Here is a 114,850-nt window from a genome sequence, read left to right as displayed (position 1 = left end):
CGGAAATCGGATCTACAACCGCAAGCGCATTATCTTTTTCAAGCGTGACAAACACCGTTTCAGCCTGCGCTGCACCTGTCAATGCCACCGTCAAAAACAGCCCTAAAACATTTTTCTTCATCATTTACTCCATTTACAGGTTGATTCGGGTTGATCAAAACCCAAGGTATCGAGTTCGGTTTTGGGATGCAAAAAACCTTCAATCGGCGCGACAGCAACCAACGATCTGGGCGCCGCCAGCAAAACAGGCTGCCGCAACTGCCCATCCCAGGACCGGAACGACAGAGGATTGCCTTTATAACCCTGTAGGGCAAACGCATCGCTCAACATATATTCATTAAGCCTGTTCACATCGTTCGATTTTGTGCGGGTAGCCGCCTCGCCGATAGCCCTAACCGCCAGATAAGCAGCATAATCCTGCTCTTCCATCCAGCGCCCCGCTTGGTCTTTAAAGCGATTTTGGATCTGCACCGCGCCCCATTGTTCATGGGTTCGATGCCATGCCGTAGCAACCAGCCCCTGAGTACCGATCACCGGCCTTGCATTCCAGGTTCTGTATTCAAGATATTCGCCAAACTGGCCCTGCTCGTCGGCAACAACCAACACGTCATAATCATCCACTTGGGTGAACACCGCCACATCCGATTGCGCCGTGCGCCGCGCATCGTAGGTATGCTCCCAGGTCTTTTCCTCGACTATTTTCATGCCGAAACGTTTAGCCGCCCGCCTGAGAGCATCGGCAAATAAACGATCTTCCTCGGTAGCACCTATGACTAAAAACCACTTATTCCAGCGTTTTTTCATCATGTATTGCGCCAGCGCATCAGCACGCATGGCCCTGTTAGGTAAAATGTGCCTTACGTTATTGCGGCATTGCTCATTACGTAATGCATCATCAATTGTCGCCACATCAAACAGCAGCTTCTGTTTTGCGGCGGGTAAATCGGCGATTTTATTTAAAGCATCGGCAGGCAAGTTAACAACGACGTAAGAATATTGATCGCCAATATCCTTATTAAAGGTATCGACAACATTGCCATCCAACGGCACGATGAATTTTTTCAGCACAAACTGCTGCCCGGTAAACTGGCCGGTCGTATTATTGTCATCAATCGCAAGCGCCGACCCCAGTACGCCCTTATCTTTAATAAAAGCGTCCAGGTTAGACAACGGGGGCGGGACTTTCTGCTCTTGTGTCAAATAAGCAATATTGACTGTCTGTTTAGCTTCAGCATAAACAAAATTCACACTAAGCAAATGAATAATAAATAGAAATTTAATAGTTATCCAAAGAGGCAAATTAATTGATCGCATCATTTCCTAACAATAATAAAACGCACAGGCGCTAATTTTAACGGATTCATTAACTTTGTTTTGCTTTTCGATAAAGCTCGCTAAAACCGGCGCTCGAAACCTCCAAATAATTTACTCTAAAGCCGCCGTATCTGCATGAAAAATAAGCCTGTTTAGTCTTGACGAGATGCATTTTATTGAGCTAACCCGCTCGACTGCAAATAGAGTGTTGACTTCAATCAACAAAGAGTTCAGCATTAATAAAAACAATCCTGATTCCAGGGTTGAATGTTAAAATCAGGAAAAATCACCGCCGTTTTTTACGGCCTTCAACTAAGCTAAAAGGACATAGAAATGGACGCAAGCACTATACAAACTCGATCAGATACGCTCATTAACTCGGCATCGTCTCAACGGACGAAAAGCTCGGAAAATAATGAACCCGCTATCGAAACCCAGTCGGATAACGATCAGGACGACAGCCTACAAGTTTCCAAGGAAACAGTAAAACTTTCCGATACATCATTAAAGCTATCTACATCTTCACCGGTAAAAAGCAGCGACCAGGCTGCCCCAATAGAAAATAAAGATCAAGCTCAACAAGCGCTCAAACAGCTTATTGCTGATTTTCAAAGCAATCCATCCCAAGCACAAGGAGCTCACAACAACATATTCGACGGCGCGGTAAAATCATTGTTAGGTTAATACTATCGCCAATGACACACCTTCTATTAAGCGGAATATTCATCTATCCCGTAAAGTCATTAGCAGGCATTAGCGCAAACAGCTGGCCTGTCACTGGAAAAGGCTTTCAGCACGACAGGAAATGGATGATTATCGACAATGACCGGCAATTCCTCAGCCAGCGGAAATTGCCGAAAATGGCTTTAATTAAAACCGCACTGACCGATAAAAACCTGATCTTGTCCGCACCGGGCATGGAAAATCTATCCCTACCCATTGAGCCTGTTGACGGTCACATCATTAACAGCACCATCTGGCATGACCAGTGCGACGCCCGTAGCGTTTCAACGGAAGCCGACCAATGGCTGAGCGATTTTTTAAGACAGGATTGCCGACTGATTTACCAGCCCGATGAAGTCATTCGCCCGGTTGATCCCGATTATGCCAAGTCTACCGACAAGGTAGCATTTTCTGACGGATTTCCTTTCCTGATCATTTCAGAAAACTCCCTGACTGCATTAAATCATGACATGCAGCTGAATTTACCCATGGCTCGTTTCAGACCCAATCTGGTCATTTCCGGCTGTCCCGCCTATGCAGAAGACAGCTGGCGCGAAATCACCATTGATTCTATAGACTTCAGACTCCCCAAACCCTGCTCCCGGTGCGCCATTCCGACTATCGACCCTGAAACCGCGCAAACCGGCAAGGAACCGCTCACGACACTCAATCGCACCAGAAAATGGCAAAATCAAGTCTATTTCGGACAAAATGCCCTGCATGATCAATGCGGCCAATTGACTGTCGGCGACGCTGTACATATCAAATTGACAGGCGTAAAACAACCGCCAATCTAGCCTGCTTGGGCGAACCGTTCCATCGCCTCTCATTTAAAACAAATCTTCCAATAACCATGCATAAAGTCCTTTTGCTGATTGTCGTCCCGCTATTGTCTTACGGTTTTTGGCTAAGCGATGCATTTAAAGGCATCGCGGCGGGCGTCTCGATTTTCCTGTTCGGCATGCTATCTCTGGAACAAGGATTTAAAGCCTTTACCGGAGGCGTACTGGAACGAATTCTACAAAAAACCACAGACACCGCCTGGAAAAGTTTCGGCTTTGGTTTTGTGTCGGCTGCATTGATGCAGTCCAGCGGCTTGGTCTCAGTCATCACCATTTCATTTCTGAGTGCGGGTTTGCTTGATTTAGTCGCCGGCATCGGCATTATTTTCGGTTCCAATCTGGGTACGACTACCGGTGCATGGCTCATTGCAGGGCTGGGGCTGAAAGTTAATATTGCCACCTACGCCATGCCCCTGCTGGTTTTTGGCGTTTTATGCGTATTTCAAAGCGGCAAACAGTTAAAAGGCATCGGCTATATCCTGACCGGCCTGGGCTTTTTGCTCCTTGGCATACACTACATGAAAGAAAGCTTTGAAGCCTTCGAAAACACTATAAATCTGGCCGAATACGCCATGCCCGGCGTCAAAGGGCTACTGGTCTACACCGCCGTAGGGATCATCGCCACCATTATCATGCAGTCCAGCCACGCTACGATGCTATTAACCATTACTGCGGTTTCCGTACATCAAATTACTTATGACAATGCACTGGCGCTGGTAATAGGCGCCAATATCGGCACCACCGTCACTGCGATCATTGCTTCTTTCGGCGCCAATATTCAGGGTAAACGCCTGGCAGGCTCACATATGTTCATTAACCTGTTTACCGGTATCTTTGTACTGTTTTTTATTAAACAATTCGGCATTGCTGTCGACATCATCAGCGCAAATTTGGGTATTGCCGTCTCGGACAATGCCATGAAACTGGCAACATTTCATAGCCTGTTTAATCTCGCAGGTATCGTTCTATTTTTTCCTTTCATTAATCAACAAATTCTATTATTAGAAAGGATATTCATCGAAAAACGCCCCGCTATTTTTAAACCGAAATATTTGGACTCATCGGCCATGGATTTCCCTGAAACAGTCGTTGAATCGGTCAGACTGGAAAGCATTCATTTATATGAAAATGCCATCCATATTATTTTGCGCACTTTTGGCTTACGTAAATCCGATCTCCAAAAAAACGACTCGCTCAAGCAACTCATAGAACGAAATAATCATCCCATTGAATACGACATTGATGCCAGCTATGAGAAGAGAATAAAAGGCATCTACAGCGCCATTATTGCTTTCATCAGCCGAGCCGGGTTTACTTGGGAAATGGCCCAATCTTCGAAGCTTTCCTGGCTACGTGAGGCTAATAAGCACATTGTTGAAGCCATTAAAGACACCAAGCACTTGCAAAAAAACTGGACTCGCTTCAGAACCTCAAACAATCAAGCCACGATAAATGAGTACAACAAAATTGCCTACCAAATAGTCTTTCATATTCAGCAGATTGACAATTTCAGGCATGAAATTGAAAGCAACGAATTACCGTTATTATCATTAGATACATTAAAAGCAACCATTAAAAATGACGACATGCAAATGAATCGCGCCATTGAGACCCTGATTAGAGAACAAAAAATAACGCCTGAAACCGGCTCTTCCCTGATCAATGACGCCGCCTATATGCGCAACATTAAAAAAAATCTGCTAAAAGCCGCCGAAACGCTGTTTTTACACGGCAACACAGGTAATGCCCGGGCTGAACAACAATTAACCCTGAATGAAACTGAAATTAACGATGTTGTTCAAACAGTCGATAACCAATAGCGTCATCCGAGCACTCGTTAACTACTCCCCTACCCAGCAGGGACAGTCATGAAAATAGAAAAGTTACTCCACAAATTACAGGCCTTCTTTAACACCGACAAACACAAAAAAAGGCAACACATTGAGGAGTTAAGAAAAATCCTGCTTAAGCTCAAGAAAAAAGAGAGAAAAATTACCCGCACCATGCAACAGGTTAACGACGATAATTTAAGCAAACATTATCAAACTGAATTGGAAATTATCCGGGTACAGCGCAAAAAAGGCATTGAAGTTTTGCAGCTGCTTAAAGAGCGTAAAAAAACCTAGACACCGGTTTTATCGCTTATTCAGGCTGCGATCGAGGCGCTCCGAGGAAACTACAAGCCCATCATCAAACTGCTTCCATGCTTTTTCAGCCACTGCCGTCTATTTTGATAATCCGGCAAATGTTCAGCGACCAACGCCCAAAAATGAACGGAGTGATTCCTGACCTTGATATGGCAAAGCTCGTGTACTACCACGTATTCCAGAACTTCGGGCGGAGCTATGATTAACAGCCAGTTGATATTAATGTCATTATGAATACCGCAACTGCCCCATCGGCTTTTTTGCGTTTTGATTTTAATAGTCTGGGGAAATAGCTGTTTTTTTTCCGCATGCTGCTTTACCAGCCGTTCTACCTGGCTTTTCGATTCCTTTTTCATCCAGCGTATTAACGCTTCTTTTATCTCCGCACTATGGTCTTTAATGATCAATGCGTCGGGGACATGAGCAACAAATTCCTGACAGAATTCTATTTTTATCCTTTTTAATTTTGTGGGCCTTACCGCCAATTTATACGATGCCCCCTGATAAGGAATTTCAGCGCCATGTCCGTAAACAGCCGGAGCCAATTTATTATGCAGCTGGCTTTTGGCTGCAATTTTAGCTAACGCCTGGATTATCCACTGCTGCTTGTCCTGAACGAACTGATGAATTTTATGTTCGGCGACTTTTATTGGCGCGACCACTTCGACTTTACCGGGCGTTACGATAATTCGCGTCTGCGTGGCCCGCTGACTGCGCCGAATCTGGTAGGAAAATGCTGGATTAGAAATGACGATTCTCTATATTACTGGATTACTGGGAAAAACTGGGGCAACACGCTTTGCTTAAATCTATTCATCCTGATTAATCATATGGGTTGCCAGTTGCTGCAAGGCTTGGCTTAGATTTTCCCTGAAATTCGCGGCCATACTCACTTCATCCAATGCTTTGGTCATACACAACATCCACTGGTCCCTTGCTGCCGCATCTATCGCAAAGGGGAAATGTCGCTGCCGCAACCTTGGATGCCCGTATTCCTGAACGAACAAATCGGGACCGCCCAGCCAGCCGGACAAAAACTTGAACAACTTGTCATGCGCCGACGACAAGTCCGCCGCATGCATAGCACGAATTCCGGCGGCTTCCGGCAACGTGTCCATGTAAAAATAAAACCGCTCAACCAGACTGCGTATTGCCGCCTCTTCGCCTATGTGATCGTACGGTGTTAATTGTCTGTTTTCTGTCATTATCCGGAGCCCTGAAAAATCATTCTTTCAATAATCCGCTATTCTACTAAATATTCTTACTAAGTCCGTCAAACTCTTGTAAGATTGAGCAGTCCATCTTTTCTGTTAACCATTTATTTTAAGGAATCTAAATAAAATGAGATTAAATACCGCTATTCCACGTTCGGAAGCCAGTATTCTGGCAACCAACAAGGTGCTGAGAAACACTTATTTGTTATTGTCGATGACGTTGATTTTCAGCGCGATGACCGCAGGTGCCGCAATGGCACTGAATCTGCCGCATTTTGGCCCTATCATTACCCTGGTCGGTTATTTCGGCCTGCTGTTCCTGACCACAAAATTCAGCAACAGTAGCTTGGGTCTGGTTTTTGTTTTTGCCTTGACCGGTTTTATGGGTCTGACTCTCGGCCCTATTTTAACCATGTACATTAAGGCCTTCAGCAATGGTCATGAACTGATCATGACCGCATTAGGCGGCACCGGCGTCATATTCCTGGGCCTTTCAGGCTACGCCTTAACCACACGCAAAGATTTCAGCTTTATGGGCGGCTTCCTGATGGTTGGCGTGCTGGTAGCATTTCTGGCGGGTCTTGGGGCGATGTTTTTCGCTATCCCGGCTTTATCGCTGGCGGTATCGGCCATGTTTATCCTGCTGATGTCCGGCATGATCTTGTTCCAAACCAGTGAAATCATCCACGGCGGCGAAACCAACTACATTTTGGCGACTGTGTCTTTATACGTGTCTATCTACAACCTGTTCCTGAGCTTGTTGCAATTGTTAGGCGTATTCAGCGGCGATGACTAAATAATCTTTTACGCCCGGCCCACATAAAAAAGCCCGGCTTACTTGGTAAGCCGGGCTTTTTTATGTATTGCCCTTTTACGGCGGTGTTTTAGAGCCATGCAAACGAATCAATAAAGCGGCCTCATCATGACTTAGCCCTGAGTTTTTCATTAATTCATTAACACTAGCCCCGCTTCTTACTTTTCGGATGTCTCCGCTGTACGGATGAGAAGACTGGTCATTTTGCTCGACTTCGGCAATCTTTGCCGCCAGATCATCGATCTGCCCGTCGGTAACGGCTATTCGGCTATCCACTGTGGCTATCCGGCTATCGACTGTCAAAGCGGCCGAACACAAACCGGCAATGTCATTACTGTTGCCGTGAACAATATCATTAAGAACCTGATAATCGCGTTTAAGCCTCAGCTGCGTACGCACCAGCCAAAAAAGCACCACGAGCATAACAACAATAGTTATACCCTCAATAATAAGAGCTACCATCACAGGATTATTCATCAAGCAATTTCATCAATATGTTGAATGGGTTCAGCCTCATGTTCTTTCTCTTCTTGTTTCTTTCTACGCTGCTGTTTCTCTGGGAGACTATCATCCCGGTCAATTTTTTTAGGTTTCACGACTGGAAAAGAGGGTGATACGGGTTGTATTTCTAGCATACTGGCCTCCCATGACTGACTTTATTGCCGTAGGTTGGGTTAGGCCGTAGCCGTAACCCAACATTTGCCGCTTGAATAGGCCGGATTGTGCTATCGCACGGCAATCGCTCCTGCATTGCTCTACCTCCTGCATCCTTGCAGTCGTAACCCGACCTACGCGACTCATTTTTTAATATTAGCAGTCATTTTACGTTATTGTTAACCGAATCGGCATTATGGTTGACCAACAGCAGTCGCTGTCGGAGCCAAGTTCAATAATTTGGCGCGTTCTTCATCATTAGCTCCATAACGCGCAAAAGCCTGCGACATTAAAACCAGAACCACTCGCCTGTTCTTAAATCGACCCGCCTCTATTTTGTTATCGCCAATAGGATGAAATTCTCCATACCCAATTGCCGACAAACGAGGAGGATTAATGCCCTCCTTAACAAACTCATGCACAACACTGGTTGCCCGGGCGGATGACAAATCCCAATTCGACCTGAATTTTATGTTATCGATAGGAATATTATCGGTGTGTCCTTCAATATTAACCATATTAGGCAATGGATTAATCACCTCGACAATCTTTTGTAACACCGGTATCGCTTTTTTGGATAATTCCGCCTCACCGCTCAAGAACAGCATTTCGCTATTCATTTCCAGCTCTATCCAATAGTCGTTTTTCTTGACTGAAACCAGATTATCTTGGATAAAAGGCGCTAAAACCTGTTCGAATTGGCCTGACACCTGACTCAACTGCTTTCTTTCTTTTAATATTTCTTCACTCAACTCGCGTCTTTCTTCAACTTCTACCGCCGTTGGATTTTCTAATGGAATGGGCTGAATAGTCGTCGGCAAAGTGCCTATCTGAATAGGGGCAATCTCATTACCCTGCTGTTCTTTATTTGAAAATGCTTCGCCTAATGAATCGGACAGTGTCTTGTACTTCCCTTCATTTACCGAAGAGATTGAATACATGACCACAAAAAAGGCAAATAACAAGGTTATAAAATCTGCGTAAGACACCATCCATCGATCATGATTATTAGTGTCCGCTATAGGTCTTTTCCTGCGCCTTGCCATAGCCTAGTCTTTATAGGAGTCATGCAGATAGCCGCCCAATTTCAGCTTTATATTTCTTGGATTTTGACCCTCTGCAATAGAAATAATACCCTCAGCCAACATTTCCCTGGCCTGGGTCAAGGCAAGCACATGCGCTTTTAGTTTATTGGCAACCGGCAAAAAAACCAGGTTGGCGGAACCTACGCCATAGATTGTCGCGACAAAAGCCGTCGCTATCCCTTGCCCTAAAAGTTCCGGATTGGTCAGGTTCTGCATGACATGAATCAAGCCCATCACGGCGCCGAGTATGCCGATGGTCGGCGCATAACCCCCCATCGCCTCATACACTCCTGCCGCCTGTAAGCCCATACTTTCCTTGGCATCCATGTCCATCTCCAATATGTCGCGTATGGCATCAGGATCATTACCGTCAACCAACAACTGTAAGCCTTTTTTTATAAACGGATCTTCTTCCTTGGGCAGCGCATCTTCAAGCCCCAATAAACCTTCCTTTCGCGCCAGCAAACTCCAGTAAATCACCTTATCGATTTGCTCTGAAAGATTCATTTCTTTTGATATGAGCACCCACGAAAACATTTTCATGCTTCTGACAAAAACGGCTGGCGGGTATTGCAAAAGCGTCGCCCCGAATGTACCCCCGAACACAATAATAAGCGCAGGTACGTTGACCAACGAATGGATGTCGCCGCCGTCCAGCATGATGCCCAACAGAATCGCGCCGACCCCGACAAAAATACCCGCGATGCTTAAAATATCCATTTTCCAGCTTTCAGATAACTAATCGTTTATCCAGTCAGACAGTCTTGAACGCAACCTCAACACGGCCTGAGTGCAGATTTGGCTGACTCTGGATTCACTAATATTCAAAACTTCGCCGATTTCGCGCAAGTTGAACTCTTCATCATAATAGAGCGAAATAACCAGGCGTTCGCGCTCGGGCAAACCCATGATGGCGTTTGCCAATGCCTGCTGAAATCCTTCACGACTTAAGCCGTCTACCGGGCCTTCTTCATGACTCAGGGTTTCATCCATGTAATGATCTCCATCTTGCGCCAATTCTTCGACGCTGAATACTCGGCAGCTGCTTGAATCCTGAAGAATGTGATTATATTCATCAATCGCTATGCCTAAATACTTAGCCACATCGACGTCTCTTGCCTCGCGCCCGGTTTTATTTTCGATCGTCCGTATGGCGTCAGAAACCATCCGTGATTTTTTATGCACGGAGCGCGGCGTCCAGTCGCTACGCCGGACCTCATCCAGCATAGAACCGCGGATACGAATTCCGGCGTAGGTATCGAAACTGGCGCCTTGCGAGGCATCGTAATTCTTGATGGCTTCCAGTAAACCGAGCATCCCTGCCTGAATCAAATCATCGACTTGAACGGAATCGGGCAATCTGCCCAATAAGTGGTAGGCAATGCGCTTAACTAACGGTGCATGCTGCATGACACGCTCATCGGTGCCTCCAGCCTGTACCGAAGTGTACATTGCCACGCCGCTCACGCAACATCCTTTTGGGATCCGTATTGAATCATTCTTTCAATAAAAAACTCAATATAACCGCCCGCCTGGGATTTCAGCGGCCAGCTGTCAATTCTTGCGGCTATCGTTTTCAACGCGAGCGATGCCTTGCTTCTGGGAAAGCCCATAACCACCGGCGTTTGTTTTTGAACCGATTTGCGCAAATATTCGTCATACGGTACTGCGCCTGCAAACTTCAGGGTAACATCCAGATAGCGATCAGTGACTTTGCTTAGTTTCTGGAATAACGCGATACCTTGCTGAGCGGTTTGAACCATATTGGTTATCACATGGAAATGGGACAGGCCATAATCCCTGTTAAGCAACTTAATAAAGGCATAAGCATCGGTTAACGATGTCGGCTCGTCGCACACAACAACGATAATCTCCTGGCAGGCGCGGGCAAAGTTGACCACACTTGCCGATATGCCGGCCGCTGTATCGACAATCAATACATCGATATCCTGGTCGATCTCGCTAAAAGCATGGATCACTGCCGCTTGTTCAACGGTGGTCAGTTCAGACATCTTCTGAATGCCGGATGCACCTGGAATCACTCTCAATCCCGAGGGTCCGTCAATCATGATTTCATCCAGTGTTTTTTCTCCTGACAGCACATGAGAAAGGTTGAACTTGGGATACACGCCTAACAAAATATCGACATTAGCCAATCCCATATCGGCATCCATTAACACCACTCGCTGCCCCATTTGCGACAGCGATATGCCAATGTTAACCGACAAGTTTGTTTTGCCCACGCCACCCTTGCCGCTGGTGACGGCGATAACCCGAACGGGTTTTATTTTATTCATTCTTCTTATCCCGGCTGCTTGATCAGGTTGCTTATGCATAGCCTTGCGCCGCCCAAGCTTCGTTATTGACATCGTTATAATCATTTTCTTCATCCAACTCAGCCACACATTGTGCGATTAAAGTCCGGGCGCAAGGGCTATGCATGTCTTCAGGCACTTGCTGGCCGTCGGCAATAAAAGACAACGGCAGGTTGTTCTCTATGATTGAAGAAACGGCCGAGCCAATCGTTGCGGCTTCGTCAAGTTTAGTCAAAATACTCGCTTGCGGTTCAAAAACCTGGAAGGCTTTGATAATTTCATTCATGGCTTTGTATTCGGTTGCCGCCGACATCACCAGATAGGATTTAATGTCGATACCGCTTTGTTGCAGGGTATTAATCTGCTCGACCAGCTTCATATCGCGTTGGCTCATACCGGCAGTATCGATCAAAATAAGGCGCTTGTCCGAAAAACCATTGATAAGATTACGCAATTCAGCGGCGCTGGATGCCACCCGAACAGGAACGTCAAGTATCCGTCCATAGGTATTCAGTTGCTCATGCGCGCCGATACGGTAATTATCGGTGGTAATCAAGGCAACCTGTCTGGGTCCGTGCTTTAAAATGAATTTGGCGGCCAGCTTGGCAATCGTTGTGGTTTTTCCTACGCCGGTAGGTCCTACTAAAGCGGCAATGCCGCCGTGTTGCAGCAAATCATCGCCGGCTACGGGCAGCACTTTCGCCAACAGTTCCTGGGCTTGACTAAAAACCAGTTCGGGATCAGTGTGATTGGTAAAGCGGTTAGCGATTTTAACGCTCAGTTTTCTTGAAATGCTCATTCCCGCCAATCGTTGTAGCAAATCAGCCCTGACCGGATTGGTTTGCGACGCTGCGCCCCAGCTAACGCTGGATAGTTTGGAGTCCATCGCAGACCTTAAGGATTTAAGCTCCTTGCTCATTTCCAGGAGCAGATTATCAGCCGGACTGCTCTGCTTTTCGGGCGGAATAACTATTTGCATAGGTCTTTCCGCTTGCTTAGGCCTTTGTGTTACGGCAGGTGCAACCGGCTTGGCGACTTTTGCCGTTACCGTTTCCATATTTCCGCGTAGATGTACTTTTTCTGCATAGCCGACATATTGGTCAATATTTCGGCGCACGGGAGGACGCTCAGGCACGAAACCATCGGCACTTTGTTTTCTCTGGCTGCTTAATACATGTAAACGATTCTTTTCCGCTTCAAAATCAGGCAAATCGATTTTTTTAGTTTCGCGACTGCCATGGATGGTGGAAGATTGTTGCTCGACGGCCTGTTTTTGCAATTTGCTTTGGATCAGCTGCTCGTCAAAATCGCGCGCGGCGACAATTTCAACGCCGCCGTCAACAGACTTGTTTGACATGATGACTGCATCTGCGCCCAATTCTTCTTTAACCATTCGCATGGCCTGGCGTATGTCTTCCGCAAAAAAACGTTTAATCTTCATAATTTAGCCTCATGTGCTATGTTCTTCGTCCGACAGTTGAAACCACTTTGATCTGACGATCAGCCGGTATTTCATTGTATGCCAAGACATGTAATCCGGGAATTGAATGGCGAACGAATCGGGATAACCACGGACGGATATAAGAAGAAACCAGCAATACCGCCGTTTGTCCTTCCATTTCCATTTTTTGCATACTTTCCTGTAACGATGTATGCATTTGTTCCGCTAACCCCGGCTCGACCCCAACACCGCTTTCGCCTGCCGTTTGCAAAGATTTATGCAATAACTGTTCCAATTCATGATCCAACGTAATAACCGGCAACTCATTCTGCATCCCACTGATTTCATGGATAATTAATCGACCTAATGCCGCACGCACCGCTGACGTTAAGATGTCGGGATCTTGACTCCTGAGTCCGTACTCCGCCAAAGTTTCGACTATGCTGCGCATATCCCGGATAGGTACATGCTCTTGCAACAGGTTTTGCAGTACTTTGACCACCACACCTAACGGCAATGTTTTCGGAACCAGATCCTCGACCAGTTTAGGGGCAGACTTGGCCAGATTATCGAGTATTTTATGCGCCTCTTCGTAACCGAATAATTCGTGGGCATGCGATTGCAAAAGATGACTCAGGTGGGTCGCCACCACTGTTCCAGGGTCGACTACCGTATAGCCGAGGGTTTGCGCATGATCTTTCTGGTTTGGTTCTATCCACACAGCATCCAGGCCAAAAGCGGGATCCTTGCACGCATTGCCCTTCAAGGTGCCAAAAACACGGCCCGGATTAATCGCCATATCCATATCCGGCATGATTTCAGCCTCGCCTACCGTTACTCCCATCAGCGAAATCCGGTAGGCTGTTGGACTTAAATCAAGATTGTCCCGGATATGCACCGACGGGATTAAAAAACCCAGCTCTTGCGACAGTTTTTTCCGTACGCCCTTGATACGAACCATCAGTTGTCCGCCCTGATTCTTGTCCACCAAGGGAATGAGCCGGTAACCCACTTCCAGGCCGACAACATCAACCGGCATCACATCATCCCAGCCCAACTCTTTGGTCTCGGGAGCGGCTAGGTTTTGAATCTGCTCCTGCGGATAATCGATAGCAACCAACTCGGCTTCTTTATGTCGCTTCTCAATTAAATAGGCCGAACCGGCCAGAACCGAAGCCAGTATGATAAAGACCATATTCGGCATGCCCGGAATGATACCCAGCGCGCCTATCACCGCTGCCGTAACCGTTAACGCCTTGGGATTTGCAAATAGCTGCGCCGTAACCTGTTGCCCGATATTTTCGCCGCTGCTGCCCACCTTGGTGACCACCAGTGCGGAGGCTACCGACAATAACAACGAAGGGATCTGAGCGACTAAACCGTCACCAATGGACAGTAATACATAAATCTTTCCTGCATCGGCAAAACTCAAATCATGCTGAAGAACGCCAATGGCCAAACCGCCGATCATGTTGACAAATAAAATAATAATCCCGGCAATCGCATCGCCCCTGACGAATTTGCTCGCCCCGTCCATGGAACCGTAAAAATCCGCTTCGGTAGCCACTTCGGCGCGCCGCTCACGCGCTTCATCCTGAGTCAGCAAGCCTGCATTCAAATCCGCATCGATCGCCATTTGCTTGCCCGGCATCGCATCCAGCGTAAACCTCGCCCCGACTTCCGCAATCCGCCCGGCGCCCTTGGTGACGACCATGAAGTTAATGATGATCAAAATCGCAAAAACCACCAAACCCACGGCAAAGTTACCGCCGATAACAAAAGCGCCGAAGGCCTCAATCACCTTACCGGCGGCATCGCCGCCCTTATGTCCTTCAATCAATACGATACGCGTCGAAGCCACGTTCAGCGCCAAACGTAATATGGTCGCAAGCAGAATAACCGTTGGGAATGACGCAAATTCCAAAGGTTTAAGCGTATAAACAACGACCAGCAGGATGATTAACGAGAAAGCGATGTTAAAGGTAAAAAACAGGTCGAGCACGAATGCCGGCAGCGGCAATATCAGCATCGCCAAAACCATGACGATAACCAATGGCGCGCCCAACTCGGCTTTGCTCAATACCGCCAACGCTGCTTTTAATTTAGTAAAATCCATACCCTGCTAATCCTGTTTAAATTCGTCAGGCACGTTAATATTTTCCGGTGGCAATGGCGCTCTCCAATCATTTTTCTGAGCCGCTTTTAACTGATACACATAGGCGAGTATTTGGGCTACGGCTAAATAAAGTCCCTGCGGTATTTCTCTATCTAACTCGGTCGAATAATACAACGCTCTGGCTAAAGGCGGGGACGCCACCAACGGCACACCGGAACCTATCGCAGCATTACGGATTTGGGCGGCAATCAAATCGACGCCCTTGGCGACCAGTTTGGGCGCACTATTCGAATTTTGGTCATATTTTAAAGCCACCGCATAATGACTCGGATTAGTCACAATAACGTCGGCTTTCGGCACTTCCTCCATCATGCGTCTTTGCGCCGTCTCCATTTGCATTCTGCGCTGCCGCCCTTTCACCTCAGGACTGCCCTCCGCATCCTTATTTTCATCCTTGATTTCCTGCTTGGACATTTTCATGTTTTTACTGTGGTCCCACAGTTGATAAGGTACATCAATCATCACAACCAGTATCAATGAACTACTGAGCAGCAAAATACACGTACCGATAATGTCCAGCGCATGACCGATTGAGTGAATCGGCGACTCGCCGCCCAAGCTTAGTAATTCGCCGATAAAAGATCGGTACAAGGCAACGGCAACAGCAAAAACCAACAAAATCTTCAATAATGCTTTGAATAACTCAACCAATCCCCGTATGGCAAAAATCCTGGCAATCCCTGCAATTGGATTCATTTTTGACGGATTAAAAGCTATAGCCTCCCAACTGAATACCCAGCCGCCCATCGATATGGGCGTGACGATTGCGACAACAACCATCACCGCCATAAACGGCGCAAGCAACATGACCGTGTCTATCATGGCCTGCTTTAAATACAGCGTTATGCTATCGGGATCGAAAATGGCTGCGCGGCTCAGCCGAAACGTAGTCCGCATGATTTTTAACAGTCCATTGCCGATTGTGCCGCCCTGCGTAAGCAACATGGTAGCGCTCGCCATCAGGATGACAAAGGTGTTAAGTTCCCTGGACCTTGGAATCTGGCCTTTCTTTCTGGCGTCGGCAAGACGCTTACCGGTGGGGTCTTCGGTTTTATCGTCGTTATCTGACATAACTCATCTACAATCGCAACAACTGCCCGATCAAATCGTAGGCATCCGTTAACATTCCCGAAAATTGATCCAGCACATCAGGCAATGTTTTCCAAATCAACAGCAGACCCAACATCAAGGTTACCGGTATGCCCACTGAAAAAATTTGTAATTGCGGAGCCGCTCTGGCCGCCACCCCAAAAATAATATTCACCAACAACAGACTGGCAATGATAGGCATGGTTAACAATAAGCCGCCGGCAAACATCCGGCTGCTCCAGGCAATAATCGACCAGATGCCCGCTTTATCTATACCGTCAATGCCGATGGGCAAGGTTTTAAAGCTATCCAACAGCATTTGTATTAACAACAAGTGTCCATCCAAACTGATAAAAATTAACGTAGTGGTCACCGTATAAAGCTGCGCAATCACCGGCACTTGCTGTCCGCTTTGCGGATCGACCATCATCGAAAAACCCAAACCCATACTTAAAGCAACGCTTTGCCCTGCAAAAACGGCTGCGGCAAAAACCAACTGTAGAATAAAACCGGTCGTCAACCCGATCATAACCTGTGCAATAGCCGTCATAAACCCGGCGTAGCTGAACATTTCAACAGACGGCAAAGGAGGAAGCAAAGGCATGACTACAAGCGTTATGACCACGGAAAGGATCAGCCTGACTCGGGCCGGTACGGCTTTAATACTAAACAGCGGCACCGCTACAAACATCGCACTAATGCGCATTAACGGCCAGATGAACAATGCCGTTTGGCTGAGAATTTGCGCTTCGGTAAAGTTCAAAATTCAACCAATTAAATGCGGAATATCCCTGATCAAGCCCTGAAAATAATCAAGGAACATTTGCAGCATCCCCGGCCCCATAATCATCAAAACAATTCCGATCACGATGACCTTGGGCACAAATGTCAAGGTCGCCTCATTAATCTGGGTGGCCGCTTGAAACATCGCAATAATCAGGCCGACTGCCAGAGAGGGTAGCAACACCGGCGCAGTCAGCTTAACCGCAACAATCATCGCTTCCTGCCCAACCATGAAAATCGTTTCCGGTACCATAATTTACCTGCCGACCTTACACAACATAAAAACTTGCCGCCAGCATTTCCATGATCAAAGACCAGCCGTCAGCGAGAACAAACAGCATTATTTTAAAAGGCAGGGAAATAATCATCGGTGACAACATCATCATACCCATGGACATCAGTACGCTGGCAACCACCAAATCGATAACTAAAAAAGGCAAGAAAATCAGGAAGCCTATTTGAAATGCCGTTTTCAATTCACTGGTCACAAAAGCCGGCAGCAATAACGAAAACGGCACATTTTCGGCCGATTCCAGCTCCGCCTTGCCGGAAATCCTGATAAATAATTCCAAGTCGGCCTCTCTGGTCTGTTTTAGCATAAATTGCCGGAAGGGTTCGGACGCTTTTTCAATGGCGACAGTAACGTCGATTTTTTCTTCCAGATAAGGCTGGACGGCTTCGGCATTCACCTTGTCAAAAACCGGCATCATAATGAAAATAGTCAAAAACATGGACAAGCCTAATAACACCTGATTACTCGGCGCCGAACCGGTGCCTAAAGCCGTCCGTAGCAAGCTGAGCACAATCATGATTCGGGTAAATGAAGTCATGGTCAACAACAACGCCGGAAGCACCGTTAACAAGGTCATTAACGCCAGAATCTGGATCGTTACCGTATAAGTCTGCGCGCCTTGCTTGCCCGTCGTCACGGTGACCGCTTCAATCCCCGCTGCCGCGTAAGCCGGCGTTTCGATCAACAAAAAAGCCATGCCGATAATCAACAACCGATACCACATATTTTTAGCCATCAGATCGTCCCTTCATCGCTTGCTTCACAATGGCAGCAAATCCGCTGTCTTTCCCTATAGATGGCGGTTCGTTGCTGTTCAAGCAATCTTCACCTTCCAACACATGCAAAGCATCTATACGTCCCGGCGTCACACCCAAAATAAGCTGCTTTTTCCCGACCTGGAGCAAAATGACTTTTTCCCGCATACCCAACGACAGGCCGCCGACAATACGCATTTTTTCTGCGCCGTTGACAGAGATTCCGCCTAACTTGCGCATTCCCCAGACACAGAAAAAAAAGACAGCCAAGACTATCAGCAGCCCAACGCCCCAATGGAGCATATCTCCGGAAGAAATCGTCCTGACTGCCTGTTTTGGAACGTCCACGCCCGGCGCAGCAAAGCTGGCAGGAAACCACCAGAACATCAGCCACGCGACCATTATTTTTTCAGGCATCAGGCTAATCGTTTAACCCGTTCCGATGGACTTATCACGTCGGTTAAGCGAATACCGAATTTATCATTGATCACCACCACTTCACCATGGGCGATCAGTGTGCCGTTTACCAGCACATCAAGCGGTTCTCCGGCAAAACGCTCCAGCTCAACAACCGAGCCCTGGTTTAACTGCAAAAGATTTCTGATATTAATCTGTGTCCGGCCTATTTCCATGGAAATAGTAACGGGAACATCCAAAATAACATCAAGATTAACTTCATCGCCTACGCTTGAAGACGACTTTTTATCTTCAAACTGATTATTAAATTCCTGGAATGCCGCCGCCTCAAAATCATCAATCGTTTCCCCATCCTCTGGTGTATTTGGATATTCGCTCATCTTATTTCCCAACTTAATATTGTTACAATCAAATCCTGAATTGCGCCAGGTTGATTCAAGACTTTACCTTATCGATAATCTGTATCGCATAATTACCATCCGAAATGCCGACCTTACCTTCAAATACCGGAATTCCTTCCGCTTTAAGAATCACCGTATCCGGCATATCAATAGGTATTACATCGCCTTTTTTTAACCGCATAACGTCTCTTATGGTCATGTTTTTTTCCACCAGAAGACTGTTTATACTCACTTCCGCTCTCAGTACTTCGCCGCGCAATGCGGCCTGCCAACCGCCGTCTACCTCGCCACTGTCGCTACTGATGGCATCCAGTAACTCCCGGATGGGTTCAAGCATCGCATAGGGCATTGCAATATTGACGTCACCGCCCCCGCCTTCCAGCTCAACATGAATGGTGGATATAACAATAATCTCTCCAGGTCCGATAATATTGGCAAACCGCGGATTAATTTCTGCGCCCACATATTCAAAATCGAGTTCCATGACTGGCTTCCAGGCCTCCTTCAAGTCCTTGAAAATCATATCAATGATTATCCGAACCACCCGCATTTCAGTCGGTGTAAATTCCCTTCCTTCGGTCTGATTATAAAATTGTCCGGCACCGCCAAAAAAATTGTCTACTACGGTAAAAACCAGTCGCGGATCAATGACGATCAACGCCTTGCCACGTAAAGGGTTAAACCGAACAATCGTTAAGTTGGTTGGAACCAGCAGTCCTTGTATATATTCAGAAAATTTTTGTACCTGAATGCCCGATATAAAAATTTCCGCCGAACGACGTAGGAAATTGAATAACGAAATACGGATAAACCTGGCAAACCGCTCATTAACCATTTCCAGGGTCGGCATACGCCCACGGACAATTCTTTCCTGACTGGCAAAGTCATACTCTCTGACCACGCCTTTTTCATAAAATTCTTCAGCGCCTGCTTCAGAATAAAACTCGGACTCATCCTCTGTTTCAATATCTCCGTCGCTAACACCGTTTAGCAGTGCATCGATTTCTGCCTGCGAGAGTAAATCACTCATGTTATTGCATTACAAATGAAGTAAAAAATATCTCTTTAACCTGCCCCTTCCCTGCCATTTTTATTAAAACGGCGGTCACATCATCCAACATGGCTTTAGCTAACATCTCCTTTCCTTCACGGGTATTCAAATTGGCTGGATCCTGCGCACCAATCAGCATCAACAGATTATTGCGCATCATAGGTTCATTTTTCTTCAAAACCTCAATAGTTTCGGCGCCTTCTACCAATATAGACACCGTAATTCGTCCGTGTTTAACTGTCGCCCCCTTGGGAAAGTCGACAACAATGGGCTTACTCATATCAAAATAGAGTTTTTCTGCATGAGCTGCCGCCTCATCCTCGTCAACATGTTCAACTTTTTCGCCTTTCGATGAATCCCCTTTCATAAGGAAGAAAGTGACACCGCCACCCACTGCTAATAAAATTACTGCCGCGACAATAATGATAATCAGCTTTTTAGGAGATTTTTTCCCTTCTCCGCCTTCTTGCTCAAGTTCAGCCATGCTACAAACCCTTTAGTTTTTAATCAGTAATTAAGCAATTTGAAGTCCACAGAATAATAATACGTGCAAAAACAATCTAATAAACTATAACTGCAATCCACTTATCTCTGTAAACAACACTAACCAACAGCTGAATGCTATCATTAACCGACATCGTAAAACCAAATCATACAAGAAAAAAGATCCTTTTAAAAGAATAAGATAGGAATACTTGTAAACGTTAATAATTAACTGCGCCAAGTATTAATTATAAGTCTCGAATAGTTAAGCAAATAAATACGCTCAAAGAACCGCGACCTTAAAAAATGAAGCCGCCAGAAAACCGACACCTTATTACACACATAATGAAATTAAATAAAACCTTCTATCACAGCCAAAACGACCCAACCACTCCACGATAAATGTTCTTGATGATCTCTGTGCAATTCCTCATCAAAGCAGCATCATTCCTCAGGAAAAATAAAAATGCCATTGAAGAAGCCATTTATTGTATTAATGACCGGTGACATCGACATTAACCATTCATCATTTAATCAACGCCGCCAAGATATTATTGCAACCACCCAATACGATGATATTTTAATGCACATTAAAGCGACTCAATTCGACCTGATACTGCTTGACTTGCCTGTAAACTGTTCGGTCGCAACGACTCCCGACCGATTACGACACATACGTCATTGGCAGTCGGTCGCATCGGTTCCCGACCGATTGCGACACTTCTGCCCTCCATGGATGGAGGAAATGCCGAGGACTGCCGGGAGCAGTCTCGGCCGCCATCCCTGGCAGTCGGAACTTATCGCTCGCATCAAAGACCCTCTTGGCATGAACAGCAAAACACCGGTCATTGCTATCGTTAATCCAGCAAAAGACTCCCAAAGCGAGCAACAATGCCCAGCAGAGTTTGACGACATCCTGACTGGCCCCATAACAGAGCAACGACTCAATGAGCTTATAGATCTTTGGAAAACAAAGGCTTTAGCTTTAGATTACATCCAAATACTCCTGAGTAAAACCAAAAACAACCGGCGCCTTACGCTGACCCTTTTTGAAAAGTTGTTCGAGGAACTTCCGTTGCAAGTCATTGATATAAAAGATGCACTGGAAAACAAGCAATACGATCTTGCCCGGGAAATTACGCACAAATTGAATGGTTCGGTGAGTTTTTGTGGCTTAATGGACATTCAGCAACCGGCAAATGCGCTAGAAAACTGTCTGTTAAATAATAATTATGCGAGCACCCATCGGCACTTTCTCATACTGCAGCAGCGCACCTTAAATTTCACATGCCACCAAAAATTTATCCTGGAAAACTTTGGCAAATACTAAGTCATAAAAAAAGCCCTTAAAGGGCTTTTTTTGTGGCTGCAAAACCCAATTTTAGTCCAACTCGTCAAGTAACGCTTTGGCTGCTTTTTTTTGCTCGGCCGTACCTTGCTCAAGCACCTCTTTGGCAATATCTTTGGCCGCTTCTGCATCACCCATATCGACATAGGCTTTTGCCAAATCCAGCTTCGTTTCCAACTCGTCCATATCGGTAAGATCGGAAACACCGAATTCATCATATTGATTGGACTGCCCACTTGTTGTCAGAGGCTCATCCAAATCAAAGTTAAAGTCGAAATCGTCGCCAAAATCATCATTAAAATCTAATGCCTTATCCGCAGAAAAATCAACATCCTGTTGCTTTTTATCGCTATTTTCTAATGCGCTAAAATCAAGACTGTCGATTTCTTTTGTTTTAGCATTATCGGAACTAAAGCTAAATTCGTAAGATTCAAATTCCTGCTGTTGGCTGGCTGGCGGTGTCCCTGAAGGCATGTCCGATAAGGCGCCGGGAGCAGCAACATCGTTCTCAGCTTCGTCTGATTCTTTGCTGTCCATTGAGAATGAGCTTAGATCGAAATCGATGTCTTCTATTTGCGCTCCTGAGGGCTTGCCCAAAAAAGTGCTTGGAGCAATAACATCTTTCTCCGCTTCATCCGATTCGTTGGTATCCATTGAGAATGAACTTAAATCAAAGTCAATATCCTCTATCTGCGCGCCTGAGGACTTATCCGCAAGTGCGTTGGAAGCGATAACACCTTTCTCCGCTTCATCCGATTCGTTGGTATCCATTGAGAATGAGCTTAAATCGAAATCGATGTCTTCTATCTGCGCTCCTGAAGACTTATCCGCAAGCGTATTGGAAGCGATAACGCCTTTTTCCGCTTCATCCGATTCTTTGGTATCCATTGAGAATGAGCTTAAATCAAAGTCAATGTCTTCGTTATTTCGCTGCTCATCAACAAAAGAATCGGCTTCAGATGAAGTTAAATCAATATCCGGCTCGTCGCCCTTCAACGCCGTTGTTTCCTTGGCAAAACCTTCACTGTCCAACTCTCCGAAAGAAGCCGTTCCAGTAATTACGTCCTCTCTCCCACCGATGTTTTCGTCACTATTTTCAACGGGTGTATTGTCAGCCACTGCGAACAGAGCCTCCCCGGAAGAAAATAACGGCGAGTCAGGACAAATTTCACGCCCCATCTCTGCCGCTTTTTCCCAAAACTCGACCTCACTCCGCTTACCAGCCTCTACCAGTTCATTCGCATAGGCTTCAAAAGCCGTTTTGCTTTCGTTAGCATAAAAAATTTCCAGCAACTTCAATTTACATTCATCGCGATTCGGCTGGTCTTTAATCGCCTGCCGTATTAATTCTTCGGCCTGCTGATAACGACCATAAGCAAGATATACATCAGCCTCGGATATAGGATCAATTTCCCCCTGATCAGTATCAAATGAGTCAAAATCACTCGGTGTAAACTCACTTAAGAAAGAACTTTCGCCTACTGTGCCTACATCATGAACAGCACCTTCTTCGACAACCGGCACGGAAAGGCTTTCATCGGCTTCAGGTATTTTAATCATGCTGGAAGTGGCGAACATACTCTCTGTATTCGTTTCCTCGTCAACCTTGCGTTTCCGCCACCAAAGCCAGCCAAGCAGTGCCGAAATTGCCAATCCGCCCCCCCCTATCCTCAGATAGTACGGATCGAATAAACTACCTTCAGGTTTCGGTTGAGCCACTGGCTGCACGGGTTGAACAACTGCTTGCTGAGGAGCGGGTGGCGCTTGATTCACAGGTTTCGCTGCCATAACCTCGCCTGGCACTGGCTCGACCGGTTGAGGAGCCGGTGTTACCTGATCGGCAGGTTTGGCCGCAACGACTTCGCCTGGCGTCGGCTCGGCCGGTTGAGGAGCAGGTGTTACTTGGTCGACAGGTTTGGCCGCCACAACTTCGACCGGCGCTGCCTGTTCTTGACCAACAGGATGTTCCTGAAACTTATTCTGCAAAGCCGCGAGCTGTTGATCCTTTAAAGCAATCAATTCCTGCATCATCGCCAGTTGTTTTTCCAACTCAGCTACCTTGCTTTGTGTAGCTGCGTCACTTGCACCCTCTTCAGCTTTACCTTTAACGATCGCAGATGCATCCGCTGCTTTCTTTTCAGCCCTTGCCTGCTCATTAACCGACGCTACCACAGCATGATCGGCGACCGCCGCCTTGGTCGGGGCAACCAGCGTTAACTGATTATCGCCAGGCCCTTCGGCTCTGCTCAGGGCGGGCTTTTCCTTTGCTGTTTCAACATGGGCAGGAGCCGAATGATTTTTCCAGGCTTTTGTATGCCGGTTGAATTCCGCTAATGCCTGATTGCGTGATAATTTTAAAATGGCCTCTCTTTCAGGAATCTTCAGCATTTTTCCAGACATTAATGCATAAACATTTCCTTTATAGAATGCTTTAGGGTTTGCTTCATAAATCGCAATCACCATCTGCTCTACAGAAACGTCGCTCTGTCCTCTTGCTCGATCAGCCACGCTCCAAAGCGTATCATTTCCAAGTGTAGGCCCATATTCGCTCTCACTGCTTTGTCCATTTGCATGCGATTGACGTTGAGGCGTAGTGACTGGCGGTTTCGCATAGTTTTCAGCACTGGTTGAAACGGGAATGGTTGCTTGGTTGTAAACTGAAGGCGGATCCACCAAGACAGTAAATTCACGATACAAATTGCCTTTGGGCCAGCTGACTTCGAGCAAAAAATCCAAAAAAGGTTCCTTTAACGCTTCCTTCGAAGTCAGCTTAATGACTGCCGTGCCATTTGAATGAGTAACGGTTTCAAGTTTAATTTTCGACAGAAAATAGTTCCATGACACCCCCGCCTCATCAAATTTTTCAGGTGGGGCCAAGTTTACCTTGATGTCCGATACGTTCTCGCCTGACAGTGTTAACGCAATTTCAGCATCCAGATTTTGATTCAGGGCCGAATGCAATTTAATCTCGCCAATGCCTAGCGTATGACCACTAGCCGGCGCAAGCAACGATACAACCGCTAAAGTTTTAGTTAAATTGCGCACGCCGCTCTTCTTCACAATAGTTACCACAGTTTCTTACCGCGTCCAGTCAAATATGTACACAAGCTTAGTCTAGATGTAATTTTTTACCAGCACTTCTGCTATTTGCACACTGTTTAATGCCGCGCCTTTTCGAACATTGTCACCCACCACCCACAAATCGATTCCTTGAGGATGCGAAATGTCTTCCCGAATGCGTCCTACAAACACATCATCATTGCCTGAAGACTCCGTCACCGCCGTCGGATAACCGCCATCGCTACGCTCGTCCATAACCGTCACACCGGGCGCCTTCTCAAGCAAGGCTCTGACTGTCGCCGCGTCGATTTTTTTACGGGTCTCAATATGCACGGCCTCGGAATGTCCGTAAAAAACCGGAACCCGAACTGCCGTTGCATTAACCAAAACGCTGTCATCGCCCAGGATTTTCCGGGTTTCCCAAACCATCTTCATTTCTTCCTTGGTGTAGCCGTTGTCCATGAATACGTCAATCTGCGGCAACACGTTAAAAGCAATCTGTTTAGGGTAGACGTTTGTGATGATGGGTTGCATATTCAGCAGACTGGTCGTTTGCTTAACCAGCTCCTCTATGGCCTCTTTACCCGTCCCCGAAACCGCCTGATAGGTACACACATTGATGCGCTCAATCCCCACCGCGTCGTAAATGGGCTTTAACGCCACCAACATCTGGATAGTTGAGCAATTCGGGTTAGCGATAATGCCTCGATTTTTATAATCGGCGATTTTTTCGGGATTAACCTCCGGCACCACCAGCGGAATATCGTCGTCATAGCGAAACTGCGAGGTGTTATCAATAACAATACAACCCGCTGCGGCGGCCTTCGGCGCGTATTCCGCCGACACGGATGCGCCCGGCGAAAACAGTCCGATTTGCGCCTTTGAAAAATCGAAGGTAGCCAAATCCTGCACGGCCAAAGACCCGCCTTTAAAAGGAATTCTTTTACCCACTGAATTACTGCTGGCCAAGGCATAAACCTCGCCGACAGGGAAATTGCGCTCTTCCAGAATTGACAGCATGGCTTCACCCACCGCACCGGTAGCGCCAACCACAGCAACGTTATATAACTTGGTCATCTTATCCACCCTTCTGTGTAGCTGACATAGCTGTACACACCCATAGCACGGTAACGCAACCTAAACATAGGCCGGTCGGTAAAACTGCAACTTTCTTTGTCATTAATTTTAAAACCTTTTATTCTGAAATTTGAACACCGATAATCACGGAATGTTTTGAGTGCCATGTTGCGTCCCAACATTGGGTGCTCTAATGTGCTGGATTAAGAATAATACTCTCCGGGACACAAAAGCCGTCAACCCAACCTACGGCTACCCTAAAACCGCAAAAACTTTTTTGGTGATTTCATCGACACTGCCGACACCGGCTATCGAACTGAACTTGACCTGCTGTTCCGGCGCTGAATAAAACCCAACCAAAGGCTTGGTCTGTTCATGATAAACGCTGAGCCGTTTACGCACGGTTTCTTCTTTATCGTCATCGCGCTGAATCAAAGGCTCCCCGGTCACATCATCAACGCCCTCAACTTTAGGCGGATTAAACTCAACATGATAAGTGCGCCCGGATTGTAAATGCACCCTTCTGCCAGCCATGCGCTTTACAATTTCCTCATCTTCCACCACGATTTCAATAACCGTATCGATGCTCACGCCCATTTCGTTCAGGCCTTCAGCTTGAGCAATGGTCCGGGGAAAACCGTCCAGCAAAAAGCCGTTAGCGCAATCGGCTTGAGTAATACGCTCTTTGATCAACCCTAAAATAATATCATCGGAAACCAGGCCACCGGCATCCATCACTTTTTTTGCTTCAACACCCAACGGTGTTCCTTCCCGCACTGCGGCTCGCAACATATCACCCGTTGAAATTTGCGGAATAGCGTATTTTTCAGTAATAAATTGAGCTTGAGTTCCTTTACCGGAACCGGGACTCCCCAACAGGATGATGCGCATAACTAACTCCATTGTGTCGCTAAGACAGATTTAGACTCTAACATAACAGCTCGCGTCAGTCGGGTTAGCTTAATCCGACCTGCAAAACCAAATAAAAGTGTGACTGATTATTTTATAACACATCAAATTTTATCTCTTGTAAAAATACGTTTATTTCCCTATTCTTAGTCAGTTTTTTTACATTCAGGGGGAATAATAATGCGTGTTGAAGATTTAATGACTTCAAAAGTATTTACAGTCGAGCAACACGATTTGATTGATCGTGTCTTTTTCTTGATTCATTACGAAAGAATTCGTCACTTACCCGTCGTTGAAAAAGGCAAAGTTATCGGGATTGTGTCCGACCGAGACCTATACAAAGCGCTGGGTCCAAAAAGCAACTCTAATGCCATTGAAGCGGCAACCGGCACAGGCGCTACAGAACTGCATGTGATTCCGAAAAAAGTGCAGCATATCATGCACCGGGGCGTGATAACCGTTAACCCTGACACCTATGCCTCGGAAGCGGCTGCAAAAATGGCCGACAATAAAATCGGCGCATTGCCTGTCGTCGATAAAGACAACAAACTGGTCGGCATTCTTTCCTCCACCGACATACTCCGGTTTTTTTCAAAGATCGAAAAAGCCAGCGAAGAAAGAGATAAAAGAATCGCAGCCGGCATCAGTCATAAATAATAATGCAGCTTGCGTCACCCCAAAAGCCCCTAGGTAACGGGGCTTTTTTGTTTTAACCGGCAACCAACCATGACCCATAAAACCCTGCCCGATCAACACGTTAAAGCCGCAACAATAACGTGGTTAAAATCCGTCATCATTGAGCACAGCATCTGCCCGTTCGCAAGGCGCGAACTGGAACGAGGCAGTATTCACTTCAGCGTCGATCGCGACACAGAAATCGAACAATGCTTGCTGAACCTGATACTTGAATGTGATCGACTGGATACCGAATCCGGCATTGAAACCACGCTGCTGATTTATGCAGATGCGTTTGCAGAATTCAACGACTACCTGGATTTTGTTGAAATCGCCGAATCGCTGTTGATTGAACAAGGCTATGAAGGCACTTACCAGTTGGCAAGTTTCCATCCTGATTACTGCTTTCAAGGTAGCGATCCGGACGACGCCGCAAACTACACCAATCGCTCACCCTACCCCATGCTGCACTTGCTACGGGAAACCAGCCTAGACCGGGCCGTAGCCAGCCACCCCGATCCGGAAAACATCCCGCAACACAATATCGAATTAACCCGAAAACTGGGATTAGCTAAAATGCAGGCTTTATTAGCGGCGTGTTACCCGGTTAACCCATGATTTTTTTCATTCCTGCTGCTTAAAAGCCTCTAATTCCTTAGCCCGCGCCGCCGTAGCGGACATGAAACAATCGTTTGCACTGACCCTGGCTATCGTTCCACCATCAGGATCGTAATAAAAGTCACAGTTAGCCTTTCTGTATTTAAGCCATAAGCGTTGGGCTTCCTGCAACTGCTTCTTACGTTCAGGAGAAAGGCCGGCCATAATATCCTTATAAGTCTTGTTTAACCTCACATCTTGCCGTTCCGTTTCCGCATTCATGCATTCAACCATTGATGGCGTAACGCCACCGGCTTGATCCATACAGGTTGCGAATGTTTGACTTAAACCCTCATCAGCGGCAAGGACCGGTTGAACTATTGCGGCCATCAACCCCGCAATTACCACATGTCTAAAGGAAGACATCACTACTTGACTTCTTCCGCTACGACATCGGCTTCAGCCGCAACTTCGGTTTTTTCAGGTACTGCCGCATCTTCAGCGACTAGCGCGTTATGCTCTACGACTTCGGGTTCGGCAACAGCGGAGGCATCTTCCACAGAATCATCTTCGACCTTTTCAATTATCGGCGTATCGGCAACAACAGGATTTTCCACAATGTCGGCTTTTTCATTCAAAGCGGCCTCTTTGACAACGGCCTCGCTAACTTCAACAGCCGCTTCCGGTTTTTTATTTAAAGATTCCATAAAGTCGACAAACCAGTCCTGATGCTTAACGCGATCAAGATCCGGGTCAGCAATAATATCGGCGACGACCGGTAAATAGCCCTTGTTTTTAGAGATTTCCAACGCATTCAGGCAGCCTTCTTTCTCGCTTCGCAAGCCATAAATACAAGCTACATTATAAGAAGCCGATCCGGCCTGAATCGCATTGGCCTTTTCGAAATAGCTTTTGGCCCGTTCATATAAACTATCATTGGCTTCAACCGCTTTAACACGAGCCAATTCCATATAAGCAACACCGCCATCCAATGCCGCGCCTAGATAAGCGGGCTCAATAGTCAAGCAAAAGGAGAATTTAGCAATGGCATCCTGATAAAGATTGGCCGCAGCCTCACCCGACTTGGTTCTCGCCTGATGCAACAAAGCAAGTCCCCAATTATATAAAGCTTCAGCAATCAACGGCTCGTTAGCAACAACTTCGGCATAATCCTGATAAACTTTTTTAAACAGTTGATCGGCCGTATGGCCATCGCTGCTGCGCGCCTCCGTTGTTTGTTTTATGGCGGCTTTTAACTTGGATTTCTTTGTTATTGACTCAAAAAACGACATGATTTATCTCTCTTGATTTAGTAATTTATAATCGCAAGCTATAGAATAACAGCAGAGCAGATAACGACACTAATTCAAATGTGTAAATAACACACTACCTACCCACAACAAAGAGAAAATCATGAACGAATCAAACGGTTGCGACATTGCCAGAGAAAAAGTAAATCTGGAAACATCGCAAATTGCCTGGAAGGAACTGCAACGCTTTTTTGCCGCCGGCGCTGCGGTATTTGTTGCATCAGACCTGGATTTAGTCGATGTGGCCTACCAGTTTTCCATCGACAATAAAGACCAGGTTGCGTTATGGATGCAAAGCAATCAAGTTGCTTTGGTCTCCGACCAACAGGCAGCCGACTGGTTTGAGGCTGACGCCGAGGTATGGGCCGTTGTCGTCAAACCCTGGATATTGGTTCAGGAATAAGTCACACCGTTTAAGGCATATTTGCCTTAAACTTTCCCTCTTGAACCGGATCTTCCCTTACCTCTTGATTCGATCCGCTTACTGTCAGGCTGTTTAACCCCACGAACCGTTGGTTTGGCGCCGCGAGCCGCCGGTTTTTTGGTATGCCGCATATCCTTTTTGCCGGTCGTTTTATTGGGTGCGTTCTTTTTAGGCGCATCGATCACTTTCAGTGAAACAGGCTCATAGCCAGTATCGGCCACACGCGGGATTTGCCGCTTAAGCAGTTTCTCAATTTCCACCAGCATCCAGGCTTCTTCCGGACACACCAGCGACAAGGCCTCGCCATTGGCGCCGGCCCGTCCGGTACGCCCAATGCGGTGAATATAATCTTCCGGCACCTGCGGCACATCGAAATTCACCACATGCGGCAAGTCGTCAATATCCAGACCGCGCGCGGCAATATCGGTCGCAACCAATACCGAAACCTTGCCGGTTTTAAACTGCTCCAGCGCCTTGTTGCGTGCGCCCTGCGTTTTATCGCCATGCAACGCCGCCGTACGGATGCCGTCCTCAATCAGCTGCTTTTCCAGACGATCGGCTCCGTGTTTGGTGCGAACAAAAACCAAAACCTGCTTCCAATTATTGCTGCCGATCAGGTAGGACAATAATTCGCGCTTGTACTCGCGGCCGATGCCGTAAACCCGTTCCGCGACATTTTCAGCCGTAGCATTTTGCTTGGCGACTTCGACTTCAACGGGATTGTTCAACAACTGCGCGGCCAGCGATTTGATCGCATTGGGCACAGTCGCAGAAAACAACAGGCTCTGCCGTTTCTTGGGTATCAGCGCCATCAGTTGCTTAATATCGGGCAAAAAGCCCATATCGAGCATACGATCCGCTTCATCCAGCACCAGCACTTCCACGTTGGACAGGTTGATATTGCGCTGCTGCACATGGTCGATCAAGCGCCCCGGCGTCGCCACCACGATGTCGCAACCCCGGCGTAATTGACGGGTCTGGATGCCGATACTCGCGCCGCCGACCACCGCTTCCGCATGGAACGGTAAATGTGCGCCGTAAGTTTTTACGCTTTCATAGACCTGCGCGGCCAGTTCACGGGTCGGCACTAAAATCAGTGCGCGAACGCGGCGCGGTTTTTGATGCGGATCGTGATTCTCGGCCAGCCGTTGCAATAACGGCAAGGTAAAACTGGCGGTTTTTCCGGTTCCGGTTTGTGCGCCTGCCAACACGTCCTTGCCTTCAAGGATCAAGGGAATCGCTTTTTGCTGTACCGGTGTAGGAGTGACATAGCCTTGATCGGCTACGGCTTTAAGGAGTTCGTCGGCTAAACCGAGCTGGGCGAAAGACATTTGGAACCTCTAATAAAAAAATCGTTCATGATCACAAGATCATGAGTGTTGGAATGGGGAACGGCAGGCCGTTAAAACTTAAAAAATATCACCACGAAGACACGAAGAGCGCGAAGAAATTAACTTCGCGCTCTTCGTGTCTTCGTGGTGAACTAACCAATGTGCTTAAGTTAATACGTATGGAGCGCACCTTCAGCCCTGCTGTAGGCCGGAATAAGTCGGTTCGAGCGGCAGCGAGAACTGGCGTTTCCGGCAAACACCTTCCGAATTCGCCGGAAACGCCACCTCGCGCTACGCGCTTGGATGGCCTTATTCCGGCCTACGCCATAGCCTATCTGGACTGATGATTCTTAAGCTCCAGTAGGGTGTCAATAAAAGTTACAGGGTGAAATGTTCAAGGGGATTTCCTCTTGTGCCTTTCGCCCCTAGCCCCCCGTCATATTCATATAACGCAATATAACCGGCTGCTCGTTAATATTAAATTCGTGTTTTTCCGGCTTAATCAGCATCGCGTCAACAATGGCCTGTTTCAGCACCGCCATGTCGCCCGGATTAGCCCTGATAACTTGCTTTAAATCGACCGAATGCTCATTGCCCAAACATAACAGCAAGCGCCCTTCAACGGTTAAGCGCACCCGGTTACAGGTGCTGCAAAAATTCTCGCTGTGCGGAGAAATAAAACCGACGCGGGTTTGTGTGCCTGCCACATTAAAATAATTTGACGGCCCGCCTGTTTTTTCAGGCGTGGCGACTAAAGTGAAATTCTCTGCCAAATCGACCTTGATCAAATCGCTGGAATAATAAGCATCAGCCCGGTCATGCTGACTGACGACACCCAGCGGCATTTCCTCGATAAAGCTGATGTCGATACCGTTATCGACCGCAAACTGAACCAAGTCATTCACTTCGGTATGGTTTCTATCCTTAAGAATGACCGCATTGATTTTTATCCGCTCAAAGCCTGCCGCCTTGGCAGCCTGAATGCCTCTAAGCACCTGGTGCAAATCGCCGGTTCGGGTTATCGCCTTAAACTTGTCGGCATCCAACGTATCCAGGCTGATATTGATGCGTTTTACGCCCGCCTCTTTTAAAGACGCCGCCATCGTTTCAAGCTGGGAGCCGTTGGTCGTTATCACCAGCTCATTCAGACTTTCAATATGTCCGATATTTTGCAACAGCTCCACCGCCCCCTTCCTAACCAAAGGTTCGCCGCCGGTGATCCTGATTTTCTTCACGCCCAATTCGGCGAAGGCTTGCGCCAACGTATAAATCTCTTCCAGCGTCAAAACCTGCGCGCGCGGCAAGAAGGTCATGTCTTCAGCCATGCAGTACAGGCAGCGGAAATCACAGCGGTCGGTAATCGAGATTCTCAAATAATCAACGGTTCTGCCGAAGCGGTCGATTAATTGGGCGGGGGGAGACTTAGTCATTGGCGCAGCGATAAAAAATCCAAGACACCAATATTAACATAGTATTGGGCTTTTATAGAGAGCTTCTATGTCCCTGACCATCCAGTTTGAAAACAGTTGCCCCGTTGCGGAACGGGTAATGATGGATTACTTATAAACATCCTTACGATGTCCAATTTCCAACAACAGGATAATTAACTCGCTGTCTTTTATCTGACAAATCAGCCGATAATCTCCAATTCGATAACGCCATAATCCGGCATATCGCTTTCCTTGCAGCGCTTTACCGTGCGAACGTGGATTATCAGTTTCGATGAGCTGGCCTATAAACCGTTCAATTCGCTGCTTTGTACCGGTATCGAGTGATTTTAACGATTTAGCCGCACTGCCCTTTAACTTGACTCGCCATTTACTCATAAAGGCTTTTTTTAGCCTCGCTCCAGTCAATCAACTCATCTTCATTGTTACTGAGTTCATCCAGCGCCTTTTCTGCAAACTGGGCATCACTGTAATCGGCTAAATATTCGCGCAAGGCATCATTAACGGCTTGATCTATGGAGATATGCGCTTGTTTAGCCAGCTGACTAAATTGTCTGTCAAGTTGTTCGTCAAGAATCACTGCTGTCATTGTTTAATCCCCTTGGTGTCGTTCTTGCGGCTAGTTTCATTGTTCCTACGCGAGGAAGCGAAGATTCATTAGGGCTGCGAAAAATATTCCAGTTATCAATATTAACATGGTATTGACCTTTTATAGAGGGCACCTGCCGACATGCTTAAGAGCGTCTTTAAAATTCCTCCAGGTCAGCCTCGATTTTTTTGGTACACTGGATATATAAGCCTTTTGATAGCTTGCTATCATTGAGAAAAGCACCATGAAACGCAACAATGCCCTAACCATACTCAAAAAAATCAAACCCATCTTAACCCAGCAGTTTGGCGTTACCCAAATGGCATTATTCGGTTCGACCGCACGTGATGATGCACGTGACAATAGCGATGTGGATATTCTGATTGGATTTGATGGACCTGCTACCTCGGCGCGCTATTTTGGCGTGCAATTCTACCTGGAAGACCAGTTAGGGTGTCCGGTCGATCTGGTCACCGAAAAAGCCTTGCGCCCGGAGTTACGCCCATTTATTGAAAAGGAAGCCATCAATGTCTGAACCGGTAGAGCGTTAATGGAAGAAATAAAAATATCAACACAAGATGAATTAAAACTTCATTTATCCAAATATAAAAATGGTTACTTTTTTAGAGGGCAAACCAAACATTTCGATGATAATGGGAAAGTTAGCATAAAATCATCTTTTGCCAGAAATGGCTGTGCTCCACCTCTAACGTTTAAATGGTCGCATTATTCAAGAGCTTTATTGAGAGCATTTTGTTTTCTTGACTATCACTATATCACCACAGAAGTTTCGCAAGCCGTCCTTCAACATTATGGCTACCAATCTTTTTTTATAGATGTAACCAAATCAGCACATATTGCTTGTTGGTTTGCAGCAAATAAATACGAAGAAAAAATTGACAGCCATTTTCAACATTCATTTGACGAATTGGTATGGTTAGAATACAAGGCTGCAAGTTATTCTGACAATAATGACGTAGGTCATATTTATGTAATTGATACTTCAGTATTAGAAGAATTGAACATTGATGTATGTGATTTAACTCAAATTAAAAGTAATAGTCCCCGATTGAGATTTCATGCACAAAATGCGTGCCTTGTCAGTACGATAAATGGTCGTTTACCACCTGAATCAATTTGTGCGCATTTAATGGTTGAGCATGACGTATTGCTTAACTTTTACCAAGAAAATGGAATTAAGAATACGCTTGATTTATTTCCAAATCGTCAAGAAGACCATATTCTAAAAGGACTTCTTAAAATTTATTGGATAGAGAAATGTCCTAAAGCTAATTTGCATATATATAAAAGGAGCTTAGAGCTACCTGAATATGATGCTGGGTCAAGAAATGTAACAGAAGCTGCTTTTTATAAAGAATTTTGGCTTGCAGATGATAAAGATGTTATTGATTCGCCACTTAATCAATTTCCTTTTTTCAAAATTCCAGAAGCAGCATATTTTGCTGGTAGAAACGAACCTTTTAGCTTCGAAAACGTAAATGAGTTATTTAATAAATATAGCGGTTTCGTAGTGGAATTTGATGGATTAATTAAAATACCAGAGGTAGAAGATTATTCAGAATATGAAAAAGGGATATATGTAGAAAAGCTATCAGATTCAACTGTGGCTATATATGGTCTTGTAGTAAAACACGTTGGTTGTATTATTTCAGGATACGGCGTTACCAAAGGCTGGATGTATCAAATAAATGGTAATAGTTGGGAAAAAATTAAGCATCTAGATGAATGTGAATGTAATAACTCCCTCAGACATGAATTGCATTTTTTGCTACTCCGTGTACTCAATGATTCTTTAAAGAATAACCTTATGGCTAAAGAAACTGACAAAAACTACGTGTATAAAGATATAGCGCCGTAGGATGGGCGAAACTTCAAAGCCCATCATTCGCGATTGATGCGGTTCGCTACCGCTCACCACATCTTACAGTTCTCAATCCAAAAAAGCCCTGATCGCCGCTATCCCCTGGCCTCCGCTTTGCTGCGATGTAGTCAGGCTGGATTCGGTCATGCCACCCAGGGCGTAAACAGGCAGGTTGACCTTGGCGACCAAGTCGGCAAATTGCTCCCAGCCCAGCGATGCAGCGCCCGGATGCGTTTGGGTTGCCAGCACCGGAGCCAGCACCACAAAATCCACGCCTATTTTTTGCGCCTGTTGCAGTTGCTCAAGGTTGTGACACGATGCGGCTAACCACTTGCTGTTTTCGGGACGCTTGGTCAAAGCCATCAAGTGACTGCTGGTCAGGTGGATGCCATCTACTTCGACTGAGCATTCAACGGCGGAATTCATTAACAGCACGGCTTGTTGCTGTTTGCATAACGGGTAGGCCTGTTCGAAAAACTTTGCGACGTCTACGGAAGGCAAGGTTTTCAATCTAGCCTGAATCAGCTTGACGCCCCGGTTCAATATTTTTTGCAGGTTCGACAGCAACATGGCTTCATCTGCGTCATCCAGAATCGCGTAATGATGCGGCAATCGGGCGGCGGTGATAATCGGCTGGTTGGCGGCGGGGAATGCGTAATGTTGCAGTTCAGCCGGTGTTACCCATTTAAACGACTGGCCTTCCAAGCTTTTAGCTTCGCCTGAAAACTGCTCGACCAAGAAAACGTTTAGCTGCACAAACCGGTCGGGGTACTGGTGCTTGACGGTAATTAACGGGGTTGCCGCTGTCACGGTGATGTTGAGTTCTTCTTTGAGTTCGCGGGCCAGCGCTTGTTCTGCGGTTTCCGATGCTTCAATCTTGCCGCCGGGGAATTCCCACAGGCCGCCTTGGTGCAAATCGGCATGGCGCAGGGAAATCAGGACTTTTCCTTCCGGGTTTTTGACTACGCCTACGGCGACTTGGAGTGGATTCATTTATTTAGTGGGACGCAGGAACGGTCATCGTAATACACAAGTTTCTGAGGTATACCGTCATTCCGGCAGGGATTGCCGGAATCCACGACTGCATGGATGCAGGAGGTAGAGCAATGCATGGCTACTGGATCCCGGCATTCCCTGCCGGGATGACGAAGTCTCATTATTTTCTACGTTCCGGCACCTTTCGCCTTGTGCCTTCCACCTGCTTTTAAGTCCTATATTCCGCATTGATCTTCACGTACTCATAAGACAAATCGCAGGTTAACACTTCCTGCACTGCGTCGCCGCGACCCAATTTGACGGTCACGGTAATTTCTTCCTGATTCATCACCCGCTGCCCGGCTTCCTCGGTGTAGTCGTCGGCTCTGCCGCCGTTTCTGACGATGCAGACATCATCCAGATACAGCCGCACATTTTCCAGCACCATGTTTTCGACGCCGGCGCGACCCACTGCCGCCAGTATCCGTCCCCAATTCGGGTCGCTGGCAAAAAAGGCGGTTTTAACCAGCGGCGAATGGGCGATGGTTTTACCGACGCGCACGGCTTCTTCATCGGTCAAGGCCTGCTCGACGACGATGCGCATCAGCTTGGTTGCGCCCTCGCCGTCCCTGACGATGGCTTCCGCCAGTTGTTTGCAGACGGTCATCACAGCATCGGCAAATATTTGATAATGTTCGCTGTCCTGTTTGATTTCAGGAGCCAGTGAGCAACCGCTCGCCATCAATACGCAGGCGTCATTGGTCGAGGTATCGCCGTCGACGGTGATGCGGTTGAACGATTGCTCAACGGCCAGCGCCAGGCAGTTCTGCAACAGGGCTTGGTCGATTTTCGCGTCGGTGGCCATAAAGCCCAGCATGGTCGCCATGTTGGGCTGGATCATGCCCGCGCCTTTGGAAATGCCGTTGATGGTGATGGTTTGCCCATCAATTTCGATGACTTTGGATACGCCTTTCGGGAAGGTGTCGGTGGTCATGATCGCTTGGGCGGCCTTGTCCCAGTTGGCGGCATCCAGGTTGCCGACAGCTTCCCGCAACGCGGCTTTGATTTTGCCCACCGGCAGCGATTGCCCGATGACGCCGGTGGAAAACGGCAGCACCTGGGTTGCGGCGCCATCCACGACTTCGGCAAGGTCGGCGCAGGTCGCCAAGGCATCCTGCATACCCTGCTCACCGGTACCGGCGTTGGCGTTACCGGAGTTGATCAGCAACCAGCGCGGCGCATGAGCCAGATTCGCTTTCGCCACATGCACAGGCGCAGCGCAAAAGGCATTTTGGGTAAAAACCGCCGCACAGGTTGAATGCTCGGCCATTTGTATCACCAGAATATCATCCCTGATGGTTTGCTTGATGCCTGCGTTCGCTGTACCCAGCGTTATGCCTGCTACCGGATGCATGGTTGGAAAACTGCACTGCCCTACTGCCATAAGTTAAGCCTCTTTTAATTTTGGATTTACCACGAAGGACATGAAGGTTTTGCCTTGCTTTTCTTCGTGAACTTCGCGCCTTCGTGGTGAGTTTTTCAATTTTTTAAAACACGCATCAGTCTTTAAAAAACACAAACACATTATCGATTTTTTTAACTTCCACACGCATCAGTTTGCATTGTTTTCTTATTTTTTCCAGCTGTTGCGGCTGCTCGCTGATTGCAAAAGGCAAAATCACTTCCACTTCAATCTGGCCGTCCAGATAATGGATTCTAAAATCTTCTATCACCCGCTTAAAATCCACCAGATAGTGATCCAATAGCCGTTGCACATCCCCGCGAGACAGCGGCTTGGATTGCTCTTGCAAGCTTTCATCATCTTCAGGATCGACATGTACCAGCACATCCATCACATCATCAAAACGCCTGATCAAGTCATCCCTGACTATATCGCCAATCATGTGCCCTTCCGAAACGGTAATGCGGGGATCGACGACGATATGCGCATCGATCAGCGCATCCTCGCCCATTTGCCGGGTGCGCAACAAATGAATGCCTTCGACACCGTCAATGGCGTGAATGGCGGTCCTGATCTCGGCGACCAGCGCGGGGGGCAATGAAGTATCGACCAGTTCCTTGATGCTCTGAAACACCAGATTCAAACCGATTTTAGCTACCATCAACGCGACCACGACGGCGGCAACGCCATCGGCCAACGGATAGCCCATCATCACCGCGCCTATGCCGAATAAAACCACCAGCGATGAGATCGCATCGCTACGCTGATGCCAGGCATTAGCCAGCAGTAATTTGGAACGAGTCTTTTTGGCGATGCGCTTGGTGTATTGGTATAGCCATTCGTTGATCAAGATTGAAAGCGTCGCAACGCCCAATGACAACACGTTGGGCACCGGCAGACGCTCGGGACCTGCCATGCGCTCCATGACCGACCAGATGATAACGCCGCCGATCGCAATTAAGCTGCCTCCCAAAATGACCGTCGCTATGGTTTCGAAACGGCGGTGGCCGTAGGGATGATCATGGTCCGCCTCGCGACTGCCCAACCTGACCGCAATAATGACCAATAGGTCGCTGAGCAGATCCGATAGCGAATGAATGCCGTCGGCAATCAGAGCCGCAGACTGCCCAAGGATGCCGAAGCCGATTTTGATCAGCGTCTGGAGAACATTAATCGCCGCGCCGACATAGCTGGCCCTGGCTTTTAGTTTATCACTTTTTGCGGCATCTGAAACTTCAGCCATTATTTGCCCACTGCCACGATAACATCTCGTTCCCGTGCGCTACGTCCCGTACCACGGACCCACTGCCGAACCAGAGGGCTTTCCACTGCTTCACGCGGCGCAGCGCGCCGATACTGCATTCCCACGCGGCGCGTGGGAACGAGAACCGTAGCGTAGGGGGGCGGGATAACAACTAAAAGCTCAGTCATTACGACGCGCCCACTTCCAGGATAATAATGTACTCATGATCACCCGAGATGGTTTCCAGCACCTTATGTCCATTGATCCGGCACCAGGTCGGAATGTCCTGCATCACGCCGGGATCGGTGCAGATAACTTCCAATTGATCGCCCGCTTTAAGCTGTTTGACTTTATCCTGGGTGCGAATAACCGGCAACGGACACAGCAAGCGGCGGGCGTTTAATATTTCCCTGTTCATATAAACCATTCCTGCGGAATTTCATCCGCGGCAAACGGCTTAACCTGAATAATCCGTTCAGAACCGTCTTTATCGGCAATACTCACATCGACTTGTTCGGCATCACGGCCCTGTCCGTAGCGGGCGGTAATTCTTGCCGCCAGGAACAAGTCCTCAGCGGAAGGCGAACCGTCCACCAACACCAACGGCCCCGCATGGCTGGCGCAATGCAGGGTGATAAATTCTTTTTTGTAACCCTGCATAAAACGGCCTTCGCCTTCTTCTCGGGCTACGATGACTTTAAAGTTTTGCTCCGGCCTGATGTGTCTGCCGACTTTCAGCAGCATCACATCATCTAGATCATATTGCTTGTCGCCGTCACGCGCTTTCCATAGGTCAACCAGTTTTGACGAATAGCTGGCGTCGGTCAGAAAACAGCAGCCGCCCGCAGGCTGGGCATATTCATCAAAGCCGAAACCCTCGGCCATCGCCATCTGCGGCTTGCGCGAGCGTCCGCTAAAATCATGCAGTTTTTCCCGATCGACCCAGCCTTCGCGTTCCGGCAGGGTTGCAGGCAGATTCTTGGCGCACAAAGGCCGCAATAATAAATCATCGGCGCCGGATTCTTTAGATATGATCGGCATCGTCGCTTTGCGTTGCGACATCGGACGTTGGCCGATCACTTCGCCGGTGATGATGAAGTCGAAATCGTTTTCCACTATCCATTGCTTGGCCTTGTTGACCATGAAAATCTTGCAGTCCAGGCAAGGATTCATGTGCGCCCCGTAGCCGTGTTTGGGATTGATCAGGACGTCTTTGTATTCTTCGATGACATCGACGATATGCAGCTTCATGCCCAGCTGTTCGGCGACCCATAAGGAGTTGTTGCGTTTAGGCTTGGCCTTGTCGTTAGCCCTGATCGCATGGGTGTGGCCTTCCACGCAAAAACCGGTGAAGAAGTTGATGCCTTCGACATGGACGCCTTGTTCCATGATGGTTTTCGCCGCCAGCATTGAATCCAGTCCGCCGGAAATTAACGCCACTGCTTTTCTTTGTTTACTCATATCACTCAAAAATTGGGAAAATTTATCTATTATACCGGCTTATTACGGCACTATCATTTAAGATGATAAGCCCCAGAGATAATTTCAACTAACTCCCTTAAGTCAGCATTGTGAGGACGCGCTTCTTTCAATTCGCTTGCTAATGCATGCAACCCTCCCTTCAGCTTGCCTTGTTGTGCTAATTTAGCGGCTTCTTGCCATTGGCTTGCTAGTGAAGAACTTCCTGCCTTTAAATCTTTACGTTTTCCACCGGCACGCTCCCAAATATCCCCCAATTCGTCAGGTGCAAGGTCGGCTCCTAATTCAGCAACTCGCTGTACAAGACTTTCTGTTATGTTTGGGACATGACTATTATTTCCCGTTTTAATCGATAACATAAAACGTTGCCACATAGTAAGCAGTTTCTGACAAGCATTCACTGCTGGCAATAGTTCAGGTATTGATTCTGACAGACTATAGATTTTTTCTGCTGCCTTCTTCCATCTTCTATCTGATACGGTTTTTCCTATTGTTGCGATAATGATCGGTTGCCAGTCTATTCGCGTTGAAGACGAGAGACAGAGAATTAAATCTTGCTCATTTAACGACACATTCGCTGACAATAGCACTACAAAAACTTTAATCGAAAGATGTGTTGCGCGTAATCGATTGAGAACTTCCCCTGCCAGTTGCGGTTCAAGGTTTGCAATCGCTAGTCCTGCATTGCACTTCCCTATCAAGACATCGGCTACTAAGGGAAGTAATGCGGCGCAACTGTCAGGACTCAACACATTCCACAACTGTGCTCTGTTAGAGTGATTGAAGGCAATATCCGCCAAGTCTTTTGCAAGCGGCGCAATAAGCCCCGATGTCTCTTGCTCTCCTGCCAGTATCGTGTCCAAGAGTTTAGAACCTTGTATTTCACGATTGGCAGTCGGTGGCCAACAATCACCACCTGCGGCGATATGTGCGGCCCACAATTCCCGCCAAACGGTATGACTGACATCCAAAGCTTGCAATAGTTGCGGCTCTCGCGCTGTCCGCTGTGCGGCCAGCTGCATCAATTGACTTTCAGGCGTTGAAATCACTTCGTCGATGACATCACTACCTGACAAATGCTCGACTAAGTATCTCAAGCCAGCAAACGCAGGGCCTGAAAAATTCCGCTGCAAGCGAAAAGCCTCTTGAGGTGGAAATGCTGCCATCACCACCCAAGCGTGTAATGTTGACCATTGCCGAACCTCAGCTTGCGCTTGAAGTTGCCGTAGTGCGGTTTCAGATAGTGCCACTTCAGCAGAAACAGCAAGCAGACCGGCTTCAACTTTTTCGGTTGCGGGAACAATGCCGTTGAGTATTTCAGCGCAGTCAGGCAAGCCTAACCAATTGAGCGCAGACTTGGCCCAGTGTTTATCAGGGTTGGCAAATCCCGCAGATAGCGCTTGTCGCACTGATTGTTGCCACCATGCTTGGGCTTGGTTTTCTCCTAAGCCTGTGAGCAGTTGCTGTGCTTCATTCAGCAATAACCGAGGAGCCTGATTGCTAACCCACGTTGTAAGCGCAGCTTCGGGCAGGCTTTCGATGGGTAAAGAAATGGGGTTAAGGTTCTTAAGCAAGAACACGAAGTTAGGTTGCGCTGTATTAAAGCTGTGATTCAATACCCATAGCGCTTCAGCTTTTAAATCCGTTGCCGTATCTGGATTAGGTGCCAGAACTGCCAAAGTCCGCAATAGCTCAAGTGCGTTTTGCAGCTCGAAACAGGCGCGCAACTTATCCAGACGATCCGCAGCGCGGGCCACAATGCCAAGTTTTTTCAAATCACCGGAAATGGAATTGCAAACCTCCAAAACCTCATTAAAAGTCGAATCGTCTGCACCCACCAACCAAAGGGCGGCCCGGCTTATTGGCTTTACACCCGAATTAACGTGAACTACCGAAAAACCCGACCATTCAGGCAAGCGTTGCGCGGGTACACAAAAAAGCAAAGGCGGTGCGACCGACTCGCCGCTTTGAGGCGGACTTACTGCCACCCGCGCAGAAAAATCGCGCCGTGCCTCAGGCCACAACCGCGCCCAAAGGTCGGCGATAATGCCCGTCCATGCATCCAAATCCGCGATCACAGGAGGCCGTTTAGATTCCGACGACACCAAGGCTTCCGCCACCGCACCTAATAATTCGGGAGAGGTAGCGGCAATGGTTTCCAGCCCGGATAGCGACATCAACACAGGACGCAAATCAGTCACAGCACCAATCTCATCCAAGCGCCATACAGCAACTTCACTGCGTACCATGCCGGCCCGGCTAACCGTATCATCGGGGACTGTCCACCAAAGCGCCCAGCAATCCCCTATCGCGCCACAACCCAACGAAGGCCACCAGCGCTCCCCCGGCGTATGATAGCCCGGCGGCTTGTCGGTTAAGCCCAATAATTCAGGCGCTAAAGAACCCGGTTGACCCGCCCATTCCAGCAATCCATGACTGTTATCCTTGGCACCGTACCGCGCTCTTAGCCGCGGAGTCACTCTGCCTCCAACAACCAAGCCAGCGGACGGCTTAAGTCGGAATCTTTTTGTCCGTCGGGCGTGACGACCCAACCCTGATGTTCAGGCCCTTGGATGATAAAATTTTCATCATCGCTGGTAGGTTCTAAAAGACGGCCTAATGCTGACAGCCCCCAGATGCTCCTGGCATCAGGCGTCCAAAGGCTATCAATAAAAGCAGCGACCAGCGGCAGGTGTTTTGCCAGCACTTGTTCGGGCAGCAGATCATCTGCGGTCACTTCATCGTAGCAGGACAAAAGCACAGCAAGGCGCGGCTGTTCGCGGCGCGACACGGTGCCCACGCCAGCCACATGCAGCAACATCTGCAACAACTCTACCCAACGGGCGTTAGCATCCCAAGCGCCTGCCCGTGCTGTCGTGCCGTTGCCATCGTCTAAACGCTTCGCAAGTTCTGCCAGCGCATCGGGATAAGTTGTTTCTTTCCTGAGCCGAATCAGCAGCAGCCAACCTTCAGCCTGACGCAGTTGTGCCCGCCAGTTTTCTGTCACTTGACGCTCTGTAAATACCGTTTGCAACTGTTCGCCGCCGTAATCAGGCCAGCGCAAATCCAGCGTGTGACCGCGTTTATCCTTAAGCGGCAATAACACATCAGTCCACGTACCCACTGAGGTATGGCCTGCGGCATGACCGTTTTCCAAGCAATGCAGCACTTCCTCTAAGGCGCTTAGGTCGGCGGGCGTGTCACGCAGTTCGAGTAAGCCGGGATTTCGCAGCAAGCGTCCGTAAAGCTGCCCTGCATAGTGGGTTTTGCCGCTGTACGAGCCGCCGAGCAAAACAATTTCAGGCGTGGACATGATGACCTCGGAATGCGGCAAAAGGCTGTTGATGGAGAATAGGTTCGACGATGCGGCAGGCTTGCGGCGCTGTCCATGCAGGGCAAAGCACAGCCTCCAATGCATTGGTTAAGGAATCCGGTTGATTGGTGCTGGAACTGACCTCAAGCGCATGAGGTATTTGTTTTGCCAGTCCTTGCGCAATGGCGGCGCGGATGTCCGCGTTAGGTTCAACATCGTTTTTCGCCCAAACCAATGCCGTAGGACGGTTAGCCACATGGTTGCCTAAACGTTCCAAAAGCTGGCGCAACTCATTTCGGGCTGTGCCGCGTGTCTTATTGGAGTCAGCAAGCCGCTTACAATCGGCAAAGATCAAAAACGCATCCGCGTTGCGTACCAGCCACCGCGCGCCTTCCGCCTCGGGCGCATCTTCCTTGACGGCCCAGCGGGTAAACCATTCGCCCGGCGCATCGGTCAGCAGCACATCCCTAAATTCACCCTCGGCATTGCGTAGGGCAAAATGCAGCAAGCCCGGCACACGACCGGTGCCGCGCGGCGTGTGCGGCGGGAATGAAGGCGGACGAGCCGCATCGTCAAAGCGCGTCCACGCGGCTAAAGATTCCCATGCGCCCAAGGTTCGGGAACCGGCAAAACGCGCATTGGCAAGCGACTGACCGAGCAACAGTTGTAAATAGTTGCCGATTAACAGCGTGGTTTTGCCTGCATCGTGCGCACCCAGAACACCGATCAAAATAGTGCGTCCGCGTGGGCTTAAATTGGCAATGTCGGCTAGACCTAACGCGCTGCCCGACCACGGCACACGGGCTGATGTTGCAGCAGAGATTACGATGTCGGCTTCTGCTTCGGGCGTTGTTGCCGACCATGAGGCGCATTGCGTATGTTCCATTTCCCCCAAGTCGCAGGACTCGCCTTCATGAACGAAACAGTTCGGATTTGTACAACGTTCACTCATGCAGCTCTCCAGCCAATTGCACCGCCTGTTCTTGCCGAAACAAAGCTTGGGCGAACTGGGGCAAACTCATTTCAAACTCGCCGCTTGCGCCGACGCGTTTGAGTGCCGCTGTAAAATCTTGCGTCTTGCCGGTCAAGACTAACACCGCCGCATCGCGCAGACTTAAGCGGCCAGTGTCGGGCGGTGCGGTGAGTGTTTCCAACCAGTCTTTGGAAAGTTGCTGCCGCGCTTGGTCGAGCGTAGTGAGTAAGTCCTGTAAGCTGAGCTTTTGAGTAAAATCCGCATCAGGCAATCGGTTGACGGCTTCGGCAAGCAAATAACCGACGCTGGCGGGAGTTGGTTTGGCAACCTCGTTGAGCAGGTCAACTGCCATCACCATAGATGCAATGGCAGGGGCGAGTTCGCGATAACTGCAACGTAGCGAAGACGAGTACAGTGCTTCCGACCACCACAGGGCGTTTAGGCGGATTTGTTCGGCTTGTTGAGTTTTCTGTACCCAACTTTGTTGGGAAATTAGCGCTTTATTTACATTGTCAGCAAGTTCATCTAATTCATCCGCAAGTAATTGATACATGCGATCAGAAAATTCAGTTCCCCAGCTCAAGTTTGCTGGCAGCAAGCTAGGATTGGGGGCATCGACTTCCTCTTCATCATCCTCGCCCTCTCTAAGCGTTTTCAATCCAACAGCAGCAGCCACTCGATTTTCTAACAGACTTCGATCAACTTTATGTGAACAGAATTCAGTCGTTGCTGCTGATCTTTTGTCATTTTGTGAGTTTGGTTGCGCACTAGGAGACTGTCGGATTTAGCAGTGCAAAAAGTGTTAAAATAACCCTATCGAAACACCAAATCAAAAAACAAAAATGGCTACCCAATTCATCCTGATTGATCGCGATACCCCCTACATTCTGCCCCCGTGTGTTCAGGATTATTTGCCTGAAGATCATATGGCCCGTTTTGTTGTCGAGATTGTCGATCAACTGGATTTACGGACGCTATCAGCCGTCTATGCGGGCAAAGGAAAGCGCCCCTATCATCCGGCGATGCTGTTGGCGTTGCTGTTCTACGGTTACGCGACCGGCGTATTTTCCAGTCGCAAACTGGAGAAAGCCACTCATGACTCGATGGCCTTTAAATACATCTGCGCCAACGAAAACCCAGATCACGACACCATCAACAGCTTTCGCAAGCGCTTTGGCAAAGAGATCGAAAGCCTATTTGTCGAGATATTGGTACTTGCACAAACCTTGGGGCTGCTTAAGCTGGGTACGGTGAGCCTGGACGGCACCAAGATTAAAGCCAATGCCAGCAAGCATAAAGCCTTGAGCTGGGATTACGCCAATCAACTGGAAGCCCAGTTCAAACAGGAAGTTGAAACCTTGATGAAACTGGCTGAAGCCGCCGACAATTCCCCGCTTCCAGAAGACATGGATGTACCCAAGGAACTCAAACGCCGCCAAGACCGTTTAGCAGTGATTGCCAAAGCCAAACAGGAAATCCAGGCCCGTGCCAAGGCGCGTTACGCGCAAGAAAAGGCCGAGTATGACGAAAAGCAGGCTAAGCGTGAACAACACCTGAGTGAAACCGGCAAGAAAATGGGCGGCAAAGCCCCCCAAGCGCCTACCGATGCGCCTCAAGGTAAAGATCAAGTCAGCCTGACCGATGAAGAGTCCCGCATCATGCCGACCCCTAATGGTTTTGAACAAGCCTATAACGCCCAAGCCAGTGTTGATATTGCCACCCACCTGATCGTTGCTCATCACATCACCCAACACACCAACGACAAACAAGAAATCGAACCGGCCTTAGCCAAACTGGAACAGCTCCCGGAATGCTTGGGGAGTGTTGACAACCTGTTGGCCGACACCGGCTACTTCAGCCAAGCCAATGTAAAGGCGTGTGCTGATGCAAAGATAAAACCGTACATCGCCCAAAAGCGGCAAAGCCATAACCAAGCCCTTGACGCCCGGTTTCAGCATCAGCCGGAAATAGGCGAAAGCACCTTACCGCCGGTTGAGGCCATGACCCATCGCTTAACAACCAAAGCGGGCAAAGCACTCTACGGCAAGCGAAAATCTACTGTCGAAACCGTGTTTGGCATCATTAAACACGTCCAGGGATTCAGGCAATTCCAGCTTCGAGGCCTGGAATCCGTCCAAAGTGAATGGAATTTAGTCTGTATAGGCTGGAATTTAAAAAGAATGCATGTATTAAGAGGGTGAGAGAGGAAAAAGAGCATTGAGCTGCCCATAAAACAGAACTATGGGCATTAAAAATCCCAATAAACCACTTTTTTAAATTTTAATCGTGATTAAGTGGGGAGGCTCGCTCTATTAATCCGACAGCCTCCTAGAAGTTGTGTGTTCACACTTTAGCGCCTTTTCCTCAGCCCACCTCGCCCACGTCTCCAACATTTTGCAAATAACCGCCTCTTCCCTGCCCAGCTTTAACAACGGCAAAGTATCCGCCGCAGTCAGCCACAAAATAGCCGAGTTGTTATCCTCTTCTGCCACCTGATTACAAGCGTCCAACAAAATAGCCCGGAGTAAATTGACCGGCATATCAGGAAACACCGAACGCACCGCTTTCCATTCCGCCACCAAGGCTTGTTCAGCTTGAACAATAATAGGATCGTCTTCAGGTATATCCGCAGCTAGCCCCGCCAAAATAGCCCGAACCAATAGCGACGGCTGTTCACGGAGTTGTTGAGCGACGGTTTTAGCGGCTTGCTCGATTTTTGAAAAACGCTCGTCATCACCGTTAAGGTTTTCGATAAGGCCAGCGTTTAACAGTCCGGTTAGTAAGTCAGTCATGCAAATCTCCAAAAAGTAATTTCATTTCATTCATTCCCACGCTCCAGCGTGAGAACGCGTGCAGCAACGCTCCAGCGTTGTGAGACATGGGCTATCGGTGAAGCATTTGTATACGAGGACGCTGAAGCGTCCATAACGACATTCCCACGCCGGAGCGTGGGAACGATAGCGGTAATTCAGTCAGGTCGGCCTTATTTTTTCAAGAGGGTGAGGTAGCGTAAAAGCACGGCATTATCAGGCAAGTCGTCCAAAGCCGCTTGCACTATCATTTCGGGACGCGCCAAAGCCCCTTGCCTACTGCGCTGCCAAAGCCGTTGCCAGAGATCAAAGGGTCTTGGCATATTTTCGACTTCACTGGCTTTGCCGCCCGCACGTTGCCATAAAGCGCGGGCATCTCGTACGTCGGGATATTCTTCTGCGAGTACAGCAATCAGATCGCGAGGCAGATTCAAATCTATTGTCTCGGTTGAGGTGTTTTCAAAAGTAGCTGGACTGGTCTCGATCGTATCAGCACAACCAGGCAGCAGGTCAGCTGATTTTCTGAGTAATGTAAGCAAGCATTCCGCCGCCGCTCTGGCGGCAAACTTCCGGTAACGATCATCTTTAAACGCATCGCCGTAGTCCGATACGCCCTTTGCAACTAACACCGGTATGCCGTGCATTTCTCCCAGCGCACCCAACGCGCTGGCTTCCATTTCGATGCCAAGGACTTTGCGCATAGACTCTGCCAGACGAGGGAAAATCCCCGCATCTTCGCTAACCGCCGCCCCCGTCGCCATAGGCGCGACATGAATCCAAAAATCAGCTGGCGCGGGAAGACCGCCAGGATAGAGCAAGTTTAATTGTTCAGCGTGTTGCCGCCCCGTAACCGTCAACGTTAACGGTTTTTCCAACCATTGACGCAGCCAAAGACGCGGCAGAACGTCGCTCCAGTTCGGGCAAGCTGTATTAAAATCGGCGTGTTGACATGGTTCTTCTCCAGCAAGAATCCTAAGCAAAACCCAGTCTTCTTGCAGTTCTAGCGGTAATGCCGGACGTAAACTTAACCATGATGTGTTTGGCGCTGGGACAGGCACATGCTGCATCCGCTGCACCCACACCTGTGATGGACGATATTGTAGCTGATCTCCCTGAAATCGTTGCTGCCCTTCTTCTACCGTCAACTTGCCAGCATCATAAGACCACAGCCGTTCGGCAAAAATCACATCGCCCAACGCCACTTTGTCACGCCGCCCGGCGCAAATGCCGCTCATGGCGATACACCGCGCCGGTTGCTCATGAATGAGCTTACTTGCGGTAGCTTGAGCCTGTTCCCGTCCCATATAGCTGGCGTGTGTCGCCCGAATACTTAGCGTAGTGCCTGACGAGGTGGTGAAACAGGCATCGGCTACCATCCAGCCGTTATCAAGCGCATGCTCATTCCAGCCTGTAGCCAGCCCGTCAGTAACCTTAAGCACTTGATCGTATTCGTCCTTCATTGCGCAAATGAGCAAAACGTCAATAGCAGTTTCTGCGGTTTTTTTAGTATGTATGGCGGTCATTGGTTCTATCAGTATTGGGTTAGTTATATCTTCACCCCAAAGTACGGTGTATGGGCAGCACACTGTCCAAAAAAAATCTACTCGTAGGCTTTTTTAGTAATCTGGGGCGCAAACCATTTTATCGTTCCCACGCTCTGGAGTGGAAATGCAGTCTGAATCGCTCCAGCGCTTCGAAATGCCCGAAGCATAAAAACGATGCGCTAAAAATCCGTCCCGCTCAGAGAGAATAGCACGCGAATTAAGCTAATAAATAGAGATAACATTGTTACAACTTTTTTTAAAAACCCGCGTAAATCCGTCCAATCCGCGTCATCTGCGTTCTATTCCTTTATCAACCAAAATTAATCCTAGCTTCCAAATCGTTACTGGAATCGGCATTTTTCAACGCTTCTTCCAAACTGATTTTTCCATCTGTGTACAGTCCGAACAAGGCATCGTCAAATGTCCTCATGCCTTTACTGCCGCTTGACGTCATGGCCGTTTTAATTTCATTAAGCTCCCCTTTCAAAATCAGGTTCGCTATATGAGGTGTATTGATCATCACTTCAATGGCCGCACAGCGCTTCCCCGCCGTATCGGGAATCAGGCGCTGGGAAATAACGGCATTTAAATTGGTGGCAAGATCCATAAATAATTGCGCATGATGATCATGGGGATACATATTGATTACCCGCTCCATGGCCTGATTGGCATTGTTTGCGTGCATGGTCGAGATACATAAGTGACCGGTATTGGCCAGCTCCAACGCGGCCGACAGGGTTTCCCGGTCCCGAATCTCGCCGATCAAGATGACATCGGGCGCTTCCCGCAAACAGGCTTTTAGCGCTCTGGCATACGATTCTGTATCGACGCCGACTTCGCGCTGATTGACGATCGATTTCAGGTTCGGGTGCGAGAACTCGACCGGGTCTTCAATGGTCAAAATATGACCGGCCGAGTTGGCGTTACGGTGGTTGATCATGGCCGCCAGCGTGGTCGATTTTCCCGATCCGGTGCCGCCCACCATCAGCAACAGGCCCCGCTTGGCCATGATGAGTTCCATTAAAATATCCGGCGTGCCTAAATCCTTGCCGGTAGGAATGACCGAAGGGATCAAGCGCATAACCAGACCTACGGTTTTGCGCTGAAAAAAGGCATTGGCGCGAAAACGCGCACTGCCGTCCGGTAGGCTGATCGCAAAATCCAAATCTCTGGTCACTAAAAACTCGTCGATTTGCTCCTGAGTCATAATCCCCAAAGCGCCCGATTTGGTTAACTCGGGCGTCAGCAAAAACTCGTCCAGCGCCACGGCTCGGCCATAAATTTTGGCCTTAACCGGCGAACCGACCGTTAAAAACAAATCCGAGGCATTCAATTTAGCCATTTCCACCAGATACGGCAGAATGTTCAAGTCATCTTCCGGCGCTGCTCCCAGAACCTGATAACTTTCCGCTTCCTGCTCAGCAGGTTCGGCTTTTGCCGGCGCTGAATCAGGGACAATAAACAACACCAGTCCGTTATCCTCGACCTTGGCGCTAGCCATAAATTTCTCGCCATCAGGCGCGGCGCAATTAAATTTTAGCGCTTTGTTCCGGACTAATTCCTGCTTCTGAACGTCATTGATGAGACTAAAGGTGATTTCTTTTATTATGTTTGGGGTTAACTCATTTTTACCCAAGGGATATTCCTCACCGGCCAATCCCAAGAGCGCCGGAGACCCTGCTTTTAAAGACAAGCTATCGGCATTTTTTTCCAGCATTAATTTTAAATAAGGTGTCAGGGTCATGTTAGTGTCTGGTTTATGTGATGGGGGAAGGTTAAAAACGATCTAATTGATCGGCGAAAAATCCAAAAACACTGCGCCGTCTGCGTCTTATCCAGACTGGGCGCATCGCTTTATCGCCGTGACTAGCCTTCCTCGTCGCCGTCTTTTGATTGTAACGAAAGTCCGCCGATCGACCGGTCTTCACCGGAAGCTAACTTAATCTGCAAGCGCAACTCATTTTGAGAGTCGGCATTTCTTAAGGCTTCGTCATAATCTATCCGTCCCGCCTGATAAAGCTCCAATAAGGCTTGGTCAAAGGTTTGCATGCCCAATTCACGGGATTTGGCCATCAACGGCTTGATGCTGGAGGCCTCGCCTTTGGCGATATAATCCGAAATCAACGGCGTATTTAACAAAATCTCAATGGCCGCGCAACGTCCGCCATCAACGGTTTTAACCAGACGCTGGGAAATGATGGCGCGTAAATTGACCGAAATATCCTGCATCAATTTCGTCTGAGCCTCCATCGGAAAGAAACCCAAGATCCGGTCAATAGCCTGATTGGCATTGTTGGCATGCAAGGTAGCCAGCGCCAAATGACCTGTTTGGGAAAACTCCAGGCCGTAATTCATAATCTCGGGACTGCGGATTTCTCCCAGTACGATAACATCGGGAGCCTGCCGCAAGGTATTGTGCAATCCGGCTTCCCAGCTCTTGGTATCGACGCCGACTTCCCTTTGCATCATCACGCAATTTTTATGGGTATGCACGTATTCGATCGGATCTTCCAGAGTGATGATATGCCCATAGCTGTTCTCATTACGATGGTCGATCATTGCGGCCATAGACGTTGATTTACCTGAGCCGGTGCCGCCGACCATGATCACCAGGCCGTTTTTGTTCATCATCACGTCTTTTAAAACAGGCGGCAGACCCAATTTATCGAAATTGGGTATTTCCGCGGCAATGACCCGGATAACCAAGCCCTGACAGCCTTGTTGAACATAGGCATTGACCCGGAACCGGGATAGCCCGGCAGGCGAAATGGCAAAATTACATTCTTGCGTTTCTTCAAATTCCTTGAGCTGCTTATCATTCATGATGCACTGCGTCAGAGCCTTGGAGTCGTTAGCCGATAAGGCCTGCTGCGAAACCGGCGACATTTTGCCTTTGACTTTTATTGCAGGCGGGAAACCGGCGGTAATAAATAAATCAGACCCTTCTTTATGTAGCATAAGTTTGAGTAACTTAATCATAAAGTCCATCGCTTCTTTTCTTTCCATTGACTTCCCCCTGTGTTGATTAGCTGTATATGGTTTTACCTGAAATGAGGTAAAGCTTTTTAATTATAATTTAATTTTTAACGATGCCTACAAAAACCAAACATTATAAACGTGAGTATTTTAGCTAAAATATTCCGTACTAAACGTCGTCCAGCCCCCAAAAAACACGATCTGACTTTAATTTTTATATCGATAAAGTCAGCGTCTCCATTCAGGTCAAACATTATGATTCTGCGATGGCGGGATCTGCCGCGGGACGCGCTAACATTCCGAAACCGATGGAGTACTTGCATACTGACACCGTTGATAATATCGCCATACCCAATTTCCTGCGCGATATACCAAAAGCCCCGAAGAAATGATGAGGACAAGTGCATGAAACTGGAGTTTGATAAGCAATAGGCTGAAAAACAAGCCGGAATCCTGCACAAACAGTTGGAGAAATTAACTCAGGTACTGGACATGGACAAGCTTAAAGAGGAATGATGATTTGCATAGAAATTAATCATGTGCGCCCGACTTCAGTTTATAATCAGCCCTAAAATCAAGACAATATCACCCACATTAAAAGCCTTTGTTTTACAACATTAAAATTAAAATTAAACGCAGACTGAAAAGCGCCAACCCTTTGCTCAAGTTAATGCTGCTTGGCATTTTGGGATTAGGAATGGGAACTACCGTTGCAGCTACAGACGAAACTAACCTGAACAAGGCAACTTTCGCCGGCGGGTGTTTCTGGTGCATGGTGGCGGCCTTCGATAATCTACCGGGGGTCGTTGAGGTCATTGCCGGTTACACAGGCGGCCATACCCAAAATCCAAGTTACGAAGAAGTCTCGGCAGGCGGAACCGGTCACGCCGAAGCCATACAGGTATTCTACGATCCCACTAAAACCGGTTATACCCAGTTGCTGGAGGCCTTTTGGCACAACGTTGACCCTACTGCGACTGATCGCCAATTCTGCGATGTCGGCCCCGAGTACCGTGCGGAGATTTTTTACCATAACGAGGAACAACACCGTTTGGCCGAACAATCAAAGACTGAGCTGGCGCAGTCCAAGCCCTTCAAGGAACCGATCGTCACCAAAATCACTGCCGCTTCTGCATTCTATCCCGCCGAAGAATATCACCAACATTACTACCGGAAAAATCCGGTGCGTTATCAGTATTACCACTACACCTGCGGCAGAGCCCAGCGTTTAAAGGAATTGTGGGGAGACTCGGCGCTCGAACCCCAAGAATAAGCTTGAGTCCCCGCTCTCCCCCCACTGCATTCTCAGTTCATCTGCTTCCAATACAACGGATATTTCCGGTTTCTGCCCTGTAAAGCAATGTTCATGATTTTAATCGCCCCTCGCCATATCCGCATTAGCTTATTTCTAACCCGCCTTTCGTCGTAAACCGAGCTGATGATTTCATTTTTTGCTTCCAGCCAATCTCTATGCTCATTACCCGGGTGAAAGCCGCGTTTTTCAGCTTTATAATAGGCCGCTTCAGCAATCATCACGTCAAGACTGACCGGTGATCCGCCCGTCATTGTAAATCCGCACTTTACCAGACTGATAAGATCTTGCGCCGTGCTGCCCTTGACGCCTATTTTCTCAGGTTCCAGCTCTGCCAGAGTGCCGAACAGGCGATCCCATATTGACAACACCGCGCCGTAATTACGGTCATGCTCGTCACGCCGGGTTGAATGGTGAACACGGTGCAAATACGGCGTAATAATTAGCCCGCCCAGAAACCGCTCACCCCGGAATGATATATTAGTGTGATGCAGCAGGGTGAAAAAGGTAATTATCGCCTCGTTCATCAGCAGCAACGCCCCATCTATGCCTAAAATAACAACCGCCATCGCCTTCACGAGGTTGATGATGACTACTTCCAGAAAATGTATCCGGAATGCCGTTGAAACATTCAAACAAGGATCGTTGTGATGTACCTTGTGAAACATCCACAAGCAATCGAAGCGGTGACTGGCCTTATGCAGGCAATACAGCAGCAGATCGATAGCTAAAAACGAAAGAACGGCTTTCCCTGCCGGATTATGGATAGGATTGAGCAGCCCTTTATCGGAGAATTGTTCCGCCAAAATCAGTAGCGATGGAACCGACAACATCGACATAACAACGCTGTTAAAAACAAATAATTCGATGTTCGCCCGATAGGACTGCCGCAACTGTTTCGGGGGGATTTTTTCTCTGGGATCGCAAACCTCAACCATCAAAAAGAGGGTAAAAAACATGAACAGGATATAGATTGCCACCCCTCCTGACGACATGTTTATCAGCCAGGTTAGATAGGATTGAAGTAAAGTAGCTGAAGATTTAAGTTCGCTTAACATTGTCATCTCCTCATTACAAAACCGACGTAAATTATTAGAGCAAAGTTATCTTAACTAGCGATTATTAAACGGTAATAACAGATCAATTTAATGAATTTCTCGGCATTCGTTAGCTGTTGATCGACTGGTGCCATTACATCAATACCCATGCGGCAACTGCTGGTGGAGGTGAAAAGTGGCGTGTTACCTTAATTTTTCGCTAGTTGCATAAGAACACCACGAAAACACGAAGCTTTATATTTTAATTCTTCGTGTCCTTCGTGCCTTCGTGGTGAAAATTTCTTAGCTATCACATTTTTTAACTAATCAAGCCTAGAAAAATCCCAATGGATTAACATCGTAGCTGACCAGCATATTTTTGGTTTGCTGATAATGATCCAGCATCATCTTATGGCATTCACGACCCACGCCTGATTTCTTGTAGCCGCCGAAAGCCGCATGAGCCGGATAATGGTGATAACAGTTAATCCATACGCGCCCGGCCTGAATGCCGCGCCCCATGCGGTACGCCCGGTTCATATCATGCGTCCAGACGCCCGCGCCCAGACCAAACTGGGTATCGTTGGCAATCTCCAAGGCTTCGGCCTCATCCTTAAAGGTGGTGACCGATATGACCGGACCGAAAATCTCTTCCTGAAAGATACGCATTTTGTTGCCGCCTTTCATGATCGTCGGTTCGATATAGTAGCCTTCCGAGAAGCCGCCGCCCAAAGACTCAGCCTTGCCGCCGATTAAAACTTCAGCGCCTTCGTCTTTACCGATTTGTAGATAATCCAGAATCTTATCAAACTGTTGCTTGGAAGCTTGCGCGCCTACCATCGTCTCGGTATCCAACGGATTGCCGCGTTTAATCTGCTTGGCGCGCGCAACCACTTTAGCGATAAATTCATCATAGATGGATTCTTGAACCAACAGCCGCGAAGGACAGGTACAGACTTCGCCTTGATTGAAAAATGCCAACACCGCGCCTTCGATACATTTGCTGATAAACGCTTCTTCCTGATCCATCACATCTTCGAAAAAGATATTCGGCGATTTGCCGCCCAACTCAACGGTGGAAGGAATAATGTTTTCAGCCGCACATTTAAGGATATGCGAACCGACCGGCGTCGAACCGGTAAAGGCTATTTTTGCAATCCGGGTGCTGGTCGCCAACGCTTGCCCTGCTTCCGCACCATAGCCGTTGACAATATTAAGCACGCCTCCCGGCAACAAATCGCCGATTATTTCCATCAGCACCAAAATAGACGCCGGGGTTTGTTCAGCCGGTTTCATGACCACGCAGTTGCCTGCGGCCAAAGCGGGGGCCAATTTCCAGCAGGCCATCAGCAACGGAAAATTCCACGGAATAATCTGCCCGATCACACCCAGCGGCTCGTGGAAATGGTACGCGACGGTATTCTTGTCGATTTCGCCGATTGAGCCTTCCTGAGCGCGAATGCACCCGGCAAAATAGCGAAAATGATCGGCGCACAGCGGTATGTCCGCCGCCAGCGTTTCGCGCACCGCTTTGCCGTTATCCCAGGTTTCGGCAACGGCCAGCGTCTCAAGATTTGCTTCAATCCGGTCGGCTATTTTTAAAAGTATATTCGACCGCTCTGTGACCGAGGTTTCTCCCCAAGCCGCCCTGACTGCATGAGCCGCATCCAGAGCCAGCTCTATATCTTCGGCGCTGGAGCGGGGTATTTCGCAAAAAACCTTGCCGTTAATGGGACTTGAGTTTTCAAAGTACAGCCCTTTTACCGGATCGACCCAACCACCGCCGATAAAGTTTTGATAACGGGATTTAAAATTAACTTTACTGCCAGGTTGATTCGGTTCGATATAAAGCATGGCTTTCTCCTAATATGCATAATTGGGGACGATTCATTCTATCACGCCGACTGGCGGCTAATAACGTTCCTTCGGGCCGGGCGCTCGCGGTAATGGCCGACCTTTCTCGCAACCAAACCTAATCTTTGAACGTTGACAGCAGGCGACTAAACATCCCCCTGCCTATTAACAAATCAAGACATGCCCTCCATTCACGCCCCGATATCCGCACAACATTAGTAATTAACACTCTCTTTTGCGCCCTATTTTGGTGCAATCGCAAGATAGCACCATTAATAACACCGCATCAAACCTCATCTGCATAGAGTCTCAGGCACTATGGCGTAGATATTGCTAATCACATCGTGCATCTGCCTTTTATCATTAATGACTCGTCTCATTTTTAACGCACAACCAAGGACAAATTACATGCTGTCAGAAGCTGAACGTTTTGAAACTTTCTCCCCTTATATTCGGAGCGTTACCCAATGCAAGGAAATTCTCCGCGACTTGAATGGAACCTGGGGACTGATTTCCGCCATTGCTGAAATCAGCTGCCCTACAGAAGCCGCAACCATACTGCCGGCGATGGAAGCCACAAAAAAAGGTTTTGGCGATCTTGAAAGCAAACTAACCAGCCAGCTGGTTTCTGAAGAAATTAAAAAAACCTGCCTCGAACTTGAATCCAAAGCGCAAGTTTCGATAGATATTCTGGTGCGCAACCTGTATGAGCGCACCGCAGACATCGGCTTTCTGGCGACCAATGCCGATATATGCAACTTTGTCCAGGCCTGCATAAACGGCGATAGAACCGGTAGAGATTCGATTAACCAACTGCTTGACGAGTACGGATCAAAATACACCGTATACGACGACATTATCGTTCTGGATACCGACAGCCGCATACTGGCCAGGCTTGACCGCAACACGCCCACAGTCGCTCAAAGTATTTCCGACCCGATTATCCGCCAGACGCTGAACTCAATGGAGGACTATGTTGAGACCTTTGGCAAAACCAGCCTCCGTCCCGGCATAGATCGAAGCCTCATTTATTCAAAACGTATCGTCGATCCGGTCGATGACGCGGTGATTGGCGTTTTGTGCCTATCATTCCGTTTTGATAACGAAATGGAAGGCATCTTTCGCAGCCTGCAAAAGAAAGGCGACAAAGCCGTCATGTTGCTGCTGAATGCCGATTCGGCGGTGATTGCCACGAGCGACCAGGATCACGTACCGATTGGCCGGTTCATTGAAGCGGTTCCTGAAGGAGACCACTACGGGGTGATCAGCTTTGCCGGGCGCGATTATCTGTCGGTCACGCACAGAGGCCGTCCCTATCAAGGTTATGCCGGGCAAGAATGGTACGGACACGCGATGATTCCATTGCATACGGCATTCGGTTCTTCCGCGTCCGACAAGGAGATCAATGCCGAAATTCTTCGCCATGGCGACTCGCTGTCGCCTGAGCTGTCCAGCATCGTTGCCACTGCCGCCCAAGACATCAACATGTTCCTGCACCGCGTCATCTGGAATGGCCAGGTCATGGCGACCAACGAACACGGCAACCTTTTATCGCTGAAGGCCATTCTAAAACAACTGCGTTCGATGGGTGCGCGCACCGCCCAGGCGCTTGCCGATTCCAGCAGCAAGCTGCATACCACGATGATTACCTCCGAACTCCGTAATGCCGAATCCATCGCACGGCTGATGATTGATATTATGGATCGCAACCTGTACGAGCGCAGCAACGATTGCCGATGGTGGGCACTGACTTCGGAAATCCGTCGCATTCTGTCCGAAGGCCGTCTAAACGCCGACGATAAAGCGAAAATCACCGACATCCTGATCTACATCAACAAGCTTTACACCGTCTACACACGCCTGTTTATCTATGACATCAAAGGCGCCATCGTAGCCGAGTCCAATCTCCATAACGACCCCGTGGATGCCGTAGGCAGGCAGGTGAACGCCGCCTACGCGCAGGAGACTTTTTCCTTGCGTTCGCCGCAGGAATATCGGGTATCGATGTTTGAAGACTCCTGGCTGTATGAAGGCAATCCAACCTATGTCTACAATGCCGCGATCCGTCACATTGATGATATGAACAAAGTAGTCGGCGGCATCGGCATCGTTTTTGACTCCACGCCCGAATTCAAACATATGCTTGAGGATTGCTTGCCCGACAAACCCGGTTCTTTCGGGCTGTTTGTGGAACGACCCAGCGGTCGCATCATTGCATCGACCGAAGGTTCCAATTACAAAAACGGCGAAATTCTGTGGATAGACCCTGATTTTTTTGAGTTGCAGGAAGGTACCGGAAAATCCAAAATCGTGCTCTATAACAGGAAGTACTATGCTGTCGGCTGTTACTCGTCACGCGGATACCGCGAGTTTAAAACCACCGGGGACTATCATAATGACGTGGCGGCCTTCGTGTTTATTCCCATCGGCGAGAAAGCCGAAACTAGCGGTTCCGAACAACGCGTAGCAATCGCTTATCCGCAAGAACCGCTAACCGGCGATGTCGTCGACCTGGCAACGTTTTATATAGGTTCGGAAGTCTACGCATTTCTTGCCGCCGACGTACTCGAAGCCATGGACGTTACCCTGATCAACAGCCTGCCCGGCGTGAAATCCTATATTGTCGGCAGCGTCATGTATTGCGATAACAGCCCCGACGGCATCAACGAAAAAATCCCGATTATCGTGATTGACGGCAGGATTCTGACCAATAAGGCCGTTGATTTCGATCAACCGGAAAAAACCGCCGGTGCAATCATTGTAGTACGGACCCAAGTAGGCCCGATTGGCCTATTGGTTGATGGGCTTGATGCCATTCCGAGCTTTGAAAAATCGCAAGTTCAGCCGGTTAATGAATTATTGCGCGGTGACGGCGGTTATGTGAAATCATTGGTTAACATTCCTGAAAGTAACACGTCCGGGAAGATGCTGATCGTATTGAATCAAGATTTGATTCTTGCGTCGGTTCGTAAGCAATAATTACATTCGATCACGGCTGGTTTTATCAAAACCCGGATCAAAAGGGACAGATACGATGAAATCAATGCTGTTAGCTTAAGCCCCATCCGTTCGCCCTAAACTCTTCGGCATTGCTCATAAGAACCTTGTCGAAGGGCATTTCGCGAATAACTTAAACCATTTTCATGCTTCGACAAGTTCAGTACGAGCGGCTTAAATCATCACCGCTCCGATTCTTTCTTAGCAACCTTATCCCGCAAATAAACCGGCATAGCCTGTTCGACGGCAACAGCCAAACCCTGTTCGAAACCTCGCGCGCCTAATCGGGCTATCGCACCGGCTCTGGGCAGCATATCGGCTTTATAGTGGCTGACGAGTCCCGCCAAGCGGGTCGTCAATTCCTGGTTGTAAACGCCCCAGCCTGAACCGATTCCCACGCCGATCAGGTCGGGAAACTCTATCTGCTCAGCCGGAGTCACGGCCTCGTCGCCGATCAGTTCGGCATAGCCTTGTGCATCGCGCCGGTAAACGCCCCAGAAAATTTCGCCCATCCGCGCATCCATGGCAACAAAGGCGACATTCTCATCATTGTTATCGAAAAAATCCTGGGCTATGGCCGCCAAGGTGGATATGGGGACGACCGGCAAATCGGCACCCAAGGCGATGCCCTGAATTACGCCGGTGGCGATACGTACACCGGTGAACGAACCTGGGCCGCGACTAAAGGCCAGCGCATCGAGCTGTTGCGGCTTTAAGCCCGCATCCGCCATTAATGAATCGATCATCGGCAAAATCAGCTTGGTATGTTCTTTGGGCGCCAGCTCAAAGCGTTCGGCCACTTCGCCGTCAATAAACAGTGCTGCCGAGCAGGCTTCGGTCGATGTTTCTACTGCCAATAATTTCATTATTCGGTCTCTGTGGTAATTAACTTAGCGGATGCTGATTTTATGACGCTGATACGTAGGGCGTGCCGTGCGCGCCTAGCTTCCAAGGCGCGCACGGCACGCCCTACAGGGAACAGCTGTGAGGAAACAAAACAGGTGCATCTCTAAATTTTTATCCGCGTTCATCAGCCAAAATCCGCGTTATCCGCGTTCTATTTTTCTAACGACTCGTCCTGAAAAAACGCCCGCACCTCTTCTATATCACGGGTGCGCTTCATCGCCGGTACGCTGTCTAAAAATATCTGGCCGTATGATTTCTTTAACAATCTAGGATCGCAGACCATCAATACGCCCCGATCGGTTACGTCGCGAATCAAACGGCCTATGCCCTGCCTTAATGCAATCACGGCGGTGGGCAGTTGGTATTCGAAAAACGAGTTCCGCCCCTGTTTGACCATTGCATCCAACCGCGCTTTTAACACCGGATCGCCGGGCGATGCGAAAGGCAGTTTGTCGATAATGACGCAGGATAAGGCCTCGCCCCTGACATCAACGCCCTCCCAAAAGCTCGATGTGCCCAGTAACACGGCATTGCCTGCTTCTTTAAACTGCTCCAGCAGCAAGGCCTTGGGGCGACTGCCCTGGATCAACAACGGATAGTCGATTTTTTTCTCCAGTAATTCGGCCGCCTGTTTTAGCGCGCGATGACTGGTAAACAGGAAAAACGCCCTACCCTTGCTGGCCTGCAATACCGGCACCGCAAACTCGACGATAGTCGGGATAAATTCGGGATCATTGGGCTGCGGCAAGCCTTTCGGGTGATAGAACAGCGATTGATGGGCGTAATCGAAAGGACTGCCCCAACTTTCGCTGGTCGCATTGCTAAGCCCCAGGTTATTGGCGAAATGGTCGAACTTGTTCGCCACGCTGAGGGTCGCCGAGGTAAAAATCCACGCCGCTTGGTGTTGCTGCATGAAGGAGCGGAATTCCGCGGCAATATCCAGCGGCGTCCGGCTCAAGGTAAAGGTGTTTTTATAGGTTTCGTACCAGCGTATCCATTTGCCGCTGTTGTCTTCGAGGATAATTTTTAACTGCTGCACCAGTTCGTCGGCGCGCTTAAAACACGAGTCCAGGCCTTTGGTTTTGACCGACGCCAATTCCAGTTGATCGGCCAAGCGCTGTAACTGCTCCTTAACCGCAATCAAGCTCGCCGCTATTTTGGGATTGTTTTCGATGTCCTGCCAATCGCCGCGCTTAAGCTCGATGCCGAACGCCAGCCTCATATCTTTCACTTCATGTTCAAGGTCTTCGCAGGCGGTGCGCAAGGCGGGCATGTCGGTGGCGTCTTTGAAATATTCCATCAACGCGTCTTTGGCCAGATCATTCAGCTGCTTGGCGCTGACGGTAATGCCTAAAAAATTGGACGCGGTATCGGCCAGTTGGTGCGCCTCGTCGATAATAACCACCTCGGCATCGGGCAATAGCTCGCCGAAACCGCTGTCGCGTATCGACCAGTCTGCGCACAGCAAATGGTGATTAACCACCAGTATTTCGCTTTCCTGGGCTTTTTTCCGGGCCTTGACCAGGAAACACTCGGCATAATCCGGGCAATCCTGACCCAGACAATTATCCAATGACGAAGTCGCCTGATACCAGACCGGATCGGCCTCAGCCACTTCGGACATTTCCGAGGTATCGCCGGTTTTGGTACGCGCCGACCAGGATTTTATTTTTGCCAGGGCAACGGCATCTTCCTTGCTGAAACCCAGCGTGGAAGTTAGCGCATTTTTCAGTCGATAGGTGCATAAATAATTGCTGCGGCCTTTTAACAGCGCGGCAATAAACGGCGTTTTGATCGCCTTGCGGATCACCGGCAAATCCTTGTTAAACAACTGATCCTGAAGATTTTTGGTGCCGGTCGAAATAATGACTTTTTTGCCGGATAAAATGGCAGGCACCAAATAGGCAAAAGTCTTGCCGGTTCCGGTTCCGGCTTCGGCGATTAAATGCTGGTTTGCTTCGATAGCATGGGCAATGGCCTCGGCCATTTCAAGCTGAGCCGCCCGTGGCTGATAGCCTGGGATTACTTTTGCCAACCCGCCGTCGCTACCGAAAAATGCTTCTAGTTCTGTCAATTGAGTCTCTTGCACTATTTTTTATTTACTATGTTAAATTCAACCAACAGGTGCGGTTCATTTTTTAAACTGGAAAGCCGACCAAGCAACAAAGATACCAGATTGAGATTTTAAAGATAGTGGCTCGGGCATCTAAATCCATACTGATCAAGTAGACCTATAATATACCCGAAAAAGGGAACCGCAGGATATGTCGACGGCTGTACGGACGGTCTGCGTTGGGGCGGTGAAAAGATACCTTATGATTTGATTATACTCATAATTTTAGTTAAAAAACAGCATATTAGCCATCATAACAGGGAGAGGAATTGATGATTTTATCGGTGATGCTAAGATCAATTGCTGACCCGAGCAGGCTGTACTTATTACCAATGCCATATTGTCAAATCCGCCTGACTGTCTCTGAACTATCAACCTTTAGCTGGTCTTGCTGACAACGCGGACCATGACCCGTAGATATTTATGCCGACAAGGTACATTTTGAATTTTAAAATAATATTTATATGCGTATGTATTGAATTAGAAGATACTAGCACTTGAAAACAGAGAGTAACTGATTAAAATAGATGGCAATTAATGAATATTATTGACTTTAAAGAATGATAATCGACGGCTTAACATTTCTTCCTACATACGATGACACGCTGGAGCAAAATGCAGAATATCTTCGGCAAATACTTCCCCTCATGTCAAAGCATAAAATTGCTACCGATCCTCTTAATTTTGCAATTTTCTATGAATATATTATTGGCAGAAACATTGGTTTAAACAATGAACTGGATGCACTTCTGGGCAAGCAGGTTGTTTTTACGTCTGAATTAAGCGCCAAACTCTTTAAAAAATATATCTGCGACACTTCGATCGACTCCCTGGAAAAAATAAATCACCTCCTGTTGCAGCTTATTAACAAAACAGGTGAAGCTTTGGACACGACTGGCGAAAAAGCCAGTGCGGCAACCATAGACTTCCAGAATCAGAGTAAAAAGCTGGAAAACAACCAAGACCTGCCTGAAATCAAAATAGTCTTGACCGAAATCATCGCGGGAACCAAAGGTCTTGCCGAAACCAGCATGACCTTGCAGACTCAACTGGACGATAATAAAAAGGAAATGCAGTTGCTGCGGCAGGAACTTGCGCATGCACGCGAAACGGCGAAAACCGACGCATTGACGGGGCTCTTAAACCGCCGGGCTTTTGATCAAAAGTTGAATGAATATATTGAAATTCACAAACAAAACGATGTCGAACTTTGCTTGCTTATTTTAGACATTGACCATTTCAAACAAGTGAATGATACCTTTGGTCACCAGATGGGAGATAACGTACTGCGTTACACGGCTAATCTGATGAAGCAACATATTACCGAGCATCATTGTGCAGCGCGCTATGGTGGCGAAGAAATGGCTATTATCATGCCCAATACACCGCTTAACAAAGCCATGGAAATTGCCGAAAAAATAAGAACTTCATTAGCCCAGCATCCTTTAAAGCTGAAGGGCAGCAAAAAATCGATAGGAAAGGTGACCATTTCTATCGGTGTCTCAAGTTTTAAAATAAACGACTCGATCGAAAGCTTGATCGAGCGCGCGGATATGGCAATGTACCGAGCTAAAGATAACGGCAGAAACCAGGTAATGGCTGAAAACGCTATCTAAGACACTGAAAGACGGACCTTCTTCTTTAGGGTTAGCCAAACCCTACCGGTGCTTCCTGATCGGCTTCGACACTGAATAACACTGTTGCACTGATGAGTTGAATCTAAAAAATTATGAAAAAAACCCTGCTTTCGCTTTTAGCCATCTTCCTGATTATTGAGGAATGGCTGTGGGATTTACTGACGGCATTTGGGCGCTCATTATCCCAATGGCTGAATCTGCAACAATTTGAACAATGGCTCAGTCAGACAACTGCGACCATGGCGCTGGTGGCGTTTAGTATTCCGATACTGATTGTGACGCCGATCAACCTGGCGGCATTTGGATTGCTGGCAAAAGGATTGATTCTGCAAGGCATCCTGATGGAAGTATTGGCAAAATTACTCGGCACTTTACTGGTAGCCAGAGTGTTTGCGCTGACCAAACCGCAGCTGTTAACCTTTACCTTCCTTAGGATCACTTACACCACCGTCACTCGCTGGCTGCAATGGGCGCATGCGAAAGTCACTGAAACCGCCGTTTATCGCTGGGCGAAGCAATTGAAGGGCTAAAGCCAAGGTCAATCGCAAATGATGGGTTTGGTTCGCCCGTTCATATCCGGCCTGAGTTCCTCTGTTTTGCAAACTTCTCCACTTCTCCACTTCGACTGCTGCGCTGTTAAGAGGTCCCTGCCGCTACGACTCCGTAGGCCAACAAGGTCCGTAAACACTGCCGCCGCGCTTGCTAATCGGGTTTACCGCCGCGAAGTCTTGCTTAGGAACCCGTCCGAGACTTGCCGTTCCTTTTCAAGTCGTTGCGATTTTATGCGGTTTACTGACGTTAGGCATTGCCTGCGAAAATAGATGCCCGCGCCTTAACTGAATGACCATGACAAATGAGCTGGTACGCCCGAGGATATTCCTATGCAGGGAACAAGATATTTCTGGGCAATGATAAGGAAGATCAAGTCCGTGTCATCTGAGGCCTGTCTTTTTCGCGGCGGTGATGGACAATGCGTAACATCAGCTGTTTATTAAGATTAGTGTCCAGCCGAATTCCAAAACAAAACCAAGGAATGGGGCGGTAAAACTCTTCCCCCTTGCTTAACAATACCGCGAAACCGACTGCTAAGTATTTTTACTAATTTGACGAACCGCTTACTTCCTATACCCTCTGTCAGTTGCCACCGTCACAACCCGGTTTTTTCTTTAGGGTAAAGAACCGCGTTGACTAATCGCGTTACCCAGCAACCCCGATTAACACACGTTGCAAAAACTATGGTACAAAGTCGCATATTACAACAGGCTAATATTAATTAAATCGAGGAAGTCCAGATGAAAACGACGACTAATTTGCAACGCCGAAAACTATTAAAATATGCCGCAATGGGCATCGCCGGAGCGATCACTTATCCGAGCTGGGCTCAGGCTGGCGAATTTGTCAGAGTCAACGCGCCATCTGCCGACTTTCTTCCTGACGTTGAAATTGAACTGACCCAGAACACAGCTGACGTGGCCATTTTAAACGGCGACAAAACCCGCGTCTGGAAAATCACCGGCAAGGTCATCAAAGGCCCATCAGACGTGCTTGATAATAATGAAGGCACCTATCTGGCCCCTACCCTGCGCTTTAAAAAAGGCCAAAAGGTTCGGCTGTTTCTTAACAATAACTTGCCGGCGCAATCGATCCTGCATTGGCATGGCCTGCATGTACCCGCCAACATGGACGGCAACCCCATGTATGCGATCAATCGCGGCGAAACTTACGTCTATGAATTCGAGATACTCAACCGGGCGGGCACCTACTTTTACCACGCCCATACCCACGGCGTCACGGCCAGGCAGGTCTACTCCGGCTTGGCGGGTCTGTTAATCGTCAGTGACGCTCAGGAACAAGCGCTGAATTTACCGAACGGCGAGCTTGACGTCCCGTTGGTGATTCAGGATCGCAGTTTCGACGGTCAAAACCAACTGGTTTACTCAGCCCACATGATGCAACGCATGCAGGGCTTTTTGGGCGACCAGATCCTGGTCAACGGTCGGCCTGACTTCGTATTACCGGTAGCGACGCGCCCCTATCGGCTCCGGCTGGTCAACGGTTCTAATTCCCGTATTTATAAACTGGCTTGGGATGACGGCACCCCTCTCACCGTAATAGGCGTTGACGGCGGCTTGCTGGAAAGTCCCAAGCAACACGCTTATGTCATGCTGGCTCCAGGGGAAAGACTGGAATTATGGATGGACTTCAGCGGGCGGGCGGTAGGCACCGAGCTAACCTTGCGCAGCCTTCAGTTTGATACATCCGCGCATGGCGGCATGGGCATGATGGGTGGCGGAATGATGGGGGGGCGCGACCACGGAGGAATGATGGGACATGGCATGGGCGGAATGATGCGTGGCGGCATGATGTCAGTCAGTACCTTGCCTTCCGGTTCGGACTACCCCTTATTAAAAATCCGGGTCGCCAAAAAGGAGCAAGGCGACAACACTTTGCCAAAAGTCCTGACCCCCATCACCGCGTTACAGGTCAAGAATGCAGCCAATGCGGCTAATCCCAGAACCATTGCCTTATCCATGCAACACATGTCAGCCCTGCTAAATGGCCGTTCTTATAAAATGGATGACGTTCAGCCGGATGAAATCATCCCGGTTAACAGCCTGCAATTAATAGAATTCGATAATGGTTTTAACGGCGGCATGCACGGCATGATGATGGATATGCCGCATCCGATGCATTTACACGGCGAACAATTCCAGATCGTCAAGCGGGAAGTGAGTTCAGGTTCCGATAACTATGCCAGCGTTTCCTCAGGATTTATAGACGGCGGCTGGAAAGATACGGTTCTGGTGATGCCGGGCGAGAAAGTGACGATACTAAAACCGTTTAATGATTTTAAAGGCCTGTTCATGTACCACTGCCATAACCTGGAACACGAGGATATGGGCATGATGCGGGATTTTCTTATTAAATAATTCCGGTTTTATTTCAGGTTGGCTGATTCTGATGGCAGGCACATCGCGACTAAAGCGGCTTCTACAGGACGTTTGTTTATGCTTAGGAATCACCTGACCTCAAAACCGCTTTTGGCAACACCGGCAGAAAATCCATGCCCGTCCATTGTCTTGTCCTAAATATGAGCCGCACCCTTGTAAACATCATCATTGACCTGCTCGCCGCCTTGCTGTTTCTCGGCATGATTGCGACAGGCTATATATTGCGTTTCCCATTGCCACCAGGAAGCAACAAAGCGTTCAGCCTGTGGGGTCTTACCCGTCACCAGTATGGCGACATCCATTTCTGGATCAGTTTTGGACTGTTAGCCGTACTTGTTATTCATCTGACGCTTCATTGGAATTGGATCGTTACCGTCATCGTCAAGCGTTGTCATGCGGTACAAGCCTCGCATCCTTCACTGCTTCGTAGCGGTCTATTAACTCTTGTTATCGTCACCATAACGTTCATAGCCTTCGCATGGACAGCCCAACATAGCGTAAAACGAATAACCCGGCCAATCCACAGCCACCTCGACGGACAGACCGGCTCGACATCAAGCGCTCAATAAGAAAAAGGTAGCGGTTAAATCTGTAACTTGATATGACTATTCAAGCCAAATTACAGAGTTACAACCGCTTTCGACCTATCTATTTTTGGGCGTTTACTCACTGTAGATAAGCTTTGTTCATACCACCGTTGTTTAAAACCATGCCTGATACGTCAAGATTGTTTTTTGCTTTATGGCCTGACGATGAAACCCGGCAAGCGCTGGCGCGCTTGAGTCAGTCCATCACGGCCAAGGGGTTCAAATGGGTGCAGCCGCACAATCTCCATGTAACACTGGTGTTTTTGGGGGCTGTTAACACAGATACTGAATTATTGATTAAACAGTCCGTCGCCGACATTACCGCACAACCTTTTTCATTGACCTTTGACAGCTTAAGTTATTGGAATAGACCCAGGATTTTATGCCTGACCAGTCGGCAACCCGTGCCAAATCCGGCCGCTATGTTGGTGTCCGCGTTAGAGGCGACGGTCGCAGATTGCGGTCTGCACACCGACACCAGACCCTACATCCCCCATATCACCCTGGCCCGGCATGCCCGGTATTTGCCGGACGTGAAGATTGAACCGATAGTCTGGCGCGCCGAAGCGTTCTGCCTGGTTGAGTCCTGTAGCGAGCCGGATGGCGTCTGTTATAAAGTGAGACAGCAATGGCCTTTTATCAAGCCAACCGTTAATCCGGATCAATAACTTTAATTTGGCTGGTGAATCGGCCTTGCGCGAGGCGGGTTTGAACCCTATCGCCGGGCTTAAGTTGTTCGGTAGAGCGGATGATTTCCCCGGAAGACGGGCTGATTACCATCGCATAACCACGGTTTAGCGTTGCCAGCGGACTGACCGCATGCAGGGTCTGGCTGGAATTTAACAATCGCTGATTAAGCTGTTCCAGCTTGTGTGCGGCTGCGGAAATAAGCCGCTTACTCAAATAGTCTTGCCGTTGTTTATGGCTTCTTATGGTTATCGCAGGATTATGCTGCCATAATTTCGCCGTTTTTGCTTCAATAATGCCGGTCATATGACGCAATTTTGCGTGTATGGCTTGATTAAGTCTAGCTTCAAGTTCAGCCATGCGCCGCGCATTTCCAGCCAGCTTCTGACCGGGATGTTGCTGTTGCAACCGCTGGTTCAGCCAATCCAGAGTTTGCTGTTTTTGATTCAGCTTTCGTTGCAGTTGTTGTTGCAACCGCGATTCCAGATACATGAATCGCGACAGCCATTGCTGCTGATCGGGGCTGGCGTGTTCTGCGGCCGCTGAAGGCGTTGCCGCACGCAGATCGGCGACAAAATCGGCAATGGTAAAATCGGTTTCGTGCCCAACAGCTGAAATAATCGGAATTTCGCTATCATAAATGGCTCTGGCAACCAGCTCTTCATTGAATGCCCAAAGATCTTCCAGCGACCCTCCGCCCCGTCCGAGAATGATAACGTCGCATTGCTTATGTCGGTTAGCGGTGGCTATCGCCTTGGCAATTTCATGTTTTGCGTTATCGCCTTGCACCGCAACCGGGTAAACAATCACCGGTATCGCTGCAAAACGTCTTTGCAGCACGGTCAGTATGTCCCTGATAGCCGCGCCTGACGGCGAAGTAATAACACCAATGGCTCTTGGCAGCGTGGGCAAAGTTTGTTTGTGGGCGGCATCGAACAGCCCTTGTTCCGACAGCTTCAGCTTTAACGCATCAAACGCCCTGCGTAAAGCGCCGTCACCGGCTTCTTCGATATGTTCGACGATAAGCTGGTAATCGCCTCGGGGTTCGTACAGGCTGACTTGCGCCTTGACGATAACCTGCTTGCCGTTTTCCGGCTTAAACGCCAACCGGCGCTGCTGAGTGCGAAACATCGCGCAACGTACCTGTGCATTAGCATCCTTCAGCGAAAAATACAGGTGCCCGGAAGAAGGGGTACTTAAATTGGATAACTCGCCTTCAACCAGAACAGACAGAAAATGCTCGGCAAGTAATTGACTGGTTTCGCGGTTAAGTTGGGTAACGGTGATGATGTTGCGTCGTATAGAAGCAGATGTGCCGGTCATAGTTATTGCTTTGCGCGAGTTGGAAGTGTGTTTGTCATTGCAATAAACTTAATTCTGTTCACTTGTTTTTTGTATACTTTCTCGTTGAAGTTGATTGATATAGCGCTGGACGGTCGATTCAAATACAGGCGTTATTCGGGTAAATGAACAACCTATTTTTTGGATTTTGAGCGCGGCAATTTTATCCGGGTTAATGACGAGCTTGGAGCAGACCTTAAAGGAGATGGCATCTTCACCGGCCCCTGAAAGTACAAGTCTGGACTTTTCTAATTGTGTACCGGGTATCAATAAGTTGGATATTTCAGTTGAGGTATTAAGTACGGAAAAACCGGTGAGACTAATGTCGTATAACATTAAATTAACGGATTCGTGGCCCTCCAGTACCAGCTGACAATAGCTGCCTTTTGAACGCGGTGATTTTATGCGAAAGAATTCTCTACGCTGCATCCAAAAGATCGACTCGGGGATTGGCATGGAAAACGCCGGTTCCCCATTATAAAGAATTTGTTCCAACATGCTGCCTTTGAAAGAAGCTTTAATGCCTGCAAAATCGGCTTCGAAAGTGATTCTGGTAGCCTTAAGAAGCTGTTGGTTTAAAACTTCTTTGGGTCCGTAATCGAACACTATGGAATTATTTGCCTCATCAATCTCAAGTATTGCCGTAAGAAAGAATGCTTTGCCTTCGCCAAAACGAACGCTAAGCAGGCATTTATTCTTAATCAATATAGATAAATTGTGAACTATTTGCCTTGGACTGTAGATTGAAAAAGAGGAGGCGTCGCTCATTAATAATGACCATAGGTGTTTAGCTGATTACTGGGCAACAAGTGTGTAATCATTAGGTACTTACGCTGCGTAAAAGCGAGTGAAGGGTATAAAGGGCTATTAAATTTCTCACTTCATGCGATTTTTGTCGCTTGCCAATACAACTGAATTACTCTTTCTGTAAGTCCTCTCGTTGAATCTGATGCATATAGCGCTGAATAACTTCTTCGACTGAACGCGTTATCTTATTGAACTTACAGCCTATTTTTTGTATTTTTTGCGGTTTGTCAGGGTTAATTATGTACTTGGCGCAGACCTCAAAGGAAATAGGACTCTCCCCTGCTTCTGAAAGTATGAGCTTACATTGCGAAAATGATGTGCCGGGAATCAGTAGATCGGAAACTTCTTTGGAAACATTAAGCATTGCAAAGCCTGTCAGACTGATGTCGTATAACTTAAGGTTAACGGGTTCCCTGCCTTCTACTATTAATTGGCAATAACTGGGTTTTGAAAGCGGCGATTTTACCCGGTAGTACTCTCTACGCTGCATCCAGTAAAGCGATTTAGGAATCGACATGCTGAATGCCGAATCACCTTTATGGGTGATTTTTTTCAGCTCAGTTCCCGCGAAAGAAACTTTAATGCCATTATAATCAGTATCGAATGAAACCTTGCCGGCATTAAGAATACGTTGATTCAAATCTTCTTTGGGCCCGTAATCCAATACTACCGTATTATTTCCTTCATTAACGCTAAGCAATGTAGTGATATAGGACTCATTGTTTGCTCCAAAACGGGCGCTGAGCAAGCATTTATTTTTAACTAATAATGATAAATGACTGATTATTTGCTTTGGATTTTGGATTGAAAAAGAAGATATGTCGCTCATTACTATGTGTTAGTTATTGATTATTTTGCATTAAATGCTAAGCATTACGTATTACACAAAAACTCACTCCCCTGTAACCCCCTCTTGTTAAATCCGCTGCATAGATGCTGAATGGCTTTGTTCAGATGCGGGCGCTATCGGGTGAGTTGGTAATCTATCCTCTGATCTTTCTTGAACTTACCCGTAAAGGTTCATCTAAAATGTTTTTAAATGCTGCTAAGTTTAGTATATTGTAGAATATTTAGTATCCAAGCACAAAGAAAAGGGGTGTTCGTGGCGTGGTTTCTTTTATTTTCTGCGGGATTTGCAGAAATAGTATTTGCTTTAAGTCTTAAATACAATCAAGGCTTTACCAAGCTGTGGCCCAGCATCATAACGATGCTGTCCGGCGGCGTAAGTTTTTATTTGTTGATTCTGGCAATTAAAACCCTGCCGCTGGGAACCGCGTATGCCGTTTGGACCGGCATGGGCGCAGTCGGTGTAGCCGTGTTAGGCATCATTTTATTTAAAGAATCCGCCGACTGGTATCGCTTGCTGTCAATTACGCTGGTAATTGCTGGAATTATCGGTCTTAAATTAACCGACAGCGCTTAACGTGCTGCACCTTATTTTTCAATCACCGATTGAAACTGCCCTTTTAGAGCGTATTGATTCAGGCGATGTTGTGGTGTTTCTTGAAAATGCAGCTCTACGGGTATTACAAAATAGCAGCATAAGCGATACGTTAACGCGCCAGCTAGGCAGCAATCGCCTTTGCGTGTTGTCGGATGACATCGCAATACGCGGAATTGCCTCCGATGAACTAGTTAAAGGGATCGAGGTGATAGATTATGCCGGACTGGTGGAATTGACGGTTAATAACCCGATCATTCAAACATGGACTTGATGGATTTAGATCTGGAAATAACCGACCAGGGTTTTCTGATAAATCCCGCAGATTGGAATGAAGATGTCGCACAGCGGTTGGCCGTATTAAACAATATCGAGCTAAGCGATGACCACTGGGAAATCATTTTATTCATTCGGCGTTACTATCAGCAATTTAAACATTTGCCCAATGCGCGGGTTTTCACTAAAGCGATTGCCAAGGAATTGGGCGAAGCTAAGGGCAACAGTCGTTATCTGCATAAATTGTTTCCCGAAGGCCCTTTAAAATACGTCTGCAAATTAGCCGGCTTGCCTAAACCGCCCACCTGTTTATAGCAATTACCCATACGCATCAGCTTAAGCGGATTGATTAATTCACCACGAACGACGGCACGGACGCATGGAGCGGTCGCCGAAACACGAAGAAAAACCCAGATAAAAACTTCGTGCTCTTCGTGTCTTCGTGGTGATATGTTCTTAAGTTGACACCTATGGGTACTGTACGCGCCCTACCCTTGTTTAAATTGATGAATCAAACGCCGTTCTTTTTTGTTCGGTTTATGATCCTTGCCGCTAAAATCAAATAATTCCCGCTGCTCACGGTTTTGGATGATTTGCTTTTCGCGCTTGGCGAGGCTTTCAGCGCTTTCCTCATAGAGTAAAACCGCTTCTTTAGCCGAGCGCCGTTGACCGTTAATGGCAACAATCGTGACCTCCCACCGATAATTATCCTTGCTGATGGAAAGCATGGCGCCGACTTTGACTTCTTTTCCGGGTTTGGTGCGCTGCTCGCTAACATGGACTTTCCCGCCGGAAATAGCCTCGGCGGCCAATTTGCGCGTTTTAAAAAAACGCGCAGTCCATAACCATTTATCCAGACGGATAGCTTCCAGCTCAGACACTAGACGACTTCATTACCGCTTTCTGTCCATGCCTTAAATCCGCCGGCCATGCTGACGGCATTATTGAATCCCATCTTGTTTAATACCTCTGCTGCCAATGCGGAGCGGCCACCGGATTGGCAATAAACGATGATATGGGCGTCTTGTTTATCCTGAAAGTCGGGATGCGAGCCTATCTTGAATTCCAATACGCCGCGAGGTATGTTAAATGCTCCCGGCAAATGACCGGCGGTATATTCAGCAGCTTCTCTGACATCAAGAATGAGGCTTGTTTCCAGGGAGTTTTTTGCGGCATCAATATCAATTTCAACAATATGTTGTTTGGCTTGAGCGACAAGATCCATTGCAGTAAGTGTCATAATCATCTTTAGGAAAAGTAAATGAATGTTAGCAATAACGGGGAGCCGATTTTTATAGGATTCCGGACAGCCATTATTGCAGTTAATGGTTGGTTTTACAGCCCTGCCTATTTTAGATAAAAACGATCGTTTTTGTCTTTATTTTAAGCCGGACACACGGCAGGATCAGCAATGAATATAAAGAGATGCGGGGAAAGGAGAGTAGTCGGGGAAGTCACTAAAGCGGCCACCCCGTAATGGAAAATGTTAGTTGATATGTTTTTTTAATTCTCTAGGCAAAGAAAACACTACTTTTTCTTCTATGCCTTGAATTTCAACAGCCGATTGCCCGCCCCATTGTTTTAACTGATCAATCACTTCCTGAACCAGGACTTCCGGCGCGGAGGCTCCTGCGGTAACGCCGACCACGGCAACGCCCTCAAACCAGTTCTGCTGCATATCTTTCGCGGTATCAATCAGATAAGCCTGTTTACCGAGCTGATCGGCAATTTCGCGCAAACGGTTGGAGTTGGAGCTGTTCGGTGAGCCGACAACGAGAATAATATCAGCCGTTTTAGCCAACTCATAAACCGCATCCTGACGGTTTTGTGTGGCATAGCAGATGTCGTCTTTTTTCTGTTCCTGTATACCTTTAAAGCGCGCTCTCAAGGCATCGACCATAATCTTGGTGTCGGTCATCGATAAAGTGGTCTGCGTGACATAAGCCAGATCATCAGGGTTTTTTACCGCCAGATTTTTAACGTCTTCCGGGGTTTCTACCAGATAGATGCCGCCATTGTCCGTGCCTCTTTCATATTGCCCCATGGTGCCTTCAACTTCCGGGTGCCCTGCGTGACCGATCAGGATAACTTCACGATCCTCTTTGGCATGTTTGGCAACCTGCAAATGAACTTTGGTGACCAGCGGGCAAGTTGCGTCGAAAACCGTTAAATTGCGCTCTTTAGCTTCCTGCTGTACTTGTTTTGAAACGCCATGAGCGCTGAAGATCAGGTAAGAGCCGACCGGCACGTCGGTTAAATCTTCAATAAAAATAGCGCCTTTTTCTTTAAGTCCATCGACAACCGTACGGTTATGGACAACTTCGTGACGAACATAAATGGGCGCGCCGAAAGCCTGAATGGCCTGATCAACGATTTCGATAGCCCGGTCTACACCGGCACAAAATCCACGGGGGTTAGCGAGTACAATTTGCATATCTTGACTTCTTTACTAGGTTAATTTGGAGTTATTTTAACTCAACATTGTTTCTGATACGATAATTCCATCGGCATCAGCATATAAAAAATGATTTTGTTTGAAATTGACACCGGCGAAGGTGACCACTAAGTCGCGGTCGCCATGGTCTTTCTTATGGCTTTTTAAGGGATGCGTGTGCAGAGCGCGTATGCCGATCGGGAGTTGATTGAGGGTTGCAGAATCGCGGATGCAACCATGAATCACAATCCCCTGCCAGCCGTTGGCGATAGCCAGCCTTGCCAGATCAGCTCCCAACAGAGCGCAACGGTGAGAGCCGCCGCCATCGACAACCAACACCCTGTTTTCAACCTTCTCCTCCAGCACCGTTCTGATCAAGACGTTATCCTCAAAAACTTTTACCGTCGTAATTTGTCCGCAAAAGCTTTGGTGACCGCCATAAGGCTTGAGCAGCGGTTCGGCAATCTGGAAGTGGTCTTCTTCTGAATGGGCATCGCAAAGATCGGCGGTAGTAAAAGTCATGATTCAAGTCTCAAAAGGATAAAAGGCGGCGAAGGGCGAAAGGCTAAGAACGAAAGGCTTTTTTCACCTTTTGTCTTTCGTCCTTCGCCTATCTCAAGTATACCGCGCCAACAAGCCATTATCGCCGCATATTTCCGGCAGCGGTATTTTCACTTCATAGCCGCCGCCCGACGCTTCTTCCATTTCTTGTCCGTACATGCCTTCCATGCGCTCGACGATAATATCCTGATTGCCTTCCGGCAATATCAATTCGAGCTTATCGCCGACCGAAAACTTGTTTTTGACATCAACGGTTGCCAAGCCGGTTTGCTGGTCATAACTCCTGATCTCGCCGCAAAATTGCTGCTGATGGCTTTTGGAATAACCGGTTATATAGTTTTGCTGTTCATGGGTATGGTGGCGCTGATAAAAACCGTCGGTGTACCCTCGGTTCGCGAGATTTTCCAAAACGCCGATCAGTTCAGGCTGAAATGCCCGACCCGCCAATACATCGTCAATCGCCTGACGATAGGTTTGCGCAGTACGCGCCACATAATAATGCGACTTAGTGCGGCCCTCGATTTTAAGGCTGTCCACGCCGATTTCGACTAAGCGCTGCACATGCTCTATGGCTCTTAAGTCTTTTGAATTCATGATGTAGGTGCCGTTTTCGTCTTCCATCACCGGCAGCAATTCGCCTTTGCGGCCCTCTTCTTCCAGAAAATACACCTTGTCCGCCAAGGGATGTCTTTCCGCGCCGCCGCAGCTGGCGTTACTGATGTCGGACATCGACAATGCACCGCCATCCAGCACGTAATCGCCCTCGGCATTCTCATGCGCGGGCAGCGTGTCGTATTTCCAGCGGCAGGAATTGGTACACGTACCCTGATTAGGATCGCGATGGTTGAAGTAGCCGGACAACAAACAGCGGCCGGAATAAGCGATGCATAACGCGCCATGGACAAACACTTCAAGTTCCGTATCGGGGCAACGCTGGCGGATCTCTTCAATTTCATCCAGCGACAGTTCGCGGGACAAAATGACCCGCTCAACGCCCATGCTTTTCCAGAAATTGACCGATGCATAGTTGACGGTATTGGCCTGCACCGACAGATGTATCGGCATGTCCGGCCAGGCTTCCCGCGTCATCATAATCAAACCCGGATCGGCCATAATCAAGGCATCAGGCTTCATGGCAATAACCGGGGTAATATCCTTAATGAAAGTTTTAACCTTGGCGTTATGCGGAATCACATTAGTTGCCAGGAAAAACTTTTTTCCCAGCTGATGAGCCTCAGCTATACCTTTGGCCAGATTATCCTCAAGAAAATCATTGTTACGCACCCTAAGGCTGTAACGCGGCAGTCCCGCATAAACGGCATCTGCGCCGAATGCAAAAGCATAGCGCATGTTTTTAAGGGTTCCGGCAGGAGAAAGTAATTCGACTTGTTTCACGCAGGGCTGTCCTGCCCTGCGCCCTTCGGGTAAATGTAAATCTGTTCCGGACATATTTGTCATGTTGAAGTATGTAAATGATCTATGTAGGGGTATTCTATCGTAACCCGCTTATGCAAGCCAAAAATGGGAGGAGCAAATGTGGATAGTCTTGTTTATAGTCGCAGTGCTCTTTGTTTTGGGCGGCGCGTTAATTCTGTTGCGGTCGGCCAAGATGCCGAGAATTCCCGATAATGTAAAAGCGCAGCCTTATGAAGAAGACGATGATTAAGTAAAACCGGCTCAAAGCAACACCACGAAGACACGAAGAGCACGAAGTTTTTACTCTGGTCTTTTCTTCGTGAACTTCGTGTCTTCGTGGTGATTAATTAATCTGTACGCGTCCTCAAGGTAAAAGTGACCGGCCCGTTATTGACCAGCGAAACCTGCATATCGGCTCCAAACTGACCGAATTCAACATTGGCGTAAGTTTGCTTTGCCAACTGTTGCAGATAGTCGAACAGCTCCTTGCCTTTTTCCGGCGGCGCGGCAGAAATAAAACTGGGCCGGTTGCCTTTTTGGGTATCCGCCGCCAGCGTAAATTGCGGAATCAACAACAAGCCGCCATTAATATCCCTCAAACTCAGATTCATACGGTCATCGCTATCGGCAAAAATCCGATAATTGAGGATGCGCTCCAACAGACGCTGGGCATCTTTTTCGCTGTCCGCCTTTTCCACCGCAACCAGCGCCATAATGCCGGTGTCGATTTTGCCGATGTCCTGATTGTTGACGGTGACTTTAGCGGTGGTTACGCGTTGGATAATGGTGATCATAGTGGTTGCTGAATAAAATTTGCCGACTCGACCAACTCCAAGCCTTCCGTGGGATGATTGTAGACATAAACCCATGCCGTAACGAAGCGTCCGCTCTTTAGCGACACAGATTGCTTCTGCCGAATATATTCGTTGGGTTCAGGGAACTCCGGACCGAATTCTTCATATTGATCGAGTAGAGGAAGCGCAACATCGGTACGATGGAGTAGATAGACTTCGCCCTGTACCACATCATTAGGGTTATTTGAAGAAACGGCACCTGGATAGTAGTCGACTTTAAAAAGCCTGCCTTGATAGGTAGCATCATCCACAAATTCAGCTTGCTTGGCCAAAAGATGGGACATCTCGCTGTTCGTATCACGCCGTAGCGTTCCATAAACAAAAATATAGTCGGGATTCATGATGCGTCTGTCTTCGCTAGTTCCCAAACTCAAGCTTGGGAATTCGGTCTGGAAGCTCCCGCTTCCCGTTTCGCGAAGCGGGAGCTTCGCCTTTGAGGTTCCCAATCTGGAGATTGGGAACCAGCGCGTCGACTTAAGCTTAAGCCGATGCTTATGCGGAGATATTTAGTGCCCAACCTCGACTTTAGAACCCTTAGCCTGACCGATTTCAGTCAAAGTTTGATTAAACCAGCCTGTATCCAGGTCAAAAGGCTTGCCGCCCTTGATGCGTGGGAACTCAATCGCACGCAGCACAAAATTTTGATCGTCATCGTGACCGATAACACCAGACTCACGACGAAACGCACACTCGACAGCAAGATCGGCGCAAGACTTGATCAGGCGAATATCTTCAACATTGGCCGCAGAAGCGCGGGCAAAGTAACCTGATTTTTGCACCAACGTTTTTTCCGCGCCGATCATTTCTGCAAACTGGTCGCCGAACCACTTACCGGGATTAACGGCATCCAGTTTGACGTGTCCGAACGCATCGCGCGGCACTTCCTGGCCCTTGGCTTGCATTTCAGCAACGATAGACTCAACGCCCGCGCCTTCCGAAACGAAAATATTTACGCAATCGACTTTGTCCATTACGGCACGAAGACGCTTCGCTTCGGCAGCAAGATCGACAGTCATTTCAGGGATAAAAACGCCATGCACTTCATAAGTGGCGCGATCCAAGCCCAGCTCAGGCAACCATTCGGCGCGATCCAGCAGCTTGCGGTATTCCACAGCGGTCGCAGCAGTCAGCCAGCCGCAGCTGCGGCCCATCACTTCATGGACGATCAGCATGCGCGGGTTGGAATTGTTTTCGGCAACCACGTTCCAGAAGTACCGCGCGCCTTGCTCGGCAGCGGTCCAGGCGCCCAGCGATTGTTTGATTGGGAACACGTCATTATCGACGGTTTTGGGCAGACCGATAACAGAAAGGCCGTAATTGTTTTTCGCCAGGAACGCGGCAAGATCGGCCGCAGCGGTGTTGGTATCGTCACCGCCGATGGTGTGCAGAATATCCACGCCGTCTTTAATCAGTTGGTCGGCGGCCACTTTTTGCGGATCCTGACCTTCTTGAACCAATCCACGCTTAATGCAGTCTTTAACGTTGGTCAGCTTGACGCGGCTGTTGCCGATTACCGAACCGCCGAAACGATGTAAAAGACCTGCTTTTTCGCGGATGGCTGGTGTGACGGTATAAAAATCGCCCAGCAACAGACCTTTATAACCGCTACGGTAGCAGATGATTTCGATGGTAGGATCGATTTCTGTGTAACGCTCGATAAGGCTGCCGATGGCTGAGTTTAGGCAAGGGGCCAAGCCGCCCGCCGTGAGAATCGCGACTTTTTTAGGTTTGTTCATGGGAAAACTCAAAGGGTGAAGTTAAAAAAGCAAAATTTTATCATATAAGGGCGGCTGTTTTTTAGTCTTTCGCGCCGTTCTTACGCTCTTCGGCGTGAAAACGGTGTAACTCAAAAAACACGACTACCGAAATACAAAGCTTGTCTTGCAATCCAAGCGGCAACGGCGAAGATACGTAGCAAACCATTTTTTTAGTCTTTCGCCTTGAGCCTTTTGCCTGCTTAACTCAACCTTCCTGATGATAGCCGACAATGCGCTCGACCTCGTTTTTCGACCCCAAAATAACCGGAACTCGCTGATGCAGGCCCTTGGGTTTAATGTCGAGTATGCGCTCGCGCCCGGTAGAACAGGCACCGCCCGCTTGCTCGATAATAAAGGCCATCGGATTGGCCTCGTACATAATGCGAAGCTTTCCGGCTCTTGACGGATCGCGCAAATCAAACGGATAGAGAAAAACCCCGCCGCGCGTGAGTATCCGGTAAACCTCTGCAACCATGGACGCGACCCAGCGCATATTGAAATCTTTTTTGCGCAAACCTTCCGTACCTTGCAGACATTCCTCGATATAACGCTGCACGGGAGGCTCCCAGAAACGCTGATTTGACATATTGATGGCAAATTCATTGGTATCATTGGGAATCGTCATGTTGGGATGAGTCAGGATAAATTCACCTATAGCCTGATCCAGCGTGAAGCCGTTAACACCCTGCCCTGTTGTCAAAACCATCATCGTTGACGGGCCGTAAAGCACAAAACCCGCGCAAACCTGCTCGGAGCCCTTACGCAAAAAATCCTCCAGAGCCGGTTCCACACCTTCGCAGCAACGCAGAATGGAAAATATAGTGCCTACCGCCAGGTTGACATCAATGTTTGAAGAACCGTCCAACGGATCGAACAACGCCAGATATTTGCCTTTGGGATACTGCGAAGGAATACTGATGATGTCGTCGATTTCTTCCGATGCCATACCGGCCAAATGCCCGGTCCAGTTCAGCGCATCCACCATAATGTCATTGGTGATGATGTCCAGTTTCTTCTGCACCTCGCCCTGTACATTCTGGGAGTCGGCACTGCCCAGTACACCAATCAAATTACCTCGATTAACCAAATTTGAAATTTTCTTGCATGCTGTAACGACATCGTTCAGCAATGAAGTAAACGCTCCCGATACGCCCGGCAACTCGCGCTGCTGTTCAATAATAAACTGGGTCAAAGTAACATGTTTGGTCATTCTTTATCGCTCCGATGGTGTGTTGTCTTTTTTAAAAAAATACGTTCAATAATTACCGACAGCTTCTGTGTACGCGAGGCTTCGCACCAATAGCGCCTTGCCGGACAAGAAGGCTGTCTGCGCATAGCTTACAAGTCAATGCCATATTGTAAATCATAAAGAGCGGTATTGATGCCGCTAATATGGATGTTATTGCCTTCGCACCCTTACACGAAACAAGATCGCCTGCCGCTCCAGCCGCAGCATAACGATCCGCTAAGTCAAAAAGTAAATAACGTATAATCGACAAAACAGCTTTATCGTTTCCCCATTAACAAAAGAACCCATGTTGCAAATATCCAATCAGGTCAGCATACCGGACAATGAAATTGAAGTTCATGCGATTCGTGCGCAGGGAGCCGGCGGGCAGAATGTCAATAAAGTGTCATCCGCCGTTCATTTGCGATTTGACATTAACGCGTCCTCGTTACCCGAGTTTTATAAAGAAAAGCTGTTGGCTTTAAATGACCAGCGCATTTCAAAAGAGGGAGTGATTATCATCAAGGCGCAGCAATATCGCACCCAGGAAAAGAATAAGGAAGATGCCTTGAGTCGGCTACAGGCATTAATTCAAAGCGTGGCTGTCACACACACAAAACGCAAAGCAACAAAGCCGACCAAAGGATCGAAGATAAGGCGTTTGGATAGCAAAACCAAACAAGGCAGGCTAAAAGCATTACGAGGGAATATTAATTTCAATTAATCTCATCACACATCAATACATTGGGAAAAATAACCATGTTGGTTTTGCAAATAGTTACCAAACAATGGGATAAAAGCCAAAGAACAGCCGCTCATGTTTTGGAACGCGCTAATATCCCGAATAGATACCCCATTATTTTTCCACCAGCTTTTTATGAATTCAATAAGCAATGCGTAATAGACCGGCATGGCGATAATGTACAAGGCGGGCGCTTAAAATATGCGCAACTGGCAGACGGAAAAATCAAATTCGATCGATTTCAGCTGAGTTTAGAGGATAAAGTTATTGCCTATTTGGGCGCGACTCAGCCGGATAAAGCGTCCAACGTAATCGGGTCACTGAATAATCAATGGGTACAATGCAGATACGCAGACAGGTACAGTATTTTCGAAGGCGGTTTTTATTATTGGCTGTATGAAGAAGTGACTTTAAACGCTATTTGCATCAATGAATTTAACGACAACGTTTTTATGGATACCGAACCTGCGCTTGTTTTTGAAGATTTTCAATGACTCGGGGATTGTGCCGACTAGCCAAATAAAAGCCCTACCGAGATCGGCAGCTATTTAAATAACAAGCCATTTGATTTCAAAACCGCTCGCCCTGAGCGTGTTGAAGGATTAGCGAGGCGCCGATCTCGATTACATCCAGCACCGCCGTTCTGATTAAGCTAGGTGCAGTTTGCGGGCTCATTGTATAATTTGGCGCAATGTTTTTTACCGACCTCCTAAACCTAAAGGATTGATTGAAATATGCTTCCAGAAAAACGCTTAACTCGTCGTCGTGGAATTTATTTATTACCTAATTTATTTACCACGGGAGCCCTGTTTTCCGGTTTCTATGCGATTACTTCGGCGATGGGCGGACGTTACGAAACCGCTGTTGTAGCCATTTTTGTAGCGATGATTCTGGACGGTCTGGATGGCCGGGTGGCGAGATTGACCAATACGCAAAGCGAATTCGGCGCTCAATACGACAGCCTTTCGGACATGGTTTCATTCGGCGCGGCCCCCGCTTTGGTCATGTATTTATGGGCGTTTTCGAGCCTCGGTAAATTAGGCCTGTTTGCCGCATTTGTCCATGCGGCGGGCGGCGCATTAAGACTCGCGCGCTTTAACACCCAGCTGGCGACGGCCGATAAGAATTATTTCCAGGGACTTCCCAGTCCTGCCGCCGCCGCGATTCTTGCCGGATTTATCTGGATTTGCCTGGAGTATAAATACGACATCGAGCTGTTCAAATATTTTGCACTCGCGTTAACAGTCAGCACCGGCTTGCTGATGGTGAGTAATTTCCGCTATTGGAGTTTCAAAAAAATCGATTTAAAAGGCAAAGTGCCTTTTATTGTTGCGATTGCCGCGATGCTGGCTATCGCTTTTGTGATGGCGCAGCCGCAGACGATGTTGTTCCTGTTGTTTTTAGGTTATGCAATTTCAGGCCCGGTTATTACTCTGGTCATGCGCAGACGCAGGTTGCAGGGGCGTAAAGCGTAAAATCTGCTTGAGGCCGCACAGCCATTGGCGTATAGTCACGACCATGTTTATTCAAATCAACCCTGCATTTCAAAACCTTCTTTCCGGCGCAATGTTTGCCGAAACAGACGTGTGCGCGTGGCTATGCCTGCCTTTAAGATTCCTGCCCTGATGGGCATACATCTTTTTTCCATTTAATTATTTATACCCCCTATTTCCATGTATCAACGTAACAGTTGATAGCTCTCCATGAATGGAGTTTTTATGAAAGACAAGTTAATAATATTCGATACGACCTTGCGCGATGGCGAGCAAAGCCCCGGCGCATCCATGACCCGTGAAGAAAAAGTCAGAATCGCCAAGGCCTTGGAACGCTTAAAGGTCGATGTGATCGAGGCCGGCTTTCCTGCGGCCAGTCCCGGTGATTTTGAAGCCGTGCAGGCGGTCGCCAAGGTGATAAAAGACAGTGTAGTTTGCGGGTTGGCAAGAGCCCTGGACAAGGACATTGACCGTGCAGGCGAGGCGCTTAAAGGCGCTAACCAATCGCGGATTCACACATTTATCGCCACCTCGCCGATCCATATGCAAATGAAATTGCAGATGCAGCCGGAGCAGGTGATCGAGTATGCGGTTAGGGCGGTCAAACGCGCACGGCAATATACCGATAATGTCGAATTTTCGCCGGAAGATGCGGGACGCTCGGAAGAAGACTTTTTGTGCCGGATTCTTGAAGCGGTTATCGATGCCGGAGCCACGACGCTGAACATACCGGATACCGTGGGTTACAGCGTTCCCGATCAATTCGGCGCAACCATTGCCAACCTAATCCGCCGCATTCCCAATTCGGACAAGGCGATTTTTTCCGTGCATTGCCACAATGACTTGGGACTTGCGGTTGCCAATTCGTTGTCGGCGGTTATGAACGGCGCACGTCAAGTCGAATGTACCATTAATGGCTTGGGTGAACGCGCCGGTAACGCGTCGCTGGAAGAAGTGGTCATGGCGGTGCGCACCCGTAAGGATGTATTTACCTGTCAAACCGGCATCGATACCCGCGAAATTTTGACTTGTTCAAAGTTGGTATCGTCAATCACCGGTTTTCCCGTGCAGCCTAATAAAGCCATCGTCGGTGCCAATGCTTTTGCACATGAAGCGGGGATTCATCAGGATGGTGTATTAAAAAACAGAGAGACTTACGAAATCATGCGCGCTGAAGATGTCGGCTGGACGGCTAACCGTATGGTGCTGGGCAAACACTCAGGCCGAAATGCGTTTAAAAGCCGTATCACCGAATTGGGCTTTGAGTTCGGTTCGGAATCAGAGTTGAACGAGGCTTTTGCCCGGTTTAAGCAGTTGGCCGATAAAAAGCACGAAATCTTTGATGAAGATTTGCAAACACTGATTTCGGAAGCCGGGTTTGAAGCGGAAGACGAGCATATCAAACTGATCGCCCTGAAAGTGTGTTCGGAAACCGGCGAAATACCCAACGCAACCGTTACGCTACGGGTGGACAATAAAGAAGTTACCGGCACTGCAAGCGGCGGCGGTGCCGTGGATGCCAGTTTAAAAGCCATTGAAAAACTGGTACAAACCGATGCCACTCTGGAGCTTTATTCGGTTAACAGCATCACCAACGGCACCGATGCCCAGGGTGAAGTCACTATCCGCCTTGAAAAAGCAGGCCGGATCGTTAATGGCTTAGGCGCTGACACCGATATTGTTATTGCTTCGGCCAAGGCCTATATCAATGCCGTGAATAAGCTGCATAGTCCCGATCAACGTCGGCATCCTCAGAAAGGGGATGTTTGATTGAGGTTCGCAAGATGAAAAGCGAAAGGCGAAGGGCGAAAGATTTATCGTTCCCACATTCTTGCGTGGAAATGCATCCGTCAATCCCTGTCCTGAGCCATGTCGAAGGGCTCCAGCGTTGCCAAACGCGACGCCAGAGCATCGCTAATTGTGTTCCCACGCCGGAGCGTGGGAACAATAAGTAAATCGAGTCGGTCTTGGATAACGCAACACGCCTGCAATACCTCGAAGCTATGGGCATTGATGTTTGGCTGCCCAGGGCTGTTGCCGACAATCAGCAAACGTCGACACCCGTTGCTATAGCTGAAAATGCCCGGCCAGAATCAACCGACAGCTGGGAAGCGTTACAAGCTGAAGTCGCCCCCTGCACTCAATGCGATTTGTGTAAAACACGCACCCAAACCGTTTTCGGTTCAGGCAATAAAAACGCCGACTGGATGATTATCGGTGAAGGACCGGGACAACACGAAGACCAGCAGGGCCTGCCTTTTGTCGGCAACGCGGGTCTGCTGTTAACCGAAATGCTAAGAGCCATAGGCCTTGACCGGGAAGAGGTCTTTATAACCAATATTGTAAAATGCCGCCCTCCCGCTAACCGCGACCCCAAGCCCATCGAAATCGAAACCTGCAAACCTTACCTGATGCGACAAATAGCATTGCTCAAACCAAAAATCATCGTGGTTTTAGGGCGTATTGCCGCGCAGGCATTGCTCGACACCGATGAACCGATCAGCAAGCTGAGAGGAAAAATACACGCTTTAAATGACACTCCGGTTGTTGTAGTCTATCACCCGGCGTACTTGTTAAGATCAATGCTGGACAAGCGCAAAGCCTGGGCGGATTTAAAACTCGCACTGCAAACAGTTAAAAACATTATAGGTTGATCATGTTGGGAATGATGCTAGATAAAATAAAAGACTTTGTGGTTTATGACGCCGATAGAGAGTTCTACGCCAAATTATTTCCTGGCTCGGTAGGCAGAAAAGATTTAATGCGTCTGAGAAAAATGAGAAGTTCCGATTTACCCGGAGTTATGACAATTGAAAGGGCAAGCTATCAATTTCCCTGGGAAGAAGACATATTCAGGGACTGCTTTAGAGCCAACTATAGCTGCTGGGTCTGCGAAGAACAGGATACCGTATTGGGCTACAGCATCCTCTCCATGGCGGTAGGCGAAGCACATGTGTTAAATATTTGCGTAGCGCCGGCCGAACAGGGACAAGGAATAGGCCGTAAAATGCTGGAAAATCTTGTTGAAATAGCCAGAGGGCAGGCAGAAACCATGTTTCTAGAAGTCAGGCCGTCCAATACCGTCGCCATCGCTCTTTATGAAGACATGGGTTTCAACGAAATCGGCATCAGAAAAGGTTATTATCAGTCGGAGAATGGCCGAGAAGACGCCATCATGCTGGCGAAGCAGATTTTTTAATGCACGCCTTATAACAGCTGAATTGATAATAGAACGCGGATTGGGCAGATAAAAAAGGCAAAGGACGAAAGGCGAAAAAATCATCTTTCGTCCTTTGCCTTGCGTCTATACCTTTATGAAGAAGCTGATGTTATCTTGCGCTCATCATAATTATCCGCGTCATCTGCGTTCTATTTTTTCCAACAACCGATTATTTCAAATTATCGGTCACATGCGGCTCGATAAGCTGGTACATGATTTGATGCATTTTGGGGCTTGCGGCGATGACGTTGCCCGACTCCAGATACTTGTCATTAAAAGAAAAATCGGTAACCACACCGCCCGCTTCCTTTACCAATAAAAGACCTGCGGCCATATCCCACTCCATTAGGCCGATTTCCCAAAAACCATCCAATCGACCGGCAGCCAGATAGGCCAAATCAAGCGCCGCAGCGCCCGCACGACGAATCCCCGCAGAATCTGTCGCTAATGCGCGGAACATGCCCAAGTAAGCATTCATGTGCAGATCGGTTTTAAACGGAAAGCCGGTGCCGATTAACGCGCCTTTCAAGCTGGTTTGATTGGTCACCCGAAGACGGCGACTGTTTAGCATGGCTCCGCCGCCGCGTTTGGCGGTAAATAATTCATCGCGTAACGGGTCATAAACAACACCGACTTCAATTCTGCCTTTGTGTTTTAAGGCAATGGACACGGCGTATTGCGGAAAACCGTGCAGAAAGTTGGTAGTGCCGTCCAGCGGGTCGATCACCCAGACAAAATCGTTGCCCTCATGCATGCCGCTTTCTTCGGCCAGAATGCTGTGATCAGGGTAGGCAACCTTGATAATGTTGATAATTTCCCGTTCGGCCATACGATCAACCTCGCTGGCATAATCGTTTTTACCTTTTTGGTCGACCTTTAGGTGACCGATATTATCGGATGAGCGGAGTATCAAGTCGCCGGCGGCTCTTGCGGCACGGACGGCAGTATTTAACATGGGTTGCATAGGCGGATTTATATTGAGTACGGATGTATGGACAGATATTTGCTGCTGCAATATCTGCATTCCCCATGTCCCTGTAGGTTATGCTGAAGTTAGAGCACCCAAAGTAGGCGCTTTACGACCGCATGGACGCAGGAGGTAGAGCAATGCAGGAGCAATTGCTGAAAACGCATATAATACCAAATATTTTGCTAAACTTAGGCTCTTTTTTTAACTAAGGACAAGGCATTGCTGTCTACTATAAAAATTGTACTGGTCGAAACAACGCATCCGGGGAATATAGGTGCTGTTGCCCGTGCGATGAAAAACATGAAGATGCATAATCTCTGGCTGGTTGCGCCTAAAATCTTCCCCAGCGCCGATGCCACCTCCAGAGCGTCCGGCGCTGATGACGTATTGGCGGGCGCAACCGTTTGCGCGACCTTGCAAGAGGCCATTGCCGACTGCCAAGTGGTGATTGGCGCCAGCGCCCGAGGCCGGACCATCAGCTGGCCGGAAATGACGCCCAGAGAATGCGCAGAAAAAGTGCTGATCAATGAACCCGGCAATAAAGTGGCTATTGTTTTTGGCCGGGAAAATTCGGGCTTAAAAAATCACGAACTGGATCTGTGCCACTTTTTGCTGCGCATCCCGTGCAACAGCGAATACAGCTCTTTAAATATTGCCGCCGCGGCACAGGTGGTTTGTTATGAATTATTCGTGGCATCCGGACTGGCCGAGCAAGAACAAATCGTGGTCGGCGACAAAGGCGAAGACCCCTTGGCCACGGCAACGCAAATGGAGTCTTTCTATACGCATCTGGCCGAAGCATTAACCGATATAGGCTTTATGCATCCCGCCAAATCAAAATCCATCATGCGGCGTTTGCGGCGGATTTATAACCGGGTACAAATGGATACCAAGGAACTGGACATACTCCGGGGTATCTTACGGATGTCTCAAGGCCACAAGAGGAATAACGATGTTTAACCGAATAAAAGAAGATATTGCCTGCGTCTTTGACCGAGATCCGGCCGCGCAAACGGTCTTTGAAGTGATTACCACCTACCCCGGATTTCATGCCGTTTTGATACACCGAGTCAGCCATTTTTTCTGGATCGCCGAATTCAGATGGCTGGCCCGATTTATCGCCCACATCGGCCGCTGGCTGACCGGCATTGAAATCCACCCCGGCGCAGTCATCGGCAGGCGTTTTTTTATCGATCACGGCATGGGCGTGGTAATCGGTGAAACCGCCATTATCGGTGATGACTGCACTTTGTATCATGGCGTAACCTTGGGCGGAACCAGCTGGGATAAAGGCAAACGTCATCCGACCCTGCATAACGGCGTGGTGATTGGTGCCGGGGCAAAAGTTTTAGGGCCTATCGATATAGGTGAAAACGCCCGAGTCGGTTCAAACTCGGTGGTCTTAAAGCCGGTGCCGGCTGGAGCAACTGCGGTTGGAATTCCCGCTCATATCGTCGACCCCAACAGCAGAGCCGTAACAGCCGAGCGTGACAAGATTGCCTACAAAATGGGTTTTCATGCCTACGGCGCAACGACCGACGTGCCCGATCCAATCGCCTACGCCATCAATCACATGCTCGATCATATTCATGACATGGATAAACAGATAGAAACCCTGCAAAAAGCGCTTAATGATGCGGGCATTAAATACACGGAATCGCCTATCTCCAAATTAGACGGTTGCGAAATTGAGGATGGCTATGAAAAAGACGAACGGTAAAAAGGTAAAAACGGTTTCAACGTGATTTTCATCCAGGCATTCCTCAGAGAAAAGCAACCTTATTTGAGAAATACCTGTGCTTGCCAAGGGTACAATAGTTGACTATTTTGCTAGGTTAAGTATAGTAACAATATCTTAACGGTATTTATAGAGGATACTACTGTGCGCTTAACAACTAAAGGCCGCTATGCGGTTACTGCAATGCTTGACTTGGCTTTTCACAGTCAAATCAAGCCGGTAACCCTGACTGACATTGCGGCTCGTCAAACCATTTCCCTGTCTTATCTGGAACAACTGTTTGCCCGTTTACGCCGGGCCGGTATGGTAAAAGGCGTGCGCGGGCCTGGCGGCGGTTACAAACTGTGTCGCAAGACCAGCGATATTAATATTGCTGACATTATCGCTGCCGTCAATGAACCGCTTGATTCAACCAAATGCGGCGGAGAGGCCAATTGCCAGAAGGATCAGGCCTGTTTAACGCATGACCTGTGGATGGGATTGAGCGAACAGATTAGAGATTATTTGAAGGGCATTTCTTTGGCCGACCTGCTAGAAAAAAACCAGGTTCAGGAAGTTGCCATAAGGCAGCATCACGATGCGCAGCAAGTCATTGAAATTTACCGCCATCCGGATTAATGCCCGACCTGAATGATCTATTTTGATCATAACGCGACCACACCGCTAGACGATCGCGTCCTGGACGCGATGCTTCCTTTCCTGACAACATTCTACGGAAATCCTTCCAGCTTATATCGTCACGGCAGAGTCGCAGGCAGCGCCATAGATGCAGCTCGTGAACAGCTGTCGGCACTGCTTGGCGTTCAGACCGGACAAATTATTTTTACCAGCGGCGGCACCGAAGCCAATAACCTGGCTTTAGCAACACTAGCCCCTCAGGCCGGACTCGCCGTCTCAGCCATTGAACATCCCTCGGTTATCGAGCCTGCCCTGCATTTAAAAAGCCAGGGGCATGAGCTTACCCTGCTTAATGTCGGTACAAACGGCTTGATCACACAGGATGCTATCGACAAGGTGATTAGGCTAAAGCCCGGCCTGGTTTCAATCATGCTGGCCAACAATGAAACCGGCGTGGTGCAGCATGTCGCTCACTATGCCGATCAGTTAAGAGCGCACGGCATCAAGGTTCATACCGACGCCGTGCAGGCGCTGGGCAAAATCCCCGTAAATTTCAACCGCTTCGGCACACACTTGATGTCGCTGTCCAGCCATAAAATATACGGCCCCAAAGGCTGCGGGGCGCTGGTATTTGAAAAATCCGTGGAGATAAAGCCGATCTTGCTGGGCGGTGGACAGGAACAAGGATTCAGGGCAGGGACAGAAAACGTCGCCGCCATCGTCGGCTTTGGCAAAGCGGCGGAACTTGCCAAAACCGAACTTGCCGAACGCCACGCCTATCTGCTAAAACTTAGAAAACTGTTGGAGCATGGCTTAAGCGCCATTCCCGGTCTGACTATTTTTGCCGAGCAGGCCGAACGACTGCCCAATACCGTCCAGATGGGCATCCACGGCATCGATGGAGAAATGCTGCTGATGCAGTTGGATCAGAAAAACATCGCCGTTTCCAGCGGTTCAGCCTGCGCCAGCGGCCAGAGAGAACCCAGTCCGGTATTGGTAGCCATGGGTATTGAACCTGCCGCGGCAAAAAGTGCGATTCGTATCAGTTTGGGAAAAACCAACACTGAAGCTGAGGTTATCGAATTTATTAAACAATTAACATCCTTAACCATCAAATGATAAAGAGGAAATCATGTCTGTCTCATTAACTGAAAGTGCCGCCCGGCAAATTAAAAAACAACTGGAAAAACGCGGCAAAGGCCTGGGTTTAAAGCTGGGCGTAAAGCAATCCGGCTGCTCCGGGTATGCTTATACGATTGATTACGCCGACATACTAAACGAAGGCGATGCCGTATTTGAAAATTTCGATGTAAAAGTCATAGTCGCCGCAAACGATCTGCAATTTGTGGACGGCATAGAACTGGATTATCGCCGGGAAGGCATTAACGAAGCCTTCCAATTCAATAATCCGAATGTAAAAGGCACCTGCGGTTGCGGCGAGAGTTTTTCTGTTTGATCATTGATAAGATGGAACGCGGATGACGCGGATAATTATGATGCTCACGGATAACCTCTTTATTGCCCTGATTCCCAAGTTCAAGCTTGGGAACTGGCGAAAAACACTGATAACCCATAAAAATCTTATTAAATCATAACCATCCGCATCATCCGCGTTCCATTATTCCGATTCCAGAACAATTACGTTATTCCTGCAACAAATTGCTTAAGCGGGCGAACTCAGCCAGCGATATGCTTTCAGCCCTGAGCGTTGGATCAATTCCCAAAGCGACAATTTCTTCCTCGGTGATCAGCTTTTTCAGCGAATTACGCAAGGTTTTGCGCCGTTGCGAAAACGCCTGAGTGACAACCCGATTAAGCTTGCTCATATCATTAACCGCAACAGGCGGCTGCTGGTGCGGCACCAGCCTGACGATAGCCGACATCACCTGCGGAGCCGGGTCGAAGCTTTCCGGCGGCACATCGAATAACAGCTCGGTTGCGCAATAATATTGCATCATGACGCTAAGCCTGCCGTATTTTTTGCTGCCAGGAGCCGCGCAAATCCGGTCAACCACTTCCTTTTGCAGCATGAAGTGCATGTCTTCAATGCAATAGGCGTTATCCAGCAGATGGAACATCAACGGCGTTGAAATGTTATAGGGAAGATTGCCGATGACGCGCAGTTTTTCATCGCGGGCTATCCCTGCCCGCGCCCCTTCGGGCGCTTTGCGTGCCAATCCGCTCCCGGCGGATTGGTCCCCCCCCGCAGCCAGCGACGAGAAATCAAACCTTAACGCGTCGGCGCTGTGAATTTGCAGGTTAGGGTATTGCTTGAATTTCTCCCTGAGCAAAACCACCAAATCCCGGTCAAGTTCAACCACATCCAGACGCACGCCTTCGTTTAGCAAAGGCTCGGTCAATGCGCCCTGCCCCGGCCCTATCTCAACCCAATGCTGACCGGGCCTGGCCTGAATACTGGAGATAATGTTGTAAATAATATTGTGGTCATGAAGAAAATTCTGACCGAAGCGCTTGCGCGGAGTATGTGCCATTTTTATTGCGTAGCCATTGTTAATGCGGTTTGCAGTGCGAATTGCAGGCTGCCTAAATCGGCCTTGCCGCTGCCGGCAAGATCCAAAGCCGTGCCGTGGTCAACCGAAGTGCGGATGATTGGCAGCCCCAGCGTAATATTGACGGCCTGTCCAAAACCCATATGTTTAAGTACCGGCAAGCCTTGGTCATGATACATCGCCAATACCGCATCCGCTGTAGCCAGATACTTTTCGGTGAACAGCGTATCGGCCGGTAACGGCCCATGCAGATTCAAGCCCTGCTTACGAAAAGTATCGAGTACCGGCTCGATAATATCGATTTCTTCCCTGCCCAGATGACCGTTTTCCCCGGCATGAGGATTAAGCCCGCATACCAGTATTTTCGGGTGAGCTATGCCAAAGCGCGAGCGCAGTTCGTGATCCAGAATCCGAATCACCGTCCGTAACCGGGTATGGGTAATGGCTTGACTGACTTCCGACAGCGGCAGATGCGTCGTCGCCAGCGCCACCCGCAAGCCCGGCGTTGCCAGCATCATCACCGGATGTCCGCCGGTAATGCCTGCAATAAATTCGGTATGCCCGCTAAAAGGCAAGCCCGCATCGTTGATAATGCCTTTATGGACAGGTCCGGTGACCATCGCATCAAAAACCGCGTCCATGCAGCCTTTGGTCGCTTTGGTGATGGTTTTTAACACATAGCGGCTATTGGCCGCATTCAATTGCCCGCACCGAACGGGTTCCGCCAGTTCCACCGGCAATACCGTCAAGCGTCCGGCAGTCTGGGCCGTGGCAGGCATAGCGCTGTCGAATTCTGTTATCTGAAGCGGTAAACCTAACTGTCCGGCGCGCTCTTCCAATAATTGCGGACTGGCGATGACGATGATTTCGCAGGGCAAATCCTGCTGCGCGAGCTGAATGCAAAGATCGGGGCCTATGCCTGCGGGTTCTCCGGGTGTTAATGCAATACGCGGTACGGGTAGCCTGGTTGTCATCTGGGAACTGAGATAAAAAAAGAATAATTTTACAGCATAACTACCGGGATTATTTTAAAAAAACGCTGATTTAAAAGATAAGGACTATGGATAGAACTCCTGTCCCATCTCTATGACTGTCAAAGTCTATGCTATGGAAAAATCCCGATCCATCGTTCTGACTATAACCGCCGCCCGACTCGCAGACATTGCAACAAGCCCAGGCAAAAACGCGCTTGGGGAGTCAACACAGCCGCCTTCGCAGACGAAAAATGAAAGATAACACAGCTTGGGAATGATATAAACGCCACAAAAACAGTTGGACATCAAGGCCTTGATGGGACAAACTCAACTGTGATATGCGATGTGCGGTGGATTACTTTTATATCGGCAGTAAAAGTCCTGCCGGAGGGATGGCGGAGCGGACGGGGCTCGAACCCGCGACCACCGGCGTGACAGGCCGGTATTCTAACCAACTGAACTACCGCTCCGCAGTTCGAGCCGGATATTCTATAAGATTAAATCGCCCTGTCAAGAATAAAGACCGACACCGGCCTCGCGGCGCTCTTTTTACGCCGTAACACAAGCAGACCAAAAATAGACTAAAATTACGTTATTGATACACGCACAATGGAACATTCAATGCCCGTATTAAATCAAGACAGAGAATGCCTGACTTCCGTCTTATCCCCCACTTTAAAAACTGATCTATCCCAAGCAATGCATTATTTAGTTTCCTTGTTTTTTTTCATTTTTTTCGTCAATGTTGCTGCGGCAGATGACTTTGATGCCAAAGTTTCCAGCCAGAACAAAGTTGACCCCGTAGTACAGCTGACAGTTAAAGAACGGGCGTGGTTAGCGAATCATAAAAAGATCAGGATTGCTTTTGACGGTTCATTGCCGCCTTATAGCTTCATCAACGATTCGGGGCAGCTTGAAGGTATTGCCATCGAAGTCATGAACACCCTGAGCAAGCGACTGGGCATTACATTTGAAACTTATCCCAATACCAGCTGGAATAAACTATACGAAGCAGCGGCAGCGCATAAAGTTGATGTCGTCGCTACGATGGTCAATCGACCGGATCGCAGGCAGTTGTTTATCTTCACACAGCCCTATCTGATTAAATCATTGGTTATCATGACCAAAAGAGATAACACCACCATTAAAAATCAAAGCGATCTTGTGGGAAAAACCGTCACGATGGTCAAAGGTTACCAATTTGTTGATCGGGTTATTAAGGAGTTGCCTTCAGTCACTCCCTATTTTGTGGTCTCTATGCTGGATGGGCTAAAGGCCGTCAGTACAGAAAAGGCCGATGCAGCCATTACGTTTATGGCCACAGCCAGTTATCTGCAAACCAAATATCTTCTGACTGATCTGAAAATTGCAGCCTTCTATGATCTCAATAGCGCCAATGAAAGCATTAATGAGAGCATCGCCGTACGTAATGACTGGCCGGTTCTGGCAGACATTTTACGAAAGGCGCTGGTCACTATAAGCGAAGAAGAAATGCAGAATATCCACGCCAAATGGGTTCCCAGCATTAAACCCTCAATTGACTACGAACTGATTCGAAAAATGGTAGCGGCGTTCGTCATTGTACTGGTCTTATTACTGCTATGGATTGCCCGGGTTCGCAGACAAAACAAGAAAATAGAACGGTCAAAAACCGAAGTCCAGACCACCAACAAAATCCTGCAAGCATTGAAAAGCGATCTTGAACATCTGGTCGTAAAGCGGACCGCCGAGCTGCACTCCAGCGAACATAAATTCCGTAGCCTGGTTGAAAACCTGCGTAATGAATACTTTTTTTATCAGCGCGATTGCAAAGGTATATTCACTTACATCAGTCCCTCAATAACCAATATACTCGGATACACTGTGGATGAATTTATGATTCATTACCATGAATATCTTACCGACAATCCGATAAACCTTAAAATTGATGAGTATAGCCAAAGCATACACAGTTCGCCTTATCAGTTAGAAATATACAATGCACAGAAAAATATCCACTGGCTTGAAGTGACAGACACCCCTGTTTACGATGAATATAATAAATATATAGGCGTTGATGGCATTGTGCATGACATCACTTTGCGCAAACAGGCTGACGATCGCTTAATCTGGCTATCTTATTACGATGAGTTAACCGGCCTGGCTAACCGCCGGTTATTCGCCGACCAGCTTCAACAAATCATCAGTATGGCGCATCGCACCAACGATTCGGTTTCGCTTTTTTACATGGATCTGGATCGCTTCAAGTTTGTCAACGACACGATGGGACACGCTATTGGTGACGAAGTACTAAAAGAAACGGCCAGAAGAATTTCCTCCACTCTGCGTGACTCCGATATAGCCGCCCGCCTTGGCGGCGATGAATTCGCGCTATTGCTACCGGAAACCGATGCTGCCGGCGCGGCGCCGGTTGCCGAAAAAATCCTGAAAAAGTTACGGGAGCCTTATATTTTTGATGAGTTGGAATTTACTCTGGGCGGCAGTATCGGCATTGCGGTTTATCCTCAAAATACCAGCAGTGGCGAAACCCTGGTTCATTTTGCCGATACGGCAATGTATCACGCAAAGCAGGGAAAGCATGGGGTTTCCTTCTATTCCGAAAGCATGCAGCAAAAGAAAACAATCGGGTAATAAAACAGGTTTACGTCCGCTTCATACCATCACCTCCAATAAGTTAAGCATCATTGGCGGATAACTTTAGGTGCTATTTTTAGATTTAATAACCCACGCACTGCCCTTCATATCGATATTCACTGTGTCCGGTTATTATCAAAATATCAATAACTGACCCGAACGCCCAGCTCCGCACTGCGCCCTGGCTCCGGGGCGAAATTACGCAGATACGATGTAGAATTGCGGATATTTTCGTTCAGCATGTTCTTGCCTTTTGCAAACAAAAGTACCTCCGAGTCGCCAAAGCTCGCCAAGCGGTATTGCGCCCCCAGATTCAACAACAAATAGCCGGGCGTGTTTGAGTCATGTTCGCCTGAATGATTCTGCGCTTCGCCCCGGGTCAATCGGGCATTGGTCGACCAGTCATTTTTCTCGTAACTCAGTTGCAAGCCGTAGCGCAATGGCGGCATACGGGGAACATTGCCGCCCTGTTCAAAGGTGCCGCGGGTATAGTCGCCGAATAAGGTCAGATCGATCGCGCCGTAACGGTTTTGCATCAGCGGGAACACGGTTTGAGCTTCAAAGCCTTTGAAAATGGCGGCGGTCTGGCGGCTTGCCACAACAGGAACGCAACTTGCCCCCGCTGAACAAACCGCTTCCATGGTTTCACTGTCCCTGTTAAACACGTCCCCAGTGCGTTGCTGATAAATGTAGTCACTGACCCAATTGTGGAAAAGATTTAACTCCGCCGTCATCCAATCGGCCTTGTAGCGATAGCCCAGATCCAGGTTATTGGACAGTTCCTTATTGAGGTTGGTATTGCCCAATTCGTAGCTGTGCGTAGCCTCATGAACGCCGTTGGAAAACAATTCCTGTATCTGCGGCGCGCGTTGCGAGTGGGTGAATGCCAGACTGACTTGATGACGGTCGGTGATGTCCCACAATGCCGAGGCCGAGCCGCTGATGGGTACATAAGTCAGGCGGTTACGGTTTTCCGGCGCGATGGTTTGCCATTCGCCGCGAGCACCCAGCTCATACGTGACAGCGCCGATTTTGAACGATTCGACATCAAACAGACCATAGGAATCAAGGTCGGTACGCGGCACCAGGGCTTCTGCGCCTAAAGCGGCAAATTGGCTATTGACCGATTGAAAGCCCAACACGCCGTTTAATATACCGATGGGCTTGTGTTCAAGCTCCAGCCGACTTTCGTAAGACTTATTCAGGAATGTCGTGGCAGGTGTGCCGTTGTCCATCTCGACATGCTTGTAATCGGTATAGCCGAATTTCATCCGCAATTCTTCAGCCAGCGCGAAAGGCTTATTCAGTTGCCCTTTAAAATCGTATTTGGTTTGAGTCAAATCGATAGTCACCGGCGCACCGCCGCTGCCATCCGGCGGAATGCCGTAATTTTTTTCAAGGCTGTTGATTGAAACGCCGATTAAACCGGCATCGCCGATTTTCGAAACTCCGACCGAGCCGCCGCGCGACCGCGCTTTTGAATTATCGATAAGACCGTTGGGATTGCTCACAATATTCAGGCCGGGATCGGTTGCGCGAGCAGCCTCTTCATCTATCGCAGAGCCGCCGATATGGGTATTGCCCTGGTCGCGGTAAAAACCATCGACATGATAGGCCACGCCGCTTTTTCCGCCTTCCAGCTTGATGGCACTGGAGGTCTCGTTGGTTGCCGAATCGTAGCGTTGCTCACCGGCACCGCCGATCAGCTTATCGGGGACTTGCTCTGGAATCCGGTTATCGATCACATTCACCACGCCGCCGATAGCGCCGTTTCCGTATAACAGCGTTGACGGCCCGCGCAACACTTCAATGCGCTCCACCAAAATCGGTTCCACGCCGTTGGCATGATCCGGACTCAATGACGAAACATCATTATTGCCCAGGCTGTTCTGCATGACCCGCACCCGGGGCCCGGATTGCCCGCGAATAACTGGCGTTCCCACCCCGGAACCGAATGACTGGCTGGTAATACCGAGCTCGTTTTTGAGCGTATCGCCGATAGTCGTCCCGGTTTTCATGCGCAACGAGTCGCCCGTCAATACCGTTACCGGCTTGGCCGATTTTGCAGTGGAATGTTTGATGCCGGTACTGATGACGACGATGTCATCCAGTTTGTGAATATCATCGTCAGCCGCATAGGCATTAGCCCCTATTGCGCCTGTCGATAAGAAAATAACAGCCAGTTTTTTATTCATAGTTTTTTGAACGCGTTGCTTGAATAATGAGAAATGTTATAACATAGCATCTACTGGATGCTCTGCTTGGAAAAAATAGCGCCATTAGACTTGCTCGCTACTCATGGTCTGCGCGCAGGTTGCGCATATGCCGTGAATTTCGATGGCCTTGCTATGCACAATGAAATCCGCCTGTTTGATTTCCTGCGACAAGGCCTGCATAACATCGGGGGCCGACCGCTCTTCCACTTCCTGGCAGTTATTGCAGATCAGCAATAACTGTTCATGCTGATGACCCGAGCAACTGCAACCGACAAAGGCATTGAGGCTTTCCACCCGATGAATCAGGCCCTGCTCGATCAAAAAATCCAGTGCGCGGTAAATCGTTGCGGGTTTTGCGGCATTTTGCAGGGGTTTGATGCGATCCAGCAGCTCATAAGCTTTGACGGCTTTGTGACTGTCCCAGATCAGCTCCAGCACTTGATGGCGGATCGGGGTTAATTGCACGCCGCGCACCACGCACAAATGCTCGGCAGTGCCTAATGCCTCGCTGACACATTTTTTATGATCGTGCCCCAAGGAATGGGAATCGCTTGCTTCGGCAGGTGTGTTCATTGCAAAGACCGTTTATCTGAAATCGAATGTTATATTATAACATTCACTAGGATTTCACAAGCCGTGCCTGTTACTGGACGACAAACCGAGTATGAGTTTCCCACCCGCCAGGCGGCACGGACAGATGCCCGCTCCTTATTTTCGGAAGAGGCTAAATCTTTACAAAGCGCTTTATTTAATTGAAACTACCCCCGTCCATACGGCAAGACAGTGAAATGGACATAAAAAAAACCATGCTTAATAGCTTTACGTTAGGCACCGGGATTCAATTCCACCTTATAGAGAGATAAGACATGCAAAAAGGACGTTTAAATATGAAAAAATGGCTTTTAGTCGGCATCACCGCCTTAACAGCTTCGGCAGCAAGCAGTGTCGTCGTAGCCGAGGCCAAACAAGACTTCACCTTGGTCAACAAAACGGGTTACACCATTGACCAAGTTTATGTCTCCCCAAATGCTACAGATAATTGGTTAGATGATGTCCTGGGCCAAGACGTTTTAGAGGATGGTCAGAAAGCTAATATAAAATTTCACAGTGCCAATGAAATCTGCAAATATGACTTAAAGGTTATTTATGACGATAAAGAGGAAGTGGAATGGACTGACATTAACCTTTGCGAGGAAGAAAAAATCACCATCCACTGGAACAAGAAAAGCGGTGAGTCGTCAGCCACTTTCGATTAACCGTTAATCGTTTGCTTAGATATTGTCGAAAAACGGGGACCGCTAGACAGGAGTCAATGCCCCCCAAAATCGATAGGCCTTGTGTTTTCACGAAGCGTTTTAAGCAGGGAAAACACAGGCTTTAATTGATTGATTTTTAGGCTTGTTTTGGACTCGGATGCCCAAAACAAGCTTTATCGCAAAAACTTAGCTCAGCGTTTTTCTTATCTGGCTAAGCCTGCAGCACAAAAAACACTATTCCTTATTCCACGATTTTTTGTCATAGCCTAAAGAAGTTAAAGCCGCGCGCTCTGCTTCGCTTAATTTAGCCCATGAAGTTTCTTCAGAAGCCGGAGACTCGGATTCAGATCCCCAGATCCTGCCATTCCAGCCTAAAACAGCCCAAAGTTTTTTCTCATCGGCGGACAGATCGTCCCAAGTGAAGTTTCCCCAGAATTCATTGACATCCCCCGTAGGCTTGCGCACGCCTGCTTTGGCTTTGGCAGCGCCTAAATTAGCTTCAGAGGTGGTTATAACGACCTTTTCAACTTCAACGGGCGTAGCCGTTTTCTCAGCTAGTGCGGGCGTAACGGCAACAGCTCCCTCAACAGGTGCAGACGTAGTAGCTTGCGGGTCAATATCTATCCGCTTGCCAGTACCCTCTTCTTCAAGGACGAGGCTGTTGATTTTCCATTGTCCCAATTCTTTTACCGCATCAAAATAGACAGTCCCCTTGCCTTTAGATCCCTCTACGCCAAAAGAAATAGTTGCTTTGCCACTCGGTTCTGAGGTTTCTATGCTCCCGGACGGTAAGCCTGTGGAAAAAGGCTTGCCAATTATTTCCGATGCTTGCCGGCTACTCTCAAATTGGGATTCAGCTAATTTGAAAGCGTCTGAATCTTTCATTGATGACATTATAATAAAAAACAGACCCGCAAAAGCTGCGATAAAAAACAAATAAACAATAGCTGTCCAGTAAGCCCATTTTTTCTGGACGGCCTTGAAGTGTTCAATGCTTTCCCATTCTTTATTTTGCCATGCCCATGCGCTGCCTTTAACACCAAGCACAAAGGGCATGATGAAGTTTACAAAGGGAACAAACATAAGCAAAGCTATGAACGTGTTATTGCCAATGCCCCAAATCCAGTTTAATAAAAAAGCCCCCCAGTTCCATCCGTCAATTTCTGCCGGAACTATTGCTTTTTTGCCTTGGCCTGAAGTGTTTTCCATGATGCTTTCCTGTGATATGAGTCAAATTGCCTAATATATACGATAAATAGTTAAACCAACTTTGAAGCCGACAAGGCAAGCTTTGGACTCCGGGAAATTCAGATGCCGGAGTTCAGGCTTGCCTTGCCATTTACGAATCTAAACCAACCGTCCCCACAAATCGTATTCATCCGCTTCTTCAAGCTCGACATCGACGAAGTCGCCGACTTTAAGATGCGTCGCGCCGTCGATAAAAACCTGTCCGTCGATTTCCGGCGCATCGGCTTTACTTCTTGCCACCGCGCCTTCTTCGACCACTTCATCAATCAACACCGTTTCGATTCGGCCTACCCGTTGCTGCAAACGCGCCGCGCTGATTTCGGCCTGATGCGCCATAAACCGTGCCAAACGTTCCTGTTTGACTTCTTCCGGCACCTGATCGGGCAAATCATTGGCGACCGCGCCTTTTACCGGCGAATAGGCAAAACAGCCGACTCGATCCATTTGCGCTTCGCTCATAAAGTCCAGCAACTGCTCAAATTCCTGCTCGGTTTCGCCGGGAAAGCCGACGATAAAGGTGCTGCGCAAAGTTATGTCAGGACAGATTTCGCGCCATGCTTTAATGCGTTCCAAGTTATTTTCGCCGGCAGCCGGACGCTTCATTAATTTAAGAATGCGGCTGTTTGCATGTTGGAACGGGATGTCCAGATAGGGCAATATTTTGCCTTCAGCCATTAACGGGATCACCTCATCCACATGCGGATACGGATAAACGTAGTGCATCCTGATCCAGATGCCTAAATCCCCCAGCGCTTCGGCTAAATCGTAAAAACGGGTTCTAACCGAACGGCCTTTCCAGTCCCGGCTTTGATACTTCAAGTCCAGACCGTAAGCGCTGGTATCCTGCGAAACCACCAGCAATTCCTTTACTCCGGCATTCGCCAGGCGTTCGGCTTCCAGCATCACATCGTCAACCGGCCTGCTGACCAGGTCGCCGCGCATCGAGGGGATGATGCAGAAGGTACAGCGATGATTGCAGCCCTCGGAAATCTTCAAATAGGCATAATGTCGCGGCGTCAGTTTGATGCCTTGCGGCGGCACCAAGCTGATAAACGGATCATGCGGCGGCGGCAAATGCTCATGCACAGCCGCCACAACTTCTTCCAGAGCATGCGCGCCGGTCACTTTCAAGACTTGCGGATGACGCTCCCTGATTTCGGCTTCCCTGGAACCCAAACAGCCGGTAACGATGACCTTGCCGTTTTGAGCCAGCGCCTCGCCGATGCTGTCCAGCGATTCTTCTACCGCCGCATCAATAAAACCGCAGGTATTCACCACGACCAGATCGGCATCCTGGTAAGTCGGCGAAATGGTGTAACCCTCTGAACGAAGCTTGGTTAGGATTCTTTCGCTATCGACCAGGGCTTTGGGGCAACCCAAACTAATAAAACCAATTTGTGGGGCAGTCATTTAAATCTCAGGTAATGTTAAAGCGTGCTAGTTTATAGGACTGGCTACTCAAATAAAAATTAAAAAGCAATCACCACGAAGGCACGAAGGACACGAAGAAATAAAACTTCGCGTCCTTCGTGCCTTCGTGGTGAATTAAATATTCCAATAGTTGGAGCTATTCCTTAATCGCACTCGGATGACGAATTAGCATCGACAAATCTCCCTTGCTTTTGTTCAGCCAGCCACGCACTTCGATGGTTTTCCCCAAATAGTCGTTAACATTGGGAAATAAATCCAGCCATTTGCTCTCGATACGCGCCTCAAAGGCATCGGAAAATTCCAGATAAATCGATTTCCGGGTCGTGCGAATATTGACCACCTTACCGGCCAGACGCGTCCAGCCCTGATGTCCGGCTTCGGTAAGACTGGCAACCGGTATTACGGCATATTCAGGTCGTCCCCAAATGCCGAGTTTAGCTTGCTCCGCCTGATTCTGCGCCTTAACCAATTCATTGACGTAGTGTAAATCGGGCGGGTAAATACTGACTGCCGCCAAACCCGCGGCAACCAGTTGCAGGTTGATATGTTCCTTTTTTTCGGTGAACAAATGCGCCAGCGTTCTGCCGTATTTATCAGTTTTTTCCGTACCCACTTCCAGGCGGACTTTGGTGTTTTTCAGTTGGTCGGTCAGCCAGCGTTTGGCCTCGTCGCCGCCTGCATCGGCCTGTTTGTCGCGGTGCTGAACCTCCGGCGTATTGATGCCCAAAAAGCGGATTTTACGCCCATCCTCCAGCACCACGGTATCGCCGTCATAAACCGTCTTGACCCGGTAAAAATCATAGCCCGGTTTTATATCGACTATTTTTGCATCTACAACCGGGCGATCGGAAAAATGCTTGCTGCCGTTCGCATCCTGCCATTCGTAGATTTCCGCGTTAGCCCAACCGGGCAAACATAATAATAAAACCAGTAAAATTCTCATGCCCTGCCCTCATCTTTATACTCAGGTGTGTTTAAGTTCGCCATTTCCGCATTAATTTAAGATAAATCACCACGAAGACACGAAGCTCACGAAGAAAAGCTAGAATAAAAACGTCGTGTCCGTTGTATCTCGGCAACTGCTAAGTTACATGGATGTAATGAATGCAGAAAATGCAGGAGCATTTTTCTGCCCTGCGTTGCGCTACCTCCTGCATAATCCACATGGATGTGGTGAATGCAGATATCTGTCCCTGCAGTCGTTCGTGGTGAATTAACCTGATTACATTTCACCGTTTGGTGGATTTAAAGCAACATTAAGCTTTTGCATATCCAGTTCATTTTCCCATTTGGCGGCAACCACGGTGGCGACGCCGTTGCCGATAAGATTGGTCAATGCTCGGGCTTCGGACATGAAACGGTCTATCCCTAAGATAAGCGCAAGCCCCGCGACCGGAATGGTCGGGATGACCGAGAGCGTTGCCGCAAGGGTGACAAAGCCGCTGCCGGTTACGCCCGCGGCACCTTTCGAGGTCAACAGCAGCACCCCGAGCAGAGTCAACTCCTGCATCATGGTCAACGGAGTATTGGTAGCCTGGGCGACGAAAATAGCGGACATGGCAAGATAAATCGAGGTGCCGTCAAGGTTGAATGAATAGCCGGTCGGAATAACCAAACCGACGACCGACTTGGAGCAGCCCATTTTTTCGAGTTTGGTCATGATCCGCGGCAGCACCGATTCCGAGGACGAAGTGCCTAACACGATAAACAGCTCGTCTTTGATATAAACGATGAATTTGATGATGCTGAAACCCGCAAACCTGGCGATCAGCCCGAGCACGATAAAGATAAACAGCAGACAGGTAAGATAAAAGCTGCCCATTAAGCTCGCCAGCGGCACCAGCGAGGCGATGCCGTACTTGCCGATGGTAAATGCCATCGCGCCGAAGGCTCCGATCGGCGCCAGCTTCATAATGGTTTCCACGATGCCGAAAAGTATCTGTGAAACCTTGTTGATAAACCCAACCACTTCCGCCCCCGTCTCTTTCATGGCGGCCAGTGAAAATCCGAACAATAATGAAAACAGCAAGACCTGCAATATATCGCCCTTGGCAAAAGCATCAATTACGCTGGTAGGAATGATGTTAAGCAGGAAATCGACCGTACTTTGCGTTTTTGCCGCAGAGGTATAAGCGGCGAGGCCTTTGGTATCCAGAGTGCTTGCATCGATATTCATGCCTGCGCCGGGTTGGATGGCATGCACCACGACCAGTCCGATGACCAGTGCCAGCGTACTCACAACCTCAAAATAGAGCAGCGCCTTAATGCCGACGCGGCCTACCTTGTCCAGTTCCTGCATACCGGCAATCCCCGTCACCACGGTACAGAAAATGATCGGCGCAATAATCATTTTAATCAGCTTGATAAAACCATCACCGAGCGGCTTCATCGCGACACCGGATTCAGGGTAGAAGTGGCCGAGCGCAATGCCGATGGCAATGGCGGTCAGGACTTGGAAATACAGATGTTGATAGCGTTTTTTGGCTGCGTAAACGGTTTGCACTGATAACCTTCTGTTTGATGAAGTAATATATTTTATAAAATTTAATTTCAGCTTATGGTTAATATGCATTTTTACAGCATTAATCCACTGCATTTATAACGACGGCAACCCAACTTTAAAAAGAACATGCTGATTGTATTCGATATTGCATGTCCAAACGAAATCAGGCTATTTGATTTTCATTTTTGAAGGATGAGCGTGACTCAACTCGAAGACGATTGCATAAATGCGATAACACAAACCGAAGAAGACTGTTATCTGGGCTAGGAGGCTGTCGGATTAATAGAGCGAGCCTCCCCACTTAATCACGATTAAAATTTAAAAAAGTGGTTTATTGGGATTTTTAATGCCCATAGTTCTGTTTTATGGGCAGCTCAATGCTCTTTTTCCTCTCTCACCCTCTTAATACATGCATTCTTTTTAAATTCCAGCCTATACAGACTAAATTCCATTCACTTTGGACGGATTCCAGGCCTCGAAGCTGGAATTGCCTGAATCCCTGGACGTGTTTAATGATGCCAAACACGGTTTCGACAGTAGATTTTCGCTTGCCGTAGAGTGCTTTGCCCGCTTTGGTTGTTAAGCGATGGGTCATGGCCTCAACCGGCGGTAAGGTGCTTTCGCCTATTTCCGGCTGATGCTGAAACCGGGCGTCAAGGGCTTGGTTATGGCTTTGCCGCTTTTGGGCGATGTACGGTTTTATCTTTGCATCAGCACACGCCTTTACATTGGCTTGGCTGAAGTAGCCGGTGTCGGCCAACAGGTTGTCAACACTCCCCAAGCATTCCGGGAGCTGTTCCAGTTTGGCTAAGGCCGGTTCGATTTCTTGTTTGTCGTTGGTGTGTTGGGTGATGTGATGAGCAACGATCAGGTGGGTGGCAATATCAACACTGGCTTGGGCGTTATAGGCTTGTTCAAAACCATTAGGGGTCGGCATGATGCGGGACTCTTCATCGGTCAGGCTGACTTGATCTTTACCTTGAGGCGCATCGGTAGGCGCTTGGGGGGCTTTGCCGCCCATTTTCTTGCCGGTTTCACTCAGGTGTTGTTCACGCTTAGCCTGCTTTTCGTCATACTCGGCCTTTTCTTGCGCGTAACGCGCCTTGGCACGGGCCTGGATTTCCTGTTTGGCTTTGGCAATCACTGCTAAACGGTCTTGGCGGCGTTTGAGTTCCTTGGGTACATCCATGTCTTCTGGAAGCGGGGAATTGTCGGCGGCTTCAGCCAGTTTCATCAAGGTTTCAACTTCCTGTTTGAACTGGGCTTCCAGTTGATTGGCGTAATCCCAGCTCAAGGCTTTATGCTTGCTGGCATTGGCTTTAATCTTGGTGCCGTCCAGGCTCACCGTACCCAGCTTAAGCAGCCCCAAGGTTTGTGCAAGTACCAATATCTCGACAAATAGGCTTTCGATCTCTTTGCCAAAGCGCTTGCGAAAGCTGTTGATGGTGTCGTGATCTGGGTTTTCGTTGGCGCAGATGTATTTAAAGGCCATCGAGTCATGAGTGGCTTTCTCCAGTTTGCGACTGGAAAATACGCCGGTCGCGTAACCGTAGAACAGCAACGCCAACAGCATCGCCGGATGATAGGGGCGCTTTCCTTTGCCCGCATAGACGGCTGATAGCGTCCGTAAATCCAGTTGATCGACAATCTCGACAACAAAACGGGCCATATGATCTTCAGGCAAATAATCCTGAACACACGGGGGCAGAATGTAGGGGGTATCGCGATCAATCAGGATGAATTGGGTAGCCATTTTTGTTTTTTGATTTGGTGTTTCGATAGGGTTATTTTAACACTTTTTGCACTGCTAAATCCGACAGTCTCCTAGAGAAAAAATGAGTTGAATGTAAGATTCAATTTAGGCTATTTATGCTCAGCTTACGGTGAGGTTCATAGCGGCCCCTTTCGGTGAGATGAAACAATGGAGCAAATGCAAGCTGCGTTGAGCCCTGCACTGCATCAGATCAGTTGAGCCTTCTTCTGTACGCTGACGCACAGTACCCGATCTCGTCTGTCCACGTCGCGTTGTGGCCGCGAACAAAAAATTGCGCTTTGTTCGACAGCGTACAGACCCTGCTAAAAATACGGATTATGTTGTCCTGCATTGAAGGTGAAAGATTACTTGATTAACAGTTTGCCGGAGAGAAATGATGACAAGAAAGAACAAACATCAAAACACGCCATGAGCAAGGCCGAAAAAAGTGCACCTGTTCTGAATGGCATCGAACGCCCCAGGGGCAAGCTAACAAAGAAGGAATCATTATGAAAGGTTTTGTGCAAGATATCGAAGATCTCGCTGTCAAGAATGACGAGTTCCGTCGGGTAATTTACACGGCAAAGCACTGCCAGCTAGTCCTCATGGCGTTAAAGCCCAAGGAAGAGATCGGTGCAGAAGTCCACAAGCTCGATCAATTCTTTCGCGTTGAAGAGGGGGCCGGTGAGGCGGTTCTTGATGGCGTCCGGACGGCGATCCGCGCCGGCTTCGCGGTAGTTGTCCCGGCCGGGACGAATCACAACATCATCAATACCGGCAGTGCTCCACTGAAACTCTATACGCTCTATGCGCCGCCGAATCATCGGGACGGCGTCGTCCATCATACCCGAGAGGATGCCGAGGCCGACAACGAGCACTTCGATGGCAAAACGACTGAATAGGAAATTGACTGCGCGCCAAGCTAATATCCGCAAGAACAACATGAATACCAAAACCTGGAAATGGAAACCAAACGGGAAGGTGAAATCCGATAAATCGGAATTAGAATATTGATCTGGAACCCTGAAACGGGCTTTTGTTTTTTACTTTTTCAGGCCTAATAATTCCGAGTGGACTGGAACTGAACTAAATTTATTGTTTTTTAATTTTATGGATCTTTCAACAGGACTTCCTTTTTGGCTGATAAAAAATGGGCTGCCGTACGATTATCCGCTGCGGAGTGGTAATCCTCGGAGGCGGTATCACGGCTGCCATTAATGCCTTTATCTTGGTTGAGGCGGGCCAGATATAAAGGCCATAAAAATGTACGTGCTCAAGTTATTTTCATTTCTAAACAATTTGAAAATCAAAAAAAGTTTTTTAGGATTCAAATCAATCTTTTTCAAAAAATAAGGCGATGATCGGTATGAATAAAGGTTTTCAAATATTTTTAATATGCAAATTTATAATCTTTGTTTCGATTGCTTTTACATTATCAGGTTGCCCACTCACTGTGAACTTGAATGTTTCAACGGACAAACCAATTTCTCTGGTTATTGATAAACCGATCGAGGTGAAACTGGGCGCCGACGTAGCAGTAACCAAGGTGCCGCCAATAAAAGTAGGGATCTCAAAAACAGAAAATAACAAATAACGCACGCTAAGCCGATGGGGACCTGAGTATTTTCCCCATTGGATTCCTGTGATATAGCCTGGAATTTTAAAAGACAAGTTAGTGCATAAATTGTTTAAATTATCAATTGTAAAGGAGAGCCATTATGGCCGACATAAAGCATTCCACTCCACCCCATCCGCCCCAACATCAGGATCGCCAACCTGGACTAAGGTCAAAAACAATCACGTGGCGGTTAATGCCTTCGGCTGGTGTCGTATCGTTCTACATCATGTTGGAATAAGGATTGCAATGGCGAAAAATAATATCCCCCGTCACGTCGGTTTTATTCCCGATGGAAATCGCCGCTGGGCCATCGATCATGGCCTGCCCAAAGAAACCGGATATGCTCATGGAATTAATCCGGGGTTCCTGTTGTACGAGTTATGTAAAGAATACGGGATCAAGGAAGCTTCCATTTACTGCTTTACGCAGGACAACACCAAGCGACCTTCCATTCAGAAACAGGCATTCAGCGAGGCCAGCGTTGCATTCGCTCTTGAGATTGCACGCCGTGGAGCAGCTCTGCTTGTTGTCGGTGATGAGACCTCGACGCAATTCCCAAAGGAGTTAATAAAATTCCGACAACGCCAGGGTGACGGAATAAAGGTCAATCTACTCGTCAATTATGGTTGGGAATGGGATCTGGTCGGCCTTAAAAACGGCGGTCTGCGTTCAGAGGACGTTTCACGTCTGGATTTGATTATACGCTGGGGTGGAGGACGCCGATTGAGCGGTTTTCTCCCGGTACAATCGGTTTATGCAGATTTCTATGTCAGGGATGAATATTGGCCAGATTTTGATCCGCAGCATTTTGAGCAGGCACTCGCCTGGTATAAAAAACAGGATCAGACACTCGGCGGGTAAGATCGTGGACATCCAGTTTTAATATGGGACTTGGGAAATAAAAGTGCGCCTGTTCCGAATGGCATCGAACGCCCTAAGGGGCAATCCAACAAAGAAGGAATCATTATGAAAGGTTTTGTACAAGATATCGAAGATCTCGCTATCAAGAATGACGAGTTCCGTCGGGTAATTTACACGGCAAAGCACTGCCAGCTAGTCCTCATGGCGTTAAAGCCCAAGGAAGAGATCGGTGCGGAAGTCCACAAGCCCGATCAATTCTTTCGAGTTGAGGAGGGGCCGGTGAGGCGGTTCTCGATGGCGTTCGGACGGCGATCCGCGCCGGCTTCGCGGTAGTTGTCCCGGCCGGGACGAAGCACAATATCATCAATACCGGCAGTGTTCCACTGAAACTCTATACGCTCTATGCGCCGCCGAATCATCGGGACGGTGTAGTCCATCATACCCGAGAGGATGCCGAGGCCGACAACGAGCACTTCGATGGCAAAACGACTGAATAGGAAATTGACTGCGCGCCAAGCTAATATCCGCAAGAACAACATGAATACCAAAACCTGGAAATGGAAACCAAACGGGAAGGTAAAATCCGATAAATCGGAATTAGAATATTTACCTGGAACCCTGAAACGGGCTTTTGTTTTTTACTTTCCCAGGCCCAATAATTTCGAGTGGACTGGAAGTGAACTAAATTTACTATTTTTTGATTTTATGGATCTTTCAACAGGACTTCCTTTTTGGTTAGTAAAAAATGGGCTACCGTACGATTATCCGCAATTAAATAAACATATTAATTGCGACGTGGTAATCCTTGGAGGCGGTATTACTGCTGCTATAAATGCCTTTATCTTGATTGAGGCTGATATTCCCTGTGTTCTGATAGAAAAAAGGAGCATCGGTCTTGGCAGTACCATTGCCACGACCGCTCTCCTGCAATACCAGATCGATACGCCATTAAGCAAATTAATTGAATTAAGGGGCGAAGAACATGCAAGGAAGGCGTATTTACTATGCGCGGAGTCGATTGAGACTTTAGCCAATATCAGTGAAAAAGTGGGATATCACGATTTTGAAAGAAAAAGCAGCTTATATTTTGCATCCTATAAAAAAGATGTAGATATGCTCAAAAAAGAATACGAACTGCATAAATCGCTAGGTCTCGATATAAAATACTGGGATGAAAATAAAGTTAAAGAAAAAATGGGCTTTTCCGCTCCGGCAGCACTTTATAGTGATCATTCCGCGCAAATCGATGCATATAAGTTATGCCACCTCATTTTTCAGTACTGTATCAAGAAAGGACTGAAGGTATACGATCGGTCAGAGATGGTCGATATAATACATAGCAAAAGCGGTGTTGCCATGAAGTCCATCCAAGGCCATAAAGTCAATTGTAAGAAGTTGATTTATGCCGCAGGTTTTGAAGTGGTTGACTTAATCGATAAAAAAATAGTTCAGTTACAGAGTACCTGGGCCATTGTTAGTCAGCAAATAGAACACAAAAAAGAATTTTGGCACCAAAACTGTCTGATCTGGGAATCGAAAGAAGCGTACCTATATATACGAACAACAGCAGATAACCGGATTATGCTGGGGGGGCGGGATGAAGAAACCAATAATCCCAAGGTCAGGCAAGGTAAACTGGAGTTAAAAACGCAGCAATTAGCGGACGATTTTGCCCAACTGTTTCCTAACCTCCGTTTCCGGCCTGAATTTTCGTGGGCTGGCACTTTTGGAGTCACTAAGGATGGTCTTCCTTATATCGGGCATTATGAACCAAAACCTAATGGTTTATTTTCCCTGGGTTTTGGTGGCAATGGCATAACATTTTCGGTAATTGCCGCGGAAATAATCAGGGACATCTTATTGGAAAAAGCCAATCCCAACGAAGCAATATTCGCGCTTGATAGATAAATTGTTTAAGCCAATTTTCTTGAAGCTAACGGCTTTGCGGTAAAAATTGCTCTCATTTTCAGCGGCTCAGTGGTCAATGAAATATATGCCCTCTAACGGGTGGTTTGTCTGTGAGTTTTTACAAGATCTGGGTCCGGGTTCAGACAGTCAATTTCAGATTCAATTGAGACTGAAATTTGAAGGCGTTAGCTCCAGCTTGAACCAATACTCCTCAAGTACCTAAATCAATGAGGAGCGTCAATTATCACTAGCAGTTATTTAAACTCACAGGAGGATAATATGGCCGATAAAGACGAGATGGCGCATTATGACGGCCCGGCCGGCGGCTGGGGGGCACTGAAGGGTATTGCCAGTATTTTCGGCAAGGAATGGAACAAGCCCAGTGTTATCGCTACGCTGATGCGTCAGAACAAGCCGGATGGCTTTGCGTGCATATCCTGTGCCTGGCCGAAACCGACCGATCATCATCCCTTCGAATTTTGCGAAAATGGTGCAAAAGCTACTTTATGGGAATTGACGACGCCTCGCTGTGAACCTGAATTTTTCGCCAAACACAGTGTAAGCGAACTTAAAAGCTGGCCGGATTACGATCTGGAACAACAGGGCCGCCTTACTCACCCGATGCGGCACGACCCGGAAACACCGACCATTATGGACCAGTCAGCTGGGAAGACGCGTTTGAGGCCATCGGCGCTGAGCTGAAACGGCTAGATCCCAAATCAGTCATTTTCTATGCCAGCGGCCGGGCCGGGCTGGAATGTTCCTATCTCTTTGCCCTGTTTGCGCGGCTATACGGCCACAACAATCTGCCCGACAGTTCCAACATGTGCCATGAAACGACATCGGTGGGCCTCAAAAAAGTTATTGGATCGCCGGTGGGTACCGTGATCTGGGACGATCTTCAGGAGACCGAAGCTTTTTTCTTTTTCGGCCAGAATACCGGTTGCAACTCGCCACGTTTCCTACATCCTTTGCAGGACGCCGTAAAACGAGGGGCCAAGATCGTGACATTCAATCCGGTGCGCGAACGCGGCCTCGAAACCTTTGTCAATCCTCAAAATGTGGCGGAGATGCTGACAGACCAAGGCACCGAAATGAGCTGCCAATATCATCAGGTCCGCAATGGCGGTGATATTGCTGCTATTACCGGCATGTGCAAACATATCTTCGATGGGGACGATGCGGCGCAAAAGGACAGCAAACGCGTACTCGACGTTGATTTCATCGCGCAGCACACGCACGGGTTCGAGAAATTCGAGCAGAGGGTCCGCTCGACCAACTGGGAAGATGTTGAGCAGGAATCCGGCCTGACGCGGCAGGCGCTGAAAGATGCCGCCGACGTCTATATCAGTTGCGACAAGGTGATCGGCGTCTATGGCATGGGCCTGACCCAGCATAAATATGGTGCGGACAATATCGGCATGTTCGTCAATTTCCTGTTGTTGCGCGGCAATATCGGACGTCCCGGCACGGGTGCCTGCCCGGTGCGCGGCCACAGCAATGTGCAGGGTCAGCGCACCGTCGGCATTTCTGAAAAGCCCGAGCTGGTGCCGTTGGACAGGCTTGCCGAAATGTTCGGTTTCGATCCGCCGCGCGATAAAGGCAGGAATACGGTGGAGGCCTGCGAGGGAATGAAGGTCGGCAAAGTCAAGGGCTTTATCAGTCTGGGCGGCAATTTCGTGCGTGCCATTCCTGATCGCGAGATCATGGAACAGGCATGGGAAAGCCTGGAACTGGACGTGCAGATCGCGACCAAGCTTAACCGTAGCCATCTTATCAATGGACGGAGCGCATGGCTCCTTCCCTGCCTTGGCCGGATTGAGGAAGATTTGCAGGAAAGCGGGCGTCAGTCCATCTGCGTCGAGGACAGTTTCAGTTGCATTCACGGATCGACAGGCTTGGAGAAACCGGCAAGCGAGCATCTGAAGTCTGAACTCGCCATAGTCGCTGGCCTGGCCAAGGCGACGCTGCTCCCCAACCCCAAAGTGAAATGGGACGAATGGACGGGCGACTACAGCAAGGTGCGCGATCTTATTGCCAAAACCTATCCCAACGAATTTTACGATTTCAACGCAAGGATGTTTCAGCCTGGGGGTTTCTGGCGTGGCAATTCGGCGCATGAACGTATCTGGAAAACTCAGAGCGGCAAGGCTGAGTTTACCTCACCCGAACGGCTGTCGTCTTTCGGCTTCGAGGATCGTCAGGGCCGTTATCGCCTGCTCACCATGCGATCGAATGATCAATTCAACACCACCATTTACGGCTTCAGCGACCGACTACGCGGGTTAGAAGGCCCCCGTGAGGTTCTCCTGATCCACCCCGACGACATGAAAAAGGCGGGGCTGGAACAGGGCCAACGGGTGTCGCTCATCGGCGATGCGGATGACGGCATCGATCGCCGTGTCGACGGGTTGACGGTGACGCCGTTTAATATGCCGCCGGGCTGCATCGGCGGCTATTATCCGGAAATGAACCCGCTCGTCCCGCTTGACCATCATGATCAGCTGTCAAAAACCCCTGCCTACAAATCCGTGCCGGTGCGGATTGTGAGCCAAAGGCGAGCGACAGGGATAATGCTTCGTAGCACTGGGGACCGGTACCATATTGAGTATGAGTGGTATGGGCGCACTAAGCCTTTTAAGCCCGAAGTTTTGGAAGGGTAAAAGCTTGTTAGTTTAGGTCTTTTTACAATTTGTGGGGTAACGGGGGAAACCGATATTTTGACCGCGCGGAATATATATTGTCCGGTCCAGTCAATAGGTAAGTCTTTCTGGCCCCGGGTTGGATATGTCCTCCGTTGAATAAATGCCGCCCTCGTCTGACGATGGTTTTTTTACTTGGCTTTAGGTTGATATGGAAGTAAGTTGATCGTGCGGGCGCAGGCTGCCAAACCGCAAAGCAAACTGGCGGGTAAACTCGGCCCCAAAAAAGAAGATCTGCGCGGAATAATAGACCCAGAGTAACAGGGCGATTACTGATCCGGCTGCGCCAAAACTGGAGGTTACGCCGCTGTTACCCAGGTAAACACCAATGCCGTATTTGCCAAGACTGAACAAAAGGGCCGTAAACAGCGCACCGAACCAGGCATCCTGCCAAGCCAGCGGTGCCTCCGGCAGCATTTTATAAATCACCGCAAACAAGCTGGCAATGACCCCAAAGGAAATCAACGATACCAATGGAGACAGCACCAGGGCAGCCAAACTCCAGAGCCCGCCGAAGACATACTGTTGAAGCACCGCCAGAGCGGCGCTGATGACCAGCGAAACCAGTAATAAAAACGCTAAAACCAGCACTAGGCCAAAACACAAAACCCGGGTTTTTAATAGTACGCTGAGAGAGGAGGCTTGAGGTTTATCGGTACCCCACATTTCATCGAGGCTATCCTTTAATTCAACAAATACGCTGGTGGCCCCCAGCAGCAGTAGGAGCGTGGCAATGGCCGAGGCGACGATCCCAGACTCGGAGTTGCGCGCGGCGGCCAGCACGGCATTGATAGCTTGGGCGCCATTGGGCCCTACCAACGCTTGCATCTGCACAGTGATTTCCCCTTGCGCCGCCTCTGCACCAAAAAAATAGCCAGCCACGGCAATGGTCAACACCAGGATGGGGGTCATGGAAAACAGGGTATAAAAAGCCACGGCAGCTCCTTTACTGGCAGCACGATGGGCCAGCCAGGCGGTCAGCGATGGGGACAGCAGTACGTATCCGCAACGCAGGCCCTTGAGTACGGCTGAAACAGCCTGTTTTAATGAAAGCTCCTTGAAAAAATCGGTTAAGTTCACAAGCATGAGGCTTTACCGCCTGGCATCGGCCGAGGCCGCTCGCCAGTAATGGCCGGCACCCCCATTACTGGCGAGCGATGCGGAACGAATCCTGCTGCTGGTGCCGGTCTGCCTGGGCGCATCATCGGGACCGAAGACCAAGCCGAGGAGACGTTCTGAGCCAAGGTCAACAAGTTAAGCGCCTCTTCTAGGGGTGTGGGCGTTTTGGCTTGGGTTTCGGGCTTGCCGACAGGAATTTGGGGCCGCTGCGACCGCATTAGCTTGCCAGTCATAAAGCTGGCTACTTTATCTCGTCCCGCATCTTGTCGACCAAGCGCCACGGCGATGCTTAACGAGGTCACTGGTTTGTCATGCACATAGGTGCGGCAATTTTCGAGAAATCGCTCTTCCATGTGTTTCATTTGTTGGCCTTTTTTACACAAGATATCTGCGGCGGTTTTGGAAAGATGTTCTGCGGTTGCGGTCATGAGAGATTCATCATACGTAAGCGTGTTAAATAAAGATCAGTCATTCACCCAGTCAGATTCGCTAAATGCCCCAGGGCGTGGACAATATGGCTGCAAATTATATAGAGTAAAATAGTTTTAGTCAGTTCGGTAACGCACGCACAGGGAAGCTATCGCAAATATCTAAAGTAAAGTGGACCCCACACTCCAGACAAAAAATACCTTAATTTAAGATAGAGCCCTGTTCACACTCCAGCTGAATGGCGCTGTCCCAGTTTTGCGGCACGAGGTCTGATATTTCAGCCGTACCGTTAAATTTATCCACAATCTTTGCCCCGCCGCCTCTAGCCGTTTTATAGACTTCATCCGGCGTTTTGTAATCCAGCGCTTGATGCCAACGTTCCTGGTTATAGAATTGGAAGTACTGCGTCAATCCCATCAACAAGTCCGGCATGTTGCTGTGCTGCTTTAAATACACTTCTTCATATTTCATCGTTCGCCACAGCCGCTCGACAAAGATATTATCCAATGCTCGGCCTCGTCCATCCATACTGATCGTGATGCTGTTGTTGAGCAACACGCCGGTAAAGGCGTCGCTGGTGAATTGCGAGCCTTGGTCGGAATTGAAAATGGCCGGTTGAAGTGGCTACACTAAACCGGACACACAATCTAAAATAATCTGAAAATAGAGAGTGTGTCGAAAATGGATCAAGAAAAACAAAAAGTAAAAATATATAGCGCCGAATTTAGAGAATCCTCGGTGAAGCTGGCGATAGGTTCTGATAAGCCGATTACCCAAACAGCCAGGGATTTAGGAGTCAATGCCAATACGCTCCATACCTGGATCAACAAATATAGCCAGCCGAAGGAGTACAGCAAAACCGTGCGAACCGATGAGCATCTATACGAAGAATTGAAGCGGCTGAAGAAGGAAAACGCCCGATTAATAGAGGAACGTGACCTGTTAAAAAAGCAGCGGCGTACTTTGCCAAGGAGCAACGGTCGACTGCATGGATGCAGGAGGTAGAGCAACGCAGGAGCAGTTGCCGAGAAGTACGCCTGGGTCAAACAACATGAGAGCGAATTTTCGGTTAAATCGATGTGCCGGTTCATGAGCGTTTCTCGTAGCGCTTACTAGGCTTGGCAGGAGCGCCCTCAGACAGCCATTGAAAAAGACGATGCCGAGCTGGTTGAGGTCATAAAGACCCTGTTCCAGAAGAGTCGGAAAACTACGGTACGCGTCGCCTCAAGGAGGCCTTAATCAACCGGGATCGGCAGGTCAGTCGACGTCGTATCGGCCGGTTAATGGCTG

At 48.3% G+C, this 114,850-nt stretch carries 116 protein-coding genes, 1 tRNA gene and 2 pseudogenes (1 of these 119 cut by a window edge); 45 read left to right on the top strand and 74 right to left on the bottom strand.

Annotated features, from left to right (window positions below):
• Both METTU_RS00565 and METTU_RS00560 read right to left on the bottom strand, forming a co-directional pair.
• Positions 1-121: the 5' end (the start) of a PQQ-dependent catabolism-associated beta-propeller protein gene (locus tag METTU_RS00565; protein ID WP_006889343.1), read on the bottom strand. 842 nt of this gene lie to the left of the window's left edge; only the first 121 of its 963 coding nucleotides appear in the window; its start codon is at positions 119-121; its stop codon lies off the left edge, out of view.
• Positions 121-1,314, bottom strand: coding sequence for an ABC transporter substrate-binding protein (locus METTU_RS00560; RefSeq protein WP_006889342.1), 1,194 nt, complete (start codon positions 1,312-1,314; stop codon positions 121-123). Before METTU_RS00560 ends, METTU_RS00565 begins: the two co-directional genes overlap by 1 nt.
• Positions 1,315-1,647: 333 nt before the next feature.
• Here METTU_RS00560 and METTU_RS00555 point away from each other — a divergent pair, with 333 nt between their 5' ends.
• Genes METTU_RS00555 through METTU_RS00540 form a run of 4 tightly spaced genes read left to right on the top strand, consistent with a single transcriptional unit; the run spans position 1,648 to position 5,005 of the window.
• Positions 1,648-1,998, top strand: a complete 351-nt coding sequence (locus tag METTU_RS00555; RefSeq protein WP_006889341.1) for a hypothetical protein — start codon at positions 1,648-1,650, stop codon at positions 1,996-1,998.
• A gap of 11 nt (positions 1,999-2,009) precedes the next feature.
• Positions 2,010-2,834, top strand: coding sequence for an MOSC domain-containing protein (locus METTU_RS00550; RefSeq protein WP_006889340.1), 825 nt, complete (start codon positions 2,010-2,012; stop codon positions 2,832-2,834).
• Between the two features lie 56 nt (positions 2,835-2,890).
• The gene (locus METTU_RS00545; RefSeq protein ID WP_006889339.1) at positions 2,891-4,699 is read left to right on the top strand and encodes a Na/Pi cotransporter family protein; all 1,809 of its coding nucleotides are present in this window, start codon (positions 2,891-2,893) and stop codon (positions 4,697-4,699) included.
• Between the two features lie 48 nt (positions 4,700-4,747).
• Positions 4,748-5,005: a hypothetical protein gene (locus tag METTU_RS00540; RefSeq protein WP_006889338.1), complete on the top strand. Its 258-nt coding sequence runs from the start codon at positions 4,748-4,750 to the stop codon at positions 5,003-5,005.
• Between the two features lie 50 nt (positions 5,006-5,055).
• Here the strand turns inward: METTU_RS00540 and METTU_RS00535 are convergent, their stop codons facing one another.
• Both METTU_RS00535 and METTU_RS00530 read right to left on the bottom strand, forming a co-directional pair.
• Entirely contained in the window at positions 5,056-5,712 is a 657-nt protein-coding gene (locus METTU_RS00535) for a M48 family metallopeptidase (protein WP_367301498.1), read from the bottom strand.
• Positions 5,713-5,835: 123 nt separating this feature from the next.
• Positions 5,836-6,231 (bottom strand): group II truncated hemoglobin, encoded by a 396-nt coding sequence (locus METTU_RS00530; protein WP_006889336.1) that lies wholly within the window; start codon positions 6,229-6,231, stop codon positions 5,836-5,838.
• 136 nt (positions 6,232-6,367) lie between these two features.
• On the opposite strand from METTU_RS00530, the gene METTU_RS00525 reads away from it, so the two are divergent.
• Positions 6,368-7,036: a Bax inhibitor-1/YccA family protein gene (locus tag METTU_RS00525; protein ID WP_006889335.1), complete on the top strand. Its 669-nt coding sequence runs from the start codon at positions 6,368-6,370 to the stop codon at positions 7,034-7,036.
• Positions 7,037-7,111: 75 nt separating this feature from the next.
• Here the strand turns inward: METTU_RS00525 and METTU_RS00520 are convergent, their stop codons facing one another.
• The 16 genes from METTU_RS00520 to METTU_RS00450 all read right to left on the bottom strand — a co-directional run bounded on the left by METTU_RS00520 (position 7,112) and on the right by METTU_RS00450 (position 19,997).
• Positions 7,112-7,531, bottom strand: coding sequence for a DUF2802 domain-containing protein (locus METTU_RS00520; protein WP_006889334.1), 420 nt, complete (start codon positions 7,529-7,531; stop codon positions 7,112-7,114).
• Positions 7,531-7,689, bottom strand: coding sequence for a hypothetical protein (locus METTU_RS23465; RefSeq protein ID WP_006889333.1), 159 nt, complete (start codon positions 7,687-7,689; stop codon positions 7,531-7,533). The genes METTU_RS00520 and METTU_RS23465 overlap by 1 nt, the downstream gene beginning before the upstream one ends.
• A 213-nt stretch (positions 7,690-7,902) precedes the next feature.
• Positions 7,903-8,754 (bottom strand): flagellar motor protein MotD, encoded by an 852-nt coding sequence (motD, locus tag METTU_RS00515; RefSeq protein WP_006889332.1) that lies wholly within the window; start codon positions 8,752-8,754, stop codon positions 7,903-7,905.
• A gap of 3 nt (positions 8,755-8,757) precedes the next feature.
• The gene (locus METTU_RS00510; RefSeq protein WP_006889331.1) at positions 8,758-9,513 is read right to left on the bottom strand and encodes a flagellar motor protein; all 756 of its coding nucleotides are present in this window, start codon (positions 9,511-9,513) and stop codon (positions 8,758-8,760) included.
• Between the two features lie 18 nt (positions 9,514-9,531).
• Positions 9,532-10,245 (bottom strand): RNA polymerase sigma factor FliA, encoded by a 714-nt coding sequence (locus METTU_RS00505; protein ID WP_006889330.1) that lies wholly within the window; start codon positions 10,243-10,245, stop codon positions 9,532-9,534.
• Between the two features lie 11 nt (positions 10,246-10,256).
• Positions 10,257-11,090 (bottom strand): MinD/ParA family protein, encoded by an 834-nt coding sequence (locus METTU_RS00500; protein WP_006889329.1) that lies wholly within the window; start codon positions 11,088-11,090, stop codon positions 10,257-10,259.
• A gap of 31 nt (positions 11,091-11,121) precedes the next feature.
• Positions 11,122-12,549 (bottom strand): flagellar biosynthesis GTPase FlhF, encoded by a 1,428-nt coding sequence (gene flhF / locus METTU_RS00495; RefSeq protein WP_006889328.1) that lies wholly within the window; start codon positions 12,547-12,549, stop codon positions 11,122-11,124.
• Between the two features lie 16 nt (positions 12,550-12,565).
• Positions 12,566-14,665 (bottom strand): flagellar biosynthesis protein FlhA, encoded by a 2,100-nt coding sequence (gene flhA / locus METTU_RS00490; protein ID WP_006889327.1) that lies wholly within the window; start codon positions 14,663-14,665, stop codon positions 12,566-12,568.
• Positions 14,666-14,671: 6 nt separating this feature from the next.
• A complete protein-coding gene (gene flhB / locus METTU_RS00485; protein WP_006889326.1) occupies positions 14,672-15,796 on the bottom strand; it encodes a flagellar biosynthesis protein FlhB in 1,125 nt (374 codons plus the stop codon).
• Between the two features lie 7 nt (positions 15,797-15,803).
• The gene (gene fliR, locus METTU_RS00480; RefSeq protein ID WP_006889325.1) at positions 15,804-16,577 is read right to left on the bottom strand and encodes a flagellar biosynthetic protein FliR; all 774 of its coding nucleotides are present in this window, start codon (positions 16,575-16,577) and stop codon (positions 15,804-15,806) included.
• A 3-nt stretch (positions 16,578-16,580) separates the two neighbouring features.
• A complete protein-coding gene (fliQ, locus tag METTU_RS00475; protein WP_006889324.1) occupies positions 16,581-16,850 on the bottom strand; it encodes a flagellar biosynthesis protein FliQ in 270 nt (89 codons plus the stop codon).
• A gap of 16 nt (positions 16,851-16,866) precedes the next feature.
• Entirely contained in the window at positions 16,867-17,625 is a 759-nt protein-coding gene (gene fliP / locus METTU_RS00470) for a flagellar type III secretion system pore protein FliP (RefSeq protein ID WP_006889323.1), read from the bottom strand.
• Positions 17,618-18,061 carry a flagellar biosynthetic protein FliO gene (gene fliO, locus METTU_RS00465; protein ID WP_006889322.1) on the bottom strand — a complete coding sequence of 148 codons (444 nt, stop codon included), beginning with the start codon at positions 18,059-18,061 and terminating at the stop codon, positions 17,618-17,620. Before fliO ends, fliP begins: the two co-directional genes overlap by 8 nt.
• Entirely contained in the window at positions 18,061-18,441 is a 381-nt protein-coding gene (gene fliN, locus METTU_RS00460; protein WP_006889321.1) for a flagellar motor switch protein FliN, read from the bottom strand. The genes fliO and fliN overlap by 1 nt, the downstream gene beginning before the upstream one ends.
• 55 nt (positions 18,442-18,496) lie before the next feature.
• Positions 18,497-19,492 (bottom strand): flagellar motor switch protein FliM, encoded by a 996-nt coding sequence (gene fliM, locus METTU_RS00455; protein WP_006889320.1) that lies wholly within the window; start codon positions 19,490-19,492, stop codon positions 18,497-18,499.
• 1 nt (position 19,493) lies between these two features.
• Positions 19,494-19,997, bottom strand: a complete 504-nt coding sequence (locus METTU_RS00450; protein ID WP_006889319.1) for a flagellar basal body-associated FliL family protein — start codon at positions 19,995-19,997, stop codon at positions 19,494-19,496.
• Between the two features lie 744 nt (positions 19,998-20,741).
• Between METTU_RS00450 and METTU_RS00445 the strand changes: the two genes are divergently transcribed.
• A complete protein-coding gene (locus METTU_RS00445; RefSeq protein WP_254257789.1) occupies positions 20,742-21,326 on the top strand; it encodes an Hpt domain-containing protein in 585 nt (194 codons plus the stop codon).
• A gap of 51 nt (positions 21,327-21,377) precedes the next feature.
• Here METTU_RS00445 and METTU_RS00440 read toward each other — a convergent pair whose 3' ends face one another.
• From METTU_RS00440 to adk, 3 genes are all read right to left on the bottom strand, one after another.
• A complete protein-coding gene (locus tag METTU_RS00440) occupies positions 21,378-24,404 on the bottom strand; it encodes a FimV/HubP family polar landmark protein (protein ID WP_254257788.1) in 3,027 nt (1,008 codons plus the stop codon).
• 54 nt (positions 24,405-24,458) lie between these two features.
• Positions 24,459-25,481: an aspartate-semialdehyde dehydrogenase gene (locus tag METTU_RS00435; RefSeq protein ID WP_006889317.1), complete on the bottom strand. Its 1,023-nt coding sequence runs from the start codon at positions 25,479-25,481 to the stop codon at positions 24,459-24,461.
• 252 nt (positions 25,482-25,733) lie between these two features.
• Positions 25,734-26,372 (bottom strand): adenylate kinase, encoded by a 639-nt coding sequence (gene adk, locus METTU_RS00430; RefSeq protein WP_006889315.1) that lies wholly within the window; start codon positions 26,370-26,372, stop codon positions 25,734-25,736.
• Between the two features lie 198 nt (positions 26,373-26,570).
• Here adk and METTU_RS00425 point away from each other — a divergent pair, with 198 nt between their 5' ends.
• Positions 26,571-27,047: a CBS domain-containing protein gene (locus METTU_RS00425; protein WP_006889314.1), complete on the top strand. Its 477-nt coding sequence runs from the start codon at positions 26,571-26,573 to the stop codon at positions 27,045-27,047.
• 69 nt (positions 27,048-27,116) lie between these two features.
• Entirely contained in the window at positions 27,117-27,683 is a 567-nt protein-coding gene (locus METTU_RS00420) for a DUF1415 domain-containing protein (protein WP_006889313.1), read from the top strand.
• A gap of 6 nt (positions 27,684-27,689) precedes the next feature.
• Here the strand turns inward: METTU_RS00420 and METTU_RS00415 are convergent, their stop codons facing one another.
• Entirely contained in the window at positions 27,690-28,052 is a 363-nt protein-coding gene (locus tag METTU_RS00415; protein WP_254257787.1) for a lysozyme inhibitor LprI family protein, read from the bottom strand.
• A 38-nt stretch (positions 28,053-28,090) separates the two neighbouring features.
• Entirely contained in the window at positions 28,091-28,954 is an 864-nt protein-coding gene (locus METTU_RS00410; RefSeq protein WP_006889311.1) for a Tom20 family protein, read from the bottom strand.
• Between the two features lie 121 nt (positions 28,955-29,075).
• Between METTU_RS00410 and METTU_RS00405 the strand changes: the two genes are divergently transcribed.
• Positions 29,076-29,375 carry a DUF2288 family protein gene (locus tag METTU_RS00405; protein WP_006889310.1) on the top strand — a complete coding sequence of 100 codons (300 nt, stop codon included), beginning with the start codon at positions 29,076-29,078 and terminating at the stop codon, positions 29,373-29,375.
• Between the two features lie 26 nt (positions 29,376-29,401).
• On the opposite strand, the gene METTU_RS00400 is transcribed toward METTU_RS00405, so the two are convergent.
• Positions 29,402-30,727 carry a DEAD/DEAH box helicase gene (locus METTU_RS00400; RefSeq protein ID WP_006889309.1) on the bottom strand — a complete coding sequence of 442 codons (1,326 nt, stop codon included), beginning with the start codon at positions 30,725-30,727 and terminating at the stop codon, positions 29,402-29,404.
• A 161-nt stretch (positions 30,728-30,888) separates the two neighbouring features.
• On the opposite strand from METTU_RS00400, the gene METTU_RS22910 reads away from it, so the two are divergent.
• Positions 30,889-31,071, top strand: coding sequence for a hypothetical protein (locus METTU_RS22910; RefSeq protein ID WP_150107710.1), 183 nt, complete (start codon positions 30,889-30,891; stop codon positions 31,069-31,071).
• 81 nt (positions 31,072-31,152) lie between these two features.
• Here METTU_RS22910 and moaA read toward each other — a convergent pair whose 3' ends face one another.
• The 3 genes from moaA to METTU_RS00380 all read right to left on the bottom strand — a co-directional run bounded on the left by moaA (position 31,153) and on the right by METTU_RS00380 (position 32,764).
• Positions 31,153-32,157 carry a GTP 3',8-cyclase MoaA gene (gene moaA / locus METTU_RS00390; RefSeq protein WP_006889307.1) on the bottom strand — a complete coding sequence of 335 codons (1,005 nt, stop codon included), beginning with the start codon at positions 32,155-32,157 and terminating at the stop codon, positions 31,153-31,155.
• A 126-nt stretch (positions 32,158-32,283) separates the two neighbouring features.
• Entirely contained in the window at positions 32,284-32,553 is a 270-nt protein-coding gene (locus tag METTU_RS00385) for a type II toxin-antitoxin system RelE family toxin (RefSeq protein WP_006889306.1), read from the bottom strand.
• Positions 32,546-32,764, bottom strand: coding sequence for a hypothetical protein (locus tag METTU_RS00380; protein WP_006889305.1), 219 nt, complete (start codon positions 32,762-32,764; stop codon positions 32,546-32,548). The genes METTU_RS00385 and METTU_RS00380 overlap by 8 nt, the downstream gene beginning before the upstream one ends.
• Positions 32,765-33,008: 244 nt before the next feature.
• Here METTU_RS00380 and METTU_RS00375 point away from each other — a divergent pair, with 244 nt between their 5' ends.
• Positions 33,009-33,299, top strand: a complete 291-nt coding sequence (locus tag METTU_RS00375) for a nucleotidyltransferase family protein (RefSeq protein ID WP_006889304.1) — start codon at positions 33,009-33,011, stop codon at positions 33,297-33,299.
• 15 nt (positions 33,300-33,314) lie between these two features.
• Positions 33,315-34,643, top strand: coding sequence for an FRG domain-containing protein (locus METTU_RS00370; protein WP_006889303.1), 1,329 nt, complete (start codon positions 33,315-33,317; stop codon positions 34,641-34,643).
• Positions 34,644-34,715: 72 nt separating this feature from the next.
• Here METTU_RS00370 and METTU_RS00365 read toward each other — a convergent pair whose 3' ends face one another.
• The 10 genes from METTU_RS00365 to METTU_RS00325 all read right to left on the bottom strand — a co-directional run bounded on the left by METTU_RS00365 (position 34,716) and on the right by METTU_RS00325 (position 44,767).
• Positions 34,716-35,639, bottom strand: a complete 924-nt coding sequence (locus tag METTU_RS00365; RefSeq protein WP_006889302.1) for a Nudix family hydrolase — start codon at positions 35,637-35,639, stop codon at positions 34,716-34,718.
• A 211-nt stretch (positions 35,640-35,850) separates the two neighbouring features.
• A complete protein-coding gene (gene argJ / locus METTU_RS00360; protein ID WP_006889301.1) occupies positions 35,851-37,065 on the bottom strand; it encodes a bifunctional glutamate N-acetyltransferase/amino-acid acetyltransferase ArgJ in 1,215 nt (404 codons plus the stop codon).
• Positions 37,066-37,180: 115 nt separating this feature from the next.
• The gene (locus tag METTU_RS00355; RefSeq protein WP_006889300.1) at positions 37,181-38,326 is read right to left on the bottom strand and encodes a cation diffusion facilitator family transporter; all 1,146 of its coding nucleotides are present in this window, start codon (positions 38,324-38,326) and stop codon (positions 37,181-37,183) included.
• Positions 38,326-38,514 carry a hypothetical protein gene (locus METTU_RS22905; RefSeq protein ID WP_006889299.1) on the bottom strand — a complete coding sequence of 63 codons (189 nt, stop codon included), beginning with the start codon at positions 38,512-38,514 and terminating at the stop codon, positions 38,326-38,328. Before METTU_RS22905 ends, METTU_RS00355 begins: the two co-directional genes overlap by 1 nt.
• Positions 38,514-38,744, bottom strand: a complete 231-nt coding sequence (locus tag METTU_RS00350) for a sulfurtransferase TusA family protein (RefSeq protein ID WP_006889298.1) — start codon at positions 38,742-38,744, stop codon at positions 38,514-38,516. The genes METTU_RS22905 and METTU_RS00350 overlap by 1 nt, the downstream gene beginning before the upstream one ends.
• Entirely contained in the window at positions 38,741-39,787 is a 1,047-nt protein-coding gene (locus METTU_RS00345) for a tRNA (5-methylaminomethyl-2-thiouridylate)-methyltransferase (RefSeq protein WP_006889297.1), read from the bottom strand. Before METTU_RS00345 ends, METTU_RS00350 begins: the two co-directional genes overlap by 4 nt.
• A 53-nt stretch (positions 39,788-39,840) precedes the next feature.
• Complete coding sequence (locus METTU_RS00340; RefSeq protein ID WP_006889296.1) at positions 39,841-42,285, bottom strand: GAP1-N1 domain-containing protein; 2,445 nt, start codon at positions 42,283-42,285, stop codon at positions 39,841-39,843.
• Positions 42,282-43,118: a TRAFAC clade GTPase domain-containing protein gene (locus tag METTU_RS00335; protein ID WP_006889295.1), complete on the bottom strand. Its 837-nt coding sequence runs from the start codon at positions 43,116-43,118 to the stop codon at positions 42,282-42,284. Before METTU_RS00335 ends, METTU_RS00340 begins: the two co-directional genes overlap by 4 nt.
• A complete protein-coding gene (locus tag METTU_RS00330; protein WP_006889294.1) occupies positions 43,105-44,070 on the bottom strand; it encodes a TRAFAC clade GTPase domain-containing protein in 966 nt (321 codons plus the stop codon). The genes METTU_RS00335 and METTU_RS00330 overlap by 14 nt, the downstream gene beginning before the upstream one ends.
• Positions 44,063-44,767, bottom strand: coding sequence for a GTPase-associated system all-helical protein GASH (locus tag METTU_RS00325; RefSeq protein ID WP_006889293.1), 705 nt, complete (start codon positions 44,765-44,767; stop codon positions 44,063-44,065). Before METTU_RS00325 ends, METTU_RS00330 begins: the two co-directional genes overlap by 8 nt.
• 166 nt (positions 44,768-44,933) lie before the next feature.
• On the opposite strand from METTU_RS00325, the gene METTU_RS00320 reads away from it, so the two are divergent.
• On the top strand, positions 44,934-46,292 hold the full coding sequence (locus METTU_RS00320) for an IS1182 family transposase (RefSeq protein WP_006889238.1): 1,359 nt from the start codon (positions 44,934-44,936) through the stop codon (positions 46,290-46,292).
• 111 nt (positions 46,293-46,403) lie between these two features.
• On the opposite strand, the gene METTU_RS00315 is transcribed toward METTU_RS00320, so the two are convergent.
• The 4 genes from METTU_RS00315 to METTU_RS00300 form a co-directional block, all read right to left on the bottom strand.
• A complete protein-coding gene (locus METTU_RS00315; RefSeq protein ID WP_006889292.1) occupies positions 46,404-46,883 on the bottom strand; it encodes a GTPase-associated system all-helical protein GASH in 480 nt (159 codons plus the stop codon).
• A 191-nt stretch (positions 46,884-47,074) separates the two neighbouring features.
• Positions 47,075-48,424 carry a 5'-methylthioadenosine/S-adenosylhomocysteine nucleosidase family protein gene (locus METTU_RS00310; protein WP_006889291.1) on the bottom strand — a complete coding sequence of 450 codons (1,350 nt, stop codon included), beginning with the start codon at positions 48,422-48,424 and terminating at the stop codon, positions 47,075-47,077.
• A 331-nt stretch (positions 48,425-48,755) separates the two neighbouring features.
• On the bottom strand, positions 48,756-50,189 hold the full coding sequence (locus METTU_RS00305) for a PilT/PilU family type 4a pilus ATPase (RefSeq protein WP_006889290.1): 1,434 nt from the start codon (positions 50,187-50,189) through the stop codon (positions 48,756-48,758).
• 122 nt (positions 50,190-50,311) lie between these two features.
• Positions 50,312-51,451, bottom strand: a complete 1,140-nt coding sequence (locus tag METTU_RS00300; protein WP_006889289.1) for a PilT/PilU family type 4a pilus ATPase — start codon at positions 51,449-51,451, stop codon at positions 50,312-50,314.
• 667 nt (positions 51,452-52,118) lie between these two features.
• On the opposite strand from METTU_RS00300, the gene msrA reads away from it, so the two are divergent.
• Entirely contained in the window at positions 52,119-52,694 is a 576-nt protein-coding gene (gene msrA, locus METTU_RS00295) for a peptide-methionine (S)-S-oxide reductase MsrA (RefSeq protein WP_217182744.1), read from the top strand.
• Between the two features lie 32 nt (positions 52,695-52,726).
• Here the strand turns inward: msrA and METTU_RS00290 are convergent, their stop codons facing one another.
• Positions 52,727-53,791 (bottom strand): sterol desaturase family protein, encoded by a 1,065-nt coding sequence (locus METTU_RS00290; protein ID WP_006889287.1) that lies wholly within the window; start codon positions 53,789-53,791, stop codon positions 52,727-52,729.
• 312 nt (positions 53,792-54,103) lie between these two features.
• Positions 54,104-55,624, bottom strand: a complete 1,521-nt coding sequence (exaC, locus tag METTU_RS00285; protein ID WP_006889286.1) for an acetaldehyde dehydrogenase ExaC — start codon at positions 55,622-55,624, stop codon at positions 54,104-54,106.
• Positions 55,625-56,032: 408 nt separating this feature from the next.
• Between exaC and METTU_RS00280 the strand changes: the two genes are divergently transcribed.
• Entirely contained in the window at positions 56,033-58,603 is a 2,571-nt protein-coding gene (locus METTU_RS00280; RefSeq protein WP_006889285.1) for a chemotaxis protein CheW, read from the top strand.
• Between the two features lie 200 nt (positions 58,604-58,803).
• Here METTU_RS00280 and tsaB read toward each other — a convergent pair whose 3' ends face one another.
• Together tsaB and yoaA are read right to left on the bottom strand one after the other, a co-directional pair.
• Positions 58,804-59,487, bottom strand: coding sequence for a tRNA (adenosine(37)-N6)-threonylcarbamoyltransferase complex dimerization subunit type 1 TsaB (tsaB, locus tag METTU_RS00275; RefSeq protein ID WP_006889284.1), 684 nt, complete (start codon positions 59,485-59,487; stop codon positions 58,804-58,806).
• Between the two features lie 191 nt (positions 59,488-59,678).
• On the bottom strand, positions 59,679-61,601 hold the full coding sequence (gene yoaA / locus METTU_RS00270) for a DNA repair helicase YoaA (protein ID WP_040579475.1): 1,923 nt from the start codon (positions 61,599-61,601) through the stop codon (positions 59,679-59,681).
• Positions 61,602-62,287: 686 nt separating this feature from the next.
• On the opposite strand from yoaA, the gene METTU_RS00265 reads away from it, so the two are divergent.
• From METTU_RS00265 to thpR, 5 genes are all read left to right on the top strand, one after another.
• Complete coding sequence (locus METTU_RS00265; RefSeq protein WP_254257786.1) at positions 62,288-63,256, top strand: GGDEF domain-containing protein; 969 nt, start codon at positions 62,288-62,290, stop codon at positions 63,254-63,256.
• A 113-nt stretch (positions 63,257-63,369) separates the two neighbouring features.
• On the top strand, positions 63,370-63,807 hold the full coding sequence (locus tag METTU_RS00260) for a hypothetical protein (RefSeq protein ID WP_006889281.1): 438 nt from the start codon (positions 63,370-63,372) through the stop codon (positions 63,805-63,807).
• A 762-nt stretch (positions 63,808-64,569) separates the two neighbouring features.
• A complete protein-coding gene (locus tag METTU_RS00255) occupies positions 64,570-66,207 on the top strand; it encodes a multicopper oxidase family protein (RefSeq protein WP_006889280.1) in 1,638 nt (545 codons plus the stop codon).
• A gap of 161 nt (positions 66,208-66,368) precedes the next feature.
• The gene (locus METTU_RS21980; RefSeq protein WP_169624835.1) at positions 66,369-66,797 is read left to right on the top strand and encodes a DUF4405 domain-containing protein; all 429 of its coding nucleotides are present in this window, start codon (positions 66,369-66,371) and stop codon (positions 66,795-66,797) included.
• Between the two features lie 140 nt (positions 66,798-66,937).
• The gene (thpR, locus tag METTU_RS00250; protein ID WP_006889278.1) at positions 66,938-67,483 is read left to right on the top strand and encodes an RNA 2',3'-cyclic phosphodiesterase; all 546 of its coding nucleotides are present in this window, start codon (positions 66,938-66,940) and stop codon (positions 67,481-67,483) included.
• Here thpR and xseA read toward each other — a convergent pair.
• The 3 genes from xseA to METTU_RS00235 form a co-directional block, all read right to left on the bottom strand.
• Positions 67,467-68,825 carry an exodeoxyribonuclease VII large subunit gene (xseA, locus tag METTU_RS00245; RefSeq protein ID WP_006889277.1) on the bottom strand — a complete coding sequence of 453 codons (1,359 nt, stop codon included), beginning with the start codon at positions 68,823-68,825 and terminating at the stop codon, positions 67,467-67,469. The two genes, thpR and xseA, sit on opposite strands and share 17 nt — an antisense overlap.
• Before the next feature lie 48 nt (positions 68,826-68,873).
• The gene (locus tag METTU_RS00240; protein WP_006889276.1) at positions 68,874-69,611 is read right to left on the bottom strand and encodes a flagellar brake protein; all 738 of its coding nucleotides are present in this window, start codon (positions 69,609-69,611) and stop codon (positions 68,874-68,876) included.
• Between the two features lie 148 nt (positions 69,612-69,759).
• On the bottom strand, positions 69,760-70,479 hold the full coding sequence (locus METTU_RS00235; protein ID WP_006889275.1) for a flagellar brake protein: 720 nt from the start codon (positions 70,477-70,479) through the stop codon (positions 69,760-69,762).
• Between the two features lie 273 nt (positions 70,480-70,752).
• Between METTU_RS00235 and METTU_RS00230 the strand changes: the two genes are divergently transcribed.
• The 3 genes from METTU_RS00230 to METTU_RS00220 are packed head-to-tail and all read left to right on the top strand — an operon-like array spanning position 70,753 to position 71,682.
• Positions 70,753-71,073 carry a DMT family transporter gene (locus tag METTU_RS00230; protein ID WP_027149402.1) on the top strand — a complete coding sequence of 107 codons (321 nt, stop codon included), beginning with the start codon at positions 70,753-70,755 and terminating at the stop codon, positions 71,071-71,073.
• 1 nt (position 71,074) lies between these two features.
• Positions 71,075-71,365 carry a sulfurtransferase complex subunit TusB gene (gene tusB, locus METTU_RS00225; protein ID WP_006889273.1) on the top strand — a complete coding sequence of 97 codons (291 nt, stop codon included), beginning with the start codon at positions 71,075-71,077 and terminating at the stop codon, positions 71,363-71,365.
• Complete coding sequence (locus tag METTU_RS00220) at positions 71,356-71,682, top strand: TusE/DsrC/DsvC family sulfur relay protein (RefSeq protein WP_006889272.1); 327 nt, start codon at positions 71,356-71,358, stop codon at positions 71,680-71,682. The genes tusB and METTU_RS00220 overlap by 10 nt, the downstream gene beginning before the upstream one ends.
• Before the next feature lie 173 nt (positions 71,683-71,855).
• Here the strand turns inward: METTU_RS00220 and METTU_RS00215 are convergent, their stop codons facing one another.
• The 5 genes from METTU_RS00215 to trhP all read right to left on the bottom strand — a co-directional run bounded on the left by METTU_RS00215 (position 71,856) and on the right by trhP (position 75,757).
• Entirely contained in the window at positions 71,856-72,248 is a 393-nt protein-coding gene (locus METTU_RS00215; protein WP_006889271.1) for an RNA-binding S4 domain-containing protein, read from the bottom strand.
• Positions 72,248-72,607 carry a rhodanese-like domain-containing protein gene (locus tag METTU_RS00210; protein WP_040579782.1) on the bottom strand — a complete coding sequence of 120 codons (360 nt, stop codon included), beginning with the start codon at positions 72,605-72,607 and terminating at the stop codon, positions 72,248-72,250. The genes METTU_RS00215 and METTU_RS00210 overlap by 1 nt, the downstream gene beginning before the upstream one ends.
• 246 nt (positions 72,608-72,853) lie before the next feature.
• Positions 72,854-73,801: a 4-hydroxy-3-methylbut-2-enyl diphosphate reductase gene (ispH, locus tag METTU_RS00205; RefSeq protein WP_006889269.1), complete on the bottom strand. Its 948-nt coding sequence runs from the start codon at positions 73,799-73,801 to the stop codon at positions 72,854-72,856.
• Between the two features lie 36 nt (positions 73,802-73,837).
• Positions 73,838-74,323 (bottom strand): ribonuclease E activity regulator RraA, encoded by a 486-nt coding sequence (rraA, locus tag METTU_RS00200; protein WP_006889268.1) that lies wholly within the window; start codon positions 74,321-74,323, stop codon positions 73,838-73,840.
• A 93-nt stretch (positions 74,324-74,416) separates the two neighbouring features.
• Positions 74,417-75,757, bottom strand: coding sequence for a prephenate-dependent tRNA uridine(34) hydroxylase TrhP (trhP, locus tag METTU_RS00195; RefSeq protein ID WP_040579781.1), 1,341 nt, complete (start codon positions 75,755-75,757; stop codon positions 74,417-74,419).
• A gap of 139 nt (positions 75,758-75,896) precedes the next feature.
• Between trhP and METTU_RS24775 the strand changes: the two genes are divergently transcribed.
• Positions 75,897-76,028 (top strand): hypothetical protein, encoded by a 132-nt coding sequence (locus METTU_RS24775; RefSeq protein WP_006889266.1) that lies wholly within the window; start codon positions 75,897-75,899, stop codon positions 76,026-76,028.
• A 97-nt stretch (positions 76,029-76,125) separates the two neighbouring features.
• On the opposite strand, the gene dtd is transcribed toward METTU_RS24775, so the two are convergent.
• The 4 genes from dtd to METTU_RS00175 all read right to left on the bottom strand — a co-directional run bounded on the left by dtd (position 76,126) and on the right by METTU_RS00175 (position 79,599).
• Positions 76,126-76,572, bottom strand: a complete 447-nt coding sequence (gene dtd / locus METTU_RS00190) for a D-aminoacyl-tRNA deacylase (protein WP_006889265.1) — start codon at positions 76,570-76,572, stop codon at positions 76,126-76,128.
• Positions 76,569-76,973 carry a gamma-glutamylcyclotransferase family protein gene (locus tag METTU_RS00185; protein WP_006889264.1) on the bottom strand — a complete coding sequence of 135 codons (405 nt, stop codon included), beginning with the start codon at positions 76,971-76,973 and terminating at the stop codon, positions 76,569-76,571. Before METTU_RS00185 ends, dtd begins: the two co-directional genes overlap by 4 nt.
• A gap of 165 nt (positions 76,974-77,138) precedes the next feature.
• A complete protein-coding gene (locus METTU_RS00180) occupies positions 77,139-78,368 on the bottom strand; it encodes a pyrophosphate--fructose-6-phosphate 1-phosphotransferase (protein WP_006889263.1) in 1,230 nt (409 codons plus the stop codon).
• 226 nt (positions 78,369-78,594) lie between these two features.
• Complete coding sequence (locus tag METTU_RS00175; protein ID WP_006889262.1) at positions 78,595-79,599, bottom strand: class 1 fructose-bisphosphatase; 1,005 nt, start codon at positions 79,597-79,599, stop codon at positions 78,595-78,597.
• Between the two features lie 325 nt (positions 79,600-79,924).
• On the opposite strand from METTU_RS00175, the gene arfB reads away from it, so the two are divergent.
• From arfB to rimI, 6 genes are all read left to right on the top strand, one after another.
• Positions 79,925-80,341 (top strand): alternative ribosome rescue aminoacyl-tRNA hydrolase ArfB, encoded by a 417-nt coding sequence (arfB, locus tag METTU_RS00170; protein ID WP_006889261.1) that lies wholly within the window; start codon positions 79,925-79,927, stop codon positions 80,339-80,341.
• Positions 80,342-80,376: 35 nt separating this feature from the next.
• Positions 80,377-80,853, top strand: coding sequence for a hypothetical protein (locus tag METTU_RS00165; RefSeq protein WP_006889260.1), 477 nt, complete (start codon positions 80,377-80,379; stop codon positions 80,851-80,853).
• A 240-nt stretch (positions 80,854-81,093) separates the two neighbouring features.
• On the top strand, positions 81,094-81,834 hold the full coding sequence (pssA, locus tag METTU_RS00160; protein ID WP_006889259.1) for a CDP-diacylglycerol--serine O-phosphatidyltransferase: 741 nt from the start codon (positions 81,094-81,096) through the stop codon (positions 81,832-81,834).
• Positions 81,835-82,077: 243 nt separating this feature from the next.
• Entirely contained in the window at positions 82,078-83,622 is a 1,545-nt protein-coding gene (locus METTU_RS00155; RefSeq protein WP_006889258.1) for a 2-isopropylmalate synthase, read from the top strand.
• Between the two features lie 197 nt (positions 83,623-83,819).
• Positions 83,820-84,506 (top strand): uracil-DNA glycosylase, encoded by a 687-nt coding sequence (locus tag METTU_RS00150; protein WP_006889257.1) that lies wholly within the window; start codon positions 83,820-83,822, stop codon positions 84,504-84,506.
• 2 nt (positions 84,507-84,508) lie between these two features.
• Entirely contained in the window at positions 84,509-85,051 is a 543-nt protein-coding gene (gene rimI / locus METTU_RS00145) for a ribosomal protein S18-alanine N-acetyltransferase (protein WP_006889256.1), read from the top strand.
• 190 nt (positions 85,052-85,241) lie between these two features.
• On the opposite strand, the gene METTU_RS00140 is transcribed toward rimI, so the two are convergent.
• A complete protein-coding gene (locus METTU_RS00140) occupies positions 85,242-86,036 on the bottom strand; it encodes an inositol monophosphatase family protein (protein WP_027149383.1) in 795 nt (264 codons plus the stop codon).
• 225 nt (positions 86,037-86,261) lie between these two features.
• On the opposite strand from METTU_RS00140, the gene METTU_RS00135 reads away from it, so the two are divergent.
• The 5 genes from METTU_RS00135 to METTU_RS00115 all read left to right on the top strand — a co-directional run bounded on the left by METTU_RS00135 (position 86,262) and on the right by METTU_RS00115 (position 89,854).
• The gene (locus METTU_RS00135) at positions 86,262-87,002 is read left to right on the top strand and encodes an RNA methyltransferase (RefSeq protein ID WP_006889254.1); all 741 of its coding nucleotides are present in this window, start codon (positions 86,262-86,264) and stop codon (positions 87,000-87,002) included.
• Entirely contained in the window at positions 86,995-87,762 is a 768-nt protein-coding gene (gene cysE, locus METTU_RS00130; RefSeq protein ID WP_006889253.1) for a serine O-acetyltransferase, read from the top strand. The genes METTU_RS00135 and cysE overlap by 8 nt, the downstream gene beginning before the upstream one ends.
• A 162-nt stretch (positions 87,763-87,924) precedes the next feature.
• Positions 87,925-88,398 (top strand): Fe-S cluster assembly transcriptional regulator IscR, encoded by a 474-nt coding sequence (gene iscR / locus METTU_RS00125; protein ID WP_006889252.1) that lies wholly within the window; start codon positions 87,925-87,927, stop codon positions 88,396-88,398.
• A 12-nt stretch (positions 88,399-88,410) separates the two neighbouring features.
• On the top strand, positions 88,411-89,517 hold the full coding sequence (locus METTU_RS00120) for a cysteine desulfurase family protein (RefSeq protein ID WP_006889251.1): 1,107 nt from the start codon (positions 88,411-88,413) through the stop codon (positions 89,515-89,517).
• Between the two features lie 13 nt (positions 89,518-89,530).
• Positions 89,531-89,854: a HesB/IscA family protein gene (locus tag METTU_RS00115; protein ID WP_006889250.1), complete on the top strand. Its 324-nt coding sequence runs from the start codon at positions 89,531-89,533 to the stop codon at positions 89,852-89,854.
• Positions 89,855-90,041: 187 nt separating this feature from the next.
• Here the strand turns inward: METTU_RS00115 and rsmA are convergent, their stop codons facing one another.
• From rsmA to METTU_RS00100, 3 genes are all read right to left on the bottom strand, one after another.
• A complete protein-coding gene (gene rsmA / locus METTU_RS00110; protein WP_006889248.1) occupies positions 90,042-90,890 on the bottom strand; it encodes a 16S rRNA (adenine(1518)-N(6)/adenine(1519)-N(6))-dimethyltransferase RsmA in 849 nt (282 codons plus the stop codon).
• A gap of 2 nt (positions 90,891-90,892) precedes the next feature.
• Positions 90,893-91,882, bottom strand: a complete 990-nt coding sequence (pdxA, locus tag METTU_RS00105; protein ID WP_006889247.1) for a 4-hydroxythreonine-4-phosphate dehydrogenase PdxA — start codon at positions 91,880-91,882, stop codon at positions 90,893-90,895.
• A gap of 393 nt (positions 91,883-92,275) precedes the next feature.
• Positions 92,276-92,352 (bottom strand) — tRNA-Asp (locus tag METTU_RS00100).
• Positions 92,353-92,581: 229 nt separating this feature from the next.
• Here METTU_RS00100 and METTU_RS00095 point away from each other — a divergent pair.
• Positions 92,582-94,513 (top strand): diguanylate cyclase domain-containing protein, encoded by a 1,932-nt coding sequence (locus METTU_RS00095; protein ID WP_217182741.1) that lies wholly within the window; start codon positions 92,582-92,584, stop codon positions 94,511-94,513.
• A 146-nt stretch (positions 94,514-94,659) separates the two neighbouring features.
• On the opposite strand, the gene METTU_RS00090 is transcribed toward METTU_RS00095, so the two are convergent.
• Positions 94,660-96,711, bottom strand: a complete 2,052-nt coding sequence (locus METTU_RS00090; RefSeq protein ID WP_006889245.1) for a TonB-dependent receptor — start codon at positions 96,709-96,711, stop codon at positions 94,660-94,662.
• 84 nt (positions 96,712-96,795) lie between these two features.
• Positions 96,796-97,305, bottom strand: a complete 510-nt coding sequence (locus METTU_RS00085; RefSeq protein WP_006889244.1) for a transcriptional repressor — start codon at positions 97,303-97,305, stop codon at positions 96,796-96,798.
• A gap of 293 nt (positions 97,306-97,598) precedes the next feature.
• Between METTU_RS00085 and METTU_RS00080 the strand changes: the two genes are divergently transcribed.
• A complete protein-coding gene (locus METTU_RS00080) occupies positions 97,599-97,988 on the top strand; it encodes a hypothetical protein (protein WP_217182739.1) in 390 nt (129 codons plus the stop codon).
• Positions 97,989-98,222: 234 nt separating this feature from the next.
• On the opposite strand, the gene METTU_RS21975 is transcribed toward METTU_RS00080, so the two are convergent.
• The 5 genes from METTU_RS21975 to METTU_RS00055 form a co-directional block, all read right to left on the bottom strand.
• Positions 98,223-99,197, bottom strand: a complete 975-nt coding sequence (locus METTU_RS21975; protein ID WP_006889242.1) for a cytochrome c oxidase assembly factor Coa1 family protein — start codon at positions 99,195-99,197, stop codon at positions 98,223-98,225.
• A 138-nt stretch (positions 99,198-99,335) separates the two neighbouring features.
• On the bottom strand, positions 99,336-100,646 hold the full coding sequence (rimO, locus tag METTU_RS00070; protein ID WP_006889241.1) for a 30S ribosomal protein S12 methylthiotransferase RimO: 1,311 nt from the start codon (positions 100,644-100,646) through the stop codon (positions 99,336-99,338).
• A 157-nt stretch (positions 100,647-100,803) separates the two neighbouring features.
• Complete coding sequence (locus METTU_RS00065) at positions 100,804-101,610, bottom strand: thermonuclease family protein (RefSeq protein ID WP_006889240.1); 807 nt, start codon at positions 101,608-101,610, stop codon at positions 100,804-100,806.
• 279 nt (positions 101,611-101,889) lie between these two features.
• Entirely contained in the window at positions 101,890-103,170 is a 1,281-nt protein-coding gene (locus METTU_RS00060; protein WP_006889239.1) for a dicarboxylate/amino acid:cation symporter, read from the bottom strand.
• Between the two features lie 394 nt (positions 103,171-103,564).
• A complete protein-coding gene (locus tag METTU_RS00055; RefSeq protein ID WP_006889238.1) occupies positions 103,565-104,923 on the bottom strand; it encodes an IS1182 family transposase in 1,359 nt (452 codons plus the stop codon).
• A gap of 369 nt (positions 104,924-105,292) precedes the next feature.
• Between METTU_RS00055 and METTU_RS23910 the strand changes: the two genes are divergently transcribed.
• From METTU_RS23910 to METTU_RS00040, 4 genes are all read left to right on the top strand, one after another.
• The gene (locus METTU_RS23910) at positions 105,293-105,436 is read left to right on the top strand and encodes a hypothetical protein (RefSeq protein WP_217182737.1); all 144 of its coding nucleotides are present in this window, start codon (positions 105,293-105,295) and stop codon (positions 105,434-105,436) included.
• Positions 105,433-105,825, top strand: a complete 393-nt coding sequence (locus METTU_RS00050; RefSeq protein ID WP_006889237.1) for a cupin domain-containing protein — start codon at positions 105,433-105,435, stop codon at positions 105,823-105,825. The genes METTU_RS23910 and METTU_RS00050 overlap by 4 nt, the downstream gene beginning before the upstream one ends.
• Before the next feature lie 464 nt (positions 105,826-106,289).
• Entirely contained in the window at positions 106,290-106,517 is a 228-nt protein-coding gene (locus METTU_RS00045; RefSeq protein WP_006889236.1) for a hypothetical protein, read from the top strand.
• A gap of 90 nt (positions 106,518-106,607) precedes the next feature.
• Positions 106,608-107,402, top strand: a complete 795-nt coding sequence (locus METTU_RS00040; RefSeq protein WP_217182735.1) for an undecaprenyl diphosphate synthase family protein — start codon at positions 106,608-106,610, stop codon at positions 107,400-107,402.
• A gap of 251 nt (positions 107,403-107,653) precedes the next feature.
• Here METTU_RS00040 and METTU_RS25015 read toward each other — a convergent pair whose 3' ends face one another.
• Positions 107,654-107,941 (bottom strand): hypothetical protein, encoded by a 288-nt coding sequence (locus METTU_RS25015; RefSeq protein ID WP_436969927.1) that lies wholly within the window; start codon positions 107,939-107,941, stop codon positions 107,654-107,656.
• Here METTU_RS25015 and METTU_RS00030 point away from each other — a divergent pair.
• From METTU_RS00030 to METTU_RS00025, 3 genes are all read left to right on the top strand, one after another.
• Positions 107,940-109,310, top strand: coding sequence for an NAD(P)/FAD-dependent oxidoreductase (locus METTU_RS00030; protein ID WP_169624833.1), 1,371 nt, complete (start codon positions 107,940-107,942; stop codon positions 109,308-109,310). The genes METTU_RS25015 and METTU_RS00030 overlap by 2 nt on opposite strands.
• Positions 109,311-109,589: 279 nt before the next feature.
• Positions 109,590-110,012: a hypothetical protein gene (locus METTU_RS24190; RefSeq protein WP_254257785.1), complete on the top strand. Its 423-nt coding sequence runs from the start codon at positions 109,590-109,592 to the stop codon at positions 110,010-110,012.
• The gene (locus METTU_RS00025) at positions 109,997-111,973 is read left to right on the top strand and encodes an FdhF/YdeP family oxidoreductase (RefSeq protein ID WP_254257922.1); all 1,977 of its coding nucleotides are present in this window, start codon (positions 109,997-109,999) and stop codon (positions 111,971-111,973) included. The genes METTU_RS24190 and METTU_RS00025 overlap by 16 nt, the downstream gene beginning before the upstream one ends.
• Positions 111,974-112,153: 180 nt before the next feature.
• Here the strand turns inward: METTU_RS00025 and METTU_RS00020 are convergent, their stop codons facing one another.
• The 3 genes and pseudogenes from METTU_RS00020 to METTU_RS24185 form a co-directional block, all read right to left on the bottom strand.
• Positions 112,154-113,098, bottom strand: a complete 945-nt coding sequence (locus tag METTU_RS00020) for a YihY/virulence factor BrkB family protein (protein ID WP_006889230.1) — start codon at positions 113,096-113,098, stop codon at positions 112,154-112,156.
• Positions 113,089-113,559, bottom strand: coding sequence for a hypothetical protein (locus METTU_RS00015; protein WP_006889229.1), 471 nt, complete (start codon positions 113,557-113,559; stop codon positions 113,089-113,091). Before METTU_RS00015 ends, METTU_RS00020 begins: the two co-directional genes overlap by 10 nt.
• 292 nt (positions 113,560-113,851) lie before the next feature.
• Positions 113,852-114,178 (bottom strand): annotated as a pseudogene (locus METTU_RS24185) (transposase); the annotation flags it as partial.
• A 63-nt stretch (positions 114,179-114,241) separates the two neighbouring features.
• Between METTU_RS24185 and METTU_RS25010 the strand changes: the two are divergent.
• Positions 114,242-114,850 (top strand): annotated as a pseudogene (locus METTU_RS25010) (transposase); the annotation flags it as partial.

The organism is Methylobacter tundripaludum SV96 (genome assembly GCF_000190755.2).
Taxonomy (GTDB): domain Bacteria; phylum Pseudomonadota; class Gammaproteobacteria; order Methylococcales; family Methylomonadaceae; genus Methylobacter_A; species Methylobacter_A tundripaludum.
This window is presented reverse-complemented; position numbering and strand designations above follow the sequence as displayed.

What these genes read in the sequence shown, in the direction of transcription:
- METTU_RS00560 (WP_006889342.1), bottom strand. Translation starts at nt 1,314, where the DNA reads ATGCGATCAATTAATTTGCCTCTTTGGATAACTATTAAATTTCTATTT.
- METTU_RS00555 (WP_006889341.1), top strand. Translation starts at nt 1,648, where the DNA reads ATGGACGCAAGCACTATACAAACTCGATCAGATACGCTCATTAACTCG.
- METTU_RS00550 (WP_006889340.1), top strand. Translation starts at nt 2,010, where the DNA reads ATGACACACCTTCTATTAAGCGGAATATTCATCTATCCCGTAAAGTCA.
- METTU_RS00545 (WP_006889339.1), top strand. Translation starts at nt 2,891, where the DNA reads ATGCATAAAGTCCTTTTGCTGATTGTCGTCCCGCTATTGTCTTACGGT.
- METTU_RS00540 (WP_006889338.1), top strand. Translation starts at nt 4,748, where the DNA reads ATGAAAATAGAAAAGTTACTCCACAAATTACAGGCCTTCTTTAACACC.
- METTU_RS00530 (WP_006889336.1), bottom strand. Translation starts at nt 6,231, where the DNA reads ATGACAGAAAACAGACAATTAACACCGTACGATCACATAGGCGAAGAG.
- METTU_RS00525 (WP_006889335.1), top strand. Translation starts at nt 6,368, where the DNA reads ATGAGATTAAATACCGCTATTCCACGTTCGGAAGCCAGTATTCTGGCA.
- METTU_RS00520 (WP_006889334.1), bottom strand. Translation starts at nt 7,531, where the DNA reads ATGAATAATCCTGTGATGGTAGCTCTTATTATTGAGGGTATAACTATT.
- METTU_RS23465 (WP_006889333.1), bottom strand. Translation starts at nt 7,689, where the DNA reads ATGCTAGAAATACAACCCGTATCACCCTCTTTTCCAGTCGTGAAACCT.
- motD (WP_006889332.1), bottom strand. Translation starts at nt 8,754, where the DNA reads ATGGCAAGGCGCAGGAAAAGACCTATAGCGGACACTAATAATCATGAT.
- METTU_RS00510 (WP_006889331.1), bottom strand. Translation starts at nt 9,513, where the DNA reads ATGGATATTTTAAGCATCGCGGGTATTTTTGTCGGGGTCGGCGCGATT.
- METTU_RS00505 (WP_006889330.1), bottom strand. Translation starts at nt 10,245, where the DNA reads ATGTACACTTCGGTACAGGCTGGAGGCACCGATGAGCGTGTCATGCAG.
- METTU_RS00500 (WP_006889329.1), bottom strand. Translation starts at nt 11,090, where the DNA reads ATGAATAAAATAAAACCCGTTCGGGTTATCGCCGTCACCAGCGGCAAG.
- flhF (WP_006889328.1), bottom strand. Translation starts at nt 12,549, where the DNA reads ATGAAGATTAAACGTTTTTTTGCGGAAGACATACGCCAGGCCATGCGA.
- flhA (WP_006889327.1), bottom strand. Translation starts at nt 14,665, where the DNA reads ATGGATTTTACTAAATTAAAAGCAGCGTTGGCGGTATTGAGCAAAGCC.
- flhB (WP_006889326.1), bottom strand. Translation starts at nt 15,796, where the DNA reads ATGTCAGATAACGACGATAAAACCGAAGACCCCACCGGTAAGCGTCTT.
- fliQ (WP_006889324.1), bottom strand. Translation starts at nt 16,850, where the DNA reads ATGGTACCGGAAACGATTTTCATGGTTGGGCAGGAAGCGATGATTGTT.
- fliP (WP_006889323.1), bottom strand. Translation starts at nt 17,625, where the DNA reads ATGGCTAAAAATATGTGGTATCGGTTGTTGATTATCGGCATGGCTTTT.
- fliO (WP_006889322.1), bottom strand. Translation starts at nt 18,061, where the DNA reads ATGCCTGAAAAAATAATGGTCGCGTGGCTGATGTTCTGGTGGTTTCCT.
- fliN (WP_006889321.1), bottom strand. Translation starts at nt 18,441, where the DNA reads ATGAGCGAATATCCAAATACACCAGAGGATGGGGAAACGATTGATGAT.
- fliM (WP_006889320.1), bottom strand. Translation starts at nt 19,492, where the DNA reads ATGAGTGATTTACTCTCGCAGGCAGAAATCGATGCACTGCTAAACGGT.
- METTU_RS00450 (WP_006889319.1), bottom strand. Translation starts at nt 19,997, where the DNA reads ATGGCTGAACTTGAGCAAGAAGGCGGAGAAGGGAAAAAATCTCCTAAA.
- METTU_RS00445 (WP_254257789.1), top strand. Translation starts at nt 20,742, where the DNA reads ATGCCGAGGACTGCCGGGAGCAGTCTCGGCCGCCATCCCTGGCAGTCG.
- METTU_RS00435 (WP_006889317.1), bottom strand. Translation starts at nt 25,481, where the DNA reads ATGACCAAGTTATATAACGTTGCTGTGGTTGGCGCTACCGGTGCGGTG.
- adk (WP_006889315.1), bottom strand. Translation starts at nt 26,372, where the DNA reads ATGCGCATCATCCTGTTGGGGAGTCCCGGTTCCGGTAAAGGAACTCAA.
- METTU_RS00425 (WP_006889314.1), top strand. Translation starts at nt 26,571, where the DNA reads ATGCGTGTTGAAGATTTAATGACTTCAAAAGTATTTACAGTCGAGCAA.
- METTU_RS00420 (WP_006889313.1), top strand. Translation starts at nt 27,117, where the DNA reads ATGACCCATAAAACCCTGCCCGATCAACACGTTAAAGCCGCAACAATA.
- METTU_RS00415 (WP_254257787.1), bottom strand. Translation starts at nt 28,052, where the DNA reads ATGGCCGCAATAGTTCAACCGGTCCTTGCCGCTGATGAGGGTTTAAGT.
- METTU_RS00410 (WP_006889311.1), bottom strand. Translation starts at nt 28,954, where the DNA reads ATGTCGTTTTTTGAGTCAATAACAAAGAAATCCAAGTTAAAAGCCGCC.
- METTU_RS00405 (WP_006889310.1), top strand. Translation starts at nt 29,076, where the DNA reads ATGAACGAATCAAACGGTTGCGACATTGCCAGAGAAAAAGTAAATCTG.
- METTU_RS00400 (WP_006889309.1), bottom strand. Translation starts at nt 30,727, where the DNA reads ATGTCTTTCGCCCAGCTCGGTTTAGCCGACGAACTCCTTAAAGCCGTA.
- moaA (WP_006889307.1), bottom strand. Translation starts at nt 32,157, where the DNA reads ATGACTAAGTCTCCCCCCGCCCAATTAATCGACCGCTTCGGCAGAACC.
- METTU_RS00385 (WP_006889306.1), bottom strand. Translation starts at nt 32,553, where the DNA reads ATGAGTAAATGGCGAGTCAAGTTAAAGGGCAGTGCGGCTAAATCGTTA.
- METTU_RS00380 (WP_006889305.1), bottom strand. Translation starts at nt 32,764, where the DNA reads ATGACAGCAGTGATTCTTGACGAACAACTTGACAGACAATTTAGTCAG.
- METTU_RS00375 (WP_006889304.1), top strand. Translation starts at nt 33,009, where the DNA reads ATGAAACGCAACAATGCCCTAACCATACTCAAAAAAATCAAACCCATC.
- METTU_RS00370 (WP_006889303.1), top strand. Translation starts at nt 33,315, where the DNA reads ATGGAAGAAATAAAAATATCAACACAAGATGAATTAAAACTTCATTTA.
- METTU_RS00365 (WP_006889302.1), bottom strand. Translation starts at nt 35,639, where the DNA reads ATGAATCCACTCCAAGTCGCCGTAGGCGTAGTCAAAAACCCGGAAGGA.
- argJ (WP_006889301.1), bottom strand. Translation starts at nt 37,065, where the DNA reads ATGGCAGTAGGGCAGTGCAGTTTTCCAACCATGCATCCGGTAGCAGGC.
- METTU_RS00355 (WP_006889300.1), bottom strand. Translation starts at nt 38,326, where the DNA reads ATGGCTGAAGTTTCAGATGCCGCAAAAAGTGATAAACTAAAAGCCAGG.
- METTU_RS22905 (WP_006889299.1), bottom strand. Translation starts at nt 38,514, where the DNA reads ATGACTGAGCTTTTAGTTGTTATCCCGCCCCCCTACGCTACGGTTCTC.
- METTU_RS00350 (WP_006889298.1), bottom strand. Translation starts at nt 38,744, where the DNA reads ATGAACAGGGAAATATTAAACGCCCGCCGCTTGCTGTGTCCGTTGCCG.
- METTU_RS00345 (WP_006889297.1), bottom strand. Translation starts at nt 39,787, where the DNA reads ATGAGTAAACAAAGAAAAGCAGTGGCGTTAATTTCCGGCGGACTGGAT.
- METTU_RS00335 (WP_006889295.1), bottom strand. Translation starts at nt 43,118, where the DNA reads ATGTCCACGCCTGAAATTGTTTTGCTCGGCGGCTCGTACAGCGGCAAA.
- METTU_RS00330 (WP_006889294.1), bottom strand. Translation starts at nt 44,070, where the DNA reads ATGAGTGAACGTTGTACAAATCCGAACTGTTTCGTTCATGAAGGCGAG.
- METTU_RS00320 (WP_006889238.1), top strand. Translation starts at nt 44,934, where the DNA reads ATGGCTACCCAATTCATCCTGATTGATCGCGATACCCCCTACATTCTG.
- METTU_RS00315 (WP_006889292.1), bottom strand. Translation starts at nt 46,883, where the DNA reads ATGACTGACTTACTAACCGGACTGTTAAACGCTGGCCTTATCGAAAAC.
- METTU_RS00310 (WP_006889291.1), bottom strand. Translation starts at nt 48,424, where the DNA reads ATGACCGCCATACATACTAAAAAAACCGCAGAAACTGCTATTGACGTT.
- METTU_RS00305 (WP_006889290.1), bottom strand. Translation starts at nt 50,189, where the DNA reads ATGACCCTGACACCTTATTTAAAATTAATGCTGGAAAAAAATGCCGAT.
- METTU_RS00300 (WP_006889289.1), bottom strand. Translation starts at nt 51,451, where the DNA reads ATGGAAAGAAAAGAAGCGATGGACTTTATGATTAAGTTACTCAAACTT.
- msrA (WP_217182744.1), top strand. Translation starts at nt 52,119, where the DNA reads ATGGGAACTACCGTTGCAGCTACAGACGAAACTAACCTGAACAAGGCA.
- METTU_RS00290 (WP_006889287.1), bottom strand. Translation starts at nt 53,791, where the DNA reads ATGTTAAGCGAACTTAAATCTTCAGCTACTTTACTTCAATCCTATCTA.
- exaC (WP_006889286.1), bottom strand. Translation starts at nt 55,624, where the DNA reads ATGCTTTATATCGAACCGAATCAACCTGGCAGTAAAGTTAATTTTAAA.
- METTU_RS00280 (WP_006889285.1), top strand. Translation starts at nt 56,033, where the DNA reads ATGCTGTCAGAAGCTGAACGTTTTGAAACTTTCTCCCCTTATATTCGG.
- tsaB (WP_006889284.1), bottom strand. Translation starts at nt 59,487, where the DNA reads ATGAAATTATTGGCAGTAGAAACATCGACCGAAGCCTGCTCGGCAGCA.
- METTU_RS00265 (WP_254257786.1), top strand. Translation starts at nt 62,288, where the DNA reads ATGTCAAAGCATAAAATTGCTACCGATCCTCTTAATTTTGCAATTTTC.
- METTU_RS00260 (WP_006889281.1), top strand. Translation starts at nt 63,370, where the DNA reads ATGAAAAAAACCCTGCTTTCGCTTTTAGCCATCTTCCTGATTATTGAG.
- METTU_RS00255 (WP_006889280.1), top strand. Translation starts at nt 64,570, where the DNA reads ATGAAAACGACGACTAATTTGCAACGCCGAAAACTATTAAAATATGCC.
- METTU_RS21980 (WP_169624835.1), top strand. Translation starts at nt 66,369, where the DNA reads ATGAGCCGCACCCTTGTAAACATCATCATTGACCTGCTCGCCGCCTTG.
- thpR (WP_006889278.1), top strand. Translation starts at nt 66,938, where the DNA reads ATGCCTGATACGTCAAGATTGTTTTTTGCTTTATGGCCTGACGATGAA.
- xseA (WP_006889277.1), bottom strand. Translation starts at nt 68,825, where the DNA reads ATGACCGGCACATCTGCTTCTATACGACGCAACATCATCACCGTTACC.
- METTU_RS00240 (WP_006889276.1), bottom strand. Translation starts at nt 69,611, where the DNA reads ATGAGCGACGCCTCCTCTTTTTCAATCTACAGTCCAAGGCAAATAGTT.
- METTU_RS00235 (WP_006889275.1), bottom strand. Translation starts at nt 70,479, where the DNA reads ATGAGCGACATATCTTCTTTTTCAATCCAAAATCCAAAGCAAATAATC.
- METTU_RS00220 (WP_006889272.1), top strand. Translation starts at nt 71,356, where the DNA reads ATGGACTTGATGGATTTAGATCTGGAAATAACCGACCAGGGTTTTCTG.
- METTU_RS00210 (WP_040579782.1), bottom strand. Translation starts at nt 72,607, where the DNA reads ATGACACTTACTGCAATGGATCTTGTCGCTCAAGCCAAACAACATATT.
- ispH (WP_006889269.1), bottom strand. Translation starts at nt 73,801, where the DNA reads ATGCAAATTGTACTCGCTAACCCCCGTGGATTTTGTGCCGGTGTAGAC.
- rraA (WP_006889268.1), bottom strand. Translation starts at nt 74,323, where the DNA reads ATGACTTTTACTACCGCCGATCTTTGCGATGCCCATTCAGAAGAAGAC.
- METTU_RS24775 (WP_006889266.1), top strand. Translation starts at nt 75,897, where the DNA reads ATGTGGATAGTCTTGTTTATAGTCGCAGTGCTCTTTGTTTTGGGCGGC.
- dtd (WP_006889265.1), bottom strand. Translation starts at nt 76,572, where the DNA reads ATGATCACCATTATCCAACGCGTAACCACCGCTAAAGTCACCGTCAAC.
- METTU_RS00185 (WP_006889264.1), bottom strand. Translation starts at nt 76,973, where the DNA reads ATGAATCCCGACTATATTTTTGTTTATGGAACGCTACGGCGTGATACG.
- METTU_RS00180 (WP_006889263.1), bottom strand. Translation starts at nt 78,368, where the DNA reads ATGAACAAACCTAAAAAAGTCGCGATTCTCACGGCGGGCGGCTTGGCC.
- METTU_RS00175 (WP_006889262.1), bottom strand. Translation starts at nt 79,599, where the DNA reads ATGACCAAACATGTTACTTTGACCCAGTTTATTATTGAACAGCAGCGC.
- arfB (WP_006889261.1), top strand. Translation starts at nt 79,925, where the DNA reads ATGTTGCAAATATCCAATCAGGTCAGCATACCGGACAATGAAATTGAA.
- METTU_RS00165 (WP_006889260.1), top strand. Translation starts at nt 80,377, where the DNA reads ATGTTGGTTTTGCAAATAGTTACCAAACAATGGGATAAAAGCCAAAGA.
- pssA (WP_006889259.1), top strand. Translation starts at nt 81,094, where the DNA reads ATGCTTCCAGAAAAACGCTTAACTCGTCGTCGTGGAATTTATTTATTA.
- METTU_RS00155 (WP_006889258.1), top strand. Translation starts at nt 82,078, where the DNA reads ATGAAAGACAAGTTAATAATATTCGATACGACCTTGCGCGATGGCGAG.
- rimI (WP_006889256.1), top strand. Translation starts at nt 84,509, where the DNA reads ATGTTGGGAATGATGCTAGATAAAATAAAAGACTTTGTGGTTTATGAC.
- METTU_RS00140 (WP_027149383.1), bottom strand. Translation starts at nt 86,036, where the DNA reads ATGCAACCCATGTTAAATACTGCCGTCCGTGCCGCAAGAGCCGCCGGC.
- cysE (WP_006889253.1), top strand. Translation starts at nt 86,995, where the DNA reads ATGTTTAACCGAATAAAAGAAGATATTGCCTGCGTCTTTGACCGAGAT.
- METTU_RS00120 (WP_006889251.1), top strand. Translation starts at nt 88,411, where the DNA reads ATGATCTATTTTGATCATAACGCGACCACACCGCTAGACGATCGCGTC.
- METTU_RS00115 (WP_006889250.1), top strand. Translation starts at nt 89,531, where the DNA reads ATGTCTGTCTCATTAACTGAAAGTGCCGCCCGGCAAATTAAAAAACAA.
- rsmA (WP_006889248.1), bottom strand. Translation starts at nt 90,890, where the DNA reads ATGGCACATACTCCGCGCAAGCGCTTCGGTCAGAATTTTCTTCATGAC.
- pdxA (WP_006889247.1), bottom strand. Translation starts at nt 91,882, where the DNA reads ATGACAACCAGGCTACCCGTACCGCGTATTGCATTAACACCCGGAGAA.
- METTU_RS00095 (WP_217182741.1), top strand. Translation starts at nt 92,582, where the DNA reads ATGCATTATTTAGTTTCCTTGTTTTTTTTCATTTTTTTCGTCAATGTT.
- METTU_RS00090 (WP_006889245.1), bottom strand. Translation starts at nt 96,711, where the DNA reads ATGAATAAAAAACTGGCTGTTATTTTCTTATCGACAGGCGCAATAGGG.
- METTU_RS00085 (WP_006889244.1), bottom strand. Translation starts at nt 97,305, where the DNA reads ATGAACACACCTGCCGAAGCAAGCGATTCCCATTCCTTGGGGCACGAT.
- METTU_RS00080 (WP_217182739.1), top strand. Translation starts at nt 97,599, where the DNA reads ATGCAAAAAGGACGTTTAAATATGAAAAAATGGCTTTTAGTCGGCATC.
- METTU_RS21975 (WP_006889242.1), bottom strand. Translation starts at nt 99,197, where the DNA reads ATGGAAAACACTTCAGGCCAAGGCAAAAAAGCAATAGTTCCGGCAGAA.
- rimO (WP_006889241.1), bottom strand. Translation starts at nt 100,646, where the DNA reads ATGACTGCCCCACAAATTGGTTTTATTAGTTTGGGTTGCCCCAAAGCC.
- METTU_RS00065 (WP_006889240.1), bottom strand. Translation starts at nt 101,610, where the DNA reads ATGAGAATTTTACTGGTTTTATTATTATGTTTGCCCGGTTGGGCTAAC.
- METTU_RS00055 (WP_006889238.1), bottom strand. Translation starts at nt 104,923, where the DNA reads ATGGCTACCCAATTCATCCTGATTGATCGCGATACCCCCTACATTCTG.
- METTU_RS00050 (WP_006889237.1), top strand. Translation starts at nt 105,433, where the DNA reads ATGAAAGGTTTTGTGCAAGATATCGAAGATCTCGCTGTCAAGAATGAC.
- METTU_RS00045 (WP_006889236.1), top strand. Translation starts at nt 106,290, where the DNA reads ATGAATAAAGGTTTTCAAATATTTTTAATATGCAAATTTATAATCTTT.
- METTU_RS00030 (WP_169624833.1), top strand. Translation starts at nt 107,940, where the DNA reads ATGAATACCAAAACCTGGAAATGGAAACCAAACGGGAAGGTAAAATCC.
- METTU_RS25015 (WP_436969927.1), bottom strand. Translation starts at nt 107,941, where the DNA reads ATGTTGTTCTTGCGGATATTAGCTTGGCGCGCAGTCAATTTCCTATTC.
- METTU_RS24190 (WP_254257785.1), top strand. Translation starts at nt 109,590, where the DNA reads ATGGCCGATAAAGACGAGATGGCGCATTATGACGGCCCGGCCGGCGGC.
- METTU_RS00020 (WP_006889230.1), bottom strand. Translation starts at nt 113,098, where the DNA reads ATGCTTGTGAACTTAACCGATTTTTTCAAGGAGCTTTCATTAAAACAG.
- METTU_RS00015 (WP_006889229.1), bottom strand. Translation starts at nt 113,559, where the DNA reads ATGACCGCAACCGCAGAACATCTTTCCAAAACCGCCGCAGATATCTTG.